Source organism: Streptomyces canus, assembly GCF_001514145.1.
GTDB lineage: Bacteria > Actinomycetota > Actinomycetes > Streptomycetales > Streptomycetaceae > Streptomyces > Streptomyces canus.
This window is the reverse complement of the sequence record NZ_KQ948657.1, coordinates 592,323-706,078: the sequence shown is the minus strand read 5'-3', so window position 1 is coordinate 706,078 and position 113,756 is coordinate 592,323. Positions and strand designations below refer to the sequence as shown.

The 113,756-nt window shown below is 71.5% G+C and carries 98 protein-coding genes, 3 pseudogenes and 1 riboswitch; of the genes and pseudogenes, 66 read left to right on the top strand and 35 right to left on the bottom strand.

All coding sequences use genetic code 11. The features are described from left to right. Nucleotides 1-6: 6 nt before the first annotated feature. The gene (locus AQJ46_RS08030) at nt 7-408 is read left to right on the top strand and encodes an ATP-binding protein (protein ID WP_059204909.1); all 402 of its coding nucleotides are present in this window, start codon (nt 7-9) and stop codon (nt 406-408) included. An 11-nt stretch (nt 409-419) separates the two neighbouring features. Here the strand turns inward: AQJ46_RS08030 and AQJ46_RS08025 are convergent, their stop codons facing one another. Beyond that, nucleotides 420-1,043 (bottom strand): histidine phosphatase family protein, encoded by a 624-nt coding sequence (locus AQJ46_RS08025; protein ID WP_059204908.1) that lies wholly within the window; start codon nt 1,041-1,043, stop codon nt 420-422. A gap of 2 nt (nt 1,044-1,045) precedes the next feature. Further along, nucleotides 1,046-1,195 (bottom strand): annotated as a pseudogene (locus AQJ46_RS57125) (transposase family protein); the annotation flags it as partial. Here AQJ46_RS57125 and AQJ46_RS59450 point away from each other — a divergent pair. The 3 genes and pseudogenes from AQJ46_RS59450 to AQJ46_RS58415 all read left to right on the top strand — a co-directional run. Next, nucleotides 1,190-1,351, top strand: a pseudogene (locus tag AQJ46_RS59450) (IS21-like element helper ATPase IstB); the annotation flags it as partial. The pseudogenes AQJ46_RS57125 and AQJ46_RS59450 sit on opposite strands and share 6 nt — an antisense overlap. A 98-nt stretch (nt 1,352-1,449) precedes the next feature. After that, nucleotides 1,450-1,761, top strand: coding sequence for a putative quinol monooxygenase (locus tag AQJ46_RS08020; protein WP_059204907.1), 312 nt, complete (start codon nt 1,450-1,452; stop codon nt 1,759-1,761). After that, nucleotides 1,758-1,880, top strand: a complete 123-nt coding sequence (locus AQJ46_RS58415) for a hypothetical protein (RefSeq protein ID WP_263972859.1) — start codon at nt 1,758-1,760, stop codon at nt 1,878-1,880. The genes AQJ46_RS08020 and AQJ46_RS58415 overlap by 4 nt, the downstream gene beginning before the upstream one ends. Before the next feature lie 84 nt (nt 1,881-1,964). On the opposite strand, the gene AQJ46_RS08015 is transcribed toward AQJ46_RS58415, so the two are convergent. Then, a complete protein-coding gene (locus AQJ46_RS08015; RefSeq protein WP_059204906.1) occupies nt 1,965-2,951 on the bottom strand; it encodes a sigma-70 family RNA polymerase sigma factor in 987 nt (328 codons plus the stop codon). A gap of 156 nt (nt 2,952-3,107) precedes the next feature. Between AQJ46_RS08015 and AQJ46_RS08010 the strand changes: the two genes are divergently transcribed. Together AQJ46_RS08010 and AQJ46_RS51910 are read left to right on the top strand one after the other, a co-directional pair. After that, nucleotides 3,108-4,607 carry an MFS transporter gene (locus AQJ46_RS08010; protein WP_059204905.1) on the top strand — a complete coding sequence of 500 codons (1,500 nt, stop codon included), beginning with the start codon at nt 3,108-3,110 and terminating at the stop codon, nt 4,605-4,607. 378 nt (nt 4,608-4,985) lie between these two features. Continuing rightward, a complete protein-coding gene (locus AQJ46_RS51910) occupies nt 4,986-5,354 on the top strand; it encodes a bleomycin resistance protein (protein ID WP_079072175.1) in 369 nt (122 codons plus the stop codon). On the opposite strand, the gene AQJ46_RS08005 is transcribed toward AQJ46_RS51910, so the two are convergent. Further along, the gene (locus tag AQJ46_RS08005) at nt 5,337-5,630 is read right to left on the bottom strand and encodes a transposase (protein ID WP_059204904.1); all 294 of its coding nucleotides are present in this window, start codon (nt 5,628-5,630) and stop codon (nt 5,337-5,339) included. The two genes, AQJ46_RS51910 and AQJ46_RS08005, sit on opposite strands and share 18 nt — an antisense overlap. A 212-nt stretch (nt 5,631-5,842) precedes the next feature. Continuing rightward, nucleotides 5,843-6,481 (bottom strand): TetR/AcrR family transcriptional regulator C-terminal domain-containing protein, encoded by a 639-nt coding sequence (locus AQJ46_RS08000; RefSeq protein WP_059204903.1) that lies wholly within the window; start codon nt 6,479-6,481, stop codon nt 5,843-5,845. 102 nt (nt 6,482-6,583) lie between these two features. Between AQJ46_RS08000 and AQJ46_RS07995 the strand changes: the two genes are divergently transcribed. The 5 genes and pseudogenes from AQJ46_RS07995 (at nt 6,584) to AQJ46_RS07985 (ending at nt 8,958) form a co-directional block, all read left to right on the top strand. Beyond that, nucleotides 6,584-6,832, top strand: coding sequence for a hypothetical protein (locus AQJ46_RS07995; RefSeq protein WP_059204902.1), 249 nt, complete (start codon nt 6,584-6,586; stop codon nt 6,830-6,832). A 54-nt stretch (nt 6,833-6,886) separates the two neighbouring features. Continuing rightward, a pseudogene (locus AQJ46_RS58990) lies at nt 6,887-7,063 on the top strand (recombinase family protein); the annotation flags it as partial. Nucleotides 7,064-7,083: 20 nt separating this feature from the next. Beyond that, the gene (locus tag AQJ46_RS58985; protein ID WP_349239174.1) at nt 7,084-7,329 is read left to right on the top strand and encodes a helix-turn-helix domain-containing protein; all 246 of its coding nucleotides are present in this window, start codon (nt 7,084-7,086) and stop codon (nt 7,327-7,329) included. A 342-nt stretch (nt 7,330-7,671) separates the two neighbouring features. After that, the gene (locus tag AQJ46_RS07990) at nt 7,672-8,556 is read left to right on the top strand and encodes a hypothetical protein (RefSeq protein ID WP_059204901.1); all 885 of its coding nucleotides are present in this window, start codon (nt 7,672-7,674) and stop codon (nt 8,554-8,556) included. 30 nt (nt 8,557-8,586) lie between these two features. Beyond that, entirely contained in the window at nt 8,587-8,958 is a 372-nt protein-coding gene (locus AQJ46_RS07985; protein WP_057607882.1) for a holo-ACP synthase, read from the top strand. A gap of 67 nt (nt 8,959-9,025) precedes the next feature. On the opposite strand, the gene AQJ46_RS07980 is transcribed toward AQJ46_RS07985, so the two are convergent. Further along, nucleotides 9,026-9,316, bottom strand: coding sequence for a hypothetical protein (locus AQJ46_RS07980; protein ID WP_059204900.1), 291 nt, complete (start codon nt 9,314-9,316; stop codon nt 9,026-9,028). A gap of 811 nt (nt 9,317-10,127) precedes the next feature. On the opposite strand from AQJ46_RS07980, the gene AQJ46_RS55385 reads away from it, so the two are divergent. The 7 genes from AQJ46_RS55385 to AQJ46_RS56130 all read left to right on the top strand — a co-directional run bounded on the left by AQJ46_RS55385 (nt 10,128) and on the right by AQJ46_RS56130 (nt 16,023). Next, nucleotides 10,128-10,265: a hypothetical protein gene (locus AQJ46_RS55385; protein WP_159064002.1), complete on the top strand. Its 138-nt coding sequence runs from the start codon at nt 10,128-10,130 to the stop codon at nt 10,263-10,265. Between the two features lie 201 nt (nt 10,266-10,466). Then, on the top strand, nt 10,467-11,900 hold the full coding sequence (locus AQJ46_RS07975) for an NAD(P)H-hydrate dehydratase (RefSeq protein WP_079072174.1): 1,434 nt from the start codon (nt 10,467-10,469) through the stop codon (nt 11,898-11,900). 130 nt (nt 11,901-12,030) lie between these two features. Further along, the gene (locus AQJ46_RS07970) at nt 12,031-12,651 is read left to right on the top strand and encodes a M23 family metallopeptidase (RefSeq protein ID WP_059204898.1); all 621 of its coding nucleotides are present in this window, start codon (nt 12,031-12,033) and stop codon (nt 12,649-12,651) included. A gap of 76 nt (nt 12,652-12,727) precedes the next feature. Next, complete coding sequence (gene alr, locus AQJ46_RS07965; RefSeq protein ID WP_059204897.1) at nt 12,728-13,897, top strand: alanine racemase; 1,170 nt, start codon at nt 12,728-12,730, stop codon at nt 13,895-13,897. A 72-nt stretch (nt 13,898-13,969) separates the two neighbouring features. Continuing rightward, on the top strand, nt 13,970-15,220 hold the full coding sequence (locus AQJ46_RS07960; protein ID WP_059204896.1) for an alpha/beta fold hydrolase: 1,251 nt from the start codon (nt 13,970-13,972) through the stop codon (nt 15,218-15,220). Further along, a complete protein-coding gene (gene tsaE, locus AQJ46_RS07955; RefSeq protein ID WP_059204895.1) occupies nt 15,195-15,698 on the top strand; it encodes a tRNA (adenosine(37)-N6)-threonylcarbamoyltransferase complex ATPase subunit type 1 TsaE in 504 nt (167 codons plus the stop codon). The genes AQJ46_RS07960 and tsaE overlap by 26 nt, the downstream gene beginning before the upstream one ends. Nucleotides 15,699-15,852: 154 nt before the next feature. Beyond that, nucleotides 15,853-16,023 (top strand): hypothetical protein, encoded by a 171-nt coding sequence (locus tag AQJ46_RS56130; protein WP_167368200.1) that lies wholly within the window; start codon nt 15,853-15,855, stop codon nt 16,021-16,023. Nucleotides 16,024-16,029: 6 nt separating this feature from the next. Here AQJ46_RS56130 and AQJ46_RS07950 read toward each other — a convergent pair whose 3' ends face one another. Continuing rightward, nucleotides 16,030-16,590 carry a hypothetical protein gene (locus AQJ46_RS07950; RefSeq protein WP_059204894.1) on the bottom strand — a complete coding sequence of 187 codons (561 nt, stop codon included), beginning with the start codon at nt 16,588-16,590 and terminating at the stop codon, nt 16,030-16,032. A 179-nt stretch (nt 16,591-16,769) separates the two neighbouring features. Between AQJ46_RS07950 and tsaB the strand changes: the two genes are divergently transcribed. Genes tsaB through AQJ46_RS07930 form a run of 4 tightly spaced genes read left to right on the top strand, consistent with a single transcriptional unit; the run spans nt 16,770 to nt 19,285 of the window. After that, on the top strand, nt 16,770-17,426 hold the full coding sequence (tsaB, locus tag AQJ46_RS07945) for a tRNA (adenosine(37)-N6)-threonylcarbamoyltransferase complex dimerization subunit type 1 TsaB (protein ID WP_059204893.1): 657 nt from the start codon (nt 16,770-16,772) through the stop codon (nt 17,424-17,426). Beyond that, nucleotides 17,423-17,953: a ribosomal protein S18-alanine N-acetyltransferase gene (rimI, locus tag AQJ46_RS07940; RefSeq protein ID WP_059204892.1), complete on the top strand. Its 531-nt coding sequence runs from the start codon at nt 17,423-17,425 to the stop codon at nt 17,951-17,953. The genes tsaB and rimI overlap by 4 nt, the downstream gene beginning before the upstream one ends. Then, the gene (gene tsaD, locus AQJ46_RS07935) at nt 17,946-19,031 is read left to right on the top strand and encodes a tRNA (adenosine(37)-N6)-threonylcarbamoyltransferase complex transferase subunit TsaD (protein ID WP_059204891.1); all 1,086 of its coding nucleotides are present in this window, start codon (nt 17,946-17,948) and stop codon (nt 19,029-19,031) included. Before rimI ends, tsaD begins: the two co-directional genes overlap by 8 nt. Continuing rightward, complete coding sequence (locus AQJ46_RS07930) at nt 19,028-19,285, top strand: hypothetical protein (protein ID WP_057607871.1); 258 nt, start codon at nt 19,028-19,030, stop codon at nt 19,283-19,285. The genes tsaD and AQJ46_RS07930 overlap by 4 nt, the downstream gene beginning before the upstream one ends. A 156-nt stretch (nt 19,286-19,441) precedes the next feature. Here the strand turns inward: AQJ46_RS07930 and AQJ46_RS07925 are convergent, their stop codons facing one another. Continuing rightward, the gene (locus AQJ46_RS07925) at nt 19,442-21,754 is read right to left on the bottom strand and encodes a beta-xylosidase/alpha-l-arabinosidase (RefSeq protein ID WP_059204890.1); all 2,313 of its coding nucleotides are present in this window, start codon (nt 21,752-21,754) and stop codon (nt 19,442-19,444) included. 128 nt (nt 21,755-21,882) lie between these two features. On the opposite strand from AQJ46_RS07925, the gene AQJ46_RS07920 reads away from it, so the two are divergent. The 5 genes from AQJ46_RS07920 to AQJ46_RS07900 all read left to right on the top strand — a co-directional run bounded on the left by AQJ46_RS07920 (nt 21,883) and on the right by AQJ46_RS07900 (nt 27,316). Continuing rightward, nucleotides 21,883-22,953 (top strand): LacI family DNA-binding transcriptional regulator, encoded by a 1,071-nt coding sequence (locus tag AQJ46_RS07920; RefSeq protein ID WP_059204889.1) that lies wholly within the window; start codon nt 21,883-21,885, stop codon nt 22,951-22,953. Nucleotides 22,954-23,035: 82 nt separating this feature from the next. Continuing rightward, nucleotides 23,036-24,379 (top strand): endo-1,4-beta-xylanase, encoded by a 1,344-nt coding sequence (locus AQJ46_RS07915; RefSeq protein ID WP_059204888.1) that lies wholly within the window; start codon nt 23,036-23,038, stop codon nt 24,377-24,379. A gap of 73 nt (nt 24,380-24,452) precedes the next feature. Continuing rightward, on the top strand, nt 24,453-25,487 hold the full coding sequence (locus AQJ46_RS07910) for an LCP family protein (protein ID WP_059204887.1): 1,035 nt from the start codon (nt 24,453-24,455) through the stop codon (nt 25,485-25,487). Between the two features lie 159 nt (nt 25,488-25,646). After that, a complete protein-coding gene (locus AQJ46_RS07905) occupies nt 25,647-26,003 on the top strand; it encodes a YciI family protein (protein ID WP_057607866.1) in 357 nt (118 codons plus the stop codon). A gap of 104 nt (nt 26,004-26,107) precedes the next feature. Continuing rightward, nucleotides 26,108-27,316 carry an RNA polymerase sigma factor gene (locus AQJ46_RS07900; protein ID WP_225887284.1) on the top strand — a complete coding sequence of 403 codons (1,209 nt, stop codon included), beginning with the start codon at nt 26,108-26,110 and terminating at the stop codon, nt 27,314-27,316. Nucleotides 27,317-27,337: 21 nt separating this feature from the next. Here the strand turns inward: AQJ46_RS07900 and AQJ46_RS07895 are convergent, their stop codons facing one another. Further along, the gene (locus AQJ46_RS07895; RefSeq protein ID WP_059204885.1) at nt 27,338-28,513 is read right to left on the bottom strand and encodes a THUMP-like domain-containing protein; all 1,176 of its coding nucleotides are present in this window, start codon (nt 28,511-28,513) and stop codon (nt 27,338-27,340) included. 90 nt (nt 28,514-28,603) lie between these two features. Here AQJ46_RS07895 and AQJ46_RS07890 point away from each other — a divergent pair, with 90 nt between their 5' ends. The 4 genes from AQJ46_RS07890 (at nt 28,604) to groL (ending at nt 32,580) form a co-directional block, all read left to right on the top strand. Beyond that, nucleotides 28,604-29,545 (top strand): polysaccharide deacetylase family protein, encoded by a 942-nt coding sequence (locus tag AQJ46_RS07890; RefSeq protein ID WP_208616893.1) that lies wholly within the window; start codon nt 28,604-28,606, stop codon nt 29,543-29,545. Beyond that, complete coding sequence (locus AQJ46_RS07885; protein WP_059204884.1) at nt 29,542-30,333, top strand: polysaccharide deacetylase family protein; 792 nt, start codon at nt 29,542-29,544, stop codon at nt 30,331-30,333. The genes AQJ46_RS07890 and AQJ46_RS07885 overlap by 4 nt, the downstream gene beginning before the upstream one ends. A gap of 200 nt (nt 30,334-30,533) precedes the next feature. After that, complete coding sequence (gene groES / locus AQJ46_RS07880) at nt 30,534-30,842, top strand: co-chaperone GroES (RefSeq protein WP_028807844.1); 309 nt, start codon at nt 30,534-30,536, stop codon at nt 30,840-30,842. 112 nt (nt 30,843-30,954) lie between these two features. Further along, nucleotides 30,955-32,580: a chaperonin GroEL gene (gene groL, locus AQJ46_RS07875; protein ID WP_059204883.1), complete on the top strand. Its 1,626-nt coding sequence runs from the start codon at nt 30,955-30,957 to the stop codon at nt 32,578-32,580. A gap of 80 nt (nt 32,581-32,660) precedes the next feature. Here the strand turns inward: groL and AQJ46_RS07870 are convergent, their stop codons facing one another. From AQJ46_RS07870 to AQJ46_RS07860, 3 genes are all read right to left on the bottom strand, one after another. Further along, nucleotides 32,661-33,350 (bottom strand): ester cyclase, encoded by a 690-nt coding sequence (locus AQJ46_RS07870; protein ID WP_059204882.1) that lies wholly within the window; start codon nt 33,348-33,350, stop codon nt 32,661-32,663. Between the two features lie 65 nt (nt 33,351-33,415). Then, nucleotides 33,416-34,189 (bottom strand): SDR family NAD(P)-dependent oxidoreductase, encoded by a 774-nt coding sequence (locus tag AQJ46_RS07865; protein ID WP_059204881.1) that lies wholly within the window; start codon nt 34,187-34,189, stop codon nt 33,416-33,418. A gap of 51 nt (nt 34,190-34,240) precedes the next feature. Next, nucleotides 34,241-34,909, bottom strand: coding sequence for an MOSC domain-containing protein (locus AQJ46_RS07860; protein ID WP_059204880.1), 669 nt, complete (start codon nt 34,907-34,909; stop codon nt 34,241-34,243). A gap of 80 nt (nt 34,910-34,989) precedes the next feature. Between AQJ46_RS07860 and AQJ46_RS07855 the strand changes: the two genes are divergently transcribed. Then, nucleotides 34,990-35,886: a LysR family transcriptional regulator gene (locus tag AQJ46_RS07855; protein WP_059204879.1), complete on the top strand. Its 897-nt coding sequence runs from the start codon at nt 34,990-34,992 to the stop codon at nt 35,884-35,886. Nucleotides 35,887-35,938: 52 nt separating this feature from the next. Here AQJ46_RS07855 and AQJ46_RS07850 read toward each other — a convergent pair whose 3' ends face one another. Beyond that, on the bottom strand, nt 35,939-36,265 hold the full coding sequence (locus tag AQJ46_RS07850) for a WhiB family transcriptional regulator (RefSeq protein WP_007384136.1): 327 nt from the start codon (nt 36,263-36,265) through the stop codon (nt 35,939-35,941). Nucleotides 36,266-36,646: 381 nt separating this feature from the next. Here AQJ46_RS07850 and AQJ46_RS07845 point away from each other — a divergent pair, with 381 nt between their 5' ends. From AQJ46_RS07845 to AQJ46_RS07830, 4 genes are all read left to right on the top strand, one after another. Continuing rightward, nucleotides 36,647-37,258 carry a response regulator transcription factor gene (locus AQJ46_RS07845; RefSeq protein WP_003948568.1) on the top strand — a complete coding sequence of 204 codons (612 nt, stop codon included), beginning with the start codon at nt 36,647-36,649 and terminating at the stop codon, nt 37,256-37,258. Nucleotides 37,259-37,543: 285 nt separating this feature from the next. Beyond that, nucleotides 37,544-38,131, top strand: a complete 588-nt coding sequence (locus AQJ46_RS07840; protein ID WP_007384137.1) for a sigma-70 family RNA polymerase sigma factor — start codon at nt 37,544-37,546, stop codon at nt 38,129-38,131. Between the two features lie 149 nt (nt 38,132-38,280). Continuing rightward, nucleotides 38,281-39,783 carry an IMP dehydrogenase gene (gene guaB, locus AQJ46_RS07835; RefSeq protein WP_059204878.1) on the top strand — a complete coding sequence of 501 codons (1,503 nt, stop codon included), beginning with the start codon at nt 38,281-38,283 and terminating at the stop codon, nt 39,781-39,783. Between the two features lie 106 nt (nt 39,784-39,889). Beyond that, nucleotides 39,890-41,014, top strand: coding sequence for a GuaB3 family IMP dehydrogenase-related protein (locus AQJ46_RS07830; RefSeq protein ID WP_059204877.1), 1,125 nt, complete (start codon nt 39,890-39,892; stop codon nt 41,012-41,014). Between the two features lie 641 nt (nt 41,015-41,655). Here the strand turns inward: AQJ46_RS07830 and AQJ46_RS07825 are convergent. Further along, nucleotides 41,656-42,873, bottom strand: coding sequence for a nucleotide sugar dehydrogenase (locus AQJ46_RS07825; RefSeq protein ID WP_057607855.1), 1,218 nt, complete (start codon nt 42,871-42,873; stop codon nt 41,656-41,658). Between the two features lie 285 nt (nt 42,874-43,158). On the opposite strand from AQJ46_RS07825, the gene AQJ46_RS07820 reads away from it, so the two are divergent. Then, complete coding sequence (locus AQJ46_RS07820; protein ID WP_059204876.1) at nt 43,159-44,865, top strand: glycerol-3-phosphate dehydrogenase/oxidase; 1,707 nt, start codon at nt 43,159-43,161, stop codon at nt 44,863-44,865. A gap of 119 nt (nt 44,866-44,984) precedes the next feature. Here AQJ46_RS07820 and AQJ46_RS07815 read toward each other — a convergent pair whose 3' ends face one another. Beyond that, nucleotides 44,985-46,028 (bottom strand): serine hydrolase domain-containing protein, encoded by a 1,044-nt coding sequence (locus AQJ46_RS07815; RefSeq protein WP_059204875.1) that lies wholly within the window; start codon nt 46,026-46,028, stop codon nt 44,985-44,987. Nucleotides 46,029-46,573: 545 nt separating this feature from the next. On the opposite strand from AQJ46_RS07815, the gene AQJ46_RS07810 reads away from it, so the two are divergent. The 8 genes from AQJ46_RS07810 to AQJ46_RS07775 all read left to right on the top strand — a co-directional run bounded on the left by AQJ46_RS07810 (nt 46,574) and on the right by AQJ46_RS07775 (nt 61,428). Continuing rightward, nucleotides 46,574-48,661 carry a serine/threonine-protein kinase gene (locus tag AQJ46_RS07810; RefSeq protein WP_059204874.1) on the top strand — a complete coding sequence of 696 codons (2,088 nt, stop codon included), beginning with the start codon at nt 46,574-46,576 and terminating at the stop codon, nt 48,659-48,661. A gap of 174 nt (nt 48,662-48,835) precedes the next feature. Next, on the top strand, nt 48,836-51,658 hold the full coding sequence (locus AQJ46_RS07805; RefSeq protein ID WP_225887270.1) for a protein kinase: 2,823 nt from the start codon (nt 48,836-48,838) through the stop codon (nt 51,656-51,658). Between the two features lie 152 nt (nt 51,659-51,810). Then, nucleotides 51,811-53,544 (top strand): serine/threonine-protein kinase, encoded by a 1,734-nt coding sequence (locus AQJ46_RS07800; RefSeq protein WP_059204872.1) that lies wholly within the window; start codon nt 51,811-51,813, stop codon nt 53,542-53,544. A 58-nt stretch (nt 53,545-53,602) separates the two neighbouring features. Then, nucleotides 53,603-55,186, top strand: coding sequence for a serine/threonine-protein kinase (locus AQJ46_RS07795; RefSeq protein ID WP_059204871.1), 1,584 nt, complete (start codon nt 53,603-53,605; stop codon nt 55,184-55,186). Between the two features lie 75 nt (nt 55,187-55,261). Beyond that, a complete protein-coding gene (locus AQJ46_RS07790; protein ID WP_059204870.1) occupies nt 55,262-56,833 on the top strand; it encodes a serine/threonine-protein kinase in 1,572 nt (523 codons plus the stop codon). A gap of 80 nt (nt 56,834-56,913) precedes the next feature. Then, entirely contained in the window at nt 56,914-57,852 is a 939-nt protein-coding gene (locus AQJ46_RS07785; protein WP_059204869.1) for a serine/threonine-protein kinase, read from the top strand. Nucleotides 57,853-57,989: 137 nt separating this feature from the next. Beyond that, nucleotides 57,990-59,603 (top strand): succinic semialdehyde dehydrogenase, encoded by a 1,614-nt coding sequence (locus AQJ46_RS07780; RefSeq protein WP_059204868.1) that lies wholly within the window; start codon nt 57,990-57,992, stop codon nt 59,601-59,603. Nucleotides 59,604-59,649: 46 nt separating this feature from the next. Further along, nucleotides 59,650-61,428, top strand: a complete 1,779-nt coding sequence (locus tag AQJ46_RS07775; RefSeq protein ID WP_059204867.1) for a GMC family oxidoreductase N-terminal domain-containing protein — start codon at nt 59,650-59,652, stop codon at nt 61,426-61,428. Between the two features lie 104 nt (nt 61,429-61,532). On the opposite strand, the gene AQJ46_RS56125 is transcribed toward AQJ46_RS07775, so the two are convergent. Continuing rightward, a complete protein-coding gene (locus tag AQJ46_RS56125; RefSeq protein WP_059204866.1) occupies nt 61,533-62,564 on the bottom strand; it encodes an LPXTG cell wall anchor domain-containing protein in 1,032 nt (343 codons plus the stop codon). 214 nt (nt 62,565-62,778) lie between these two features. Here AQJ46_RS56125 and AQJ46_RS07765 point away from each other — a divergent pair, with 214 nt between their 5' ends. Next, nucleotides 62,779-63,885, top strand: coding sequence for a hypothetical protein (locus tag AQJ46_RS07765; protein WP_225887269.1), 1,107 nt, complete (start codon nt 62,779-62,781; stop codon nt 63,883-63,885). Between the two features lie 576 nt (nt 63,886-64,461). Here AQJ46_RS07765 and AQJ46_RS07760 read toward each other — a convergent pair. Beyond that, nucleotides 64,462-64,716 (bottom strand): chorismate mutase, encoded by a 255-nt coding sequence (locus tag AQJ46_RS07760; protein ID WP_063803777.1) that lies wholly within the window; start codon nt 64,714-64,716, stop codon nt 64,462-64,464. Nucleotides 64,717-65,032: 316 nt separating this feature from the next. Between AQJ46_RS07760 and guaA the strand changes: the two genes are divergently transcribed. After that, nucleotides 65,033-66,607 (top strand): glutamine-hydrolyzing GMP synthase, encoded by a 1,575-nt coding sequence (gene guaA / locus AQJ46_RS07755; protein WP_059204863.1) that lies wholly within the window; start codon nt 65,033-65,035, stop codon nt 66,605-66,607. 3 nt (nt 66,608-66,610) lie between these two features. Here guaA and AQJ46_RS07750 read toward each other — a convergent pair whose 3' ends face one another. Next, complete coding sequence (locus tag AQJ46_RS07750; protein ID WP_057608151.1) at nt 66,611-67,078, bottom strand: pyridoxamine 5'-phosphate oxidase family protein; 468 nt, start codon at nt 67,076-67,078, stop codon at nt 66,611-66,613. Nucleotides 67,079-67,218: 140 nt separating this feature from the next. Here AQJ46_RS07750 and AQJ46_RS07745 point away from each other — a divergent pair, with 140 nt between their 5' ends. Continuing rightward, the gene (locus AQJ46_RS07745; RefSeq protein ID WP_057607840.1) at nt 67,219-68,025 is read left to right on the top strand and encodes a class II aldolase/adducin family protein; all 807 of its coding nucleotides are present in this window, start codon (nt 67,219-67,221) and stop codon (nt 68,023-68,025) included. Here AQJ46_RS07745 and AQJ46_RS07740 read toward each other — a convergent pair. Further along, on the bottom strand, nt 68,022-68,921 hold the full coding sequence (locus AQJ46_RS07740) for a DUF4429 domain-containing protein (RefSeq protein ID WP_059204862.1): 900 nt from the start codon (nt 68,919-68,921) through the stop codon (nt 68,022-68,024). The two genes, AQJ46_RS07745 and AQJ46_RS07740, sit on opposite strands and share 4 nt — an antisense overlap. Nucleotides 68,922-69,140: 219 nt before the next feature. Here AQJ46_RS07740 and AQJ46_RS07735 point away from each other — a divergent pair, with 219 nt between their 5' ends. Then, nucleotides 69,141-70,430, top strand: a complete 1,290-nt coding sequence (locus AQJ46_RS07735; protein ID WP_059204861.1) for a hypothetical protein — start codon at nt 69,141-69,143, stop codon at nt 70,428-70,430. 121 nt (nt 70,431-70,551) lie between these two features. After that, on the top strand, nt 70,552-71,082 hold the full coding sequence (locus AQJ46_RS07730) for a DoxX family protein (protein ID WP_059204860.1): 531 nt from the start codon (nt 70,552-70,554) through the stop codon (nt 71,080-71,082). A gap of 116 nt (nt 71,083-71,198) precedes the next feature. Here AQJ46_RS07730 and AQJ46_RS07725 read toward each other — a convergent pair whose 3' ends face one another. Together AQJ46_RS07725 and AQJ46_RS07720 are read right to left on the bottom strand one after the other, a co-directional pair. Beyond that, nucleotides 71,199-71,456, bottom strand: coding sequence for a hypothetical protein (locus tag AQJ46_RS07725; RefSeq protein WP_059204859.1), 258 nt, complete (start codon nt 71,454-71,456; stop codon nt 71,199-71,201). Further along, nucleotides 71,443-72,888, bottom strand: coding sequence for a PspC domain-containing protein (locus AQJ46_RS07720; protein ID WP_059204858.1), 1,446 nt, complete (start codon nt 72,886-72,888; stop codon nt 71,443-71,445). The genes AQJ46_RS07725 and AQJ46_RS07720 overlap by 14 nt, the downstream gene beginning before the upstream one ends. A 143-nt stretch (nt 72,889-73,031) precedes the next feature. Between AQJ46_RS07720 and AQJ46_RS07715 the strand changes: the two genes are divergently transcribed. Together AQJ46_RS07715 and AQJ46_RS07710 are read left to right on the top strand one after the other, a co-directional pair. Continuing rightward, nucleotides 73,032-74,360: an ATP-binding protein gene (locus tag AQJ46_RS07715; RefSeq protein ID WP_199873625.1), complete on the top strand. Its 1,329-nt coding sequence runs from the start codon at nt 73,032-73,034 to the stop codon at nt 74,358-74,360. After that, nucleotides 74,357-75,082 carry a LuxR C-terminal-related transcriptional regulator gene (locus tag AQJ46_RS07710; RefSeq protein WP_057607834.1) on the top strand — a complete coding sequence of 242 codons (726 nt, stop codon included), beginning with the start codon at nt 74,357-74,359 and terminating at the stop codon, nt 75,080-75,082. The genes AQJ46_RS07715 and AQJ46_RS07710 overlap by 4 nt, the downstream gene beginning before the upstream one ends. A gap of 3 nt (nt 75,083-75,085) precedes the next feature. Here the strand turns inward: AQJ46_RS07710 and AQJ46_RS07705 are convergent, their stop codons facing one another. Beyond that, a complete protein-coding gene (locus AQJ46_RS07705) occupies nt 75,086-76,147 on the bottom strand; it encodes a C40 family peptidase (RefSeq protein ID WP_059205143.1) in 1,062 nt (353 codons plus the stop codon). 458 nt (nt 76,148-76,605) lie between these two features. Between AQJ46_RS07705 and AQJ46_RS07700 the strand changes: the two genes are divergently transcribed. Further along, complete coding sequence (locus tag AQJ46_RS07700) at nt 76,606-76,959, top strand: hypothetical protein (protein WP_059204857.1); 354 nt, start codon at nt 76,606-76,608, stop codon at nt 76,957-76,959. Here the strand turns inward: AQJ46_RS07700 and AQJ46_RS07695 are convergent. Together AQJ46_RS07695 and AQJ46_RS07690 are read right to left on the bottom strand one after the other, a co-directional pair. Then, entirely contained in the window at nt 76,937-77,920 is a 984-nt protein-coding gene (locus tag AQJ46_RS07695) for a tellurite resistance/C4-dicarboxylate transporter family protein (RefSeq protein ID WP_059204856.1), read from the bottom strand. The two genes, AQJ46_RS07700 and AQJ46_RS07695, sit on opposite strands and share 23 nt — an antisense overlap. Nucleotides 77,921-78,023: 103 nt before the next feature. Continuing rightward, a complete protein-coding gene (locus AQJ46_RS07690) occupies nt 78,024-79,157 on the bottom strand; it encodes a C40 family peptidase (protein ID WP_059204855.1) in 1,134 nt (377 codons plus the stop codon). A gap of 8 nt (nt 79,158-79,165) precedes the next feature. After that, nucleotides 79,166-79,334: riboswitch (cyclic di-AMP (ydaO/yuaA leader) on the bottom strand. Nucleotides 79,335-79,589: 255 nt separating this feature from the next. On the opposite strand from AQJ46_RS07690, the gene pcrA reads away from it, so the two are divergent. Beyond that, a complete protein-coding gene (gene pcrA, locus AQJ46_RS07685; RefSeq protein ID WP_059204854.1) occupies nt 79,590-82,070 on the top strand; it encodes a DNA helicase PcrA in 2,481 nt (826 codons plus the stop codon). Between the two features lie 23 nt (nt 82,071-82,093). On the opposite strand, the gene AQJ46_RS07680 is transcribed toward pcrA, so the two are convergent. Then, the gene (locus AQJ46_RS07680; protein ID WP_059204853.1) at nt 82,094-83,647 is read right to left on the bottom strand and encodes a M23 family metallopeptidase; all 1,554 of its coding nucleotides are present in this window, start codon (nt 83,645-83,647) and stop codon (nt 82,094-82,096) included. A 269-nt stretch (nt 83,648-83,916) separates the two neighbouring features. Then, nucleotides 83,917-84,786 (bottom strand): lipase family alpha/beta hydrolase, encoded by an 870-nt coding sequence (locus AQJ46_RS07675; protein ID WP_059204852.1) that lies wholly within the window; start codon nt 84,784-84,786, stop codon nt 83,917-83,919. Nucleotides 84,787-85,340: 554 nt separating this feature from the next. Between AQJ46_RS07675 and AQJ46_RS07670 the strand changes: the two genes are divergently transcribed. Continuing rightward, nucleotides 85,341-85,757 carry a cobalamin B12-binding domain-containing protein gene (locus AQJ46_RS07670; protein ID WP_059204851.1) on the top strand — a complete coding sequence of 139 codons (417 nt, stop codon included), beginning with the start codon at nt 85,341-85,343 and terminating at the stop codon, nt 85,755-85,757. A 618-nt stretch (nt 85,758-86,375) separates the two neighbouring features. On the opposite strand, the gene AQJ46_RS07665 is transcribed toward AQJ46_RS07670, so the two are convergent. Continuing rightward, nucleotides 86,376-87,986 (bottom strand): DUF5691 domain-containing protein, encoded by a 1,611-nt coding sequence (locus AQJ46_RS07665; RefSeq protein ID WP_059204850.1) that lies wholly within the window; start codon nt 87,984-87,986, stop codon nt 86,376-86,378. A 41-nt stretch (nt 87,987-88,027) separates the two neighbouring features. Continuing rightward, nucleotides 88,028-89,383 carry an SWIM zinc finger family protein gene (locus AQJ46_RS07660; RefSeq protein ID WP_059204849.1) on the bottom strand — a complete coding sequence of 452 codons (1,356 nt, stop codon included), beginning with the start codon at nt 89,381-89,383 and terminating at the stop codon, nt 88,028-88,030. Between the two features lie 145 nt (nt 89,384-89,528). Between AQJ46_RS07660 and AQJ46_RS07655 the strand changes: the two genes are divergently transcribed. From AQJ46_RS07655 to sucD, 7 genes are all read left to right on the top strand, one after another. Then, entirely contained in the window at nt 89,529-90,659 is a 1,131-nt protein-coding gene (locus AQJ46_RS07655; RefSeq protein WP_059204848.1) for an ATP-binding protein, read from the top strand. A 747-nt stretch (nt 90,660-91,406) separates the two neighbouring features. Next, on the top strand, nt 91,407-94,046 hold the full coding sequence (locus tag AQJ46_RS07650; protein WP_063803776.1) for a DUF5682 family protein: 2,640 nt from the start codon (nt 91,407-91,409) through the stop codon (nt 94,044-94,046). 304 nt (nt 94,047-94,350) lie between these two features. After that, a complete protein-coding gene (locus AQJ46_RS07645; RefSeq protein WP_225887268.1) occupies nt 94,351-95,607 on the top strand; it encodes a VWA domain-containing protein in 1,257 nt (418 codons plus the stop codon). 180 nt (nt 95,608-95,787) lie between these two features. Beyond that, nucleotides 95,788-96,756, top strand: coding sequence for a hypothetical protein (locus tag AQJ46_RS07640; RefSeq protein WP_063803775.1), 969 nt, complete (start codon nt 95,788-95,790; stop codon nt 96,754-96,756). A 176-nt stretch (nt 96,757-96,932) separates the two neighbouring features. After that, nucleotides 96,933-98,741 (top strand): hypothetical protein, encoded by a 1,809-nt coding sequence (locus AQJ46_RS57105; RefSeq protein ID WP_225887267.1) that lies wholly within the window; start codon nt 96,933-96,935, stop codon nt 98,739-98,741. Between the two features lie 458 nt (nt 98,742-99,199). After that, complete coding sequence (gene sucC, locus AQJ46_RS07630; protein ID WP_059204844.1) at nt 99,200-100,378, top strand: ADP-forming succinate--CoA ligase subunit beta; 1,179 nt, start codon at nt 99,200-99,202, stop codon at nt 100,376-100,378. Between the two features lie 21 nt (nt 100,379-100,399). Continuing rightward, nucleotides 100,400-101,284 (top strand): succinate--CoA ligase subunit alpha, encoded by an 885-nt coding sequence (sucD, locus tag AQJ46_RS07625; RefSeq protein WP_046261564.1) that lies wholly within the window; start codon nt 100,400-100,402, stop codon nt 101,282-101,284. A gap of 110 nt (nt 101,285-101,394) precedes the next feature. Here sucD and AQJ46_RS07620 read toward each other — a convergent pair whose 3' ends face one another. Further along, entirely contained in the window at nt 101,395-102,285 is an 891-nt protein-coding gene (locus AQJ46_RS07620; protein WP_059204843.1) for a sigma factor-like helix-turn-helix DNA-binding protein, read from the bottom strand. Nucleotides 102,286-102,338: 53 nt separating this feature from the next. Between AQJ46_RS07620 and AQJ46_RS07615 the strand changes: the two genes are divergently transcribed. Beyond that, nucleotides 102,339-103,943, top strand: coding sequence for a cell division protein PerM (locus tag AQJ46_RS07615; protein WP_059204842.1), 1,605 nt, complete (start codon nt 102,339-102,341; stop codon nt 103,941-103,943). Between the two features lie 4 nt (nt 103,944-103,947). Here the strand turns inward: AQJ46_RS07615 and AQJ46_RS07610 are convergent, their stop codons facing one another. Then, complete coding sequence (locus tag AQJ46_RS07610; RefSeq protein WP_059204841.1) at nt 103,948-104,739, bottom strand: hypothetical protein; 792 nt, start codon at nt 104,737-104,739, stop codon at nt 103,948-103,950. A 282-nt stretch (nt 104,740-105,021) separates the two neighbouring features. Here AQJ46_RS07610 and purN point away from each other — a divergent pair, with 282 nt between their 5' ends. Both purN and purH read left to right on the top strand, forming a co-directional pair. Beyond that, entirely contained in the window at nt 105,022-105,669 is a 648-nt protein-coding gene (purN, locus tag AQJ46_RS07605; RefSeq protein WP_059204840.1) for a phosphoribosylglycinamide formyltransferase, read from the top strand. Further along, complete coding sequence (gene purH, locus AQJ46_RS07600; protein WP_057607815.1) at nt 105,666-107,240, top strand: bifunctional phosphoribosylaminoimidazolecarboxamide formyltransferase/IMP cyclohydrolase; 1,575 nt, start codon at nt 105,666-105,668, stop codon at nt 107,238-107,240. The genes purN and purH overlap by 4 nt, the downstream gene beginning before the upstream one ends. Nucleotides 107,241-107,266: 26 nt before the next feature. Here the strand turns inward: purH and AQJ46_RS07595 are convergent, their stop codons facing one another. The 5 genes from AQJ46_RS07595 to AQJ46_RS07575 form a co-directional block, all read right to left on the bottom strand. Next, nucleotides 107,267-108,931 carry a serine/threonine-protein kinase gene (locus AQJ46_RS07595; protein ID WP_059204839.1) on the bottom strand — a complete coding sequence of 555 codons (1,665 nt, stop codon included), beginning with the start codon at nt 108,929-108,931 and terminating at the stop codon, nt 107,267-107,269. Nucleotides 108,932-109,113: 182 nt separating this feature from the next. After that, on the bottom strand, nt 109,114-109,386 hold the full coding sequence (locus AQJ46_RS07590; protein ID WP_059204838.1) for a hypothetical protein: 273 nt from the start codon (nt 109,384-109,386) through the stop codon (nt 109,114-109,116). 100 nt (nt 109,387-109,486) lie between these two features. Further along, the gene (locus tag AQJ46_RS07585) at nt 109,487-111,025 is read right to left on the bottom strand and encodes a serine/threonine protein kinase (protein ID WP_059204837.1); all 1,539 of its coding nucleotides are present in this window, start codon (nt 111,023-111,025) and stop codon (nt 109,487-109,489) included. After that, on the bottom strand, nt 111,022-111,762 hold the full coding sequence (locus tag AQJ46_RS07580) for an FHA domain-containing protein (RefSeq protein ID WP_059204836.1): 741 nt from the start codon (nt 111,760-111,762) through the stop codon (nt 111,022-111,024). The genes AQJ46_RS07585 and AQJ46_RS07580 overlap by 4 nt, the downstream gene beginning before the upstream one ends. A 140-nt stretch (nt 111,763-111,902) precedes the next feature. Continuing rightward, a complete protein-coding gene (locus tag AQJ46_RS07575; RefSeq protein ID WP_059204835.1) occupies nt 111,903-112,547 on the bottom strand; it encodes an RDD family protein in 645 nt (214 codons plus the stop codon). A 240-nt stretch (nt 112,548-112,787) separates the two neighbouring features. Between AQJ46_RS07575 and AQJ46_RS07570 the strand changes: the two genes are divergently transcribed. Further along, on the top strand, nt 112,788-113,642 hold the full coding sequence (locus AQJ46_RS07570; protein ID WP_059204834.1) for a bifunctional methylenetetrahydrofolate dehydrogenase/methenyltetrahydrofolate cyclohydrolase: 855 nt from the start codon (nt 112,788-112,790) through the stop codon (nt 113,640-113,642). Nucleotides 113,643-113,756: the final 114 nt, after the last annotated feature.

Sequence of the window (113,756 nt, the reverse complement as noted above, 5' to 3'; positions counted from 1 at the left end):
TGACCTGTGCCCGAAAACGAACCCTGGGAGTACACCCTGTACATCCCGAACGACGTCCGAGCCGTCACCGTCGCCCGCCGCACCCTCCGCCTGATCCTCACGATGCACGGCCTGATCCGCCTGACCGACACCGCGGAGCTGCTCGCGGCCGAGCTGGTCTCGAACGCCGTACGCCATACGCAAGGACCGGCCGCGCTGCGGGTGCGCTGGTCGGCGGGGGTGCTGCGGATCGGGGCGTGGGACGCGGACCCCGAACCTCCGGAGCCGCCAGGTGAGTTGGGGGTGTTCGGGGAGGAAGGGAGGGGGCTGGCGCTGGTGCGGGCCTGCGCGGATCTGTGGGGGTGGCAGCCGTTGGCCAGACACGGCAACCGGGGAAAGTACGTGTGGTGCGAGCTGGCCGCGGCCTGACCGGCGCGGGGTCAGATGTGCGACTCGGGAGGGAAGCCCGTCCAGCGCAGCTCGGCGGGCAGGTGCCGCATGTCGTTGGAGACGAGGACGGAGGCCGCTCGGCCGGGCGCGTAACGGATGACCGTGAGCGCCGCGTTGCCGTGGTTGAGGCCGAGCCAGCGCCACTTCGGGGCGTGCATGGCGTCCCGGACGAGCCAGGCGACGAGGAAGTTGTGGGTGACGACCAGTTCGTGCCGGTCCGCTTCGCCGTCCACCGGTCCGGTGAACTGGTCGAGTGCCTGGAGGGCCAGCGCAGCGCCCTGCTCCCGCTCGTCGTCGGTGGTGTCGGCGAGGAAGCGGAGGTAGAAGTCCGCTGATTCGGGCGGGAGTTCGTTCCTCTGGGGTACGTAGGGCACGTAGTCGCCCGCGACTTCCGAGACGCGCAGGGGGACGCTCTTCAGTTGGTCGCGGATCAGGCGGGCCGTCTGTGCTGCCCGCGGCAGCGGACCGTGATGCACGGCCGTGAAGGGGATGTCCTGGAGCCGTCGGCCGAGCAGTGCGGCCTGCTGTCGGCCGGCCTGGCTCAACCCGCTCTCGTCCGGCAACGCCTCGCCGTGCCGGGCGAGGTAGAGGTAACGGGTGGCTGTGCCGGTCATCGCGGGCTCCTCCGCACTCTCACCTCTGTGCCGTCGATGCGCAGTTCTATGCCCTGGGAGGCCGCGCAGGCAAAGACATCGCGCAGGGTGCGAAGGCGCAGGCCGGGTTGGCCGGGGACAGCGAAGCCGCGGGCCGCGAGCCAGGTGGCGATCACCCGGTCGGCGAAGACCAGCTCGAGGCTGCGATGGCCGGCTCAAAGGTGAAGTACGTCGTGGCGACGAGGCTGGTCAACGAACTGGTCGAGGCGGCCGACAACAGGCAGCTGACGACCATCGCCCACAATGGGACGACTGGTCGACTTGCCATCGGCGGAGGAAGCCGCGTGACAGAATTTTCGGGACAGCGGGACAGGCTCGAGCGCGGATTGATCAAGCGAAAGGGTGAACACGCGTGTCCAGTGGGAAGATGTTCAGCGTCTACGGGCGAATGACCGCACTGCCCGGTCGGCGTGACGAGCTGATCGACTTGCTCCTTGACGGACTCCGCGCCGGCGGCGACGACAGCGGCCTGCTCGCGTACAGCGTCAACGCAGCTTTCGACGACCCGGATACGGTTTGGCTGACACAGCTGTGGATCGACAAGGAAGCACACGACGCGACCACGCGTTCCGAACCGGTCGCGGCGGTGACTCGCCAGGTTCCTCCACTCCTGGCTCAGCAACCCGAAGGCTTCTACGGCCACGCCGTCCATGCCGGCGGCCGAACCGCCAAGTCTTGATCAGCGCCGGGCACAAGCAGTGGCGGTCGCTGCGGCGCTGGATCGGGCGGCGCGAGTACTACGACGAGACCCACCTGGCCATCGCCGGCCTGGTCTCAGACCGCACCGACATGAGGTGATCACCCACCAGCCAAACCGCCAGGCCAGCACGCCCCAACCTCAATCGCGCACTAAGCAGTAGTCAGCTGGTCGGACAGGGGTGGTCATCCTCTGGGCAGGGTGCGGGGGAACCCGAAGCGGGCGAGGATTCCCGGGTCTGCGAAGCGGGTGAGCGCGTGGATCTGGTTGCTCCGCAGCGTGAGCACGATGAGGCCGCTGGCCCGCCAGATCGGCGCGCTGGGGTCGGGGAGGTAGAGGACGAAGGCGGGCTGGCCGTTGGCCCGGGTGGGGAGGAATTTGAGGTCCTGGCCGCCCAGGTGGTCCATGAGGAATCCGGCGATCGGCCGGGGCCCGCGGTGCTCGTCGGGTTCGGGTGGCATGGTGAGCCGGGCGTCGTCGGTCAGGAGGGTCACCAGTTCGTCGAGGTCGAAGCGCTGGAACGCGCTGACGAACCGGTCGACGATGGCGGCCTCGGCCGGGGATTTGGGAACCGGCACGTCGTGCGGGTCCTGGTCCGGGCGTAGGCCGGCTCGGGCCCGGATGAGCGCGCTGTTGACAGCGGCTTGAGTGGTGCCGAGGCTGTCGGCGGCTTCGGCCGCCGGGAAGCCCAGCACGTCCCGGAGCACCAGGACCGCCCGCTGCTGGGGTGGCAGGTGCTGCAGGCCCGCCACGAAGGACAGGGCGATCGATTCCCGTGCGTCGTACCGGGCTTCGGGGCCGGGGGTCAGGTCGTCCAGATCATCGGGGTAGGGCTCGAGCCACCACGGCTCGTCGGACCGTGCCTGTCCGGCCCATCCCGCGCCCCGATCGGGCGGGTCGGCCGACTGTGGGCGGCGGGATTCGCCGCGCAGGTAGTTGAGGCAGCGGTTGGTGGCGATCCGGTACAGCCACGCCCGCAGCGACCGGCCGTCGAACCGGCCGATCGAACGCCATGCGGACAACAGCGCCTCCTGAAGCACGTCCTCAGCGTCCTGGACCGAGCCGAGAATCCGGTAGCAGTGCGCCTGCAACTCGCGGCGGTGGGGATCGACGAGCTCGCGGAAGGCCTCACCGTCGCCGGCCTGGGCAAGGGCGAGGGTCGCCTCGGTCATGGTGGGACCTGTCCTTTCACATGGCCGCCTGGATAACGGCTCCTAAAAGATGCAACACCGGCGGTGGCTTGGATTCATCGCCGTGAGTCGGCGAATCGGCGGGATGGCCGGTGCTTCAAGTGGTGAGGACCTGACCAGTGACGACCGGAGGCGCACATGACCTCAGTGGACCCCAGAAACGACATCCGCGGCCGGGTGACCGCGGCGCCCGGCGACGTGCGCCGGTGGCGGGCGTTCGCGCTGCTTGCCGTGGCGTGCTTCATGACAGCGGTCGATCTGTTGATCGTCAATGTCGCGCTGCCGACGATCGGCGCCGAGCTGCATTTCGCCGAGTCGGACCTGCAGTGGGTGGTGACCGCGTACGCGATCACCTTCGGCGGCTTCCTGCTGCTCGGCGGCCGGGCTGCTGACCTGCTCGGCCGCAGGCGGATGTTCATGGCCGGGCTGGCGGTGTTCACCGCGGCCTCGCTCGCCTGCGCGCTGGCCACCAGCGGTGCGTTCCTGATCATCATGCGCGGGATCCAGGGCCTGGGCGCGGCCGCGGTGCTGCCCGCCGCGCTGTCCATCGTGATGAACATGTTCCCCGAGGGGACCGAGCGCAACAAGGCGCTCGGCATCTGGGGCGCTGTCGGCGCCAGTGGAGCGACCTTCGGCGTGCTGGCCGGCGGCGCCCTCACCCGGTACGGCGGCTGGCCCTACATCTTCTACCTGAACGTCGCCGTCGGCGGGGCCGCGCTGCTGCTGACCCGGCGGGTGGTGCCGGAGAGCAGGCTGACGGCCGCACGCCGTCGCTACGACCTGCTCGGCGCCATCACCGTGACCGGCGCACTGGTGCTCGCGGTCTACGCGATCTCGCAGGCACCGGCCGTCGGGTGGACGGCCGCCCGAACCCTGGCCGAGCTGACGGCGGCGGCGGCCCTGCTGGCCGCGTTCGTGGTCATCGAGGCCAGGGCGGAGGCACCCCTGCTGCCACTGCGGCTGTTCCGGCTGAAGACCCTTGCCGGATCCAACGCGGTCGGCTTCCTGCTCGGGGCCAGCTTCTACGGCTACATCTTCATCGGCACCCTGTATATGCAGCAGGTGCTCGGATACTCCGCGATGACGACGGGCCTGGCCTGGCTGACCGTCGGCCTGACCGGAGTGGTACTCGCCGTCCCGGCCCAGCTCCTGGTCACCCGCACCTCGGCCAAGCTGGTGATGGCGGCCGGGATGACCCTGACCGGGTCCGGGATCCTGTGGGCGACCCAAGCTCCCGTGCACGGGAGCTTTTGGGCGAACCTGGCCGGCCCGTTCTTCCTGACCGGGACCGTCACCTGGGTGTTCATCCCGGTATCGATCGGAGCCCTGGTCGGCGTTACCGAGCGCGACGCGGGGATCGCTTCCGGGCTCATCGACTCCTCCCAGCAACTCGGCGGCGCGATCGGGATAGCCGTCGGGTCGACCGTGACGGCCACGCACTCCCGGAGCCTGCTCGGCCACGGCCACGCTGCAGCGGACGCCCTCACCGGCGGATTCCACCAGGCACTGTGGGTCTGCGGGCTCGTCGGGCTGACCGCCGTCCCCGTCGCGCTTCTCCTCGTCCGCCGTACCGAGATCGCCCCGACCGCCGCGGCCACCATACGACCGCAAGCCCAGGCGCCCGCCCCCGCCGACTGATCGCGGGCGGGCGCCGATTGGCAGCCTGCCTTATGGGCGAGACCGCCGGCGCACCTTCCAGATCGCCGTGGGCCGCTCGAATGACACCGACGGGTCGATGCGGCGGTTGGCCGACGTGGGGCGCCCGCAGCTGGGCCCGTGATCACGACACCAACCACCTGAGAAAGAGAACGACAATGCGCAAACTGATCGAATCGACCCTCGTCTCGCTGGACGGCGTTATCGAAGCGCCCGAACGGTGGGCCAGCGACGGCCCGGGTCCGGCACCTCGACGAGCAGAACACCGCCGAGCGGCGCATCTCAACCCCGCCCGTCCACTCCCGGCCGCAGACCGGACACTCCGCCGTATCTGGGGCACCCGCATGCGAGACTGACCAAATGTCAGAAGTGGCCTTCACGAGCGTCGCACCCGTTGTCCCCGTCCGAGACCTCGACGCCGCTCTGGACCGATACCGTCGTCTGGGCTTCGCGGCGCACGCCTACGAGGGTCCGAATCGTTACGGCTTCGTCGAACGGGGCTCGGTATCGGTTCACCTCAGTGAGTGGGCCGAGCACGATCCTTCTCGCACTGGCGCCGTGATTTACCTCTATGTGAGCGACGCTGACGCGGTCTATGCCGGATGGAAGGCTTCCGGCATCGAGGGTCGCTTCGTAGAACCAGCGGACACACCCTACAAGCTCCGGGAATTCACGTACGTGGATGCCGACGGAACGGCTCACCGCGTGGGATCACCGCTGCCAACCTGAGAGGGCGGGATGTGAGTCTCTGTCCAGGCCGTCGTCACGCCACCGGTAGAAGTAGTACTTGACCGCCGAGGCCGGCGGGAAATCGGTGGGCAGCAGACTCCACTCGCAGCCGGAGCGGTTCTGGTGGAACAGCGCGTCGACGACCCGGCGCATCTCGTAGTGCCCCTGATGGTCGCTGACCGAGGGATGCGCCGCCTTCCACGCGGTGATCACGGGCTCGATCAGCGCCCACTGCGCATCCGTGGTGTCGGTGTAATAGCCGCGGCGCTCGCTCACCGCACCAGCCCAGCACCACCGCCCCTGACACGCGGCCGATTCCGGCCGCTGTTACCGAAACACGCGATGACAAACCAGCGCAAACCCCCTGAGCCTGCATCGGTGGCCACGCCTGACCCCGACTCAAAGACGGGTCGAACCGAGGTCCGCATCCCACCCTCCCAGGCGGCGCATGAGAGACATCGGGTCGCGCCGGCACCGACTGTCGCCGATCACGATACGGTGCCGGCCTTGGCTGCGGCGCCCTCGATCACCACGTCAAGGCATTCGCGGAACAAGTCGTCGACGGTGCGGCCGTCTTGGAAGTACTCGGCGATGCCTGCCACCATCGTCGGATGCCGCTCGGTGAATGCGGCCATGTCGAAGTCCTTCATCGCATCCGCGTCGGCGTCCGGGCGAGGGGCCTGTTCCTCGAGGACGTGGCCGACGGTGAAGCGCTCCACCGTCAGCACAATCACCCGGGCCTGCCGCAGCGGGACGCCTCGGGCCACCAACGTACTCATGGCCAGCTCGGAGATCGCGGCCAGTTTGCGACAGAGTTGGGCCGCCGACAGGATACGAGCACCGTCCGGGTGGGCCAGCAGCGCGCGACGCAGCCGTTCGGCGAGTCCGCCCAGCCAGTCCTGCCAGGGTTCTCCCAGATCCGGCGGCGTCAGGTCGGGGAACTCCTGGTCGAGGATGGCCTCGGCGAGCGCGGTCACCAGCGCCGCCTTGTTGGGCACATGCCAGTAGAGGGTCGGCGACTGCACGCCGAGCCGCGCGGCCAGCTTGCGTGTCGTCACGCCGTCGAGGCCCTCGTCGTCCAGCAGAGCTACGGCCTCGTCGACGATCCGCTGTCGGTCCAATGCCAACTCGGCACACCTCCCGGACTGACTCTATCAGTGCTAGGGTCTCTCTATCGGTGATAGAGAGATGCGCCGCCGCGCGCGTCGTACGCCCAAGGAGGATGAAAGATGGCAGGCGAACACTCGCTGCGGGATCTGCTGCACAGGGCGACCCATCGCGTTCCAGGAGTCCCCGCTCACGTCGGGCACCGCGCCGGGCATCAGGGCAAGGCCCCCCAGTGCCGCGCGCTGCGTCACACCGCCGCACGTGACCGGTCGCGGAACGGCTCATGGAACCACTCGTCCGCCCGTCCGCCCCGCGTGCTGGCGGCATGGCAGCGCCGGATCGCAGACTTCTTCGGCCAGGAGCTGGGATGAAGGCGGCGGTGCATCGCCCCGCAGCGTCCAGCCCGCCCGAAGCTGGATCTCGTCATGCGGCTGCTGCGTGAGGGCGACACGTTGAAGGTGACCCGGCTCTCCCGCTCCGTGCTGCACCTGGTGACCCTCGGCGCGGAGCTGCGCGAGCGCGGCATCGGACTGCACGTCATTGAGCAGGGCATCGACACCGCCACCATGGAGGGGCGGGCCATGTTCGGGATGCTGTCCGTACTGGCAGAGCTCCAGCGTGAATTGATCGTGGCGAACACCAACGACGGGCTCGCCTCCGCCGGGCGCGGGGACGGGTCGGCGGGCGCCGGCCGAAGCTCACCGAGGACCAGGCCGCGCTCGCCCAACGGCTCTACGACGAGCGGGAGAAGACCGTCCAGCAGATGGCCCACCCCTGCGGCGTCCCACGGTCCACCGTGTACGGGCACCTCGACAAGACCAGGACCGTGCCTCGCCAGCCGAAGAAGACCGCGGTCACGAAGCCCTGAAAGCTACCGGCGGGTTCCTTGTTCCCTGGTGTCCGGGCTAGGACTCCGGGGCCGTGCCGGCGGTTCCGGTACGACGGGCGGCGGTTCGGGTGGCAGGTCCGGCACCGTCCCTCAGAACCCCAACAGCGGCCCCACCCCTCCGTCCGCACCGCCCCGACCGTCTCCCACGCCGGAGTGGAGTTCGGGTGCCTGGCAGCCCGGCGACCCTGTGGAGACGACCGCTCCAGTCATAACGCCCGGGCAGGGTTGACCTGCGAGGGGAACGTTTCGGCGCTGCTCGAAAGGGTGAACGTACTCCGCGTTTTCGGATGGACCGGTCGGTGATCGATCTACCTTGCGCACATGGTGGAGCGGCCCGAGATTCTGGGATCCGTGTTCGAGGTGCTGGGTGTCCCCTTGTCCGCGAAGGCGACCGTGGACGCCGTCACCACCGACGTGACGGAGACGCGGCCGCTGGAGCGGCGTGTGGACACCGTGTTGCGCATCGGCCCGTCCGACGGGGAAGACTTTCTGCTTGCCATCGAGTCGCAGTCGGGCAGGGTCGCGGGCAAGGAGGCGAGTTGGGCGTACTACGTCGCCTACCTCCAGGCGAAGTTCCGTCTGCCCGTGTTGCTGCTCGTGGTCTGTCAGGACGGGCCCACGGCCAAGTGGGCGGCCGGCCCCTTCGACTGCGGCACGCGTGGCTGGACGGCGCTGCGGGTGTATCCGCTGGTGGCAGGGCCTGACAACCTGCCGGTGATCACGGATGCCAGGACCGCGGCGAAGAACCTCGCTCTGGCCGTGCTCTCCGCCCTGGCACACGCCCGCAATCCCGACTGCGACGCCATACTGGAGGCGATCAGCAGCGCCCTTCAGGAACTCCGGGAGACCGATCCCGACACCGCCGAGTACTTCTTCGACTTCCTGGAAGTCACCCTGGGCAAAACCCCAGCCGGAGAGAAATGGAATCGGATCATGTCGTTCGTCAGCTACTTTCCCGGCCGGGGAACCGTTCGTGAGACGGCCTACCTGGAAGGCAAGACGGAGGGAAGGGCAGAAGGCGAGGCCAAAGGGATCCTGTCCGTGCTGGAGGTGCGCGGCATCCCCGTGACCGACAGTGTGCGCGAGCGCATCACCAGCTGCACCGATCTCGACCGCATGGACACCTGGCTGGAGCGTTCCCGCACGGTCGAGCGGGCCGAGGACCTGTTCGACGACGAGGGGAATGCCGACAAGTCGATCGCGTGACCGGCGCCGGGCGGATCGTAAAGTGCCCGGATGAGCATCATCGGTGTCGGTATCGACGTGGCGGAGATCGACCGGTTCGCGGCGTCCCTGGAGCGGACGCCCGGCCTGGCCCAACGGCTCTTCCGGGACGACGAGTTGCTGCTGCCCGGCGGGGAGCGGCGGGGTGTCGCCTCGCTGGCGGCGCGGTTCGCCGCCAAGGAGGCCTTGGCGAAGGCGCTCGGCGCCCCCGCGGGCCTGCACTGGACGGACGCCGAGGTCTACGTCGAGGACAGCGGCCAGCCGCGGCTGCGGGTGACCGGGACGGTCGCGGCGCGGGCGGCGGAACTCGGGGTGCGGTCCTGGCACGTGTCGCTCAGTCACGACGCGGGGGTGGCGTCGGCGGTGGTGATCGCCGAGGGGTGACGAACGGGCGCGGGGCGGCGGGCGTCTGCTCAGGTCGCGTTGTCGTGGCGGGCGCGAGCGCCGGTGTTCAGGCGGCCTGGTCCCACTCCGCGTAGACCTCCTCGTCGGTCCGGGGGTCGTCGTCACCGCCGCTCAAGCCGTACTTCTCGCGGGCTCGCAGGACGGCCCAGAGCAGGGCGGAGGCGGTCGTGGTGTACCAGGGCAGCGGCCACAGGGTCGGCCACCAGGAGGCGCGCGGGACGACGGTGAGATCGACGGCGGCCGTGGCCATGCCGGCGCCCAGGCTCCAGCACAGCAGGCGCCCGGCCCAGCGGACGGCCAGGGCAAGGGGCCAGACGGATCTGTCCGGATCGGTCATCGCGGGAAGGTCCTCCACGGGATGGGCGACGCCCGCGGATGCGGCAGCGCTCGCCGAACGCCCTCAGTGTGCGTTTTGTGAAGGGCCGTGCACAGGGGGGTTTTGTGGCGGACGGGATATCTGAGTCATCTTCAGGTTTGGGCATATGACAGAAAGTGCCTGATCGTGCCTGGTAAGCGCTTCCGCCGCGCCTGTGGAACGGTGTCAAATTTGGCTGGAAGTGATCGTCTCGGATCGGTGAATGAAGGTCTGACCTGGGAGGTCGTGCACTTCCGGACATCCAAGCAGTGAGCCCTCTGGCCGGAATTGATCATTCCCCCCTCTTGCGGAGGATGAAGATGAGTATTTGTCACGTTATCCGGGCGCGGAGGGCCGTAAAGGGGTAGGGCCGATTCCGGCTCGTAACCGGAACGGGTTCGGGGGCACCGCAAGCCGATTTGTGTGCTTTCTGTGGCCACTTGTGTGGCACTTGTATCGCTGGGGTCACTGGCGGCCGGTGGCGTCGCAGCCGCGATACCGGCCGGTGCCACGGGCAAGACATGGCTCCCGGAGGGAAAGATCCGCTGCGACGTCCGGTATCGGATTCGAGGGCAATGCGGCGGCGACCTGGATCCTCGGTGGGTTCGTCGTCGTGCCGCCGTACTCCTGGCCCACTGGAGTCACCGGCGAGGAAAGCAGTAGTTGGCCAAAGAGGAGGAATCCCATGCCTTCCGTCCTCGTGGTGGCCTTCGTGGGGCTCGCCGCCTACGGCATCTCTCGGAAGATGCGGGGCTGAGAGATTGGTCCGTGGTCCTTCGGGCAGTCGAACTCCATGACGAGCAGGGGGAATCGGCTGTCCCTGACCGGCGGCGGAAGGCATGTGCCCGAGGGGTACGAGTGGCTGGTGGTCGCCGTGTTCCTGGTGTCCGTCGCGCTGGTGCTCTACGTCGCCACCCGGGGCAGGCGGTGAGGACGGCGGTGCCGGTGAGCGGCACGGTCATGGCGTCGACGGCCGACGGGAAGTACTCACCTGTCGAGAACGCGCAGGACGCACTCGTATTCGTCGTGGTTTTCGCCGTGATCATCGCCGCGCTTTGTGTCGCTTTCCTTAAGAGACGGCAGGTGTCCGACTCTTCGCGTTTCACGGCAGCTCTGCGGCAGACTCGATCACATGCGTACTGCGTACAGCGTGGAGACGGTGAGGGCGGCCGAGCGGGAGTTGATGGCGCGGCTTCCGGACGGGGCGTTGATGCAGCGGGCGGCGGCCGGGCTGGCCGCCGCCTGCGCGGACTTGCTGGGGCGGGTGTACGGCCGTCGGATCGTGCTGCTCGTCGGCAGCGGGGACAACGGCGGCGACGCCCTCTACGCGGGCGCGCGGCTCGCGAGGCGCGGGGCCGGGGTCACCGCCGTGCTGCTCGCGCCTGAGCGAGCCCATATCGGTGGGCTTGCGGCACTGCGGCGCGCGGGAGGCCGGACGGCGGCTCCGGCCGGCGCCGAGGAACTCGTCGAACGGGCCGACCTCCTCCTCGACGGCATCGTCGGGATCGGCGGCAAGGGCGGGCTCCGCCCCGACGCGGCCCGGCTGGCAGAGGTCGCCGAGCGGTCCCGCGCCGCCGTCGTCGCCGTGGATCTGCCCAGTGGCGTCGACGCCGACACCGGTGAGGTGCGCGGGGCGGCCGTACGGGCCGACCTCACCGTCACGTTCGGGACGCACAAGCCGGGCCTGCTGATCGATCCCGCGCGGGAGTACGCCGGGTCGGTGCGGCTCGTCGACATCGGGCTCGCCCTTCCCGAGGAGGCCGAACTCGAAGCCCTCCAGCACGCCGACGTGGCCAGGCTCCTACCCGTGCCGACCGGAGAGAGCGACAAGTACCGGCGAGGAGTCGTCGGGATCGCCGCCGGGTCCGCGCGGTACCCCGGGGCCGCCGTGCTCGCCGTGTACGGGGCGCTCCGGGGCGGCGCAGGGGCCGTGCGGTACGTCGGGCCCGCCGCAGACGCCGTGATCGCCCGCTTCCCCGAGACGCTCGTCTCCGACCGGGGGCCGAAGCATGCCGGGCGCGTGCAGGCGTGGGTCGTCGGGCCGGGGGCCGGGGAGGACGCCTCGGCCGTCGGAGAGGTGCTGGCGTCCGACGTGCCCGTACTCATCGACGCGGACGGACTTCGGCTCGCTGACCGGGACGCCGTACGCGCGCGTACCGCGCCGACCCTCATGACCCCGCACGCCGGAGAGGCCGCCGCGCTCCTCGGGGTGCCGCGCGAGGAGGTCGAGGGGGCCCGGCTGGCCTCGGCGCGGGAACTCGCCGGGCGCTACGACGCGACCGTGCTGCTCAAGGGCTCGACCACGCTCGTCGCCGACGCCGGCGGCGGGGCCGTACGCGTCAACCCCACCGGGACGGCATGGCTGGCCACCGCAGGCAGCGGGGACGTCCTGTCCGGTCTCGCCGGGTCCCTGCTCGCGTCCGGGCTGAGCGCTCCGGACGCCGGCAGCGTGGGCGCGTACCTGCACGGCCTGGCCGGACGGTTCGCGGCGGACGGGGCCCCGGTGGGGGCGCACGACGTGGCCGAGGCCCTACCGGCGGCATGGCGGGACGTGACGGAGGCCTGACCGCGGATCAGCAGGCGTACGGGTGACGGCGAGCCGGTATACCGACGCGTAACCGCGAACTACTACCTGATGGGACCAATACCGGTCGGCCGAGTATGCGGAGCTGAAAGGGCGATGTTTCGCTGGCCGCATGGATGAGCCAAATATACGAGGCACCACCCGGCGCGAGTTGCTGGGAGGCGCGGCAGTCGTTCTGGGGAGTCCCGTTCTCGGTTTCCGCGAGGACACCCCGGAACCGTTAGAGGAAGAGCCCGGCGGTAACTGCGGCAGCGACTACGACGCGGAATACGAGGAGTTGTTCGCGGCCGCCGAGGACGTCGAGGTCGACGACCGCTCCCTCGCCGCCAAGTGGACCCGTCCCATCCGGAAGCGGGCCAGGGTGACGATGCGTTACCGGGTGCGGGGAAGCTGGCTGGCCGGCTACCACACCGGAGTGGATCTTGCCGTGCCGAAGGGAACCCCGGTCTACGCGGTGGGCACCGGCGTCGTCGTCCTGGCCAGCTGGTCGGGGTCGTACGGAAAGGCCGTGACGATCAAGATGAGTGATTCGCGTTACGTCCTCTACGCCCATCTCTCGCGCATCTCGGTCGCGCGCGGTGCCAAGGTCAAGGCCGGCACCCGCATAGGCAGCAGCGGCGCCACCGGGCGCGCCACCGGCCCGCATCTGCACTTCGAGGTCCGCTCCCGCCGCCCGTACGGCTCGGACATCGACCCGGTGAAATACCTGGCCCGGCACGGTCTGAGCCTCTGACACGCGCACGCGTGCGCATCCCGAGGGGGACGCGCTCATGGGTGGTGTCAGTCGCCTCTGAGACACTGGGGGCGCCATGAACGAGACAGCAACTGCCCCGACCGCACCGCTGCGCGCCCGTGCCGAGATCGACCTGGCCGCGCTCCGGGCCAACGTGCGGGCCCTGCGCGCCCGCGCGTCGGGAGCCGCCGTGATGGCCGTGGTCAAGTCCGACGCTTACGGCCACGGCGCGGTGCCCTGCGCCCGCGCCGCGGTCGAGGCGGGCGCGCGCTGGCTCGGGACCGCCACGCCGGAGGAGGCTCTCGCGCTGCGGAAGGCGGGACTGCCGGGGCGGATCATGTGCTGGCTGTGGACGCCCGGCGGGCCCTGGCGGGAGGCGATCGAGGCCGACCTCGACGTGTCCGTCAGCGGGATGTGGGCGCTGCGGGAGCTCGTCGCCGCGGCCCGCGAAGCCGGCCTTCCCGCGCGCGTGCAGCTCAAGGCCGACACCGGACTCGGGCGGGGCGGCTGCCAGCCGGGCGAGGACTGGGCCGAACTGGTCGCCGAGGCGCTGCGCGCACAGTCCGAAGGCCTCCTGCGCGTCACCGGCCTCTGGTCGCACTTCGCCTGCGCCGACGAGCCCGGGCATCCCTCCATCGCCGCCCAGCTCACCCTCTTCCGGGAGATGCTGGCGTACGCCGAAGGGCAGGGCGTGCGCCCCGAGGTGCGGCACATCGCCAACTCGCCCGCCACGCTCACGCTTCCGGAGAGCCACTTCGACCTCGTCCGGACCGGCATCGCGGTCTACGGCATCTCGCCCAGCCCCGAGCTCGGCGGCCCCGCCGACTTCGGACTGCGCCCGGTGATGACGTTGTCGGCGTCGATGGCGTTGATCAAGCAGGTCCCGGGCGGCCACGGCGTCAGTTACGGCCATCGCTACGTCACCCCGGGCGCCACGACCCTCGGCCTGGTGCCCGTCGGATACGCGGACGGGATCCCGCGGCACGCCTCCGGCGCCGGACCGGTGCTGATCGACGGCAAGTGGCGGACGGTCGCCGGGCGGATCGCCATGGACCAGTTCGTCGTGGACCTCGGCGGCGACGAGCCCGCCACCGGTACCCGGGCCGTGCTCTTCGGTCCCGGCGACGGGGGCGAACCCACCGCCGAGGACTGGGCGCAGGCCGCGGGCACCATCGCGTACGAAATCGTGACCCGCATCGGAACGCGCGTTCCCCGCGTCTATGTGAACGAGGAACAAGCGGGGTAACCGCACAGTGCGCGCAAGAACAGCGAGTCCCGCCACACCGGTATCACCCGACCCAGCGAACAGGAGCGGTACGTGAGCGAGAGCAGTGCGGAGGCCGTCGTCGACGCCGCCGCTTCGGTGGCCCTCGCCTCCGCGACGGGGGCGGGCGCCGGATGGCGCCGGGCGACCGGGATCGCCGGCGCCGCGATAGGCGTGATCGCCGCGGGCGCCGCGGCCGGTGTGGCCGTCGAGCGGCTCACCGTCGGGCGCGGGATGCGGCAGAAGGCGCGGCTCGCCCTCGACTCGACCGGGCCGTACGGCTCGCTGCGCGGTACCCCCGGCAAGGCGCAGGCCGACGACGGCACCGAGCTGTACTACGAGGTCGACGACGTCGACCCGGAGGCCGTGCCCGCGCTGTCGCCGCGCCGGCGCCGGCTGTTCGGGCGCAAGGCCCCCGCCCCCGTCACCGTCGTCTTCAGCCACGGCTACTGCCTCAGCCAGGACTCCTGGCACTTCCAGCGCGCGGCGCTCAGGGGCGTCGTACGGACCGTGCACTGGGACCAGCGCAGCCACGGGCGGTCCGGGCGGGGCATGCGGCAGGTGCAGGACGGGGTGCCGGTCGACATCGAGCAGCTCGGGCGCGACCTGAAAGCCGTCATCGACGCGACCGTCCCCGAGGGGCCGATCGTGCTCGTCGGACACTCCATGGGCGGGATGACCGTCATGGCGCTGGCCGACCAGTACCCCGACCTGATCCGCGACCGGGTGGTGGCCGTGGCCCTGGTCGGCACGTCGTCCGGACGGCTCGGGGAGGTCAACTTCGGGCTGCCCGTCGCCGGCGTCAACGTCGTACGACGAGTGCTGCCGGGCGTCCTCAAGGCGCTGGGGCAGCGGGCCGACCTGGTGGAGAAGGGACGGCGGGCCACCGCCGACCTGTTCGCCGGGATCATCAAGCGCTACTCCTTCGCGTCCCGGGACGTCGACCCGGCCGTCGTCCGGTTCGCCGAGCGGATGATCGAGGGCACCCCGATCGACGTGGTCGCCGAGTACTACCCGGCGTTCGACAACCACGACAAGACCGCCGCCCTCGCCCACTTCGCGGACAAGCCGGTGCTCGTGCTGGCCGGAGTGGGGGACATGGTCACGCCCAGCGAGCACAGCGAGGCGATCGCCTCCCTGCTGCCCGAGGCGGAGCTGGTGCTGGTCCCGGACGCCGGGCACCTGGTCATGCTGGAGCACCCGGAAGTGGTCACCGACCGCCTCGCCGACCTGCTCACCCGCGCGGGGGCGGTGCCCTCAGGGGCTACCGTTGGCGGTTATGGAAGCACCGCGCAACCCGGTTGAGACCGAGCTGACCGTCACCTCCCCCGAGCAGATGCGCGAGCTGGGCCTGAAGCTCGCCAAGCTGCTGCGCGCCGGGGACCTGGTGATGCTCAGCGGAGAGCTCGGCGCGGGCAAGACGACGCTGACCCGGGGGCTCGGCGAGGGGCTCGGGGTACGGGGGGCCGTGACCTCGCCGACCTTCGTGATCGCCCGGGTGCATCCGTCCCTGGGGGGCGGGCCGCCGCTTGTCCACGTCGACGCGTACCGCCTGGGCGGTGGGCTCGACGAGATGGAGGACCTCGATCTCGACGTGTCGCTGCCGGAGTCGGTGATCGTCGTGGAGTGGGGCGAGGGCAAGGTCGAGGAACTGACCGACGACCGGCTCCAGGTGCAGATCCACCGCGCGGTCGGTGACACGACCGACGAGGTGCGGCACGTGACGCTGACGCCGGTCGGGGAGCGGTGGACCGCGGCCGACCTCAGTGTGCTCACGGCCTGAGAGCCCGCCGCACCCTCCCGCGGACGTTTTCTGTGAACGTTCCGACAAACCGTCGGCAAGATGTTGCGTTCGCCGTCTTGTGCGTGGTCACATGGTACCCAGCTCGTAGTTAGGTCTACCTAACTACGCCGCCCCCGAACTTCAGGAGGCGTCCATGTCGGCCACCGAGAACCGGCCCCGCCCGCAGCCGTACGCACTCGCCGGCGGCGTGTCCATGCGCGATCTGCTGGCGTCCTGTGCGGCGGCCGAAGCCGTCTCGACACCGCCGCGGCTGCCCGATCCGGAGACCGTGCGGGCGGCCGCGGAGCGTCCGAAAGCGGCCTGAGCGGGCTCAGGGGATCACCGCGACGGTCGCGCCGATCGTCGCGAAGGTCCACATCACGTCGCCGTCCGCACGGGACTCCCGGATGCCGCCGGTGCGCACGGTGGTCGTGGTGGAGTCGGCAGGCGCCGCGTCCCGCACGGCCGCGCTGAAGCCGATTGCCACGCCGTCGACGTCGGTGAAGCGGACCACGTGTTCGATGGGGGTGCCGTCGGAGCCGGTCACGGCGTTGGAGCGGGAGGTGACCGCGTAGACGCCGGGAGCGGGGGCGATGTTTCCCGGGGTGACCTCGAAGGTGCGGATCACCTTGTCGCCGAGGCCGACCAGCCAGACGCGGTGGCCCCTCAGGGAGTACACGACGCGGGCGCCAGTGCCGGAGCCCGGCGGCAGGAGCGCGGCGTTCCTCCCGCCCCCCGGGGACTGTGGGGTGGTGACTGCGGGGGTGCCGTTCGTGCGGGCCTTGGTGAGGTGGGCGGGGGTCGTGGCGTAGGCCTGGTAGCCGAGGAAGCCGACCGTTGCGAGGGCCGCTGCGGTGAGGGCGGTTACGTAGCCTGCGCTGCTGGGTGCCACCGGTTACCTCTTGAGTATTTAGTCCTAATTTGTGGTGACGGTAGCAGGTTGCCGGGCCGGTGCGGCGCCGCTGCGGCCGGTCGCGCCCGCGCGCCAGAGCGGCACCTCGATACCGCCCCGCGCCCGTCCCTGTGCGGACTGCGGCCGCCTCGGGCTTCCCGGAGCCGTAGGCTGTTTGCGTGCTCTTGCTCGCTCTGGATACCGCCACCCCCGCCGTGACCGTCGCCCTGCATGACGGGCGTGACGTCGTCGCCTCGTTCAGCCAGGTGGACGCGCGTCGGCACGGGGAGCTGTTGTTGCCGGCCGTCGACCGGGTGCTCGCGGACGCGGGGGTGAAGCTGGACGCGGTCACCGGGATCGTCGTGGGAACCGGGCCCGGGCCCTACACCGGGCTGCGCGTCGGACTCATGACCGCCGACACCTTCGGGCTCGCCCTCGGGATCCCCGTGCACGGGATGTGCACCCTCGACGGGCTCGCGTACGCGGCCGACCCCGGCGAGGGGCCCTTCGTCGTGGCGACCGACGCGCGGCGCAAGGAGGTCTACTGGGCGCGGTACGAGAACTCCCGTACCCGAACCGGTGAACCCGCCGTCGACCGGCCCGCCGACATCGCCGAGCAGGTCAAGGGCCTGCCCGCCGTCGGCGCCGGGGCGCTGCTCTACCCCGACACCTTCCCCGACGCCCGCGAGCCCGAGTACGTCTCCGCCGCGGCCCTCGCCTCCCTGGCGGCCGAGCGGATCGGGGCCGGGGTGGAACTGCCCGCGCCGCGGCCGCTGTATCTGCGCCGGCCCGACGCCCAGGTTCCCAAGAACTACAAGGTGGTCACCCCCAAGTGACCACACCTGTGACTCCTGTGCTGCGCGAGATGCGGTGGTGGGACATCGATTCCGTCCTGGAGCTGGAGAAGGACCTCTTCCCGGAGGACGCCTGGTCCCGGGGCATGTTCTGGTCCGAACTCGCGCATTCCCGCGGTCCCGAGGCCACCCGGCGGTACGTGGTGGCCGAGGAGGGCGAACGGCTCGTCGGATACGCCGGACTCGCCTCCGCCGGCGAGCTGGCCGACGTCCAGACGATCGCCGTCGCCCGCGACCACTGGGGCACCGGACTCGGCTCGGTGCTGCTGACCGAGCTGCTGCGGGCCGCGACCGCCTTCGAGTGCGCCGAAGTGATGCTGGAGTGCCGGATCGACAACATCCGCGCCCAGAAGCTCTACGAGCGCTTCGGCTTCGAGGCCATCGGGTTCCGCCGCGGCTACTACCAGCCGGGCAATGTGGACGCCCTGGTCATGCGACTGACCACAGCATCCGACGGCGGCTCCGCCGCGGTGTCGACATCCGAACGAGGAACCGAGATCAATGGCTGACGAACCGCTTGTCCTGGGCATCGAGACCTCCTGTGACGAGACCGGCGTCGGCATCGTCCGGGGGACCACCCTGCTGGCCGACGCCATCGCGTCCAGCGTCGACGAGCACGCCCGGTTCGGCGGCGTGGTGCCGGAGGTGGCCAGCAGGGCGCACCTCGAGGCGATGGTGCCGACCATCGAGCGCGCCCTGAAGGACGCCGGGGTGAGCGCGCGTGACCTCGACGGGATCGCCGTCACCGCCGGTCCCGGTCTCGCCGGCGCGCTGCTCGTCGGGGTCTCCGCGGCGAAGGCGTACGCCTACGCCCTCGGCAAGCCCCTCTACGGCGTCAACCACCTCGCCTCCCACATCTGCGTGGACCAGCTGGAGCACGGCGCGCTGCCCGAGCCGACGATGGCGCTGCTCGTCTCCGGCGGGCACTCCTCGCTGCTGCTGTCGAGCGACATCACGTCCGACGTCCGGCCGATGGGCGCGACCATCGACGACGCGGCCGGCGAGGCCTTCGACAAGATCGCCCGGGTGCTGAACCTCGGCTTCCCCGGCGGTCCGGTCATCGACCGGTACGCGCGCGAGGGCGACCCGTCGGCGATCGCGTTCCCGCGCGGTCTGACCGGGCCGCGTGACCCGGCGTACGACTTCTCCTTCTCCGGCCTCAAGACGGCGGTCGCCCGCTGGATCGAGGCGAAGCGGGCCGCGGGGGAGGAGGTGCCGGTGCGGGACGTGGCGGCCTCCTTCCAGGAGGCGGTCGTGGACGTGCTGACCCGCAAGGCCGTGCGGGCCTGCAAGGACGAGGGGGTCGACCACCTGATGATCGGCGGCGGTGTGGCCGCCAACTCGCGGCTGCGGGCCCTGGCCCAGGAGCGCTGCGAGGCCGCCGGGATCCGACTGCGGGTGCCGCGCCCCAAGCTGTGCACGGACAACGGCGCCATGGTCGCCGCGCTCGGCGCCGAGATGGTCGCCCGTAACCGCGCCGCCTCCAGCTGGGACCTCTCCGCCGACTCCTCCCTCCCGGTGACCGACCCGCACGTGCCGGGCCACGACCATGTGCACGAGGTCAGCAAGGAGAACCTCTACTCGTGACGGTCACGCTGATGTGGGAGGCCCGGGCGGCCGAGGGGCGGGGCGAGGAACTGCTCGCCTGGGCCCGCCGACAGGAGCTTCCCCTACGGCCGTTGCGGCGCGAGACCTTCCGGGCGCCACAGGACCGCGTCCTGGTCGTCACGTGGTGGGACGCGGCCCACGACGCCCAGCTCCCCGAACTCCCCGAGCCTGACGGCGGGTTGGTCGCCCGGCCGGTGCATCGGTGGCGGTTCGAGTCGCTGGGCGTGGACTGAGCTCAGTCCATGTGGCAACGCAACTGACGGTCCGGGCCCGACTGCGGTGACTCGGTCCATGACCGCCCAGCTCCCCGAACTCCCCGAGCCCGACGGCGGGTTGGTCGCCCGGCCGGTGCATCGGTGGCGGTTCGAGTCGCTGGGCGTGGACTGAGCTCAGTCCGTCTGCGACACCTCCGTCTCGCAGCGCAGTCGGCGGTCCGGGCCCAACTCCCGCTCGGGGCCCGTGAGATGCAGTAGTGCCGTGTGCCGGACCTCCGCGCTCGACGCGGCCAGTCGCAGCTCCAGGTCGCCCGGTTCGACGACGCGGCGGCCCCTGCGGTCGGTGAACGCCGACAGTTCGGCGTGGAAGCGGAACGTCACGCGACGGGACTCGCCCGGCTCCAGCTCCAGCCGCCGATAGCCGATCAGGCGGACGTCCGGGCGGGTCACCGAGGCGACCGGGTCGTGCAGATACAGCTGGACGACCTCGGCGCCCGCCCGTTCCCCCGCGTTGCGCACGGTCAGCGACACGTCGTAAGTGCCGTCCGTGCCGATCTCCTCCCGTGCCCCGCCGCCCGTGAAGTCCTCCCACGTGAACTCCGTGTAGGAGCGCCCGTGTCCGAAGGCGTACAGCGGGGTCGGGTCCAGGTTGCTGACCCCGCCCGCGAGGCCCAGCGGCGGCTGCAGGTAGGTCCACGGCTGGCCGCCGGGCACCTGCGGGACGCTCACCGGGAGGCGGCCCGAGGGGTTGACCCGGCCCGACAGCACTCCGGCGACGGCCGGGCCGCCCTCCTCGCCGGGGAAGAACGCCTGGACGACCGCGCCGAGCCGGCCCTGCCAGCGGCCGAGCGCGTAGGGGCGGCCGGTCAGCAGGACCAGCACGACCGGGACACCGGTCGCGACCAGTGAGTCCAGCAACTCCCCCTGGACGCCCGGCAGGCGCAGGTCCGTCACATCGCAGCCCTCACCCGACGTGCCCCGGCCGAAGAGGCCCGCCCGGTCGCCGAGCACCGCCACGCAGACGTCCGCCTCCGCCGTCCGGGCCACCGCCTCCTCGAAGCCCGCGGTGTCCGGCCCGTCGACCCCGCAGCCCTCGGTGAACGTCACCTTGGCGTCCGGGAGTTCGGCGCGCAGGGCCTCCAGGACCGTGGGGATCTCGATGCCCATCGGGACGTCGGGATGGTGGGTGAGGACGTGGGAGGGGAAGGAGTAGCAGCCCAGCATGGCGAGGGCGTCGGCGGCGCGGGGGCCGACGACCGCGATCCGGGTGTCGGGGGCCAGCGGGAGCAGGCCGTCCGGGTTGTCCAGGAGCACCACCGACTCCTCGGCGAGGCGGCGGGCCAGGGCACGGTTCGCCGTCGAGTCCAGGTCGATCCGCTCGGTGGGTGCCGGGTCCCAGTCCTCGTCCAGGAGGCCCAGCTCGCACTTCTGGAGCAGGACCCGGCGGGCCGCCCGGTCGATCAGCGACTCGGGGATCTCACCGGCGCGGACGGCCTCGATCAGGGGGGTGCCGTAGCACTTGAGGGTGGGCAGTTCGACGTCGAGGCCCGCCGCGAGGGCCGCGTGGGCCGCACCCGCCTCGGTGCCGGCGATCCGGTGCTGGGTCTGGAGGAAGCCGACGCCGAAGTAGTCGGCGACCACCGTGCCGGTGAACCCCCATTCCTCACGCAGGAGTCCGGTCAGCAGACCGGGGTCGGCGGAGGCCGGGACGCCGTCCGTGTCGGTGTACGCGGCCATCACCGAGCGGGCCCCGCCCTCGCGCAGGGCGAACTCGAAGGGCGGCAGGGTGATGTCGGCGAACTCCCGCACACCCGCGCGCACGGGCGCGAGGTTGCGGGCGCCGGCCGAGGAGGCGTACCCGGCGAAGTGCTTGAGCGTGGCGACGATCCCCGCCGACTCCAGACCCCGCACATACGCGGCGCCGATCGTGCCCACCAGATACGGGTCCTCGCCGATCGTCTCCTCGACCCGTCCCCAGCGCGGGTCGCGGACGACGTCCAGAACGGGGGCCAGACCCTGGTGGACACCGACCGCACGCAGGTCGCGGCCGATGGCACCGGCCATCTCCTCGACCAGTTCGGCGTCCCAGCTCGCGCCCCAGGCGAGCGGGACCGGATAGGCGGTGGCCCGCCAGGTGGTGAAGCCGGCCAGACACTCCTCGTGGGCCAGTGCCGGGATGCCGAAACGGCCCGCTGCGGCGATACGGCGCTGGGCGCGGGCCAGTGCCTGCGCGCCCAGCGCCGGGTCCACGGGGGCGGTGCCGAAGGGGCGGGTGAGCTGGCCCAGGCCCCGGGTGATCAGCTCGTCCCAGTCGTAGTCGGCGGTCATCTCGCGCTGGAGGGGGGCGACTCCGTCCCCGTCCGTGCTGGCGCCCACCCACACGCCGTAGAGCTGGGCGGTCTTCTCCTGAAGGGTCATCCGGGAGAGGAGGTCGTCGACGCGGGCGGAGGCGGTCAGGGCGGGGTCACGCCAGGGCGCGGTGGTCATGTAACTCCTGTCGGGCTCGACTGTCGGGCCGACTTCACGAATGTTTCGATATGTAATCCGAATGTTTTGGGAACCTAGGGCCGCGAGGAGGGTTCGTCAAGAGGTCGTGCAGGGATACGATCGCCGCCATGACACCCCCGGAGCCCGCAGAAACCCGGACGACTTCCCCGACATCCTCGACGGCCGGCCGCTCGCCGCAGACCGCCACGCTCGCCGAGATCGCCCGGGAGGCCGGCGTTTCGGCGCCGACAGTTTCGAAGGTCCTCAACGGCCGGGCCGACGTCGCTCCCGCGACCCGCGCCCGCGTCGAAGGCCTGCTGCGCGCGCACGGCTACCGGCGCCGGCGCGCCGAGGCGAGCCGTTCGCCCCTGATCGACCTGGTCTTCCACGAGCTGGAGAGCGCGTGGGCGATGGAGGTCATCCGGGGCGTGGAGAACGTGGCCCGGGACGCCGGGCTCAGCGTCGTGCTCAGCGAGAGCGCGGGGCGGCTCACCCCCGGGCGCACCTGGGCCGACCAGGTCGCCGCCCGCCGCCCCTACGGGGTGATCCTCGTGCTGTCCGGGCTCGACGAGTCCCAGCGCGCGCTGCTGAGCAGCAGGTCGATCCCGTTCGTGGTGATGGACCCGGCCGGCGATCCGGGCGCCGACGTGCCCTCCATCGGCGCGACCAACTGGCAGGGCGGGCTCGCCGCGACCCGGCACCTCGTCGAGCTCGGGCACCGCAGGATCGGGGCGATCACCGGCCCCTCCCGCATGATGTGCAGCCGCGCCCGCATCGACGGCTACCGGGCCGCCCTGGAGACCGCGGGGCTGCCCGTCGACCCCGGGCTGATCATGGCCGGCGACTTCCACCACGAGACCGGCTACCGCCAGGGCCTGGCGCTCCTGCGCCGCCCCGACCGGCCCACCGCGGTCTTCGCCGGCAACGACCTCCAGGCGCTCGGTCTGTACGAGGCGGCCCGCGAGCTGGGGCTGCGCATCCCGGAGGACCTGAGCGTGGTCGGGTTCGACGACCTTCCGGTGGCGCCCTGGGTGGGGCCGCCGCTGACGACCGTACGGCAGCCGCTGACCGAGATGGCCGAGGCCGCGGCGAAGCTGGTGCTGGACCTGGGGCGGGACGGCGGGACCCCGGCGGCGACCCGGGTGGAGCTGGCGACGAGCCTGGTGGTGCGCAGCAGTACCGCTGAGACCGAGGGGTGAGCCATTGACGGGTGGGGTGCGTGCGCCCACACTCCTCCGAAGCCAATCGGTTGCACGACCGAAACTTTCGGAGGCACCCGCAATGAGATCTCTGAGAACCGGCTTATCCCTTGTGTCCCTCCTGAGCGGCCTCGCGCTGCTCGTCCCGGCCCCCACGGCGAGCGCCGCCGACGCACCCCTGCGCGACCTCGCCGCCGCCAAGGGCAAGGTCATGGGCACGGCCGTCACCGGCTCCAAACTCACCGGCACCTACGGCGACCTCGCCGGGGCGCAGTTCAACTCGCTGACTCCCGGCAACGCCATGAAATGGGGCTCGGTCGAGCCGACCCGGGGCAGCTACAACTGGGCCGAGGCCGACCAGATCCTGAACTTCGCCGAGGCCCACGGCCAGCAGGTGCGCGGCCACACCCTGGTCTGGCACAGCCAGAACCCGAGCTGGCTGACGAACGGCACCTGGACCGCGGCCCAGCTCGGTCAGCTGATGAACGACCACATCGCGTTGGAGGTCGGCCGCTACAAGGGCCGGCTGGCCGCCTGGGACGTCGTCAACGAGCCCTTCAACGAGGACGGCACCTACCGCCAGACCCTCTGGTACAACGGCCTCGGCACCGGATACATCGCCCAGGCCCTCACCGCCGCCCGCGCCGCCGACCCGGCCGCCAGGCTGTACATCAACGACTACAACGTCGAGGGCGTCAACGCGAAGTCCACGGCCCTCTACAACCTGGTCAAGTCGCTCAAGGAGCAGGGCGTCCCGATCGACGGGGTCGGGCTCCAGGCCCATCTGATCGTCGGCCAGGTCCCCGCCACCCTCCAGCAGAACATCCAGCGCTTCGCCGACCTCGGAGTCGACGTGGCGATCACCGAGCTGGACATCCGGATGACGCTGCCCTCCGACAGCACGAAGCTCGCGCAGCAGGCCGCCGACTACAAGGCCGTCATGAACGCGTGCGTGGCGGTCGCGCGCTGCGCCGGCGTCACCGTCTGGGGTTTCACCGACTCCGACTCCTGGATCCCGAGCACCTTCCCGGGGCAGGGCGCGGCGACGCCGTACGACGAGAACTACGCGCCGAAACCGGCGTACTACGCGATCGCGGAGGCGCTCGGCGGCACGACCACGCCTCCGCCGACCGGCGCGTGCACCGCGGCCTACAGCGTGACCAGTCAGTGGGACACCGGCTTCACGGGACAGGTGAAGATCTCCTGCTCGGGTGCCGCCCTGTCGTCGTGGAAGGCCGACTGGACCTACGGCGCCGGACAGCGGATCACCCAGGCCTGGAACGCGACCTGCACCCAGTCGGGGGCCGCGGTCAGTTGCGCGAACGCCGCCTACAACGGGACCGTGCCGGACGGCGGTTCGGTGACCTTCGGATTCAACGCCTCGTGGAGCGGCAGCAATCCGGTACCGGCCGTGACGCTGGAATGAGAAGTCTGAGATTTTCCGAAGAAAGCCGCCCAGGAGGCCTTCCTCGTAATAATTCGGACGTACGTTCCTCCCTGTGACGGGAGACGACGAGGACAGACGAGTGGGTCGGCGGCCGAGATTACTGAAGGCCGTCGGCCTCACGCTCGCGGGGACGCTGGTCCTGGGATGCGCCGCGGCGGGCTGGGCGTACTGGCACCTCAACAGCAACATCAAGAGCGTCGACATCAACAGCGCGCTCGGCGACGACCGCCCCGCGAAGCCGACACCGACCCCTTCGGCATCGCAGGAGGCGCCGCTGCCCACGGAGGCGGTGAACATCCTGGTCCTGGGCTCCGACTCGCGCAGCGGCAAGGAGAACCAGGCGCTCGGTGGCGGCAGCAGCACCGGCGCCCGGTCCGACACCGCGATGGTCGTGCACATCGACGCGGGCCGCACCACGGCGACGGTCGTCAGCATCCCGCGCGACACCCTCGTCACCCGCCCGTCGTGCCCCCTGGAGAGCGGGGGCTCCACGTCGGCGGCGTACGGCGCGATGTTCAACAGCGCCTACTCGGTGGGCGGTCCGGTGTGCGCGGTCAAGACGGTCGAGTCGATCACGAACGTCCGCATGGACCACTACATCGAGATCGACTTCTCGGGCTTCGCCAAGCTGGTCGACGCGCTCGGCGGGGTCACGGTGACCACGGACGAGGACATCGACGACGACGACAGCCATCTCACCCTGAAGGCGGGCACCCACCACCTGAACGGCAAGCAGGCCCTCGCGTTCGCCCGCACCCGGCACGGCATAGGCGACGGCAGCGACCTGGGCCGCATAGGACTCCAGCAGAAGCTGGTGAAGGCCCTGCTGGAGCAGATCTCCTCGACGAACCTGCTGACCAGGCCCACCAAGCTGTATTCCGTCGCCGACGCGATCACCGGCAGTCTCACCACCGACACCGGCCTCGACTCCCTGACCGAGCTGATGAGCCTCGGCGAGAGCCTGAAGGGCCTGTCGAGCGACGAAGTGAAGACGGTGACCATGCCGGTCGTGACCGCGCCCTCGAACCCCAACCGGGTGGTGGCGAAGGAACCGGCGGCGCGTGAGCTGTGGGAGTCGCTGCGCTGAACGTGAGCCGGGTTCGGCGGGTCGCTGTCGTAGCAGGTCAGGGCGCCGGGAAAAAATCTCCGAAGAAATCCGCGGAGTCTGTCGATCCCGGCCTCTCCCGATCGACGCACTGGTGAGAGGCCGGGAAGGACCGGCCCCCGTAGCGACCGAGGAGTCACCATGCCGCGTTACCTGTCGATGGTCCAGATCGACGAGAAGACCGCCCCCGCCGAGGGCCCCAGCGACGCGCTGATGCAGCGGATGGGCGAGCTGATCGAGGAGATGACGAAGGCCGGGGTGCTGCTGGACACCGCCGGGCTCACGCCGACCGCGCAGGGGGCCCGGGTGCGGTGGGAGAAGGGGGAGCTGTCGGTGACCGACGGGCCCTTCACCGAGGCGAAGGAGGTCGTCGGGGGGTACGCCATCGTCCAGGCCAAGGACATGGCCGAGGCGATCGAGTGGACCAAGCGCTTCCTGAAGGTGCACGAGGAGCACTGGACGGTCACCTGCGAGGTGCGGGAGATCGCGGAGGGCTGAGCCCGCTTCCTTGGCTGCGGGGCCGTACGGGTGTCGAATGGGGGGCTGTGACCACACAGCCCCCCGAAGCCGACGCCCGCGCCTCCGTCGAGACCGTCTTCCGCATGGAGTCGCCGCGCATCATCGCCGGTGTCACCCGTGTCGTCCGGGACGTCGGCATCGCCGAGGAGCTCGCCCAGGACGCCCTGGTCGCGGCGCTGGAGCAGTGGCCGCGCGACGGCGTCCCGGACAACCCGGGCGCCTGGCTCATGGCCATCGCGCGCAGACGGGCCGTGGACCTGGTCCGCCGCCGGGAGAACTACGCCCGCAAGCTGGCCGAGATCGGACGGGACCTGTCGGAGACCGCCCCGCCGGAGGAGCCGTCCGACCCCGAGGACATCGACGACGACCTGCTCAGGCTCGTCTTCACCACCTGCCACCCGGTGCTGTCCGCCGAGGCCCGCACCGCGCTCACCCTGCGGCTGCTCGGCGGCCTGACCACCCCCGAGATCGCCCGCGCCTTCCTCGTCCCGGAGGCGACGGTCGCCCAGCGCATCGTGCGTGCCAAGCGGACCCTCGCCACGAAGAACATCGCCTTCGAGGTTCCCTACGGCCCCGATCGCGAGGCCCGCCTCGGTTCCGTCCTGGACGTCATCTACCTGATCTTCAACGAGGGATACGCGGCCACGGCGGGCGACGACTGGCTGCGCCCCTCCCTGTGCGAGGACGCCCTGCGGCTGGCCCGCCTGCTGTCCGCCCTCATGCCCAAGGAACCCGAAGTGCACGGCCTCGCGGCCCTGTTGGAGTTCCAGGCTTCGCGCACGGCAGCCCGCACCTCTCCGCGGGGCGAGCCGGTCCTGCTGAAGGACCAGAACCGCAGCCGCTGGAACCGCATGCTCATCGCCCGCGGAATCAAGGCCCTGGGCCGCGCGGACGCCACGGCCGCGGGCGCCCCCGGCCCCTACGTCCTCCAGGCCGCCATCGCCGCCTGCCACGCGCACGCGTACTCCTACGACGAGACCGACTGGCCGGCCATCGCCACCCTCTACGCCCTGCTCGCCGCCCGCGCCCCCTCCCCGGTCGTCGAACTCAACCGCGCGGTCGCCGTCTCGATGGCCGAGGGGCCGGGCCCGGCCCTGGAGATCGTCGACGCGCTCACCGACGAACCCGCCCTGGCCGACTACCACTTGCTGCCGAGCGTGCGCGGCGATCTCCTGGCCCGCCTCGGACGTACGACGCAGGCGCGGGCAGAGTTCGAGCGGGCGGCCGCGCTGACCCGCAACGAACGGGAGCGGGAACTGCTGCTGGACAGGGCGCGCGAGTGCGGTCAGTGATCCGTTGTCACCTGGAGCCGCTCACGTAAGCCCCGCCGGCCGTCCCAGCAGCATGGTCGGCGCCCCCGCGACCCGGGTCAGGAACACGGTCAGGGAGTGCGGCCCCTGCGGCTTCGGAAGCGCCTTGCGCCGCAGCTCCTCCGGCTCGACGGCCGACCCCCGCTTCTTCACGGTCAGGATCCCGACCTCCCGCTCCCGTAGCAGCGCCTTCAACTTCTTCACGTTGAAGGGGAGTTGGTCGGTGATCTCGTACGCCGTGGCGTACGGGGTCGCGCGCAGTGCGTCCGCGGTGACGTAGGCGATGGTGGGGTCGATCAGCCCGCCGTCGAGCTCCTCGGCCGCCTCGGCCACCAGATGGGCCCGGATGACGGCGCCGTCGGGCTCGTACAAGTACCGCCCCACGGAACGGACTTCGGGGTCGGGCAGCCCCCGGCCGAGCAGGCTCCGCGGTCCCGGCAGCAGCGTGGCCCGAACGGCCCCCGGCGCGGTGCCGAACCACAGCACCGCCTCCTTCACGTCCCCGCCGTCGGAGATCCACTCCGCCTCGGCCTCCGCCGGAACCGCCTCGTGCGGGATGCCGGGCGCGACCTTCAGCGCGGCGTGCGGGGCCTTGAGAGCCGCCCGGACCGCCCACGACAGAGGAGGCGAGTAGGCCTCCGGATCGAAGATGCGGCCACGCCCGCCCCGCCTCGCCGGATCCACGAACACGGCGTCGTACGCGGCCGTGTCCACCTCCGTGACGTCCGCCTCCCGTACGTCGATCAGGCCGGCGAGTCCCAGCGCGTCCGCGTTCGCCCGGGCGGCCGCCGCCGTCAGCGGATCCCGGTCCACCGCGAGGACCCGGATGCCGGCCCGGGCCAGCGCGATCGCGTCCCCGCCGATCCCGCAGCACAGGTCGGCGACGGAGGTGACGCCCAGTGCCCGCAGGCGCTCCGCGCGGTAGGCCGCCACGCTCGCCCGGGTCGACTGCTCGACCCCGTTCGGCGTGAAGAACATCCGCTCCGCGTCCTCGGCCCCGAACTTGGCCGCCGCCCGCTGCCGCAACCGGGCCTGGCCGAGCGTCGCGGAGACGAGTCCGGCCGGATGCCCGCGGCGCAGCCGGGTGGCGACGGCGAGTTCGTCGGCGGGGGCGGTGCCGCGCACTTCGTCGAGGAGGGCACGGCCCTCGGGGGTGAGGAGGGGGGCGAGGTCGTTCACCGGGTCATTGTGGGCCAGTCGGTGGACGGTCCGCTTCCGGCGGCGGTGTCGGCCCGGGTGCGACGCCGTGACCTGCAAGGATCCGGCCCCATGGGAACAGTAGGACAAAAGTACAAAAATGGTGCGTTGGTGGTGTCGGTGTCGATCCGTGGCGGCCTCGTCCTCCTGGCAGTGGCCGCCCTGGTCTCCGGCTGCGCCGGCCCGGCCGGCACCGGCGTACGGCCGCAGCAGCCCCTCAACGCACCCCCGCCCCCCGCCGCCGACCTCCAGGCCGACAAGACCCGTATCCGGGCCGCCCGGCTCCGCGCCGAGCAGGCTCGGATCGCCGCCGCCAGGCGCTGGGGCCTGAAGAAGGTCCCCCTGACGGCCCCGCCGGCGCCCGCGGTCAAGCCCCGCATCACCACCCGCCACGGCTTCGAGGTCGACGGCCACGAGCAGAAGGGGCTGCCGCCGGTCTTCACCACGGTCCCCACCGAACAGAAGATCGTCTTCCTCACCATCGACGACGGCGCCGAGAAGGACCCCGCGTTCCTGCGGATGATGAGCGACCTGAAGATCCCGTACACCGCCTTCCTCAGCGACTACCTGGTCAAGGACGACTACGGCTACTTCGCGAGGATGCGGGACACCGGGGTCGTACTGAACAACCACACGCTCCACCACCCCTACCTGCCCGCGCTGTCCTACGCCCGCCAGCAGCGCGAGATCTGCGGGATGCAGGACGTCATCGACAAGCGGTTCGGCACGCGGCCCACGCTCTTCCGCCCGCCCTACGGCAACTACAACGCGGACACCCTGCGCGCGGCCAGGTCCTGCGGCATCAAGTACGCGCCCCTCTGGAACGAAGAGGTCTTCGTCGACCACTGGGAGTACCGCGAGTGGGACCAGGACATCCACCCCGGCGACATCGTGCTCAGCCACTTCCGGGGCCGCAAGGACTGGAAGGGCACGATGCCCGACATGGTCCGCCGCTTCCTGAACAGGATCACGGCCGAGGGGTACGCGGTGGCCCGCCTCGAGGACTACCTGTGAGAGCGCGCGCACTGGTCGCCGGGGGGCTGGCGGCCGTACTGCTCACCGGCTGTGCCCAGTCCGTCGACCCCATCGAACGGCTGGGCAAGAAGGCGGCGCAGCGGGTGGGGTCGTACGCGCCGGCGGGGGCGGACGGACGGCCGTACCGCCACTGGGGTCTCGCGGCCCCGCTGCCGGCGCCCCCGCGGGTGCCGGCGCGCGCGGCGGCGGGCCCGGGCCGGGTGCCGCCGGTGGTGAAGCGGGTGCCGACGTCCGACAAGGTCGTCTTCCTCACCTACGACGACGGCGCGGAGAAGGACCCGCGGTTCGTCGACCTGGTCCGTGAACTGCGGCTGCCCGTCAGCATGTTCCTCACGGACAGTGTCGTCGGCCCCGGGTACGGCCACTTCGCGCGCCTCCAGTCGGTCGGCGCGAGCATCCAGAACCACACCCTCGACCACCCCGCCCTGCGCGGTCTGCCCTACCCCGGCCAGCGCGCCGAGATCTGCGGCCAGCAGGAGAAGGTGCGGTCCCGCTTCGGGATCCGGCCGCGGCTGTTCCGGCCGCCCTACGGCACGTACGACCGCACGACCCTGCGCGCGGCGGCCGACTGCGGACTCTCGGCGGTGGTGCTGTGGAGCGTGTCGGCGGAGGGTGGCGCGCCGCGGCGGCCGCTGCGGGCGGGAGACATCGTCTCGGTGGCATCGGGGGAGGCGACGGGAACGACGCTGACGGAACGGACGACCAGGGTGCTGCGGGAGATCGAGCGGCGCGGACTGACGGTGGGGCGGCTGGAGGACTATCTGTAGGCGCTCCGGCGGCGCCACGGGAGACGCGATTGGCACTCCGCTTGACCGAGTGCTAATCGCGGTCATAGTCTCGGGTCTGGCACTCCCCCCTGGAGAGTGCCAACACAGCGACGGGCAGGTCCGGCACCCGCGACGACGGATCCACCTGGTCGCCACCTCAGACAGTCAACCCCGTGATCTCCGAAGGGGGAGGTCGGATCGTGACGACCACCAGCTCCAAGGTTGCCATCAAGCCGCTCGAGGACCGCATTGTGGTCCAGCCGCTCGACGCCGAGCAGACCACCGCCTCTGGCCTGGTCATCCCGGACACCGCCAAGGAGAAGCCCCAGGAGGGCGTCGTCCTGGCCGTGGGCCCGGGCCGCTTCGAGAACGGCGAGCGCCTGCCGCTCGACGTCCAGACCGGCGACATCGTGCTGTACAGCAAGTACGGCGGCACCGAGGTGAAGTACAACGGCGAGGAGTACCTCGTCCTCTCGGCTCGCGACGTGCTCGCGATCATCGAGAAGTAATTCACCGAAGCATTTCTTTGAGCTGCGCCCCTGGCCCCCGCGACCACTAACAAGCCGGGCGCCCGGGGCGCAGTCTCTTTTCACCTAGATTTCCGAGAGGGCTCACGCTCCCATGGCGAAGATCCTGAAGTTCGACGAGGACGCCCGTCGCGCCCTCGAGCGCGGCGTCAACAAGCTTGCCGACACGGTCAAGGTGACGATCGGCCCCAAGGGCCGCAACGTCGTCATCGACAAGAAGTTCGGCGCTCCCACCATCACCAACGACGGTGTCACGATCGCCCGTGAGGTCGAGATCGAGGACCCGTACGAGAACCTCGGCGCCCAGCTGGTGAAGGAGGTGGCGACCAAGACCAACGACATCGCGGGTGACGGCACCACCACCGCCACCGTGCTGGCCCAGGCGCTGGTCCGCGAGGGCCTGAAGAACGTCGCCGCGGGTGCCTCCCCGGCCGCCCTGAAGAAGGGCATCGACGCCGCGGTCAAGGCCGTGTCCGAGGAGCTCCTCGCGACCGCCCGCCCGATCGACGAGAAGTCCGACATCGCCGCCGTCGCCGGTCTGTCCGCCCAGGACAGCCAGGTCGGCGAGCTCATCGCCGAGGCGATGGACAAGGTCGGCAAGGACGGTGTCATCACCGTCGAGGAGTCCAACACCTTCGGTCTGGAGCTGGACTTCACCGAGGGCATGGCCTTCGACAAGGGCTACCTGTCGCCCTACATGGTCTCCGACCAGGAGCGTATGGAGGCCGTCCTCGACGACCCGTACATCCTGATCAACCAGGGCAAGATCTCCTCGATCCAGGACCTGCTGCCGCTGCTCGAGAAGGTCATCCAGTCGGGTGCCTCCAAGCCGCTGCTGATCATCGCCGAGGACGTCGACGGCGAGGCCCTGTCGACCCTGGTCGTCAACAAGATCCGCGGCACCTTCAACGCGGTCGCGGTCAAGGCCCCCGGCTTCGGTGACCGCCGCAAGGCGATGCTCCAGGACCTGGCGGTGCTCACCGGCGCCACGGTCATCTCCGAGGAGGTCGGCCTCAAGCTCGACCAGGTCGGCCTGGACGTGCTCGGCACCGCCCGTCGCGTCACCGTCACCAAGGACGACACCACGGTCGTCGACGGTGCCGGCGACTCCTCCGAGGTCACGGGCCGCGTCGCCCAGATCAAGGCCGAGATCGAGAACACCGACTCCGACTGGGACCGCGAGAAGCTCCAGGAGCGCCTCGCGAAGCTGGCCGGCGGCGTGTGCGTGATCAAGGTCGGCGCCGCCACCGAGGTGGAGCTGAAGGAGAAGAAGCACCGTCTGGAGGACGCCATCTCCGCGACCCGCGCCGCGGTCGAGGAGGGCATCGTCTCCGGTGGTGGCTCCGCTCTGGTCCACGCCGCCAAGGTGCTCGAGGGCGGCCTCGGCAAGACCGGCGACGAGGCCACCGGTGTCGCCGTCGTCCGCAAGGCCGTCGTCGAGCCGCTGCGCTGGATCGCCGAGAACGCCGGCCTCGAGGGCTACGTCATCACCGCCAAGGTCGCCGAGCTCGACAAGGGCCAGGGCTTCAACGCCGCGACCGGCGAGTACGGCGACCTGGTCAAGGCCGGCGTCATCGACCCGGTCAAGGTCACCCGCTCCGCCCTGGAGAACGCCGCCTCCATCGCCTCCCTCCTCCTGACGACCGAGACCCTGGTCGTCGAGAAGAAGGAAGAGGAGGAGCCGGCCGCCGGTGGTCACGGCCACGGCCACTCCCACTGAGCCCAGCGCTCGCAAGGAGGCCCCCGTTCCCTCTGAGGGAACGGGGGCTTTCCCCTTCGCGGGTCACAGGGACCGGGCCGTCATTCGCCGAGCACCCCCAGCTGTTCCATCAGCCCCGCACGGTCGTACTGCCACCAGCCCTCGCAGATCCGTCCGTCCCGGAACCGGTGCCAGGTGGTCCCGGTCATGGTCACGTTCTGCCCGCTCGCCGGGATCCCCACGAACTCGCCGGTGTGCTTGCCGGCCCAGGTCCAGCGGGTGCACACCCGGTCGTCCTGGGCGATCTGGTCGTCCACGCGGAAGGTGAAGGCGAAGGCCCGCCGCCAGCCTTCGTACTCCTCGCGCGCGCCCGCGAGCCCCAGATCCTCCGGATTGGACGGATCGTGGTCCAGGTAGTCGTCGGTGAACCGCTCGAACAGCTCTGCCGTCCCGGTCCGCCCGGCGTGCTCGAAGAACTCCCGCGCGACACCCGGGTTGAGCTGCTCGTCCCGCACCACGTCCAGATCCGTGAAGGTCGGCGTCTCGTCACACAGCGCGACCATCCCCTGGAAGATCCGCTCCGTCTCCGGCAGCCCCGAGTTCCGCATGGCCTCCTCGTACGACGGAAACTCCACGATCTCGACGAAGTGCGACGCGTCGGACCGGTCCTTGCCGACCACCGCATGCGTCGCGGTCCGCTTCCCCTTGGTCTGTTCGACCCATGTGTCCATCAGCCGGTCCATCTCGTCGAATCGGCTGGTCCTGCAGTCGATGAGCTGGACGAACGTCATACGCGATCACCTCCGGCCCCCCTGGGTCCGGTTGGGACATCACCCATTGTCCGCCTTTTCGGGCCCTACTGCGGCCCGTACTTCCGCCCCGTCCGCGACGTGATCCCGCCCAACAACCCCCGCGGCGCCACCTTCACCAACCCCATGAGCGCCTTGTAACGCGGGTCCGGGATCGACAGCGTCTTGCCGCGGGACAGGTCGGTGAGGGCCGCGGCGACCAGTTTGTCCGCGTCGAGCCACATCCAGCCGGGGATGTTGTCCGTGCCCATCCCGGCCCGCTGGTGGAACTCGGTCCGCACGAAGCCCGGGCACAGGGCCATCAGCCGGACCCCGCTCCCCGCCAGATCCCTCGCCGCGCCCTGCGTGAACTGCACGACCCACGCCTTCGAGGCGCCGTACGTACCCCGAGGCACGAACGCGGCCACCGACGCGACGTTCACGACGCCCCCGCGCCCCCGCTCCCGCATCGCCTCCGTCGCCGCCGACGTCAGTCGCAGCACCGCCTCGCAGTGCACCTTGAGCATCTTCAGCTCGTCGGCCATGGAGACGTCGAGATAGCGGCCCTTGTTGCCGAAGCCGGCGTTGTTGACGAGGAGGTCGACGGGGGCCTTACGGTCGGAGAGGCGGCCGGCGACCGCCTCGATGCCGGGGTCCGTGGCGAGGTCGGCGGTGAGGACCTCGGCCTCGATGCCGTGGCGGTCGTGGAGTTCGGTCGCCTGTTCCCGGAGCCGCTTGGTGTCGCGGGCCACCAGCACCAGGTTGTGTCCGTCAGCCGCCAGCCGTCGTGCGAACGCGGCACCGATGCCCGCGGTCGATCCCGTAATCAATGCCGTTGTCATGGCGCAAGGTTAATGACCGGGACCGACACCGTCCGCTTGCGGAGGACGTCGTCAGGCGCCGTGCTTCTCCACATACTCCAGCGCCCACTTCCGCACCTCCGGATGGAGTGCCTCGCCCGCCGCCAGCAGCCGTGGCTGGAGCGGCCGTTCGGTGGTCATCGCCCGGAACGCCAGGGCGACCGTCACGTCGTGGTCCGGCCGGTGCACGATCTCGACCGGGTCCCCGGTCCGGATCTCGCCCGGCTGGATCACCCGCAGATACGCCCCGGGCGCGCCCCGCTGCGTGAACCGCTTCACCCACCGCTTCTCGTCCATGTGGCCCTGGAAGGTGCCGCACGGGATGCGGGCGCTCGTGACCTCGAGCACCACCTCGGGCCCGAGGCGCCAGCGCTCGCCGATCAGGGCGCCGGAGACGTCGATGCCCCGCGTCGTGAGGTTCTCGCCGAAGGCGCCGTTGGCCAACGAGCGGCCCAGCTCGCCCTCCCACTCGTCCAGGTCCTCGCGCGCCATCGCGTACACGGCCTGGTCGTCTCCGCCGTGGTGCTGCTTCTTGCACACCGCGTCCCCGGCGAGCGCGCTCCCGCCGATGCCCTTGGGACCGGGCGCGGCCACCCGCACGGGTCCGTCGACCGGCCGCTTGTCGATACCGGTGACGCCCTCCGGGTTGTCCGTGTACGCGACGGCCTTGGCGCGGCCCAGATTCACCGACAGAAGCTCCATGGCGGCACGGTAGGGGACCGGAACCCAAAGATGCCACGCATTATTCGTCGCCGTGTCAAAGCAGGGCTTATCCTCGACGGGTGATCGAGGCCCGACATCTCCGTGTTCTGCGTGCCGTCGCCGCGACCGGCTCCTTCTCGGCAGCGGGGCGTGAACTGGGCTGCACCCAGCCCGCCGTCAGCCAGCAGATGAAGGCCCTGGAGACGTCCGTGGGCACGCCGTTGCTCATCCGCAGCGGACGCGAGATGCGGCTGACGCAGGCGGGCCAGGCGCTGGTGCGGCACGCCGCCGGGATCCTGGCGGGGCTGACGGCGGCGGAGGAGGAGGTCGCCGCCATCGCCGGCCTGCGGGCCGGGCGCGTCCGGCTGGTCTCCTTCCCCAGCGGCAGCTCCACCCTCGTCCCCACCGCCCTCGCCGCCTTGCGCGCCGCCCACCCCGGCACCCGCGTCTTTCTGGAGGAGGCCGAACCCCCGCAGTCCGTCGGCCTGCTGCGGGAGGGCGACTGCGACATCGCGCTCGCCTTCCGGTACGAAGGGGCCGGGGGCGGGGACGAGTGGGACGACCTCGTCGTACGGCCCCTGCTGACCGACCGGCTCGTCGCCCTCGTACCGGAGCGGCACCGGCTCGCGCGGGCGGAGTCCGTGTCCATCGGGGAGCTCGCCGGAGAGTCGTGGATCGCCGGATGCCCGCGCTGCCGCGGACAGCTGGTCGAGGTGTGCGAGGACGCCGGCTTCACGCCCCGCATCGACTTCGCGACCGACGACTACCCGGCGGTCGTCGGCCTGGTGGGCGCGGGCCTCGGCGTCGCCGTCCTGCCCCAGCTCGCGGTCGAGTCCGTACGGCCACGAGGCGCGCGCACGGTGACGCTGGAACCGGCGGTCCGGCGGGAGATCGTCGCGCTCACGCTGCCCGACCTGGCCCAGGTGCCGGCGGTGGCGGCGACGCTGGAGCAACTGGCGCGCGCGGCCGACCGGTAGGCCGAAAAGAATGAAGGGCACGCGTGCGTGCCCTTCAAGAAGAAACGTTCCTTCAGTTGTTCGATGCGCCGCTTCCCACGGACGACGCGGACACTAGCCGATGCCGCGCCCGCCCCATGAGCTCCTCGCGCTCGTCCTCGGTCAGCCCGCCCCATACGCCGTACGGTTCTCTCACCGCGAGCGCGTGCGCCGCGCACTGCGCGCGTACCGGGCACCTCATGCAGACCTCCTTGGCCGAGTTCTCGCGAGCGCTCCGGGCCGCACCGCGCTCGCCCTCCGGATGGAAGAAGAGCGAGCTGTCCACCCCGCGACAGGCGGCCAGAAGCTGCCAGTCCCACAGGTCCGCGTTCGGTCCGGGAAGGCGGGAGAAATCTGCCATTGCGTGACCCCTTGTAGCCGTTCTGGGCGGATACGGTGTCCACGACCGTACATCTACGATCTAAGGAGATGAAAATATGACTCATTGCGAATCTAGCCTCAGACACCAGGAAATGGGAAGAAAAGGGTCTGAATGGGGCATGGGTTGTGATGAAACGTTGTGGGTCCGCCGTGCATGTCTGCACCGTGTCCGCGCCCTCACGTAGAGTGCCGAAGACAGTGCACAGCCCCGTAACTCTTTCGGGTGACCGTCGTTGAGAGTGCGGAGGCGGTTGAAAACACAAGCGCTCGGACAGGCGTCCGAGTCGGTCGACCGCACAGGTGACGATTTCGTACCAGCCTGGAGGCTCAAGGTGACGTGCATCAGCTGCGGAGGACGGCCATGACATCCGTCCTCGTCTGCGACGACTCCCCGCTTGCCCGAGAGGCGCTCCGCCGCGCGGTCGCGACCGTGCCCGGCGTCGAGCGCGTGACGACCGCGGCCAACGGCGAGGAAGTCCTCCGCCGCTGGGGCGCGGACCGTTCGGACCTGATTCTGATGGACGTACGCATGCCCGGTCTGGGCGGCGTCGAGACGGTGCGGCGGCTGCTGTCCGCGGACCCCGGTGCCCGCATCATCATGCTCACGGTCGCGGAGGACCTCGACGGGGTCGCTCTCGCGGTGGCCGCGGGTGCCCGGGGCTACCTCCACAAGGACGCCTCACGCGCGGAGTTGCGCGCCACGGTGACGCAGGCGCTCGCCGACCCGACCTGGCGGCTCGCCCCCCGTCGGCTGCGGTCGGCGGAGATGGGCGCGGCGCCCACGCTCACCGCGCGTGAGATTCAGGTGCTCGAAGGCATGAGTCACGGTCGCTCCAACGCGGAGATCGGGCGTGAGCTGTTCCTGTCCGAGGACACCGTGAAGACGCATGCCCGGCGGCTGTTCAAGAAGCTCGGTGCTTCGGACCGGGCGCATGCTGTGGCGCTCGGATTCCGGTGGGGCCTGGTTCGCTAGGAACTCGGTCGGGTCGGTCTTCGTATTGGTGCGGGCCCGTTGTGGCTGGTCGCGCAGTTCCCCGCGCCCCTGACGGGGCGCGGTCGAGCGGCCCTTTCAATGCCCCGCTGCTTGTTTCGTGGCGGATGCCGCATCCTTGGAGATGTGGAGTCTCTCGGGGACGAGTCGGTCGAGCGGAAGGGGAGGGCGCAGGGTATGAGTTCCGGCGCACCTGCTCATAACGCTTCGGTGCACAACAACCAGCGCGATGCCACGGATCCAACGACGCCAGGGCACCATGGACCGATGCGCGACGACGAGGCGGCTCATCCCCATGGGGCGATCGGTGCGCTCGTCCACAGTGCCGTGGAGGGGGACGAGCAGGCCACGCACGACCTGCTCGCCCATGTCCACCCGCTGGCCCTGCGCTACTGCCGCACCCGGCTGTCCCGTCTCCCGGGTGACGCCCGGCACTTCGTGGAGGACCTCGCGCAGGAGGTCTGCGTAGCCGTCCTCCTCGCCCTGCCGCGCTATCGCGACACCGGGCGCCCCTTCGAGGCGTTCGTCTTCGCCATCGCCGCCCACAAGGTCGCCGACCTGCAGCGCGCTGCCATGCGCCACCCCGGCTCGACGGCGGTTCCGTCCGACGAGATGCCGGAGCGGCCCGACGACTCGCTCGGCCCCGAGGAGCGGGCGCTGCTCAGCAGCGACGCCGAATGGGCCAAGAAACTGCTGGCCAACCTCCCCGAGAACCAGCGCGAACTGCTGCTGCTGCGGATCGCCGTGGGGTTGACGGCGGAGGAGACGGGTCAGATGTTGGGAATGTCACCCGGTGCGGTCCGTGTGGCCCAGCACCGGGCGCTGAGCAGGTTGCGAGCGCTGGCCGAGCAGTAGGGCGCGCTCCTGAACGGGCGGCGCGCCGCTTCCGTACGAACATACGAAGCCCGGAGCGGGGCCCAACCGTGGAATCCGTGGAATTTGCCACGCTTGCTTCCCGTTAGCATGGACATCCGCACCGATCAAGGCCATTTGGGGAAGGTGTCATGACTGCAAACGTCGACGGAGTGCCCGACAAATTCGCGACGCTCGGGCTGACCTACGACGACGTGCTGCTGCTGCCGGGAGCGTCCGCGGTGCTCCCGAACGCGGTCGACACCTCGTCCCGCATCTCCCGCAACGTCCGGGTCAACATCCCGCTGCTCTCGGCGGCCATGGACAAGGTGACCGAGTCCCGCATGGCCATCGCGATGGCCCGCCTCGGTGGCGTCGGGGTGCTGCACCGCAACCTCTCCGTCGAGGACCAGGTCAACCAGGTCGACCTGGTGAAGCGGTCCGAGTCCGGCATGGTCACCGACCCGATCACCGTGCACCCGGAGGCCACCCTCGCCGAGGCCGACGCCCTGTGCGCCAAGTTCCGCATCAGCGGTGTCCCGGTCACCGACCCGGCCGGCAAGCTCCTCGGCATCGTCACCAACCGTGACATGGCCTTCGAGTCCGACCGCAGCCGCCAGGTGCGCGAGGTCATGACGCCGATGCCGCTGGTCACCGGCCAGGTCGGCATCTCCGGCACCGACGCCATGGACCTGCTGCGCAAGCACAAGATCGAGAAGCTGCCGCTCGTCGACGACTCCGGTGTCCTCAAGGGCCTGATCACCGTCAAGGACTTCGTCAAGGCGGAGAAGTACCCGAGCGCCGCCAAGGACTCCGAAGGCCGCCTCCTCGTCGGTGCCGCCGTCGGCGCCAGCCCCGAGGCCCTGGAGCGCGCCCAGGCGCTCGCCGAGGCCGGTGTGGACTTCCTGGTCGTGGACACCTCGCACGGCCACAACAGCAACGCCCTCAGCTGGATGGCGAAGATCAAGTCGAGCGTCGGCGTCGACGTGATCGGCGGCAACGTCGCCACGCGTGACGGCGCCCAGGCGCTGATCGACGCCGGTGTCGACGGCATCAAGGTCGGTGTCGGACCGGGCTCCATCTGCACCACGCGCGTGGTCGCCGGCATCGGCGTCCCGCAGGTCACCGCCATCTACGAGGCCTCCCTCGCCGCCCGTCCCGCGGGGATCCCGCTCATCGGCGACGGCGGCCTGCAGTACTCCGGCGACATCGGCAAGGCGCTCGCCGCCGGCGCCGACACCGTGATGCTGGGCTCGCTGCTCGCGGGTTGCGAGGAGTCGCCCGGCGAACTGCAGTTCATCAACGGCAAGCAGTTCAAGTCGTACCGCGGCATGGGCTCGCTCGGTGCCATGCAGTCCCGGGGCCAGGGCAAGTCGTACTCGAAGGACCGCTACTTCCAGGCCGAGGTCGCCGCCGACGACAAGCTCGTGCCCGAGGGCATCGAGGGCCAGGTGCCCTACCGCGGCCCGCTGTCCAGCGTCCTGCACCAGCTCGTCGGCGGGCTGCGTCAGACCATGGGCTACGTGGGCGCGGCCACCATCGACGAGATGGAGTCCAAGGGCCGCTTCGTGCGGATCACCTCGGCGGGCCTCAAGGAGAGCCACCCGCACGACATCCAGATGACGGTCGAGGCGCCGAACTACAGCCGCAAGTAGTCGCCACGCGCGCGTGAGGGCGGCCCCGGAGCATCCGGGGCCGCCCTTGCCGTACCCGTCGGCGATACTGGAAGACGCTGAACGCATCAGGGAAAGGCCACACATCGTGACTGAGATCGAGATCGGGCGCGGCAAGCGCGGCCGCCGGGCGTACGCCTTCGATGACATCGCCGTCGTCCCCAGCCGTCGTACGCGCGACCCGAAGGAGGTCTCGATCGCCTGGCAGATCGACGCCTACCGCTTCGAGCTGCCCTTCCTGGCCGCCCCCATGGACTCGGTCGTCTCCCCGGCCACCGCGATCCGTATAGGAGAACTCGGCGGGCTCGGCGTCCTGAACCTCGAAGGCCTGTGGACCCGGTACGAGGACCCGCAGCCGCTGCTCGACGAGATCGCCGGGCTGGATGTGGACGCCGCGACCCGGCGCCTGCAGGAGATCTACTCCGCCCCCATCAAGGAGGAGCTGATCGGCGCGCGCATCAAGGAGGTGCGCGACTCGGGTGTGGTCACCGCGGCCGCGCTCTCCCCGCAGCGCACGGCGCAGTTCTCCAAGGCAGTGGTGGACGCGGGCGTGGACATCTTCGTCATCCGCGGCACGACGGTCTCGGCGGAACACGTCTCCGGTTCGCACGAGCCGCTGAACCTGAAGCAGTTCATCTACGAGCTCGACGTCCCGGTGATCGTCGGCGGTTGCGCCACGTACACCGCCGCCCTGCACCTGATGCGCACCGGCGCGGCGGGCGTCCTGGTCGGCTTCGGCGGCGGCGCGGCGCACACCACGCGCAATGTGCTGGGCATCCAGGTTCCGATGGCGACGGCCGTGGCCGACGTGGCCGCCGCCCGCCGGGACTACATGGACGAGTCCGGCGGCCGGTACGTGCACGTCATCGCGGACGGTGGCGTGGGCTGGTCCGGCGACCTGCCCAAGGCGATCGCCTGTGGCGCGGACGCCGTGATGATGGGCTCCCCGCTGGCCCGTGCCACGGACGCGCCCGGCCGCGGCCACCACTGGGGCATGGAGGCCGTCAACGAGGAGCTGCCGCGCGGCAAGAAGGTCGACCTCGGCACGGTCGGCACCATCGAGGAGGTCCTGGCGGGTCCGTCGCACATCCCGGACGGCTCGATGAACTTCTTCGGTGCGCTGCGGCGGGCGATGGCCACGACCGGGTACAGCGAGCTGAAGGAGTTCCAGCGCGTCGAGGTGACGGTCGCGGACTCGCAGCACAAGCGGTAGGTCGTACAGCGGAAGGGGTCGGTCGCCTGGGGCGACCGGCCCCTTTCGTGTGCCCGGGGACCTGCGCGGGGCGCGTGGGGTGGTGCGGGGGCGCGCGGTTGCGTTCGGGGCGGAAACGGGCTGGTCAGCAGGGGCGAAGGGGATAACGTCCGTGTCGGCGCCCCAGGTTGCTGAAGCGCCCCCTTCCAAGGATTTGGTTCCGGACCCCGCTCCTCGGGGCCCGGCCCGATTTCCAACGGACCGCCTACCGGGTCAATGGGCGGCGTCGTGGAAGGGGGCGCCGATGGGTCGCCACCGCAAGCCCACTCGCTGGGATCGGATCCGTCTGTGGACGGTGAAGTGCCGGAGGAGGTGGGTCTTGCGAATTTTCGGATGGTGAGCGGCCGCCCCCAGGCAACTTAGGGGCGGACACTCCGTGAACCATCCAGGAGCCTGCCGCAGTGACCGCTGCGGTGGGCTCCACCTGGTGGGCGTGATGGTGAGCGGCCGTCCCTGCAGAAACCAGGGGCAGACACTCCGTGATCCATCCACGAGCCTGCCGCAGTACCCTCTGCGACCGACCCCACCTGTCTCCGTAAGGTACCCGCGCCGCGTCCCGCATGCCACCGGCTCCGGAGCCGGGTCCATCCGCGCGCCCCCCTTCACAACCGATGCGCCGCCCCCGTAGGCGTGGCACCCCGTGTGTCCAGCAGCAGCTGGGCCTTCACCGACAGGCCTTGCAGGTCGTACGTCCGGTGCTGCTGGAGCAGGATTGTCAGATCCGCGTCGGCCGCCGCCTCGTAGAGGGAGTCCGCACGGGGGACCGGGCGGTCCAGAACGCTCCAGGACGGGATGTGGGGGTCGTGGTAGCTGACGGCGGCGCCGAGTTCCATCAGGCGTACGGCGACCTCCTGGGCGGGGGTGCCCTGCTGGTCGGCGAGGTCGGGCTTGTAGGTGACGCCGAGCAGGAGGACGCGGGCACCCCGCGCGGACTTGCCGTGCTCGTTGAGGAGAGCGGCGCCGCGCTGCACGACGTAACGGGGCATCTGGTCGTTGACCTGCCGGGCGAGCTCGACCATGCGCAGGGTGCGGCCGCCGCCGAGGCTGCCGCCGGTCAGGTCGCGGGGCACCGCGTGACCGCCGACGCCCGGGCCGGGGCGGAAGGCCTGGAAGCCGAACGGCTTGGTCTCCGCGCAGCGGATGACGTCCCAGAGGTCGACGCCGAGGTCGTGGCAGAGGACGGCCATCTCGTTGACGAGGGCGATGTTGACGTGCCGGAAATTGGTCTCCAGGAGCTGGACCGTCTCCGCCTCTCGCGGGCCACGCGCGCGTACCACCTTGTCGGTGAGGCGCGAGTAGAAGGCGGCGGCCGACTCCGTGCACGCGGGCGTGAGGCCGCCGATCACCTTGGGGGTGTTGGCGGGCGTGAAGTCGCGGTTGCCGGGGTCGACGCGGCTGGGGGAGTAGGCGAGGTGGAAGTCGCGGCCCGCGCGCAGACCCGAGCCCTTCTCGAGGAGTGGGCGCAGGAACTCCTCGGTGGTGCCCGGGGGCACGGGGGACTCCAGGATGACGGTGGTGTGCGGGCGCAGGTGTGTGCTCAGCGTGCGGGCGGCCCCCTCGACCTGGCTCAGGTCCAGGCCGCCGTCCGGGGCCGGAGGGGTCGGTGCGCAGATGACCGCCGTACGGACGCGGCCGAGCTCGGCCGGCCCCGCGGCCGTCCGGAAGCCCCCCGAGAGCATCCGGCGCAGTTCTGCGGGGCTGAGGGAGCCGGCCTCGGGGCCGGTGCGGTAGCCGAGGGTGGAGATGCCGGCGGCGACAGCGGCCTGGGCCAGGGGCAGTCCGTAGGGGCCGAGTCCGATCACGGCGAGATCTGCGGGCATGGCGTGGGCCGTCCTTCCCAGTAACCGAAGCGGGACAGGTGCGCAAGCCCTGTGGACTGGACGAGCGAGCGCAATGTCAGACTAGGAGTAAATATGACCGAAATACGGCATTGGTTCCGTGTGTCTTCCTGCAGGGTTGTGAGCCCGAGTGGCCTTCGGGGTACGCGGTGGTGAAAGTTATCCACAGGCTGAGGGCTACTGGTGGCCGAAGTCGGGCAAGCCGGTCAGACTTTGGACACGGGCCGGTACGTGTGAGCCCAGCGCGATCGACAGCGGGAGGCAGTGGTGAGGACAGCGACACTGGGGCCGGCACAGCGTGCCGAGTCACTCGCATCAATGGCCGAGCGCGAACTGGACATCCTGGTGGTGGGAGCCGGCGTGGTCGGTGCGGGTACCGCGCTGGACGCGGTGACCCGGGGCCTGTCCGTGGGGCTGGTCGAGGCGCGTGACTGGGCCTCGGGCACCTCCAGCCGCTCCAGCAAGCTGATCCACGGCGGTCTGCGCTATCTGGAGATGCTCGACTTCGCCCTCGTGCGCGAGGCGTTGAAGGAGCGCGGACTGCTCCTCGAGCGGCTCGCCCCGCATCTCGTGAAGCCCGTGCCGTTCCTGTACCCCTTGCAGCACAAGGGCTGGGAGCGCCTGTACGCCGGCGCGGGCGTCGCGCTCTACGACGCCATGTCGATGGCCCGCGGGCACGGCCGGGGTCTGCCCACGCACCGGCACCTGAGCCAACGTCACGCTTTGCGCGTCGCGCCCGCCTTGAGGAAGGACGCGCTGGTCGGGGCACTTCAGTACTACGACGCCCAGATGGACGACGCCCGCTTCGTGGCCACCCTCGTGCGCACGGCGACCGCCTACGGCGCCAAGACCGCCAACCGCGCCCGGGTGACCGGGTTCCTGCGCGAGGGCGAGCGCGTGGTCGGGGCCCGGGTGCAGGACGTCGAGGCGGGCGGGGAGTACGAGATCCGCGCCAAGCAGGTCGTCAACGCGACCGGGGTGTGGACCGACGACACCCAGGCGATGGTCGGCGAGCGGGGACAGTTCCACGTCCGCGCCTCCAAGGGCATCCACCTCGTCGTGCCGAAGGACCGCATCCACTCCTCGACCGGGCTGATCCTGCGCACCGAGAAGTCCGTGCTGTTCGTCATCCCCTGGGGCCGGCACTGGATCATCGGCACCACCGACACCGACTGGGACCTCGACAAGGCCCACCCGGCCGCCTCCAGCGCGGACATCGACTACCTGCTGGAGCACGTGAACTCGGTACTCGCGGTGCCACTGACCCGGGACGACGTCCAGGGCGTGTACGCGGGCCTCAGGCCCCTGCTCGCCGGAGAGTCGGACGCCACCAGCAAGCTCTCGCGCGAACACACCGTGGCGCATCCGGTGCCGGGACTCGTCGTGGTCGCGGGCGGCAAGTACACGACCTACCGGGTGATGGCCAAGGACGCCGTCGACGAGGCGGTGCACGGACTCGACACCCGGGTCGCCGAATGCGTCACGGAGGACGTGCCGCTGCTGGGCGCCGAGGGCTACCAGGCGCTGTGGAACGCGCGAGCGCGGATCGCGGCGCGCACCGGGCTCCATGTCGTCCGCGTGGAGCATCTGCTGAATCGGTACGGCGCCCTTGCCGAGGAGGTCCTCGACCTCATCGCCGCGGACGCCACGCTGGGCGAGCCGCTTCAGGCCGCCGACGACTATCTGCGCGCCGAGATCGTCTACGCCGCCTCGCACGAGGGCGCGCGGCACCTGGACGACGTGATGACGCGGCGCACCCGTATCTCCATCGAGACCTTCGACCGGGGTGTGCGCTCCGCCCGCGAGGCCGCCGAGCTGATGGCGCCGGTGCTCGGCTGGGACAAGGACCAGATCGAGCGCGAGGTCGAGCACTACGAGAAGCGGGTGGAGGCGGAGCGGGAGTCCCAGCGGCAGCCGGACGACCTGACCGCGGACGCGGCGCGGTTGGGGGCGCCGGACATCGCCCCGCTCTGAAGCCCCCGGTGAGTTCGGCTGCGGCTCGGCCGATTGTCACTGGACCAGGCATCACCCTCGACCGACCATCACTCGAACGAGTGTCGTGAGTCGGGATCTTCGTTCGGAACCCGGTCGTTCTACGAGGTGCGGGGGCAGAACTCGGCGGCGAGCACGGCCGGTTCGAGGTCGGGGTCTGCGATTGACGTCGTGTTCACGCGGAAGGTGAGGACGCGACGGCCGCCGACCGTGGCTGCGGTGCGCACGTAGCTGCCGGTGATGCGGCCGTTGTGCCCCCACACCGTCGTGCCGCACGGCAGTTTCACCGGGAACAGCCCCATGCCGTACAGGCCGTGTGCGGTGCGAGTGTCCGTCATCTCGTGCAGCCAGTACGGGGACAGCAGTCGCCCGCCGAGCAGTGCCGCGTAGAAGCGGTCCAGATCGGCGAGGGTGCTCACCAGCTCGCCCGCGGCCCCGGCCACCCGCGGGTCGAGCGCGGTGATGTCGGACCCGTCGGCGGTGTAGGCACGGCCGTGCGGAGAGGGCAGAGAGGTGCGCGAACCAGGAAAGGAGGTGCCGGTCAGGCGCAGCGGGGCGATGATCCGCCGTTCGGCCTCCACCGCGTAGGAGTCACCGGTGACCTGACGGATCACCATGCCGAGCAGGACGTAGTTGGTGTTCGAGTAGAAGTAGCGGCCGGGGTCGGCCGGAGGGTGGGTGAGGGCGGTACGGACGGCTTGAGCAGGAGTGAGGGGGATCAGGCCCCGGGTGTCCGCAGTGAAGTCGTTCAGGCCGCTGGTGTGGGTGAGCAGGGCGCGCAGGGTCAGCGCGCGGCCGTCGTTGCCCGCTCCGCGCACCAGACCGGGCAGGTACTGATCCACGGTGTCGGACAGCTTCAGCCGGTGTTCCTCGGCCAGTTGGAGGACGACCGTCGCGATGAAGGTCTTGGTGATGCTGCCGGCGCGGAAGTGGTCGGCGCGGGCGATTCCCGGGCCCGCCTCGGCGTAACGGGTTCCGCTCTGCTCCCGGGCCAGGAACGCCGCGGCGGGAGCGCGGCCCGATGCGACCAGCAGCGGGAGCATCGCGTCCGTGGGCGGGGCCGACGGTGCCGAGGAGGCTGCCGGGGCCAGGGCGAGCAGCGCCAGGGACACAGGAACGACCAGTAGTGTCCGGAGCGACGGCATGGCGGGTCCTTCCTTGTCGGAGCCATCATGCAGGGTCGCGGAACAAGGGCTTCACCCGGTCCACGCGAGTGTGGCCGCCGGGCTGTCGGGGAGCACCGGAGGCCGGGTGGCAGCTGGGCGCCGACGGGTGCGACCGGCCTGGGGGCCGGTGCGGCGGAGGAAGGCCCTGAGTCCTGTCGTCGCGTTCCCGCGGGTCGCGTGACGCCTGGCACACGGGCTCGCCGCGTGTGCCGAACCGCCGACGTGGCTCCGCCGCGGGAGCGCTCCGGTGCCTTGCGAACGCACGCTCGAACCTGGCTCGCGCGGGCGGGGCTGCTGTCGCCGCCGTGGGGGCCCGCCCTCCGGGTGGACGACGGCAATGTGGCGACAGGGCCGGGGCGGGCGGGAGCTGTGGGCCGAGGGGTGCCGCGGGCCGGCGGGACGTCTGTGTCGACATCGCCGGGCCATGCCGCGGGCGAGGCGGAGCCAGGGGCACCCTGGGCGTCGAGCACTTGTCGGGTGAGGGACAATGGAGGCTCTGTCAGGGCGGGTTCATGAGGGGACGCATGTCGGACGCGGAGCGGGCGGGAGCATCCCGGCAGGACGAGAACGGCCGTCTCCTCGCCGGGCGGTACCGGCTGGGAGGAGTTCTCGGCCGCGGAGGCATGGGCACGGTGTGGCGTGCCGAGGACGAGACCCTGGGCAGGACGGTGGCCGTCAAGGAACTGCGGTTCCCGTCCAGCATCGACGAGGACGAGAAGCGCCGGCTGATCACGCGCACGCTGCGTGAGGCCAAGGCGATCGCGCGGATCCGCAACACCAGCGCGGTGACCGTGTACGACGTGGTCGACGAGGACGACCGGCCCTGGATCGTGATGGAGCTCGTCGAGGGCAAGTCGCTCGCCGAGGTCATCCGGGAGGACGGCCTGCTGGAGCCGAAGCGCGCGGCGGAGGTGGGCCTCGCGGTACTCGACGTGCTCAGGTCCGCGCACCGCGAGGGCATCCTGCACCGGGACGTGAAGCCGTCCAACGTGCTGATCTCCGAGGACGGCCGGGTCGTGCTCACCGACTTCGGCATCGCCCAGGTCGAGGGCGACCCGTCCATCACCTCCACCGGCATGCTCGTCGGCGCCCCGTCCTACATCTCCCCGGAGCGGGCCCGTGGGCACAAGCCGGGACCCGCGGCCGACCTGTGGTCGCTCGGAGGGCTGCTGTACGCGGCGGTCGAGGGCGCCCCGCCCTACGACAAGGGGTCCGCGATCGCGACGCTCACGGCGGTGATGACCGAGCCGCTGGAGGAGCCGAAGAACGCGGGACCGCTCAAGGACGTCATCTACGGCCTGCTCACCAAGGACCCCGCCCAGCGGATCGACGACGGCCGTGCCCGGGCCATGCTCACCGCGGTGATCCACGCGCCCGAGCCGAAGCCGGCGGAGCCGGAGCCCGCGGCGGACGCGACCCGGGTGGTGCCGTTGCCGGCGCAGCCGCAGGAGCGTGCGGGCGGGGAGGGGCTGCGCGGGGCGCTGCGTTCCGTGCGCAAGGCCGCCGGTGCCGCGGCGACGTCCGCGGCCGCGACTCGGACCAAATCCGGGAGCGGTAGCGCGGGTTCGGGTGGCGGAACGGTACCGGCCAAGGCTTCCGAGGCGGCTCCGGCGGCTCCGGCCGCCTCGGCCTCTCCCGCTGCCTCGACCTCGCCGGCCACCTCTACTCCTTCTGTGTCCCAGGGCAAGGGTGCGGCGAGTACCGCCTCCGGGTCGGCTTCGACGTCGGCTTCGAGCGGGGCGGCCGGCGTCCGGGACGGGAAGACGCAGGCCAACGCGGTCTCGGACGGGCGGAGTTCGGGATGGCCCGTGATGACGCCACCGCCGGACCTGGCGCCGAGGCCGGTGCCCAGGGCGCCGCTCACCGATGTGGTGCCGCGGCGGACACTGGTGATCATCGCGGTGGTCGTGGCGCTCGCGGTCCTCGGTACCGTGCTGGCCCTCACGCTCGGCGGGGACGACAGCGACGGGGCGAAGGGCGGCGGCTCCAAGGTGACGGCGGGCGCGGGCGCCGGCGCCGACACCAAGGAGGACAAGAGCGGGGGCACCCGGAGTGACGGGGCCACCACCGAGTCCGCCTCGCCGGAGGCCGGTGCGGGGGCCGGGAACACGCCCAGTACCGAGGAGAGCGGCCAGAGTTCGGAAGGGTCCTCCGGTTCGGGGGGCTCCGCCGACGACGGTGCGGTGGCCTCGACGTACCAGGGGGGCCAGGGGTACTCGATCGGGCTGCCGAAGGGGTGGAAGTTCCAGACCAGCAGTTCCGCGGGCGACCGGTTCACCGGGCCCGACGGTCAGAAACTGCTCGTCGCCTGGACCACCACGCCCAAGGGCGACCCGGTGGCGGACTGGGAGAACCAGGAGCAGAGCATGCGCCGCGCGCAGTACACCAAGATCCGGATAGAGAAGGTGGGCTACCGGGGCTGGAACGCGGCCGACTGGGAGTTCACCTATGTGGACAGCGGGACGAAGTACCGGACGATCGACCGTGGATTCGTCGTGAACGGCCATCTCGGATATGCGTTGATGTACACCGCGAAAGCCGCGAACTGGGGCACTGAGCTGCGCAAGGACTCATGGCACACGCTCGCTCGTACCTTCGAACCGAAGTCGTGACGCGCTCTGCGGTAAACGGTCATGTGTTTGGGCCCTGAGATCTGGAATCCCCTCTTTGCAGGTTGCCTCCGGCACGTATCGTGAGTGTTTGCGAACCGTCCGCATCCAGGTATGGGTACGGAACGGGCCACAAGGCGAACGGAATTGACCAACCGGGCGGCCGGGGGAGGCAACGTGGACGACTATGCGGGTCGGGTGCTCGCCGACCGCTACCGCCTGCCGCTGCCTCCGTCCGACGAGTACGAACTCACCGAGACCCGCGCCTTCGACACCTACAGCGGGCAGGAAGTCCTGGTCAGGCAGGTGCCGTTGCCCGAGGTCGTCGAGGCGGAGGTGCTCGACGCGGAGGGGCTGCCCGACGGGTTCACGGCCCGGGATCCCCGGGGTGCGCGGCGGACTTCGGGGCGGGGCGGTGCTCGCCGGCCCACGGAGCCTGCCGTGCGGCGGGCCGTCGAGGCGGCGCAGGCCGCCGCCCGGATCCCCGACCATCCTCGGCTCGACCAGGTCTTCGACGTGTTCGCCGAGGGCGGTTCGCTGTGGATCGTCAGCGAGTTGGTGCCCGCGCGGCCGCTCGCGGCACTGCTCGCCGAGAAGCCGCTGACGCCGTACCGGGCGGCCGAGGTCGCCTCGGACGTGCTCATGGCGCTGCGGGTGCTGCACGCGCACGGCTGGGTGCACCGCAACATCACCGCCCGTACGGTGCTCGTCTGCGACGACGGCCGGGTCATGCTGACCGGCCTCGCGGTCGGCGCGGCCGAGGAGGCACTGTGCGGGTACGACCCGGTGCCGGTCGAGGCGGGTGACTGGGGAGCCGGAGGCGGGGAGCCCGGGGCCGGGGCGGATGACGGTCCGGGCGGTGGACGTGCGGGTGCGGGAGCGCGTGAGTCTGCCGCGGGCCCGGGTGGTGCGCTCGGTGGCGTCGACGGGCGTGGGGGGCCTGGCGGATACGGGGTTCCCGGGCAGTCGACCGGTCCGGCCGGTGGGTTCGGCGCGGCGGGCAGGAGTGGTGGTGCCGGAGCGCCCGGCGGGGCTGGTGGCGCTCGTACGGCTCTCGGGAACGGCGGCGGTGCGGCCTTCGGGCTGGACGCCCGAAGTGCCGGGCCGGGCCCGGGTGGTGCGGTCACCTTCGGTGGCGGTGATCCCGAGGCCGCCCGGCGGGCCGCGATCGAGGCGCGGGAGGCCCGTGGGCTGCCCACTGCCGGGGTGGAGGCGGCGAACGGGACCGGGGCTTCGGCCGAACTCGTCCGCAGGGAGCCCGACGGCGGTACGGACATCCGCGCGGCGCGGGCCGGCGCGATCGCCGCGTATCGCGCGGGGGCACGGGCCGCGGCCCGGGTCCAGGAGGCGCAGAGCGGCAGGGCCGCCCTGCCCGGAGCCCGCCCGGCACCGGAGGCCGACCCCGAAGTACGAACGCACCGCGCCGACCCCGCCGTACAGGCCGACGGGGTGGCGCAGCCGCCGTATCCGTCCGGCAATGGCGTGCCGCAGCCGCCGTATCCCTCGGCCAACGGCGTTGCACAGCCCCCGCACCCGACGGTGAACGGCATCGAGCAGGCGCCCGGGGTCGGGGCTCCGGGACAGATAGTCGACCCCTATGGAGCGCGCCCGGCTCCCTGGCACGGTGCCGTGCCACGCGGCGGGGGTGCGGCGCCCGTGGGTGACGTTCCCGCTCTTGACGCCGTGCCCGCCGTTGATCAGGCGTCCGCGCCCACCCGCTGGGAGGACCTCCCCCCTGCCGATGCCCCCGCCCGCCGTGGCCCCGCCACCGCGCTCGCCGCCGAGCGGGCGCGGCAGGCCCGGATGGCCGTGGTGGGCCCCGTCACCGAGCGGTGGGCGCCGGAGCAGGCCGGGCCGGTGCATGAGAACTGGCAGCTCGCCGCGCCCATCGGGCCCGCGACCGACCTGTGGGCTCTCGGGGCCTTGCTGTTCCGGGCCGTCCAGGGGCATGCGCCGTATCCCGAGGAGTCGACGGCCGAGCTGGTGCAGTTGGTGTGCGCCGAGCCGCCCGCCTTCGCGGAGGAGTGCGGGCCGCTCAGGCCGGTCGTGGAGTCGCTGCTGCGGCAGGACCCGACCGAGCGGCTGGACTTCGAGGAACTGCGCGGCTGGCTGAGGTCGCTGGTGCGGTCCGCGCCCGAGCCGGAGGCCGGCGCCCATGTCGTCGCCGCGCCCCCGGTGGACACGAGCCGGCTGCCGATCGTGCGGCGCCGCGGCGAGTTGGTGCGCAGGCGGCGCGCCGGGCTGCCCGCGACGCACGGACGGCACAAGCGGGCCCGGGAGGAGGCCGCCCCCTCGCCGCGCCGCCTGGGCCGCAATCTGCTGCTGCTCATCCTGCTGGTGATGGCCGCGGCGATCGTGTACGCCATGTACTTCATGCCGAAGGCGGACCCCGACGACGAGGGCGCCGCACAGGAGACCGGTTCCACCAGTCAGGCCGGTCCCGCGCAGTCCCCATCGACCAGCAGTGAACCGCGGCCCGAGCAGACGACCCCCGAGCCGTCGCGGTCCAGCGGGGCCGCCGAGACCCAGACCGCCGGGCCCGAGGTCGCCGACGGCTTCACCCTGCGCACGGACCCCGAGGGCTTCAAGGTCGCGGTGGCGGGCGGCTGGGACCGCACCCCGAGGAACGGCCGCGGTCAGGTGGTCTACTCGCAGGGCAACTTCGAGCTGATCGTCGTGCCCGGGCGGGACACCGCGGCCGCGAACGGCAGCGATCCCATGGCGTACCAGCGGGAGAAGGAGCCCGAGCTCCAGCCGTACCGCGACTCGAGCTGGGCCACCGCCACCGGGCTGAAGTCGATCCAGGTGGGCACGCGGAGCATGGCCGAGGGGCAGTTCACCTGGACCGGCGACGACGGGCGCGAGCTGTACGTGCGCAATGTCGCGATCCTGATCGGCGGGAAGTACCACATCGTGCAGGTACGCGGGCCCGAGGCGGAGCGGGACGAGGTGACCCGGCTGTACGAGCAGGCGTCGGCCACCTACCAGGTGACCGGCTGACGGACGCCGTACGGGCGGCGCGGGTTCACTAGTACTTCGCGGAAGCGACAACCGTCACAGTGAGGTCTCCTTGACGCCCCCCTGGTTCCCCTCGGCGCGGGCCGGTCCTTAGTCTGACTGCGTCAAGAACATTGCGGGGAAACGTGAATCAGATGCAGGGCCTGCTCCTCGCGGGGCGTTACCGGCTCGCCGACCCGATAGGCAAGGGCGGCATGGGCCGGGTCTGGCGTGCCCATGACGAGGTGCTGCACCGGGCCGTGGCGATCAAGGAGTTGACCGCCGCGCTCTACGTTTCCGAGAGCGACCAGGCAGTGCTGCTCGCCCGGACCCGCGCCGAGGCGCGCGCTGCCGCCCGGATCAACCACTCGGCCGTCGTCACCGTGCACGACGTGCTCGACCACGACGGCCGGCCCTGGATCGTGATGGAGCTGGTCGAGGGCCGTTCGCTGGCGGACGCCGTCAAGGAGGACGGCCGGATCGAGGCGCGCGAGGCGGCCCGGATCGGGCTGTGGGTGCTGCGGGCCCTGCGTGCCGCGCACTCCGCCGGGGTGCTGCACCGGGACATCAAGCCCGGCAACGTCCTTCTCGCGCAGGACGGCCGCGTCCTGCTCACCGACTTCGGCATCGCCCAGATCGAGGGCGACACCACCATCACCCGCACCGGAGAGGTCGTCGGCTCGGTCGACTACCTCGCCCCCGAGCGGGTGCGCGGCGCCGACCCCGGCCCGTCCGCCGACCTGTGGGCGCTGGGCGCCACGCTGTACACGGCGGTCGAGGGACGCTCGCCGTTCCGCCGTACGACCCCGCTGACCACCATGCAGGCCGTCGTCGACGAGGAACCCGCCGAGCCGCGCCACGCCGGCCCCCTCGGGCCCGTCATCGCCGCCCTGCTGCACAAGGATCCCGCCGTGCGGCCCGAAGCGGCCGAGGCCGAGCAGATGCTCGCCGAGGCGGCGGAGGGCCGGCGGCCGAGCGCGGCGCAGGCGTATGTGCCGACGCAACATGTGCGTTCCAGCCATGAGCCGGGGGCGCGCAGCGGGTCCCACGGTGGGCTCGGCACACCGACGACGGGCACACCGGTCAGCGGTACGTCGTATGCCTCGGCCACGGGACCGTCGTATTCCTCGGGCTCGGGCCGTTCGTACCACGCCGGCACCGGTGCGCCGTATCCCCAGGCGACCGGGCCCACGACCATCGGTCCGCCGCCCCACACCGGCACCGGCCCCATGACGCCCGCCGCCCCGCCCAGGCGCCGCCGCCTGCGGAACTTCGTACTCGTGGTGGCGCTCGCGGCGATCGTGAGCGCCGGAACCGCGATCGGCCTGCAGAAGTGGGACGAGGGGCGGAAGTCGGGCGGTACGTCGAGTGCGCCGCCCAGTCCCACACCGAGCTCGCAGACCGGGGGAGGTGCCACGGACGGCTGGGAGCGGCACGACGATCCCGTGGGCTTCAGTGTGTCTCTGCCCCGGGGCTGGGAGAGGTCGGTCTTCGGGACCCCCGCCGACGGGCTGACCCAGATCGACTACTCGCCGGACGAGGGCAAGCACTTCATCCGGATCGCCGTCGACACCTCGCCGGACTTCGACGACCCCCTCCTCCACCAGCGTGACCTGGAAAAGCAGATCGACGGGCTAAAGGATTACCACCGCGTCGGCATGGTCAGGAACACCTACCGGGACCGGCCGGGCGCCCGGTGGGAGTACACCTGGACGGCGCTGCCCAAGGACATCGCCTTCCCCGGGCCGCGCCGGGCCGTGGAGGAGACGTACATGTCCCGGGATGGCGTCGAGTACGCGATCTACATGTCGTCGCCCGCGAAGAGCTGGCCGACCACCAGCAAGCAGTTCACGAGGGTGCTCCAGAGCTGGAACGAGCCGAACAGCTGACGGAGTTGGCCGGTCACCGTCCCGGAGGGCATCCGTCCGCTGCGGCATGATGGGGCGCATGGGGACCGAGGGGGACACCTTCCGTGTGATCGCGGGCCGTTATCGCCTGGAGGCGAGGATCGGGCGCGGCGGCATGGGCGTGGTGTGGCGGGCGACCGACCAACTGCTCGGCCGGCAGGTGGCCGTCAAGGAGATCCCCCTCGACGAGGCACTCTCCGCCGAGGACGCCCGGCTCCAGCGCGACCGGACCCTGCGCGAGGCCGGCGCGGTGGCCCGGCTGTCCCACCCGCACGTCATCGTCGTCCACGACGTGGTCGAGCAGGACGAACGGCCGTACATCGTCATGGAGTTGATCGACGGCGGCTCCCTCGCCGACCGGATCTCCGCGCACGGCCCGGTCGACGCCGCCGAGGCCGCCCGGATCGGTGCCGACCTTCTGAGCGCGTTGCGCGCGGCGCACACGGCCGGGGTCCTGCACCGGGACATCAAGCCCGCCAACGTGCTCGTCGAGTCCGGCACCGGCCGGGTCGTGCTCACCGACTTCGGCATCGCCCAGGTCGCGGGCGCCACCACCCTCACCGAGACCGGCTCCTTCGTCGGCTCGCCCGAGTACACCGCACCCGAGCGGATGTCCGGGGTCAGAACCGGCCCGGAGGCCGACCTGTGGTCCCTCGGCGCGTTGCTGTGCACGGCCCTGAGCGGTGAATCGCCGTTCAGGCGTGACTCGTTGGGCGGCATCCTGCACGCCGTCGTCATCGACGAGATCCGGCCGCCCGCGCAGGCCGCGCCGCTCCTTCCCGTCGTACGGGGACTGCTGGAGCGCGACCCCGAGCGGCGGCTGGACGCGGTGGAGGCGGAGCGGATGCTGCGGGCCTTCGGGGAGACGGGCCGCACGCCGCCGCGCCGCGCACCCGAGCGTACGTACACGCCGACCCGGCGGGATCTTCCGCTACGGCGGTCACCGGCGCCGGAGCGGGCCCGCAGCGGTGGGCTCATGGCGCCGGTGCGCCGGCGGCGGGGCGTGCTCGCGGCGGTGCTGCTGGTCGCCGTGACGGCGGGAGCGGGGGTGTCGGCGGCCGTGCTGCTGATGGACCGGGGCGGGGGTGACGGCCGTACGGCCGCCGGTAGTCCGGTGCCCGGGACACCCACGAACAGCCCGACCGGAACGGCGAAACCCGCGCCCACCGTGACCCTTCCCTCCGCCCCCTCCGGTTACCGCGTCGCCGAGGACCCCGCCGGGTTCGCGCTCGCCGTGCCCGACGGGTTCACCCGTGAGCCGCAGGGGGAGCGGGTCTTCTACCTGTCGTCCGGGGAGACCTTCCGGCTCGGCGTCAAGGTGACCGACCCCCAACCCGGTGGCCCCATGGGCGTGATGCGGCGCGCGGCCGCCAAGGGCCCGGAGACCAACCCCGGTTACCGTGACGGCCGGGTCACCTCGGTCACGCACCGTGGACGGTCCGCCGCGTTCTGGGAGTTCACCTGGGACGGCTTCAGCGCGGCCGAGGGCGCCCGGCACACCTACGACGTGTGCTGGGAGGAGAACGGCCGGCTGTACGACGTGTGGGTGTCGGCACCGATGGGGAAGGCGCGGGAGGCCAAGGAGTACTTCGACGTGGCGGTCGACACGTTCACCGTGCCATAGCGATACGTCACGGGTGTGTGACCGGAACGCGTCACCTCTGGATGCGTGCGGGTCTGGCGCGATATGGATGAACCCATGAGCAGCAGCGGGGGAGTCGGCCACGAGTCCGACGAGACGACGAGTTATGTACTGCAACCTCCCAGAGCCCCTGAGCCGGAGCCGGGCGTCGGCCGGCTCATCGCGGGCCGATACCGGCTGCTCGCCAAGCTCGGGCACGGTGGCATGGGCACGGTGTGGCGGGCCAAGGACGAGACGGTGGACCGCGAGGTGGCCGTCAAGGAACCCCGCGTCCCGGATCACCTTCCCGAACGTGAACAAGGAAACGCCTTCGAGCGGATGCGTCGTGAGGCACGCGCCGCAGCCCGGCTGGACCATCCCTCCGTCGTGAACGTGCATGACGTGGCGGTCGTGGACGGCCGGCCGTGGATCGTGATGGAGCTGGTGCAGGGCCGTTCGCTGGGCGACGCGCTGCAAGAGGGCACCCTCGGGGCGCGGGAAGCGGCGAGAATCGGCCTCGAGGTGCTCGGCGCGCTGGAGGCCGCGCACGCGGCGGGCATTCTGCACAGGGATGTGAAACCGGACAACGTCCTGCTCGGCCGCTACGACCGGGTCGTCCTCACCGACTTCGGCATCGCCCAGATCGAGGGTGAGACCAACCTGACCGACACCGGCGGCTTCGTCGGCTCGCCCGAGTTCATCGCCCCCGAGCGAGTGCTGGGTCAGCGTCCTGGCCCCGCCTCCGACCTCTGGTCCCTCGGCGTGGTCCTGTACGCGGCGACGGAAGGCGTCTCGCCGTTCCGCCGCAGCAACACCCCCGCGACCCTTCAGTCGGTCCTCAACGCCACGCCCGCGCCGCCCGCCGCCGCGCACGGCCCGCTCGCGGACGCCATCAACGGCCTGCTCCAGAAGGACCCGGCACGCCGCCCGAACGCCGCGCAGGTCAGGGCGCTCCTGGAGGCCACCGCCCACCCGCCCGTCCCCGAACCGACGCAGATCGTGCGGACCGTGGAGGTCCCGGCGGGCGGAAGCCTCCGGCTGGGCCGCAGGGCGTGGTTCGGGCTCGGCGGGGCGGTCGTCGCGGCCGCGGTGGCGGCGTATCTGGTGATCGCGGACCCGTTCGCGGGGCCGCTGCCGGACGGCTGGACCAAGAAGCACACCAAGGACGTCGCCGCGACGCTGGCGGTGCCCGCGGACTACCAGCCCACCACGCCCGACCGGAAGACGGACAAGACCCACTGGATCACGTACGCCGACTACAGCGGCAGCATCTGGATCGGACTGAGGCTGGACCGCAAGGCCGAGGACACCGCCCACAACATCGCGGGGTCCGCGGCCGCCGAGATGTACGACGACGACAGCCGGTACAAGGAGAGCGGCGAGTACGACCTCAGCATGCCGGACACCGCGAAGACCCGGCCGGAGGACGAGACGTACCAGGGCCGGAAGGCCGCCAAGAACACCGTCAAGTACACGACGACGGACACGCAGAACCCCCGCCCCCGCGAACTCCAGATCTTCTACTACCGGACCTCCACCGGCGACATGTACAAACTCACCGTCAGCTATCCCGGCAAGGGGGACTTCACCGGGCGGGGGCGGGAGGTGGCGCGGGCGGCGATCGCCAATCTGGGGGTGGACCGGCTCTGACGCCGCCGAGTTCGAGGTCCGGGACGGCCTCTGACCCCGTCACTTCGACAACGGCGCGATGCGCACGGTACTCATGTGCCATGAGCGAAGACGGCGAGCACTCGTCCGACGGACGTCTGATCGGTGGGCGTTACCGACTCGTCGAGCGGGTCGGCTCCGGGCCGAACGGCACGGTGTGGCGGGCTCGGGACGAGCAGGACGAGCGGTATGTCGCCGTCAAGGAACCTCTTCTGACCGGGGATCCGGAGGACGAGGAGAGGCAGCGGGCCGCGCACCGGCTGCCGCACGAGGCCCGGGCCGCCGCGCGGGTCGACCATCCGGCGGCCGTCGCCATTCATGACGTACTCCTCGACGACGAACTGCCCTGGATCGTCATGGAGTTGGTGGAGGGCGAGTCGCTGGAGGCCGCCCTCGCCGGGAGGGGGCCACTGGCGGACGCCGACGCCGCGCGGATCGGGCTCGCCGTCCTCGGCGCGCTGCACGCCGCCCACCGTGTCGGCATCGTCCACCGCGACTTGAAGCCGTCCAACGTCCTCCTCGAAGCCGGCGGCGAACGGGTCGTCGTAACCGACTTCGGCATCGGCGCCTCCGGGCGGGGCACCGCCGAGGAGGCCGCCGCCGGTTTCGTCGCCCCGGAGTGCGCCTCAGGGCGGGGCGCGGGGCCCGCCTCCGACCTGTGGTCGCTGGGTGCGCTGCTGCGCTCGGCCGTGGCAGGCGGCGAGGTCGAGGAGGGCGGGCCCCTCGGTCGGCTGCTGGAGCGGCTCCTTGCCGCCGAACCGGAGGCGCGTCCGGCGGCGGCGGAGGCCGCCGAGGTGCTGGCCGAGGTCGCCGGGACGAGCCTGCCGACGTGGGCCGCGGAAGAGCTCGCCTCACCTCCGGCCGCGCAAGCCCCGGCACCCGCCCCTGTGCTGACCCCCGCCGACGCCCCCGACCCGACCCCCGCGACCCATGAACCCCGCCGTATCACCGCACTCTCCGCCCTCGGCCTCCTGCTGCAGAAAAAACCCGAACGCGGCTGATCACCCCCACCTCATCCCCTCTCAACCCCCTGATCAGCACATTCATCGCCAGCTATCACTGGCACGGTGTGTGTACGTCGTGAACGCCCGTTACCGACGGGTACCCAAAGCCCCCGCTCCCGAATACCCTGCGGCTCATGACGGACGCGCAGGCCCCGGCCAAGACCGGCACGAACCCCCTCGCCCCCGCCCCGGAGGGCGCCCGTACCGCGGCCGACGTGGTCACCCCGGAGCTGGTCGCCCAGCTCACCAAGGGCGTGACCGGGTCCGGCCGTACCGCCAACCACACGCCGTTCACCGGCGAGAAGCTGGCCGACCTGCCAGAGTCGACGCCCGAGGACGTGGAGAAGGCCTTCGAGGCGGCCCGCAGGGCGCAGGCGGTGTGGGAGCAGACCCCCGTACGGCAGCGCGCGGCCGTCCTGCTCCGCTTCCACGACCTGATCCTGGAGCGCCAGGCCGAGGTCCTCGACCTCATCCAGCTGGAGACCGGCAAGGCCCGGCTGCACGCCCACGAGGAGGTGCAGGCGGTCGCCGTGGCGGCGCGGCACTACGGCCGTAAAGCGCCCGCCTATCTCAAGCCGAAGCGGCACACCGGCGCCGTGCCCACCCTCACCAAGGTCACCGAGCTGCGCCACCCGCGCGGGGTCGTCGGCCAGATCGCCCCCTGGAACTACCCGCTGGAGCTGTCCGTCGGCGACGCGCTCCCCGCCTTCGTCGCGGGCAACGCCGTCGTCATGAAGCCGGACACCGAGACCTGCCTGACCGCCCTGTGGGCCCGCGACCTGCTCGTCGAGGCCGGCCTGCCCGCCGAGGTCTTCCAGGTCGTCCTCGGCGAGGGGCCCGTCGTCGGTCCCGAGGTCGTCCGGCACGCCGACTACGTCTCCTTCACCGGCTCCACCCGCACCGGGCGTGAGGTCGCCCAGGGCGCCGCCGCCCGCCTCGTCGGCGTCTCCCTCGAACTCGGCGGCAAGAACGCCATGCTGGTCCTGGAGGACGCCGACATCGAGAAGGCCGCCGCCGGTGCCGTCCGCGCCTGCTTCTCCTCCGCCGGCCAACTCTGCATCTCCATCGAGCGGTTGTACGTCCACGAGTCGATCGCGGACGCCTTCCTGGAGCGCTTCGCCGCCCGGACGAAGGCCATGCGGCTCGGCAAGTCCCTCGCGTACGGCGCCGACATGGGCTCGCTGGTGGGGGAGCGGCAGCTGGAGACCGTCACCCGGCACGTCGAGGAGGCCGTCGAGAAGGGCGCCAGGGTCGTCACCGGCGGTGTCGCCCGCCCGGACATCGGCCCGTACTTCTTCGAGCCGACCATCCTCGACGGCGTCACCGAGCCGATGGCGGTGTGCGCGGAGGAGACCTTCGGCCCGGTCGTGTCGATCTACCGTTTCAAGACCGAGGATGAGGCGGTCGAGCTCGCCAACTCCACGCCGTACGGCCTGAATTCGTCGGTGTGGACGAAGGACGGCAGGCGCGGCCGCGAGATCGCCTCCCGGGTGCGGGCCGGCACGGTCAACGTCAACGAGGGATACGCCTCCGCCTACGGCAGCGTCCAGTCCCCGATGGGCGGCATGAAGGACTCCGGCCTCGGCCGCCGCCACGGCTCCGAGGGCATCCTCAAGTACACCGAGGCCCAGACGATCGCCCAGCAGCGACTGCTCCCGATGGCGCCCTCGATGGGCATGGACGACGAGAAGTACGCGGCGTTCATGAGCCGCAGCCTGAGGCTGATGAAGGCCTTCCGCTTGAAGTAGCCGAACAGGAACACCCTCTCAACCCTGTTCTCAACGAGGAGAGCACGTGCCACAGGACACCTACGACTACGACGTCATCGTCGTCGGCTCCGGCTTCGGCGGCAGTGTCACCGCCCTTCGCCTCACCGAGAAGGGCTACCGCGTAGGTGTCCTGGAAGCCGGCCGCCGTTTCACCCGCGAGACCCTCCCCAGGAACTCCTGGGACCTGAAGAACTACCTCTGGGCGCCGAAACTCGGCATGTTCGGCATCCAGCGCATCCACCTCCTGGGCAACGTCATGGTCCTCGCGGGGGCGGGCGTCGGTGGCGGCTCCCTCAACTACGCCAACACCCTCTACGTCCCCCCGAAGCCCTTCTTCGAGGACCCCCAGTGGCGTGACATCACGGACTGGCAGGAGGAGTTGACGCCGTACTACGACCAGGCCCGCCGCATGCTCGGCGTACGGCTCAACCCGACGACGACCCCCTCCGACGTCCACCTCAAGGCGGCCGCCGAGCGGATGGGCGTCGGCGACACCTTCCACATGGCCCCGGTCGGCGTGTTCTTCGGGGACGGCGAGGACGCGGACGGCGCCGCCAAGGCCAACCCCGGTGAGCAGGTGAACGACCCCTACTTCGGCGGCGCGGGTCCCGCCCGCAAGGCCTGCACCGAGTGCGGCGAGTGCATGACCGGCTGCCGGCACGGCGCCAAGAACACCCTGAACGAGAACTACCTCTACCTCGCCGAGAAGGCGGGCGCGGTCGTGCACCCCCTCACCTCCGTCGTGTCGGTCACCGACGACTCCCGGGGCGGCTACGCGGTCGCGACCCTCCCCACCGACGCGCGCCGCAAGGCGAAGGGCCGCACCTTCACGGCCCGCCAGGTCGTCATCGCCGCCGGCACCTACGGCACCCAGACCCTCCTGCACCGCATGAAGGCCGGCCGCCAACTGCCGTACATCTCGGACCGGTTGGGCGAGCTCACCCGCACCAACTCCGAGGCCCTGGTCGGCGCCCAGACCGACAACCGCCGCTACCGAAGGGCGACCGGCGTGCCGAAGGTCGACTTCACCCAGGGCGTCGCCATCACCTCGTCCATCCACCCGGACGAGAACACCCACATCGAGCCGGTCCGCTACGGCAAGGGCTCCAACTCGATGGGCGGCCTGTCGATCCTCCAGGTGCCGTACGCCGAGGGCTCGTCGAGGGTCATGGCCTGGCTGGCGAACGCCGCGAAGCACCCGCTTCTCGTCCTGCGCTCCCTCTCCAACCGCCGCTGGTCGGAGAAGACCATCATCGGCCTGGTCATGCAGTCACTGGACAACTCCCTGACGACGTACCTGAAACCGGACGGCGTCGGCAAGGGCCTGCTCACCGCCCGCCAGGGCCACGGCGCCCCGAACCCCAAGCAGATCAGGGCCGCTTCCGAGGCCGCTTCCGCGATCGCCGCCGACATCAACGGCTTCGCCGGCTCCAACGTCGGCGAGCTGATGGGCGCCCCGCTCACCGCCCACTTCCTCGGCGGCTGTCCCATCGGCTCCTCCCGCGACACCGGCGTCATCGACCCGTACCACCGGCTCTACGGCCACCCGGGGATCTCGGTCGTGGACGGCGCCGCGGTCTCCGCCAACCTCGGCGTGAACCCCTCCCTCACCATCACCGCGCAGGCCGAGCGCGCGATGTCGTACTGGCCCAACAAGGGCGAGCAGGACCCGCGTCCGGCGCAGGGCGAGGCGTACGCGCGTCTGAACCCCGTCGAGCCCAAGTCACCGGCGGTCCCGGCGGAGGCCTTCGGCGCGCTGAAGCTGCCGTTCCTGGGGATGCCGGCGGTGCCGAAGAAGTCGTAGAGCGCGAAAACGCCAAAGAGAAGGACCTGCACCCCCCTCCGAGCACAGGTCCTTCTCTTCTTTTTGCGGTCAAGCTGTGTGTACGGCTTTCACGGCCCTACGACTCAGGCGTGGGCGCCGGTCGCACCCTTGCGCCGCTTCACCGCGAAGACCACACCGGTACCGGCGACGACGGCGAAGCCGCCGACGAGGCCGAGGACCGGCAGGGCCGAGCTGGAACCGGTCTCGGCGAGCTGGCCGTCCACGTCGACGTCGTTGACGTCGGAGATGGCGCTCTTGCCGCCGGTCTGCGGCTTGGCGTCGTTCGGCTTGCCGGGGTTGGAGCCGGCCGGCAGGACCTCGAAGTAGTAGATGCCGTAGTTCTCGTCGCTGGAGACCCAGCAGCCCTTCTCGTCGGAGTACTCGGCGAGACCGATGGCGATGCCGATCGCGCTCGGGACCTTGCGGTCGACCTTTACCCGCAGCTGGTAGCTGAGGGAGTCGCCGCCGTCGAGGGAGAAGGCGTTGAACGAGCCGCCCTCGCCGAACTGCGTGGACACGTCGACCCAGGAGCTGCCCTGCTTCACCTGCACGGTGACCAGGTCGCTGTAGTCCTCCTCGAAGTCCCAGTCGACCGCCCCGACACCGACGAAGGGCTGGATGTCCTTGATCGTGTCGTCACCGGAGTTCTTCACGTTGAACTTGAAGTTCGTCCAGCCGCTGCCCGCCACGATGCTCTCGGGCAGACCGGTCAGCGAGCTGTGCAGCGCGTCGCTGTCGTTGATGACCGGGGCGCCGTCCTCGTCGACCTCGCACTCGTCGATGGGCTCGTCGCTCGCGCTGGGCGAGGGGCTGGTGCTGGCGCTGGCCGAGCCGGACGGGCTCGTGGAAGGGCTGGTGCTCGCGGTGGCCGAGCCGGAGGCAGTCGTGGAGGGTGCGCCCGTGGCAGGCGTGCTCGCCGGGTCCGCCGGGGTCGTCGCCGGGTCCGCCGGAGTGCTCTCGGGGGCCGTCGTGGTGGCGTCGGCGGGCGTGCTCTCCGTCGCGGTCGGAGCGGGGGACTCGGACTCGTCCGCGAACGCGGTCGGCGCGGCGAACAGGGCCAGCGGCGCTATCGCGGCGGTCGCGGCCGCGGCGGCCAGTGCACGGCGAAGCTTCATGAAGACCTCGGAAGTCAGGTGTGCCGCGTTTCCCGCAGCACGCGTCAGGGAGAGGCCTCCGCGTGTGGGGCGCGGGTGGGGCCCGTGGTTCGTGAGGTTTGATCCACGACACCTGTGAATGGTTGTGCGGGCATTCACAGAAAACTTATGTGGGCTGAGTCACACATGAGTTCTTCTTGTGAACGGGCTTTCCCAGGCCCTAGAACTGACCCACGTGTCAGAAGACCCCAAGATTCCCGACGACGTCTGGGAACGGTTCGCCCGTGACTCGGAGCGGGACATCCGAGACTCCGCCCCCAAGGAACCGTCCGCGCGGGCCCGTGAGGTGACGGAGCGTCTGCGGCGCCAGGAAGCGCGCGGCGAACTGCCGGTGGGCTGGCGTACCGGACCGGCCCGGCAGCAGAAGAAGAGCCGGCGCGGCCTGTGGGGCGTCCTCGGTGTCGCCGTCGCGGTCGTGGTGGCCGTCGTGGCGGTGAAGCCCTCGCTGGTGCCGGGAGACCCCTTCGGCACAGGGACCTCCTCCGAGGCCGCGTCCTCCGCGCTACCCGAGGAGACGGCGGCGCCGACCGCCGCGCCGTCCGCCGAGGCGTCCGCGATCCCCACCCTCGACGACCCGTTCGCCGGCTCGCCCGCCAAGCGCTGGGCCGACGGCGCCGCCGGGATCGCCGTACCGGAGGCGAAGGCCGTCGGCGGCCGGTCCAAGGCGACGACCGAGCAGGCCCTGGAGCTGACCAGGAAGCTCCTGGTCGAGTCCAACCTCGACCCGGGTACCCTGCGCGGCGAACGCCCGACGGCGGCGCTCGACGTCCTGGACCCGGTGCAGAAGGGCGTCCGTGGGCTCCTGGAGACCGCCCTGAGCAAGCCGGACAAGAAGCACGACCCGCTGTGGATGTTCAGCCGCTTCGATCCCAAGGAGGTCCGGCTGGTCGGCGACGTCGTGAAGACGCGCGGCCGGATGACGTTCAAGGCCGGTGATCACGCTTCGGTCGCCGTGCACGCCGACTACACCTTCGTCTATCCGGTCGTCCAGACCAACGGTTCCACGGAGGTCACCCGCACGATCATCCGCCGGGTCCTCGACGTCGAGATCTCCGACCCGGCCAAGTACCAGGTGACCCCGGGCAAGCTCACGGTCGTGAACTGGGACCAGGACATCAACAACTCCGCCTGCGATGTCCACGACGGCTATCTGCACCCGGACTTCGCGTCGTCCGAGCCGACCGGGCCGACCCCCTCCGGCCCGACGACGGACCCGTACGACCGCAGCCGGCCCCTCGGCCCGAACCGTGACGAAGCCTGCGGAACGGTGTCCCGAGTCTGAGTCCACCCAGGCGAAGGGCCCCACGGGACGGATCCGTGGGGCCCTTCTTTCGTCAGCACCGACGTCAGGGCTGCGCCGGTGCCTGGGAGCGGCGCCGGGGGGTTGCGCCGCTTGCTCTTCGTGCTGGTGTGCACCGCGTCCTTGCCACCTGCCGTGCCCCCGGTCGGCGCCCCGGCGCACCAGGGGCGCGCTAATGGTCTGGACCTTTGGCAGTGTGTCGACGCAATGCGAATGCAGTTGTCTGCGGAGGGACTTGGGGGCTTTTCTAGGCATCGTGCTGGATGGACGCGGCCTCCGCAACCGTTTGACCCAGCCTTGTGCCGGTACTTGTCCCGCCGGTCGGCCCCGGGCGTCCCCGGAGCCGGCCGTTCTCATGGTGACCGGGCTGCTGTCCCCTGCCGTCCGGTCACTTCCTGGAGCGAGGTCCCACGACGCACGGCAAGATCCGTACGTCTCATCGCTCCAGCGAGCCACGCGTGGTTCTGGCGGGCCCGCCCCTGGCTGGCACGGACACCACCTCCAACGAAGCGTCTCGGGGCGCGGTCACGCGCCGTACGGGTGAGACCGGGGCCGAACTCAGATGCGACCCCTGCACAGTTCGAGCAGCGTCATGGCGAGGGAGGTGCCCGGCTTTCCGAGCGCCTCGCGGTAGCGGCCGAGGATCTCCATCTCGCGGGCGAGGTGGACCCGTCGGCCGCCGGAGGCGATACGGGTCTGCTGGACGACGGACGAGACGGCCATCCGTTCCTGGATCAGACCGATGATCCGGTCGTCGAGCGCGTCGATGCGCTCACGGGCGTCCGCGATGGTCGCTTCCAGTGTGGTGGTCACGTAGGGCTCCTGGGTGGGGTGGGTGCCCCGGAGCGGCAAGGTCCGGAAAACACCAGGCGCCCCGGACCTTGTCGGCCCGGGGCGCCTGGGAAGTCGCTTGTCAGTTGCTCAAGCAGCACGACCATGGCAGCCGGTGGGCCGGGTGCCATAGGTAAACAGGAAGGTCGTCTGCGCGAGCATGGGAGCAGTATGCCGGGCCCTTCGGGAGTGTCCAAGCCGGTTCGCATCCTGAGACGGAGCTCGGCCCCGGTCCGGCCCCGCGGCTCCCGGTAGACTCGGCCCCACACACACCTCGCTCACCGCCGGAAGGCAACCCGTGTCATCAGCGAACCCCGCCGCCCCCGACACCGTCCTGGTCGTCGACTTCGGTGCGCAGTACGCCCAGCTCATCGCCCGTCGTGTCCGCGAGGCCCGGGTCTACAGCGAGATCGTGCCGAGCACCATGCCGGTCGCGGAGATGCTCGCCAAGAACCCGGCGGCGATCATCCTCTCCGGCGGCCCCTCGTCGGTGTACGCGGAGGGCGCCCCGCGCCTGGACCGCGAGCTGTTCGAGGCCGGCGTCCCGGTCTTCGGCATGTGCTACGGCTTCCAGCTGATGGCCACCACCCTCGGCGGCACCGTCGACAACACCGGCGCGCGTGAGTACGGCCGTACGCCTCTGCACGTCTCGAAGTCCGGCTCGACCCTCTTCGAGGGCACCCCGGACGAGCAGTCGGTGTGGATGTCGCACGGCGACGCCTGCTCCGCGGCCCCCGAGGGCTTCACCGTGACCGCGTCCACGGACGTCGTCCCGGTCGCCGCCTTCGAGAACGACGAGAAGAAGCTCTACGGCGTCCAGTACCACCCCGAGGTCATGCACTCCACGCACGGCCAGCAGGTGCTCGAACACTTCCTGTACCGGGGCGCCGGTCTGAAGCCGGACTGGACCACCGGCAATGTCATCGAGGAGCAGGTCGCCGCGATCCGCGAGCAGGTCGGCGACAGGCGCGCGATCTGCGGTCTGTCCGGCGGGGTGGACTCCGCGGTGGCCGCGGCCCTGGTCGCGCGCGCCATCGGCGACCAGCTGACCTGTGTGTACGTCGACCACGGTCTGATGCGCAAGGGCGAGACCGAGCAGGTCGAGAAGGACTTCGTGGCCGCGACCGGCGTGAAGCTGGTCGTCGTCGACGCGGAGGAGCGCTTCCTGACCGCGCTCAAGGGGGTCTCCGACCCCGAGGAGAAGCGGAAGATCATCGGCCGGGAGTTCATCCGGGTCTTCGAGCAGGCGCAGGCCGACATCATCGCGGACGAGGGCCCGGCGGTGGAGTTCCTCGTCCAGGGCACGCTGTACCCGGACGTGGTCGAGTCCGGTGGCGGCACCGGCACCGCCAACATCAAGTCCCACCACAACGTGGGCGGCCTCCCCGAGGACCTCGAGTTCCAGCTCGTCGAGCCGCTGCGCAAGCTGTTCAAGGACGAGGTGCGAATGGTCGGCCAGGAGCTCGGGCTCCCGGACGAGATCGTCCAGCGGCAGCCGTTCCCGGGTCCCGGCCTCGGCATCCGGATCGTCGGCGAGGTCACCAAGGAGCGCCTGGACCTCCTGCGCGACGCCGACGCCATCGCCCGCGAGGAGCTGACCGCGGCCGGCCTCGACCGCGACATCTGGCAGTGCCCGGTGGTCCTGCTCGCCGACGTCCGCTCGGTCGGCGTCCAGGGCGACGGCCGGACCTACGGCCACCCGATCGTCCTTCGCCCCGTGTCGAGCGAGGACGCCATGACCGCCGACTGGTCGAGGCTGCCGTACGACGTCCTCGCGAAGATCTCGACGCGGATCACCAACGAGGTGGCCGACGTCAACCGTGTGGTGCTCGACGTGACGTCGAAGCCACCGGGGACGATCGAGTGGGAGTAAGCCCTAGGTGCGCTTGATCGTGCGCAAGGGCTGACCGGGCTTCCAGACCTGGAGGACCAGGTACTTCTCGTCCTCGACGTAGGTCCGCACGACCTCCGTCAACTCGGTGCGGAAGAGGTGGAACGGCTCCGGCGGTTTCACCTCTTCGCCGTATGCGGCCTTCGTCCCGGGATCGGTGACCTCTCTCGCGTGACCACTGATCCGGACGTCCCCGCCGCCCATGCTCTGGCCCTCGCCGGGGTTCGCCTGGAGACAGAAGCGGGGGTCGCGGTGCAGGTCCCGCGCCTTCAGCGAGTCCGGCATCATGCCGAGCCAGAGCTCGCCGTGCAGGAAGCGGACCTCAAGCCCTGTGGTGCGGGGGGAGCCGTCCTTGCGGAGAGTGGCGAGGACATGATGGGTGAACGCACCGAAGCGGTTTTCGACGGTCTTGGCCAGATCGGGTTCCGCGGAGATGAAAGCAGCCCAGTTCATACCGGTCAGTGTTCCGTCGATACCCGACATCTGCTGTCAGGTATTCACCGTGTGCGCCATCTTTACAAACCACCCCTGTTCTCTTGCGCTGACCGACGGTAACTTCCGCCCCGTAAAGCAACCCAGTGCTGGAGGAGCACATGCACGAGACGCCCCTCGGGCCCACTCCGCCGATGCCGCTGCCCACCGAGAAGCTGCAGTTCGCGATGCCGCCGATGCACGACTCCGTCGAGGAGGAACGCCGGCACCGCAAAGAGCGGCTCGCCGGCGCGCTGCGGATCTTCGGCCGGCTCGGCTTCGAGGACGGCGTCTCCGGGCACATCACCGCACGCGACCCGGAGTTCACCGACTGCTTCTGGGTCAACCCCTTCGGCATGCCGTTCAAGCACGTCACCGTGAGCGACCTCGTCCTCGCCAACTCCGACGGACAGGTCCTCGACGGCCGCTACCACGTCAACCAGGCGGCCTTCACCGTGCACTCCCAGGTGCACGCCGCCCGCCCCGACGTCGTCGCCGTCGCCCACTGCCACTCCGTGCACGGGCGGGCGCTGTCCACGCTCGGCGAGCTCCTGGACCCTCTCACCCAGGAGAGCTGCGCCTTCTACGAGGACCACGCGCTGTACGAGGCCTACACAGGGGTCGCCGTCGACGCCGACGAGGGCCGCCGGATCGCCGCCGCGCTCGGGTCCCGGAAGGCGCTGGTGCTGCGCAACCACGGGCTGCTGACCGTCGGGGACTCGGTGGACGCGGCGGCCTGGTGGTTCCTGTCGATGGAACGGTCCAGCCAGGTGCAGCTGCTCGCCCGGGCGGCGGGACGGGCGGTGCTCATCGACCACCGGGCGGCGGTGGCGACCCGGGAGCAACTGGGCGGAGATCTGGTGGCGTGGATCAACTACCAGCCGGTGTGGCAGGACATCAGTCGCAGCGAGCCGGACCTGCTGAGCTAGAAGCCTCGCAGTACGGCGGCCTTCGTCATCGCGAACTCCTCGTCCGTGAGCACCCCGTCCCGGTGCAGCTCACCCAACTCCCGCAGTCTGCGCAGGAGTACGTCGTGATGGTCGGCCGGCGGGGGAACGGCGGCCGCGGCGAGCCGCGGGCGGTGGGCGCCTTCGTCGTCGTACGCGAGGTCGCCGCGGGTGGACGGGTGCGGCAGCCGGGCCGTGACCGCCGTCGCGACGAGGGCGGTGAGCAGATCGCGGCGGGTGCTGCCCCACAGGTCGAGGGCGTACGGGTCCTTCTCCGGCGGCAGTTTCGAGAAGGACGTCTCGCGGGTCACGAACCGCATGAAACCGTCCTCGTAACCGGAGTTGGGCAGCCACTCGACCTGGACGAGGTCCCCCACGTCGATGATCCGCGGGCCGGTCGCGCGCTTGACGCGGTCGGAGGTGTCGGCCCAGTCGATGCGCACCCGGGTGCCGTCGAAGGAGACCGTGCCGTCGGAGGACCGCACCGAGACCGGGACCGGTGGGCCGGGCAGCAGATACGACTTCGTCGGCTCCTTGGGGATCTGGTCGAGGAGGAGGGCGCGGCGGATCTCCTCGGCCACGTACTCGGCGACCCCGGCGCGGTCGACGTCCACGATCAGCCGATAGGGGTCCGCCGGGTCCGGCAGGCGTCCGCCGGTCGCGTGCAGAAGCGGATCCGCGCCCTCGCGCAGCCGCATCCGCAACCGGCCGCGCTTGCGTTCCGGCTCGAACGCCACGCCCGAAATGGCCTCCAGGGGCACGGCGACCTCGCCGTACGTCTGCCGGAACAGCGGCACGGAGCGGTGGAGTCCCGGCGTGATTCTGACCGTTGTGCCGTCGAAGGCCCAGGTCCCGTCACGCTGGATGATCTCGGCCATACGGAAATTCTCGCAGCCGGGTCAACACGGCGGGCCCCGCTTCACCCGCGCTGACCAGACCTGCCGGACGGGGATGGTGTGCCGTAGGGCACAATTTCGCTGTCGCCGGGGAGCTGTCCGGGGTTCTTCGTGAGGGTTTGTGGATCTGCGGTCGGTCCGGCCGCGAGGTCATGTGGGGTTCAGAGGGTCACGAGGGTCGTGGGAAGGCAGGCGTCGGGCGTGGCGGTGCAGGAAGCGAGACAGGGCGCGGACGGGGGCGAGCCCTATGGTGCGCACGAGGGTGGCTGCACCTGCGGGGACTGTCCGCACGGGGCACGGGCCGGGCATCGGCGCGCGGTGGCCGAATTCCTCCTGATGCGGGACGGGTTCGCGGCCGGGCAGGGACTGCCCGCGGCCGTGGCGCACTCCGCGTCGGCCTCCCGGCAGTGGGTCTCGGAGGAACTGACCCAGTCCGCGGAGGCCGTGGCCGAGCGGGGCCGGGCAGAGGGGGCCGCCTGGCTCGCGCGGTTGTGGCGGCGTACCGCGTATGCGGTGTGGGCCGCCGTCGTGGTGCTGCTCCTCGGCCAGGCGCTGACCGCCATCGGGGCGGGCTGGACCGCGGCGCGTACGGCCGGGCTGGTCGCGGCGCTCGTGGTGGCGGGCTCGCTGACCGCGGCGTCCTGGTTCCACCGGGCCCGGGGCGGGGTGCTCGCGCCGGTCATCGGCGAGGACAACCGGCTGTCCACCTCGCGTGCCGTCGCGGTGGCGTGGGTGCTGTTCGTCGCCTATGCGGTGCTGGTGCTGGTGGGGCGACTGGCCGCGGCCTCCGACGGTCGTGAGCGGGATGCGCTGCTCTCCGGGCTCGAACTGGCCCGCGGCGCGGGTGTCGTGACCGTGCTGGCCGTGGTCTGCGGGATCGCCGTGCTGGTGCGGCGGGTGGTCGGACTGCGGGTGCTCGGGCAGCGGCTGCAGAAGGTAAGGGCGGACCGGCCCCGCGCCGCCGACCTGCTGACGGACGACTCCGGGCGGGGGACCTTCGCCGACATCCAGTACGTCGTGATCGGCGCGGTCGCTCTGCTGTTCGCGGGTGTAAGGCTGGCCCGGCGGCCGGACCAGTTGCCGGATCTGCCGTGGGGGCTGGCGGTGGTGGTGCTGGTGTCCGCGGCCACCTATGTGGCGGGGAAGTACGCGGAGGGCGGGCGGCCGGTGATCCTGTCCGTGGTGCGGTCGCGCGAGGCCGGGGATCTGGACGGGCCGATCCGTACCGGCGACGACATCGAGATCCGGGGTGCCGGGTTCGTGCCGCCGGGGGCCCAGCGAGCCGATCGGCTGTCCCGGATGGTGGTACGGATCGGGCCGGTGAACGTGCACGTGCCGTTGGTGCCGGTGGCCGGGGGCTTCAGCAACCCCACGGACGAGGTGCTGACTGTGCCGGTGCCGGCGGATGTGGAGCCGGGGCGGGTGGAGGTGCAGGTGGTGACGGCCGCGGGGGCGGAGACGAATCGGTACGCGATCGATGTGACGGACTGAGCGGCCGGGGTTCGCGTCGTCCGGGGCGCACAAACTCGACATCGCATTGAGCACAGCGGCCTCTTCGTGCGTATCGTCTGGTGAGGGGTCTCGGCATGCTGGTGAGAGGCGGCTCGGAGCGATGACTCACAGTTTTCGTACGGACACGCACGCCCCCTACTACGGCGAAGAACGGTCCTGGCGGGACAGCATCAGCCAGTACGCCCTGGTGCCACTGCGCATTTTCCTCGGTGTCACCTTCATCTACGCGGGCCTGGACAAGCTGACCGACAGTGCCTTCATGAAGAGCTCCGGCTCGGGCTCCGTCGGCGACTTGATGCGCAGCGTCCGGGACTCCTCGGCCATTCCCGCACTGGTCGACCTGTCCCTGAAGAACCCCGTCGGCTTCGGCTATGCCATCGCCTTCGGTGAGCTCGCCGTCGGTATCGGCACCCTGCTCGGGATCCTCGCCCGCCTGGCCGCTCTGGGCGGTGCGCTGATCTCGCTCAGTCTGTGGCTGACCGTGAGCTGGGCCTCCGACCCCTACTACTACGGCAACGACCTCGCCTACCTGATGGCCTGGCTGCCTCTCGTCCTCGCGGGCGCCTCCGTGTTCTCCGTGGACGCCGCCTTGCGGGCCCGACGACGGCATCGGGCGGGAGGTTACCGGTAGCTCCGGCCGGCGGAGCTACCGGTGGGGGAGCGGCGGTGGCCTGGCGCGGGTTGTCTCCGCACCGGGAAGGCGTTTTGATCAGCCGTCCCGGTCTTGATCAGCCGCCTCCCTCGTGATCAGCGGGGTACGGGCGGCTGGGGCGTCTGGTCGACTTCCGGTGGCGTGCTCGTACGGCGGCTGTCGCGTCGGTTGCGGACGGCCCGGGCCAGCAGGCCCACCACGCCTGCCAGGCACAGGCCGCCCACGACCATGGGGATCACCGCGAACCACGGGGTGTCCCAGGCGTCGCCCGCGTCACCGGCGTAGGCGATGCCCGCGAGGGTCAGGAAGAACCCGGCGACCAGCTTTCCCGGTCGGAAATCATGACGCAGCACGGCGCACCTCCGCCTGGCCGATGCCGACCCGTAGATCGAGATCGAGAGTGGCGCTGTTCTTGGCGCCCGAGACCGGTTTCAGGGTGACCTCCTTGCGCTTGCCCGGTGCCACGTCCACGTCCTCCTGGTCGTCGCCCGGCAACTGGATGTCGCCCACGCCCACGTCGATGACCGCCTGCACGGTCACGTCGGCCGGCACGATCACCACCAGCCGGCCCACTCCGACGTCGGCCTGGGTCGTCACCGTCCGGCCCTTCGTGAAATCAAGGTGGGACAGGTCCAGGGTGCCCACGCCGGTGCCGAGTTCGTACTCCGGACGGATGTTCTGCACGGCTGCCGGTGTCCAGTTCGTGCGGACCCAGTGGGTGGTGATGTCCTTCGGGAGAGCGGCTGCGGTGGCGAGCAGGCCCGCCGTGACGATCGCCAGGAAGATCGAGCCCGCTCCTGTGCGGCCCAGGAACGAGCTGATCGCTATGCCCAGGCCCAGGACGATCAGCGCGCAGGACAGACCGGTCTGCAGGCTGGTGCCCAGGGCGTGGTGCTCCCAGGTCGCTCCGGTGCCGAGGCCGCCCGCCAACAGGGCGAGCAGGAAGACCCAGCCGCCGATCCAGCGCGGGCCGCGCGGCTTCGGCCCACCCGTGTGGGCCGCGCGGATGTCCTCGCGTCGGCTCCAGGGGGCGCCCATGCCGATGTTGACGGCCGCCGCGATGTCGCGGTCGCGGGAGTCCCTCGGCCCCCACAGATAGCCCGTGCCGCCGACGTGCGTGCCGTCCTTGACGATGGGGTCCCGCCACCAGGACGGGTAGCCGGCGGGCACCGGAGGGGCCTGGGCCTCCGGCGGGGCGTCGGCGACGGCCTGCGCGGAGAGCGGGTCGGGGTCGGGGGTGCCGCGGTGGCGCGACCAGTACCCGGCGCCCGCGAGGAGCAGGGAGAGGACCACGGCGAAGGTCAGCACACTGGTGTTGCTCAGCATGGTGAGGAACACCCCGCAGCCGACCAGGGCGAACAGCACGCCGGTCAGGGCCTGGCCGTCCACCCGGCCGGTGAGCAGCTTGCGCACCTCGTTCTCCTCCTCGTCGTCGTAGGGGACGAGGAGCCAGGCGAAGCCGTAGAAGATGAGGCCGATGCCGCCGGTCGCCGACAGCACGGTGAGCGTGATCCGGAAGATCACCGGATCCATGTCGCACTGCCGTCCGAGCCCGGCGCACACCCCGGCGAGCAACTTGTGCCGTCGGTCCCGCCGGAAGCGGAGGGGGGCGGAGGGCGCGTCCTCGGCAGGGGCGTCCGTCGTTGTCCGGCCCCCGAGCGTCTCGGTGTGCGCGCCGGCCGGTGTGCCTCCTTCTCTTTCCTTCCGCATGCCCGCGCCGGGGCCGGTGCCCGGGGCCGGGCCTCCGCCGGATCCGGCGCCCTCGGCGTGCTGGTGATCTGTCATGTGTCCATGGTGACGGTCGTGGGGGCGTGGCGGGAGTCGGAACGACCCTGGCCGGACCCTGATATCGGCCCTGAGACGGGAGGAGGGAAGCGTTCGGGCGGCACGCCGATCGAAGATCAGGGGAGTCTCGGGGGCCAACCCTGATGCCCCCGCACCCCGGCCGTGTGACCATCGATGGCATGCCGGAAGCCGCCACAGCGCCACTCGTCGAACCGCGGCCGCCGCGCAAGCTCTACCGCAGCAGTGACGGACGCTGGCTGGGTGGCGTGGCGCGGGGGCTCGCCGGGCATCTCGGGCTGCCCGTGATCTGGGTGCGGCTCGTCTTCGTGGGCCTGTTCATGGCGGACGGGCTCGGTGCGTTGCTGTATGCCGCGTTCTGGTTCTTCGTGCCGCTCGGCGTGGGCGGGGTCGGCGGCCAGCGGCCCCCGTCCCTGGTGTCCACCGAGACCTCGCCGGACGGCCGCCGCAGACTCGTCGCCCGCCGCCCCGACAAGGGCCAGATCGTGGCCCTGCTCCTCATGGTCGTCGTGGCCATGGTCTTCGTCGGCAACGTCAACGTGGGCAATGGTGCCAAGGCCTACCTCTGGCCGCTCGTCCTCGTCGGCGCGGGGGTCGCCCTTGTCTGGCGCCAGGCGGACAACGCCCGCCGGGCCCGCTGGATGGAGGTGGGCCGCCGCCGGCGCACCCTGACACTGCTGCGTGCCGCGGGCGGTGTCCTCCTCGTCACCGCCGGTGTCTCCGGGGTCTTCGTCCTGCAGGGCTCCGCCGCCCACCTCGGCTCCGTCCTGCAGGCGGCCCTCGCGGTCCTCGTCGGGATAACGCTCCTCGCGGGGCCGTATCTCGTCCGCATGACCCAGGACCTCTCCGAGGAGCGCCTGATGCGCATCCGCGCCCAGGAGCGTGCGGAGGTCGCGGCCCATGTGCACGACTCGGTGCTGCACACCCTGACCCTGATCCAGCGCAACGCGGAGAACGCGAACGAGGTGCGCCGCCTCGCCCGCGCCCAGGAGCGCGACCTGCGCACCTGGCTGTACAAACCCGAGGGCACCGGCAAGGACGAGGCCGACGAACCCACCGACCTCGCCGACGCTGTGCGGCGCAACGCCGCCGAGGTCGAGGACAAGCACGGCGTCCCCATAGAGGTCGTAGTCGTCGGCGACTGCCCGCTCGACGAGAGAACCGGCGCGCAGATGCAGGCCGCGCGCGAGGCGATGGTCAACGCCGCCAAGTACGGTGGCGAGGGCGGCGCCGTACAGGTCTACGCCGAAGTCGAGGGCCGGACGGTCTTCGTGTCCGTCCGGGACCGGGGCCCCGGCTTCGACCTCGACTCGATACCCGCCGACCGGATGGGTGTCAGAGAATCGATCATCGGCCGCATGGAGCGCCACGGCGGCACGGCCCGGCTGCGTGCGGTGCCGGGCGGCGGCACGGAGGTCGAGCTGGAGATGGAGAGGGCGGAGAAGACGTCATGAGTGACCCCACCGAGGCGAACACGGACCCCGTAGAGCCGACGCCGGCCGGCGGCGCGGGGGAGCGGCACGTGCGCGTGGTCCTCGTCGACGACCACCGCATGTTCCGTACGGGCGTCCAGGCCGAGATCGGCCGGACCGAGGAGACCGGCGTCGAGGTGGTCGGTGAGGCCGCGGACGTCGACCAGGCCGTCACCGTCATCACCGCGACCCGCCCCGAGGTCGTCCTCCTGGACGTCCACCTCCCGGGCGGCGGCGGGGTCGAAGTGCTGCGCCGCTGCGCCCCGTTGATGGCCGACGCCGAACAGCCCGTCCGCTTCCTCGCCCTGTCCGTCTCGGACGCGGCAGAGGACGTGATCGGAGTGATCCGTGGCGGTGCGCGCGGCTATGTGACGAAGACGATCACCGGCACGGACCTCGTCGACTCCGTCTTCCGCGTCCAGGAGGGCGACGCCGTCTTCTCGCCCCGTCTGGCCGGGTTCGTCCTGGACGCCTTCGCCTCCACCGACGCCCCGCCGGTCGACGAGGACATGGACCGCCTCACCCAGCGCGAGCGGGAGGTGCTGAGGCTCATCGCGCGCGGTTACGCCTACAAGGAGATCGCCAAGCAGCTGTTCATCTCGGTGAAGACGGTCGAGTCCCATGTCTCGGCGGTGCTGCGGAAGCTGCAGCTGTCGAACCGGCACGAGTTGACGCGGTGGGCGACGGCACGGCGGCTGGTCTGACGGTCACACCACGCGCGTCGCCCCCGCGAACGGCATCTGGTCGATCGGGGCCTCCCGTACCGGCGCCGACGGGTTCGGGGCGTGGATCATCCGGCCGTCGCCGATGTAGAGACCGACGTGAGTGATGCCCGAGTAGAAGAACACCAGGTCGCCCGGGAGGAGTTCGGAGCGGGAGACGCGTTGGCCGACTCCGATCTGGGCGTAGGTCGTGCGGGGCAGGGAGATGCCCGCGGAGCGGTACGCGGCCTGGACGAGGCCCGAGCAGTCGAAGGCGTCCGGGCCGGTGGCGCCCCACACATAGGGGCTGCCCAGCTTGGAGTAGGCGTAGGAAACGGCCGCCGCGGCACGGGAGTTGGGGGCTCCCTCGGTGACCGCGCCGGGGGCTGTCAGTTCCTCGCGCGCGCCCGTCGCATCCCGGGAGGCGCGGCCCCCGCCTGCTGGCGACCCCGCCCGTTCCTCGGCCGGCAGCTGTGACATCAGCCGGCGGGCCGCGCCCAGTTTGCCGGTGATCGTCTTCTTGTGGCGCTTCAGCTCCGCCTGACGCGACTTCAGCGAGGCCAGCTCGATGTGCGCGGCCCCGCGCAACTGCTCGATCTCCCGAAGCTGCCGGCGTACGTTCGCCACCGAGGTGGCCTGGCGGGTACCGGCCCGTTCCACGAACTCGGCGCTGTCCAGGTACCGGTCGGGGTCGTCGGTGAACGCGAGCTGCATCGCGGGGTCGAGACCGGCGCCGCGGTACTGCGCCGCGGCGATCGTCCCCAGCGCGTCCCGCGCCTCGTTGAGCTGCTCCGTCCTGCGGGCCGCCTCGTCCCGCAGGGTGCCCAGCCGGGTCTCGGCCGCCTCCGCCTTCTCCTTCGCGCCGTTGTACTTCTCGGTGGCGGCCTCGGCCTCCTGGTACAGCTGATCGACCTTCGCCTTGACCTGCGTCGGTGTGAGCTGCGGCTCGGCGTGTCCGGTCCCGTCGAAGCCCGTCGCCGTCGCCGCCCCGGCGAGGGCGATCGTCGCTGCCGTACGGACCGTGTGGCCGCCGACCGAGCTCCTACGGGACTTGCGATGCGCTGCCACGTGGACTTGCACGTCCTTTCCTCGACCGCCCGGCCGTCCCGGGCTTCACGGACGTACGGACGCCAGGGGGAGCGGCCGTACGACCGCCCGGGGCGGTGTGCGCGTCCGGCGACGGCCTGCACAGGGGGAGCCGGCCGCCGCCGGACCTTCTCGGCGGTGGTGGCCGACTGCCGCCCCTGGCCCGGGCGGCGGTGGGGAGCCGGTCACCTGGTGGAGGACGCTAAACCTGACCGTGACGGGGAGGTAACGCGTTGTGCGGAACTGCCGCCAGGCGACCGCCGGTTGACCGAAGGTGACCGTGATCGCGGGCCGGCTCCGGCGACTTCGCGCGGTGCGCTGACCGAAGTCGCGATTCCGGGACCCGTGACGGGTCCCGAATGCTATGGGCCGCATATATGCAAGATCTCTCGAGGGGCCGGTGCGGGTGCCCCTGGCGGCCCGGCATAAGCTCCGGCCTCATGGACGTACTCATCCATCTCTTCGTCGGCCTGCACATCATCGGCATCGCCGCGCTGCTCGGCGGCTTCCTCACGCAGATGAAGGCGATGGGCCGGGGCACCGCCCGGTTCGTCCCCGCGATGCTGCACGGTGCCGCGACCATGCTGGTCACCGGGGTGATCCTGGTCGGCCTCAACCAGGCCGACGACCAGCACGTCAACAACATCAAGATCGGCGTGAAGCTCGCCCTGCTGATCGTGATCCTCGGCCTCGTCTATGTGAAGCGGGACGACGAGACCGTGGACAAGCGCCTGTTCGGCCTGGTCGGCGCGCTGACCACGGTCAACATCTTCATCGCGGTGCTGTGGACCTGACGGCGGCACGGGCGGCGTCCACCGCCCCCGCGGCGACGGCCGACCAGGCCGCCACCGAGATCCACACCAGCACCTCACCCGGAGTCTCGAGCCACCGGACGTCCAAGGTGGCGGAGACGGACAGGGTCGCCACCGCGGTCATGCCCATGGGGAACACGGTGGCCCAGCGGCGCACGTCGTAGCGCGGGCGCGGGCCTGCGAACTCGGCCACCAGCAGGACGGCGTACCAGGCCAGGTCGAGCACCAGCAGGACGACCGTCACCGCCCGCAGGACGCCGCGGTCGTCGTCGTTCCACAGGTACAGGCGCGCACTGTCGGCGCCGATCAGCTTCGAGCCGGCGAGTGCCGAGATGGCGAGCGCGCCGCCCGCGATCCACTGGTCGCCCGGTCCGTCCAGCACCTGGCGCAGGTCGAAGCGGAAGAGCGCGAGGCCGTAGAGGACCAGGCCGAGCCAGAACAGTACGAGCGCCGTGTGCGCGAGCCATGCCGCCGACTCGGCCGCGGCCAGCGTGGCGCCGAGGACCGCGAGGCCCTGGGTGGCCACACACCCGAGGAACACCCCGCCGGGCATCCGCCGCTTCCCGTGGCCCACGACGCGCACGACCAGCACCGGCCACAGCACCGCGGACAGCGCCAGCAGCGCCTCGGCGAGGGTCTGACGCCCGAGCGCGGAGAAACGGGTGCCGAGGACGGTGGTCGCCGCCACGGCCGTCAGAGCGCCCGCTGTCCCGGCGTCCGCGAACCACCGCGCGCGCTCCCGCAGCAGTCGTACGGCGACATCGGCGGCCAGCCCCAGCCAGGCCGCACCACCGATCGCCAGGGCGATCCGGGACAGCGTCTCGTGGCCGGCCAGATCCAGCCCGACAGACATGATGCCGGTCGCCATCACGGCGGCCCCGGCCGCGGGCGGGCGCTGCGTCCACCAGACGCGCAGGGGGGAGTGCGGGGAGGTACCGGACATGTGCCGATGCTAGGAAGCTCCGCCTGCCGAGCGGACGGGACGCGCACGCGTGCGTGCCGAAAGAGCGGAAATACGCCCGCGCGCTTGTCGTGACCGGCGTGCCTCAGGCCGGGCGCACCACGCTGTGGATCGCCGACTCGCCGTCGTAGTAGATCGACTCCTCGCGGACGTACGCGCCCGGCTTGGGGGCGTGGATCATCATGCCGTTGCCGATGTAGAGGCCGACGTGGCTGATGTCGTCGTAGAAGAAGACCAGGTCACCGGGCTGGGCGTCGGCGAGGGAGACCGTGGTGCCGGCGTTGACCTGGTCGTAGGTGACGCGGGGGAGGTCGACGCCGGCGGCCTTCCAGGCGGCCTGGGTGAGGCCTGAGCAGTCGTAGGAGTCGGGGCCGGTGGCACCCCAGACGTACGGCTTGCCGATCTGCGCGCGGGCGAAGGCGAGGGCCTTGGCGGCCTTGGTGGCGTACGAGGAGTCGGTCGGCGTCGACGTGCTCTCCTGCGGGGCGGTGGCCTCCTGTGCGGCCTTCTCCGCCGCCGCCTGCTGCTGCGCCAGCTCGGCGGCCTTGCGGGCCGCCTCCTCCTGCTTCTGCTTCTCGATCGCCGCGAGGCGCGCCTTCTCCTGGGTCGTCAGCTCCGACAGCAGCTCGCGCGCGTCGGTGAGCTTCTTCTGGACGGTCGCCTTGGCCGTCTTCAGGTCGCTCTGCGTCTCGGTGAGCGTCTGAAGGCTCTGGGAGGCCTCCTGACGCTTCTTCATCGTCGCGGACTGCTCGGAGACGTAGTCGTCGACCGCGCCCTTCTGGCGGTTCGTCAGACGCCCCATCAACTGCGTCTGGTCGAAGTAGTCCTGCGGAGTGTCGGCGAGCAGGAAGGTCGCCGTGCCGGAGGCCCCGGCGCCGGTGCGGTACTGGGCGGCGGCGAAGGAACCGAGCTCCTCCCGCGCCTCGTTGAGCTTCTCGGTGCGCTGGGCGACGTCGTCGAGGAGCGTGTCGACCTGCTTGCGCTGCGTGGCCGTCTTCTCCTTGGCCGCGTTGTAGTTGTCGGTCGCCGACTCGGCCTGGCGGTAGAGGTCGTCGACCTTCTTCTCCACCTCTTCGAGACTCGGCCTGTCATCGGCCGGCGCGGCGTTCGCCGACTGGGACAGCAGGGCCACGGAGGTGAGGGCGGCCGTCGCGAGGGCCGGGGTCCGTATGCCTGCTACGCGCGTACCGACGGGACGCGACTTGCGGTGCGACGCCAAGGGAGGCGACTCCTTCCGTGCTCCGCCTGCCGAGTTAGCTGTCGGGTTCGGGCGGGATGCTTCGGAAGGTTTGCCCTACGGCGCTCCCTGCGCGGGAGTCGGCCGATTCACCCCAGGTATCGGTGGGTCCCCGGCTCCGGGCGCGCGGCGGCGCTGCGGACTCGGCGGAGGCCGTGCGGCCCGGCGACGTTCGCCGGTGGGGGTCGTACGGCCTGCTGGGAACGGTAACCAACGGGTGTGGCCCCTGTGAAGGTTGATGTTCGATATGCCCGATACATTTTCGTGACCTTGGTCTCGGGCGTCGCTCCGCGTGGTCCACCCGGTGTGATCTGTGACGACTTACAGGTCTGGAAGATCATCGGGTTCTGATCCGGGTGGATGTTCCCGGGGCGGCGGCGGTGTGTCAGTGGGGCACCCTAGACTCGGAGAGCGATGAGCAGCCTCTTTGACGACAGCTTCCTGGCGGACCTCCAGGCCCCTAGGGCCCATGGGGAAGAACCGCCGCCGCCCGAGGACGAGCACGTACCGGAACCCGTTCCGGACGATCTGTTCGGTGGGAAGTTCGACCTGCCCCCGGACCGGGACGCGTACTACCGCGACGGCGCCCCCCGCCCGGTGGTGGACCCCGCCGCGCTCCTCGACGGGCTGAACGAGAACCAGCGCGCGGCCGTGGTGCACTCCGGCTCCCCGCTGCTCATCGTGGCAGGCGCCGGCTCCGGCAAGACCCGGGTGCTCACCCACCGCATCGCCCATCTCCTCGGCGAGCGCCACGTCCACCCGGGTCAGATCCTCGCGATCACCTTCACCAACAAGGCCGCGGGCGAGATGAAGGAGCGCGTCGAGCAGCTCGTCGGCCCGCGCGCGAACGCGATGTGGGTGATGACCTTCCACAGCGCGTGCGTGCGGATCCTGCGGAGGGAGTCGAAGAGGCTCGGGTTCACCTCCTCCTTCTCGATCTACGACGCCGCCGACTCCAAGCGGCTCATGGCCCTGGTCTGCCGCGACCTGGACCTCGACCCCAAGCGGTTCCCGCCGAAGTCCTTCAGCGCCAAGATCAGCAACCTGAAGAACGAGCTGATCGACGAGGAGGACTTCGCCGCCCAGGCCGGCGACGGCTTCGAGAAGACGCTCGCCCAGGCCTACGCCATGTACCAGTCGCGGCTGCGCGAGGCGAACGCCCTCGACTTCGACGACCTGATCATGACCACGGTCAACCTGCTCCGGGCGTTCCCCGATGTCGCCGAGCACTACCGCCGCCGCTTCCGGCACGTCCTCGTCGACGAGTACCAGGACACCAACCACGCGCAGTACGCGCTCGTGCGCGAGCTGGTCGGTACCGGCGAGCACCCCGTCGACGTACCGCCGGCCGAGGACGACCTGCCGCCCGCCGAGCTCTGCGTCGTGGGCGACGCCGACCAGTCGATCTACGCCTTCCGCGGCGCGACCATCCGCAACATCCTCCAGTTCGAGGAGGACTACCCGGACGCGACGACGATCCTCCTGGAGCAGAACTACCGCTCCACCCAGACGATCCTCACCGCCGCCAACGCCGTCATCGAGCGCAACGAGTCCCGCCGCCCCAAGAACCTGTGGACCAACGCGGGCGCGGGCGCGCGCATCACCGGCTATGTCGCCGACACCGAGCACGACGAGGCGCAGTTCGTCGCCGACGAGATAGACCGTCTCACCGACGCGGGCGACGCGAAGGCCGGCGACGTGGCCGTCTTCTACCGTACGAACGCCCAGTCCCGTGTCTTCGAAGAGGTCTTCATCCGCGTCGGCCTGCCCTACAAGGTCGTCGGCGGCGTCCGCTTCTACGAGCGCAAGGAGGTCCGGGACGTCCTGGCCTACCTGCGCGTCCTCGCCAACCCGGAGGACTCCGTACCGCTGCGCCGGATCCTCAACGTCCCCAAGCGCGGCATCGGCGACCGTGCCGAGGCGATGATCGACGCCCTGTCCCAGCGCGAGAAGATCAGCTTCCCGCAGGCCCTCAAGCGCGTCGACGAGGCGTACGGCATGGCCGCGCGCTCCACCAACGCCGTGAAGCGGTTCAACGTGCTGATGGAGGAGCTCCGGACCATCGTCGAGTCCGGTGCGGGCCCGGCGACCGTCCTGGAGGCGGTCCTCGAACGCACCGGCTATCTCGCCGAGTTGCAGGCCTCCACCGACCCCCAGGACGAGACCCGCATCGAGAACCTCCAGGAACTCGCCGCGGTGGCCCTGGAGTTCGAGCAGGAGTCGGGCGAGGGCGAGGCCTCCGGCTCCCTCTCCGACTTCCTGGAGCGGGTCGCCCTGGTCGCCGACTCCGACCAGATCCCCGACGAGGACGAGGACGGCTCCGGCGTCATCACCCTGATGACCCTGCACACCGCCAAGGGCCTGGAGTTCCCGGTCGTCTTCCTCACCGGCATGGAGGACGGCGTCTTCCCGCACATGCGCGCCCTCGGCCAGGCCAAGGAGCTGGAGGAGGAGCGGCGGCTGGCCTACGTCGGCATCACGCGTGCGCGTGAGCGGCTGTATCTGACCCGGTCCGCCCTGCGCAGCGCGTGGGGGCAGCCGTCGTACAACCCGCCCTCCCGCTTCCTGGAGGAGATCCCGGCGCAGCACGTGGACTGGAAGCGCACGGGTGCGGCCGCCGCTCCCGCGGGACCGGTCTCGGGGGTCGCCGCCTCGCTGTCGTCCTCCCGTTCCCGCTCCTCGGCGTCGGGCGCGTCCGGCTTCGCGACGCGCAGGACCTCGGAGAAGCCGGTGGTGGCGCTGGCCGTCGGCGACCGTGTCACCCACGACCAGTTCGGGCTCGGCACGGTGGTCGGGGTGAAGGGCACGGGGGCGAACGCCGAGGCGACGATCGACTTCGGGGAAGCGAAGCCGAAGCGGCTGCTGCTGCGGTACGCGCCGGTCGAGAAGCTGTAACCGAGGGGGCTGGGCCCGAGGTTCTACGTCGGGTCCAGCCCGTGGCTGCGCAGCCACGGCAGCGGGTCTATGGCCGAACCGCCCGCCGGGTGCACCTCGAAGTGCAGGTGGGGACCGGTCGAGTTGCCGGAGTTGCCGGAGTACGCGATCGGGTCACCGGCCTTGACCGTCGTACCGGACGCGACGCGGTAGCTGGAGAGGTGGCAGTACCACGTCTCGGTGCCGTCCTTCGCCGTCACGACCATCATGTTGCCGTACGCGCTGTTCCACTGCGTCCGGACGGTGCCGTCGGTCGCGGCCATCACCGTCGTGCCGTACGACACCGGGAAGTCGATGCCGGTGTGGACGGACATCCAGTTGATGCCGGCCTGGCCGAAGTAGGCGCTGAGTCCGCGCTGTGCGACCGGAAGCGCGAACTTCGGACGCAGCCGCTCCTTGCGGGCCGCCTCCTCCGCCGCCTTCCTCTTCTCGGCCACCTGCTGGGCCTTGAGGTCGATGCGTTCCTGCGTGCGGCTGGCCCGGTCGGCGAAGTCGTCGGCACCGGCCGAGAGGCTCTCGAGCTGGGTGTCCAGCTTGTTGTTCGCGACGGCCGGCTTGACGGCGGTCGGGTCCGCCAGGGTCGTCGAGGTCTCCTGGCCGTCGCCGGTCAGCGTGCCGACCGAGGCGGCGGCGATCCCGGCGACGCCCATGACACACGCCGAGGGGACGGCGATGGTCAGCAGCGCGGAGCGCTTGGCGGGGATACGGCGGCGGGAGCGGTTGGCGTTGCGCGCGGCCACGCGGGAGCCCTGGGCGGGGATCGGCGCCGGGCCGGCCTCTTCCTGGTCGTCGAGGAGCGGGGCGTCGGCGTCGTGGACGGCGGGCATCTCGCCGGTGGCCGTGGTGGCCGTCGACTCGCCGTCGTGCGGGGCGTGTTCGGCGTAGCCGTCGCTGTGCGGATCCGCCTCGCCGTACGCGTGATTCTCGCCGTACGCGTGGGCCTCGTCGTAGGTGTGGGTGTCGCCGTACGCGGCCTGCTCGAACGTGGCCGTCGCCTGCGGGTCGGCCGCCGTGCCCTCGGAGTTCCACTGCGTGGCGTCGTACGCCCCGGTGTCGAAGGCCTGCGTGCCCCATTCCCAGTGCTGGGTCTGGTCGGCCGGGGCCGCGGACTGGTCCGGCTGGGTCCAGGCGCTCGCGTCCCACTGTCCGCTGTGGTCGGTGCTGCCCGACTGCGGAGGGATTACGGAGAGCAGCTGGTGGTCCGCGCCGCCCCACTGCGTGGCGTCATACGCGCCGGTGTCGTAGGCGGCGTGGTGCTGGGCCGCGTACATGTCGTAGTTCAGGGTCTGGTGACCGCCCGTGGTCCACGTCGAGGCGTCGTACGAACCGGTGCCGTCGCCCGTCATGCTGCCGAAGAGCGGGTCGGCCTCGAAGCTGCCGGTGGCGTGCGCGTCGGCGGTGCCAGTGGTGCCTGTGGCGTCGAAACCAGTGGCGTCATAGCCGCCGTACGTGGTGAAGTCGCCGTACTGGGCTTCCTGGGTGCCGTACGACGCGTAGTGCGACGAGGCGGCGTCGGAAGCCGGGGTCGGGGTGGTCATGGTCCCCGACGGGTGACGGTCGTTCACCAACTTCTCTTTCGCCTCGACAACAGGGGCTGCCAGAGCAGTGCGGCGACTGTACCCGGCGGTATGCGGGCGCGACAATCTTCAACTGGTTTCGCTCGCGCAGGAAACGGGCATTCGACCGTGATTCGGGGGACTGCGGGCGTGACCTTGGCTTTGTGTTCGAAGGTTGTTCGATCCCGGTTGGCGGTCCGGCGGCCGTCGATGAGCTGTTGGCGGCCTGGGCCCGGTGGTCGATACGACCGTTACGCCACGGTCAGTCCCCCGGCCCGGCCGGCTGTCTCCTCTCCGGCCCGCGCGGTGTCGAGCACCTGCCGTATTCCGGTCGCGACGGCGGGGTGCACGGGCAGGGCGAGATGTCCGATCCCGCTCACCCGGACGTTCTGCGCCATCAGGTCCGCATGGTCGATACAGGCGGTCTCCAGCGGGTCCATCAGGTGGTCGAGGTCGCTCCAGAAACTGACGAAGTGCGTACGGCAGCCGGGGGCCGGACGCGTGAGCTCCTCGAGCAGCTCCGAGCCGGGGCGCATCTGGCGCACGATCGGGTGCGCGTTCGCCAGCGGTACCACCCGGGTGCCGGAATGCGGGGTGCCGAGCGTCACCAGGGTGCGGACCCGGGTGTCGCCGCCGAGGCGCTGCACGTAGTACCGCGCGATCAGGCCGCCGAGGCTGTGTCCGACGATGTCGACCCGCTCGCTGCCCGTGCGCTCGCAGATTCCCTCTATGTGCCGGCCGAGCAGCTCCGCCGCGGTACGGATGTCGCAGGTCAGCGGGGAGTAGTTGAGTGACTCGATCTGCTGCCTGCCGTGCTGGGCGAGGCTGCGGCGCAGGAGCACGAAGACCGAGCGGTTGTCGATGAAGCCGTGCAGCAGCACGACCGGGGGCTTCGCCTCCGTCGGCAGCTGTGCCGCGCCGTCCTCGGGCGAGGGGAGCGGGGGGAGGGGGGAGCGGCGCTCCTGGGTGATGCCGGAGGGGTAGAGGAGGAGATGGCCCGCGAGAATCGCGAGCTCGAGCGCGGTCGCCTTCAGAAGGGCCAGGGAGAGTCCCGCCAGCCTGCCGGGAAGCAGACGCTGGCAGAGCGGGAGAAACGGCAGCGCCGCCTTGGTGACCTTCATGGCCGACCTCCTGTCGGCACACGGGAGGACAGCTCCGTCCCCCGTGTGCGCTCATGGGAAGTCGCGGCGAAGGGTGTCGTCGACGCGGCGCGAGTGGGGCGCGGGGGGTGGGTGCGGCGGGCGGCGCGGGGTTCCTGGGTGGCTGCGGTCGCGGATGCTCGCGAAGCCGACGGAACGGATGGAACGGTTGGAACCGGTGGTGCTGGTGATGTCGACGATGTGAGTGGTGCTGGTGCTGCGCCGGTGACGTGACGAGCGGCCCTGTCGGTGTGGCGACGAGGCTCCCCGCTGTCGTGCCTTACCTGTCCTACGTGCCCTTCGTGCCGTCGCCGGCGCGCCGCACCACCGTGGCGCGCGGCCTGCGGCGCGGCGGTGCGGCGACCTCGTTGCGGCTCCCGAACGTGTCCCACGTGTGATTTTCCCCCTCGGCGTCCGCCGCGAAACTGCACGGTGCGTGATGGTGGCGATAACGTTCGTTCACATTCCCGGCCTGTGCGGTACTAGTCGGTAGGAATGGGCAGGGGAATCAACGCAGTCGCTTCATGGAGGCAGTGATGGGTGTGACAGCCGGCCCGATCCGCGTGGTGGTGGCCAAGCCGGGGCTCGACGGTCACGACCGCGGAGCCAAGGTGATCGCGAGGGCGCTGCGCGACGCGGGCATGGAGGTCATCTACACCGGCCTCCACCAGACCCCCGAGCAGATCGTCGACACCGCGATCCAGGAGGACGCCGACGCGATCGGCCTCTCCATCCTCTCCGGGGCCCACAACACGTTGTTCGCCGCGGTGATCGATTTGCTCAAGGAGCGGGAGGCCGAGGACATCCTGGTGTTCGGCGGCGGGATCATCCCGGAGGCGGACATCCCTCCGCTCAAGGCGAAGGGCGTCGCCGAGATCTTCACGCCGGGTGCGACGACTCGGTCGATCGTGGACTGGGTCCGGGAGAACGTCCGGCAGCCTGCGGGAGCGTAGCCGCTGCGCCCGGCCTCAGCGGGGCGAGCGGGTCGCGGTGCGTTGTCGGGTGCGGGTGCGTGGTGGCTGTTCGCGCAGTTCCTCGCGCCCCTGGGCAGTCCTGCCGCCTGCTTCGCGCCTGCCAGGCCGCCGTGGAGCAGGTCCGTCAGCTGCTGCTCCAGCTTTGTCGCACCCGCGGTGATTCGCACGGCTCGGCGCTCGGCCCTGCGCCGCGCCGTCTCCGGGTCGCTGGACCCGGCGGCGGAACCGGCCGCGTCCGTCGCCAGCCGCGCGCTCCGGGCCCGCCAGGCCGCCGTGCAGCAGGTCCGTCAGCTGCTGCTTCAGCTTTGTCGCACCCGCGGTGATCCGCACGGCTCGGCGCTCGGCCCTGCGCCGCGCCGTCTCCGGGTCACCGGACCCGGCGGCGGAACCGGCCGCGTCCGTCGCCAGCCGCGCGCTCCGGGCCTGCCAGGCCGCCGTGGAGCAGGTCCGTCAGCTGCTGCTCCAGCTTTGTCGCACCCGCGGTGATTCGCACGGCTCGGCGCTCGGCCCTGCGCCGCGCCGTCTCCGGGTCACCGGACCCGGGCCGCGTCCGTCGCCCGCCGGTGGGGGCGGGTGACAATCCGTCCCGCGCACGAGCTACGTCAGTCCCAGCTCCTCCGCCATCACCGCCCGCAGCCGCAAGGTCGTCACCAGCCGTTGGAACGCCTCCGCCCAGTAGCCCCCTGCGCCGGGACTCGCGTCCTCTCCCTCGTCCGGCACCGCCATGAGTCCCTCCAGCCGACCCGCCTCGGCCGGATCGAGACAACGCTCCGCCAGCCCCATCACCCCGCTGAAACTCCACGGATAACTCCCCGCGTCCCGTGCGATGTTGAGCGCGTCGACCACCGCCCGCCCGAGCGGCGCGGCCCACGGCACCCCACACACCCCGAGCAGCTGAAACGCCTCGGACAATCCGTGGGTCGCGATGAACGCCGCGACCCACTCGGCCCGTTCGGCGGAGCCCAACGTGCTCAGCAGCCTGGCCCGCTCCGCCAGTGACACCGCCCCCGGGCCCCCGGCCTCCGGCGCCGCGGGTGTCCCGAGCAGCGCCCGCGCCCACAAGGCGTCCCTCTGCCGTACGGCAGCCCGGCACCACGCCGCATGCAGTTCGTTCCGCCAGTCGTCCGCCACCGGCAGCGCCACGATCTCCTCGGGTGTCCGCCCACCGAGCCGCCCCGGCCACACACCCAGCGGCGCCGCCTCCACCAACTGCCCGAACCACCACGAACGTTCCCCCCGCCCCGAGGGTGCCTTCGCCACGACGCCGTCGCGCTCCATGCCCGAGTCGCACTCGTGCGGCGCCTCGACGGCGATCGTCGGCCTGTCCTGGGTGTGGTCGACGGCCACACACGCCCCGGCCCTGACCGCCATCCGCGCCGCCAGCGCCGAACCCGGCAGCGCCGACAGCAACTCCGCGGCCGTGGCCCGTACGTTGCGGCTCCGGTCGGCCAGCGCCTGCTCCAGGAACGGCTCGTCGTCCGCCCCCAGACCGGTCCGCAACGAGTCGAGGAACATCAACCGGTCCTCGGCCCGCTCGGTCGCCCAGGTCGTCGCGAGCAACTCGCGCGCGGCGGCGGGCTCCCGGGCACGTATCGCCGAGAGGAGGGCCACCCGCTCGGCGAACAGCCCCTCCTCCCAGAGCCGTCGGACGCCCGCGGTGTCCTGCGGCGACGGCAGGGCTGTTCCGCCGCCCGGTGTCGCTCGCAGGGCGAACCGCCAGTCCGGGTTCAGCCGGGCGAGCCAGGTGGCACGCGAACCCGCGAACGCCAGCGCCGCCGGCCGCAGATCCGTACGTCCCCGGGCCGCGTCCAGCAGGGCGGGCAGCAGTTGCGGGGGCGCCGCGTAACGGCGGGCGTTCGCCGTCGCGAGCCACTGCGGCAGCAGCTCCATCAAATCCGGTGCCGTACCCCTGCGGCCGCCGCCGCCCGTACCCGGGCGGTCGGCGAGCAGCATCGCGAGTCTGCGGGCCGCCGCAGCGGGCAGCGGAGGGCGCGTGTCCTCGGGCGCCGGCTGCGGGCGCTGTGCCGCGCGCGGGGGCCGCAGCCCGGCCCGCCGCCGTACGGTCTCCACGGCTGCCGCGTCCAGCAACGCCGCCGGTGCCTCGGGACCGGGCGCGACGCCGGGCGGCGTCCGGCGTGCCGTGCCGAGCAGCGCCGAGGTGACGAGCTCCTCCCAGGCGTCCGGCGCGGGAGCGGAGATCTTGTCCATGGGGTTCCTTTCCGTCCGGTCGGGTGCTCGGTCCGTTCCGTTCAGCACAGCAGCACCGCCTCGCCCGCCCCCTCCGGCCAGGCCGTCAGCGGGGTGAAGCCGCGGTGACCGCACTCGCCGAAGACCTTGACCGGGGCGCCGCCCGAGAGCGCGACCAGACGCCACAGGCCCGGTCGGGAACGGGCGGAGGCGGTGAGCGGCAGGGCCGAGTCGCCCTCGGCGTCCACCAGTTGCCAGGAGTCACCGTCCGGGGCCGGTATCACGCGGTCCAGAGTCACGGGAACGGAGTCCAGCCACGGGTCGTCCCGCAGTGCCTCGCCGTAGCGGGCGGCCGCCTGTTCGGTCGTCACTCCCGGCGGGCGGGTCGACGTGGGCGCGGGCGGTGCGAACTGCTCGCCGAGCGCCGCCCGCATCTGACCGGTACCGGGATAGGCGGACACCTCCGCCTCCAGCTCAAGGCCCACCGGCAGCGCCAGTTCGGGGGCGTGGCCGGCGGCGCCGTAAGAGAGGAGCAGCGCCGTGCGGCCCGAGTCCGTGCCGAGCAGCCAGATCCGGCGGGTCGTCAGACGGGCGTCCGCCGTGTCGTACTGGGCGAGGACCAGCCAGCGGTCCCGTATCGCGGGGCCGTCCGCCGAGGCGGGCAGGCCGATCCGGGAACGGACCGTCGAGGCGAGGCCGTCCGGCAGCCGTTCGCGGCGCAGCCAGCCCTGGTCGAGGAGGTGGATGAGGGCGCACTCCTCCAGCAGCCGCACCGGCCAGCCCGGACCGGACGAGGGAATCGCGCCCAACTCCCGCACCCGGGCGGCGAGTCCCGGTGCCTGCGCGTCGACCATGCGGGCCGCCGTCTCCTCCCACATGCCGTATCCCGCCTGCTCAGCGCCCGCCAGGCCACCGCGCAGCAGGTCCGTCAGCCGCTGCTCCAGCTCCGTCGCACCCGCGGTGATTCGCACGGCCCGGCGCTCCGCCCTGCGCCGCGCCGCCTCCGGATCACCCGACCCGGCGGCGGAACCGGCCGTGTCCGCCGTCCGCTTCTCCTGCGCGCGCTGCCTTCTCCCCGCTATCCACTGCTCCGCCCAGTCGGGCGTCGGCCCGGGCGGCACCGCTCCCTCCCCGCCCGCCCAGAGCAGCAGCAGCCCGAGCGCGTGCTTGCACGGGAACTTGCGGCTCGGGCAACTGCACTTGTACGCGGGCCCCGCGGCGTCCGCGATGTCGATGACCGTCTGATACGGCTTGCTGCCGCTGCCCTTGCACAGCCCCCACACCGTCCCCTCGTCGGAACTCCCCGCCTCGGACCATGGCCCGGCCGCGCCGAGTTTGCTTCCCGCTTTGCGTGACGCGGTGTCAGGCGCCAGTGCCAGCACCTGATCCGCCGTCCAGCGCACCCCCTGCTGAGTCATGACATCGAAGGTAGATCCCCCCACTGACAATCGGCCGTGAGCCGACCCTGCTGAGCGCGTTTCCGCAGGTCGGATCGCATTGTCAGTGGCGTGGTGCACGGTTGGTGACAGATCCGAACCGGCCGAGCTGGAGGGGGCCCCAGCCATGACTGTGTCTGTTGAACCGACGTCCGTGGAACCGAAGCAGGGGGAGCCGGACGAGGCGTTGCGGCCGCATGCCGAGGACGCCTTCGCCGGTGAACTCGCCGCGCTGGCCGCGCAGGACGACCGCCCACGCCCGGCCCGCTGGAAGCTGTCGCCGTGGGCGGTGGCGACGTACCTGCTCGGCGGCATCCTGCCGGACGGCACGGTGATCACTCCGAAGTACGTGGGGCCGCGCCGGCTCGTCGAGGTCGCCGTCACCACCCTCGCCACCGACCGCGCCCTGCTCCTGCTGGGCGTGCCCGGCACCGCGAAGACCTGGGTCTCCGAGCACCTGGCCGCGGCGGTCAGCGGCGACTCGACCCTGCTCGTGCAGGGCACGGCGGGCACCCCGGAGGAGGCGATCCGCTACGGCTGGAACTACGCCCAGTTGCTCGCCAACGGCCCGAGTCGCGATGCCCTCGTGCCCAGCCCCGTGATGCGGGCCATGGCGGAGGGGATGACGGCCCGGGTCGAGGAGCTGACCCGTATCCCGGCCGACGTGCAGGACTCGCTGATCACCATCCTGTCCGAGAAGACGCTGCCGATACCGGAACTGGGCCAGGAGGTGCAGGCGGTCCGCGGCTTCAACCTCATCGCCACCGCCAACGACCGCGACCGTGGGGTCAACGACCTCTCCAGCGCCCTGCGCCGCCGTTTCAACACGGTCGTGCTGCCGCTACCGGAGAGCGTCGAGGCCGAGGTCGACATCGTCTCGCGCCGCGTCGACCAGATCGGCCGCTCTCTCGACCTGCCGGCCGCGCCCGACGGCGTCGCGGAGATCCGCCGCGTCGTGACGGTCTTCCGCGAGCTGCGCGACGGGATGACGTCCGACGGCCGTACGAAGCTCAAGTCGCCCAGCGGCACGCTGTCGACGGCCGAGGCCATCTCCGTCGTCACCAACGGTCTCGCCCTCGCCGCCCACTTCGGCGACGGCGTCCTTCGGGCCGGAGACGTCGCCGCGGGCATCCTCGGCGCCGTCGTCCGCGATCCGGCGGCCGACCGGGTCATCTGGCAGGAGTACCTGGAGGCGGTCGTCCGCGAGCGGGACGGCTGGAAGGACTTCTACCGGGCTTGCCGGGAGGTGAGCGCGTGAACGAGGACCTGGGGCGGGGCCGCACGCGCGGGAATCCAGGCGGATGCCGTGGGGGCATGTGCGCGGGTGGCGACTTGTCGTTCGTGGGCGTACGGGGTGCCGGAGACGGTGGCGGGGCCTCGGTCCGGACTGCCATGGATGGTGGCGGGGCTTCGGTGCGGACTCCGGGAGGGTGCTGTGGGGGCGTGCCGGCGGGTGGTGACTTGTCGTTCGTGGGCGTACGCGGGTGTCGGGGACGGGGTCGGGGGCTTCGGTTCGGGACGGCTGGGGATGCTGGCGGGCTTCGGTGCGGACTCCGGGGGATGGTCGTGAGGGCTTCGATTCGGACTGCCGGAGTCGCGGAGGCAGGGGGGACGGGTGTGACAGGGCTTGACCGGGACGGCGGCGCGGGCGGGATCGGGACGGTCGTCGAGGACGACTCCAAGTGGCCTCGGAGGGGAGGGGGGCGGTGTGACGGGCGTGGGTGAGGTGGGGAGCGGGGGGACTGCCGGCCCCACGGGGTTCGGTAGCGGAGCGGCCGGCGGCCCCGGCAGTTCCGGGAGCGGGGAGGCGAATGGCTCCGGGAGGTTCCGGAGTGCGGGGACGGCTGGTGGCGGGAGGTTCCGGAGTGCCGGGACGGCTGGTGGCGGCGGGTCGGTAAGTGCGGGTGTGGCTCGGGGCGGTGTGTCGGGGAGCGAAGGGTGGAGGGGCTCTCGCGCGTCAGCCGGAGAGGGAAGGGACGGGGGCGGTGTGTCCGGGAGCGGGGGTGTGACCGGCGTCGGTGTACGCGGCCGGGAGGCCGGTGCCGGGCCGTTGCTGCTCGGGGTGCGGCATCACGGGCCGGGGTCGGCGCGGTCCGTGCGGGCGGCGTTGGACGCGGCCCGGCCCCGGGTCGTGCTGATCGAGGGGCCACCCGAGGCCGACGCGTTGATCCCGCTGGCCGCCGAGGAGGACATGCGGCCGCCGGTCGCTCTCCTCGCCCATGCCGTGGACGAGCCCGGCCGTTCGGCGTTCTGGCCGCTCGCCGAGTTCTCCCCGGAGTGGGTGGCGATCCGCTGGGCGCTGGACCACGAGGTCCCGGCCCGTTTCATCGACCTGCCGGCGACGCACACGTTGGCATGCGGGAGGGACGACGGGGACGAAGGCCCAGCGGGCCGACCGGACGACCCCGCCGGCGAGATCCCGGAGACGAGTCCGTCCGAGGCACCCTCGGACGCTCACGGCACCGGCCCGTCCGGCGAGGACGCTGTGGAGGACGAGCCCGCCGTTCGCGTCGCCGTCCGTGTCGACCCGCTCGGTGTGCTCGCCGAGGCCGCCGGATACGACGATCCCGAGCGGTGGTGGGAGGACGTCGTGGAGCACCGGGGGACGGGGCAGGGCGACGTGTTCGAGCCGTTCACCGTGCTGGAAGAGGCGATGGGGGTGCTGCGGGAGACGTACGGAACCGGCGGACATGACCGCGATCTCGTGCGCGAGGCGTACATGCGGCTCCAGGTGCGGGCGGCGCAGCGGGAGTTCGGGGAGGACGTGGCCGTGGTGTGCGGGGCCTGGCACGTGCCCGCGCTGCGGCGGAAGAGCACGGTCGCCGCCGACAAGGCGCAGTTGAAGGGGCTGCCCAAGGTCAAGGCGGACATGACGTGGGTGCCATGGACGTACCGCAGGCTCTCGCGGCACAGCGGCTACGGCGCGGGGATCGACTCACCCGGCTGGTACGGGCACCTGTTCGGCGCACCGGACCGGCCCGTCGAGCGGTGGCTGACCAAGGTGGCGGGGCTGCTGCGGGACGAGGACCGGCTCGTGTCCTCGGCACACGTCATCGAGGCCGTACGGCTGGCCGAGACGCTGGCGGCGATGCGCGGCCGTCCCCTGCCCGGCCTGAGCGAGACGACCGACGCGGTGCGGGCGGTGATGTGCGAGGGCTCGGACGTGCCGTTGGCGCTGGTGCACGACAGGCTGGTGGTGGGGGACGTCCTGGGGGAGGTGCCGCAGGCGGCCCCCGCGGTGCCGTTGCAGCGCGACCTCGACCGGATCCAGCGGCGCCTTCGGCTCAAACCGGAGGCGCTGGAGCGGGAGTTGGAGCTCGATCTGCGCAAGGAGAACGACGCCGGGCGCAGCAGGCTCCTGCACCGGTTGCGGCTGCTGGGCGTGGCGTGGGGTGAGCCGACGGCCTCGCGGGGGAGCACGGGCACGTTCCGGGAGACATGGCGGCTGCGGTGGGAGCCGGAGCTGTCGGTGCGGGTCGCCGAGGCGGGGGTGTGGGGCACGACCGTCCTCGCCGCCGCGACGGCCAAGGCGGAGGCGGACGCCGTCTCCGCCCCGGGGCTCGCCGACGTCACCGCTCTCGCCGAGCGGTGTCTGCTGGCCGAACTTCCGGACGCCCTGCCCACGGTGATGCAGATTCTCGCCGACCGTGCCGCGCTGGACGCGGACGTCGGTCATCTCGCCCAGGCGCTGCCGGCCCTCGTCCGTTCCCTGCGCTACGGCGATGTGCGCGGCACCGGCACCGGCGCGCTGACGGAGGTCGCCGCAGGTCTCGCCGAGCGGGTCTTCGTCGGCCTGCCCCCGGCCTGTGCCGCGCTGGACGCGGAGGCCGCGGAGGAGATGCGGCGCCATGTGGACGCGGTCCATGGGGCGGTGGGGCTGCTGAGCGAGGTGGCGGACCCGGAACAGGACCCGCCGGGGGCTTCAGGGCAGCGGGACGGCGTCCCGAGTGGCGGTTCAGCGACCGTCCCGGGGAAGGACGGCCAAGGCACCGCAACGGCCGTACCGGAACAGGACCCGGCTGCCACCGCCCTGTCCGGACCGGACGACGGGGGAGACGCCCTGGCTCCGGCTCGCCGCGGCCTCCGTGGCCGTTGGCAGGCCGTGCTCAAGGTGTTGTCCCTGCGGGACACCGTGCCCGGTGTCCTTCGGGGGAGGGCTGTGCGGCTGCTGCTGGACGACGGGGAGTTGGCGCAGGACGAGGCGGCGCGGCTGATGGGTCTCGTGCTGTCGCCGGGGACGGCGCCGGGGGACGCGGCCGCGTGGATCGAGGGTTTCGTCGGTGGTGGGTCCGGCGGCGGGATGCTTCTCGTGCACGACGAGCGGTTGCTCGGGCTGGTCGACGCCTGGCTGACCGGGGTTCCGGCGGAGGCGTTCACCGATGTGCTGCCGCTGCTGCGGCGCACGTTCTCGGCGTACGAGCCGGGAGTACGCCGGACGCTGGGCGAACTGGTCCGGCGGGGGCCGGGACGGCGGGGGAGTGCGGCCGGGGCGGGGGCCGGGATACCGGGTTTCGGGGCCGACCTCGACGGCGACCGGGCGGACGCCGTGCTGCCGGTGCTGCGGCTCCTCCTCGGCCTGGACGGCGACCGCGACGACGATGCGACGAACGCCGACGACAACGACCTTGCGGGGGTGGCGGGATGACGACCGAGGTATCGCGGATTCCGGGAGACGGGGGCGGCAGGACAGCCACCGCTGTCGGGGGCGGGCGCGGAGATGCGCCCGGGCACAGGGCCGGGTCCCGGGTGCAACACGGCCCGGTGACGAGTGTGGCCGTGGTCCCGCTCTGGGACCGGTTCCGGACGGGAGCACGGGGATGACGACCGAGCCGAACGACCTGACGACGCCGGAGACGACGGATCCGGACAGAAGCCCGCGGATGAATCCATCGCGGCATCCGACCAGGGGCCCGGCGTCGGCCCCGACCGCAAAGCCACCGACACATCCCGTGCGGGAGGCGGCCGACGACCAGGCGACGGATGCTGCGGAAGATGCGTCCCCGGCCCCGGTTTCGGCGCTGGTTCCGGTCAATGCTGCCCTCACCGCCTCCTCCACAGCCCCCGCAGACGAGCGGCTGCGGCGTTGGCGGCTGGTGCTGGGCGGGGACGCGGCCGACGGGACCGGGTGCACGCTCGGTGGGCAGGATGCCGCGATGGACGGGGCGTTGACCGCGCTCTACGGCAGGGGGGACGGGAAGGGGCAGGCGGGGAAGGACCGCTCGGCGGGGCTCGGGGCCTCGGCGCCGTCCGTGGCGCGGTGGCTCGGGGACATCCGGACGTACTTCCCCTCCTCCGTCGTCCAGGTCATGCAGCGGGACGCCATCGACCGGCTGGGGTTGTCCACCCTGCTCCTCGAGCCGGAGATGCTGGAGGCGGTGGAGGCCGACGTGCATCTGGTCGGCACTCTGCTGTCGCTCAACAAGGCGATGCCGGAGACGACGAAGGAGACGGCACGGGCCGTCGTGCGCAAGGTCGTCGAGGACCTGGAGAAGCGGCTCGCCACTCGCACCCGGGCCACGCTCACCGGTGCCCTCGACCGCAGCGCCCGGATCAGCCGGCCGCGCCACCACGACATCGACTGGAACCGCACGATCTCGGCCAACCTCAAGCACTACCTCCCCGAGTACCGGACGATCGTGCCGGAGCGGCTCATCGGATACGGCCGGGCCTCCCGGTCGGTGAAGAAGGAGGTCGTCCTCTGCATCGACCAGTCGGGGTCCATGGCGGCGTCCGTCGTCTACGCGTCCGTGTTCGGGGCGGTGCTGGCCTCCATGCGGTCGATCGACACACGGCTCGTCGTCTTCGACACCGCGGTCGTCGACCTCACCGACCAGCTCGACGACCCGGTGGACGTGCTGTTCGGAACCCAGCTCGGCGGCGGCACGGACATCAACCGGGCCCTGGCGTACTGCCAGTCGCAGATCACCCGGCCCGCGGAGACCGTGATGGTGCTGATCAGCGACCTCTACGAGGGCGGCATACGCCACGAGATGCTCAAGCGGGTCGCGGCGATGAAGGCGTCCGGGGTGCAGTTCGTGACGTTGCTCGCGCTGTCGGACGAAGGGGCGCCCGCCTACGACCGGGAGCACGCGGCCGCGCTTGCCGCGCTCGGCGCACCGGCCTTCGCCTGCACCCCCGACCTGTTCCCGGAGGTGATGGCGGCGGCCATCGAGAAGCGGCCGATACCGATGCCCGACCCGGTGTGAACCCGGGCCGCCCGTTGGTGATTTGTCGACCGGGTGACCTGCGGCTTCGCCCACCAAAACGGACATGACTACGCATCGGTAACAGGGGACTTGCGCGACCTCGGGCACCCCGTGCAAGGATCGGCTCCTCCGCAGTCTTCACCCTTCCCCGCCGTTTCGCACGGAAGGACCCGTCCCCTCTTGACCTGGTCAGCAGCCTTTCCCGGTGCCGCGGTGCGCGTGCTGCGCGCGGCGGTCGGGCGGCGTGCGCTGCAAGTGGGGCTGCTGGTGGGTGGGTTGTTCGTGCTCGGTTTCCTCTGCGGGGAGCAGGCACATGCGGCCGACGGGATCGGGGCGTTGCCGGGGAAGGCGGTCGGTCAGCTGGTGAAACCGCCCGCCGAGCCGATGACCAAGGACACCGTCACACCCACGTCCACGGACACGGCAAAGGGCAGCTCTCCCCAGCCGGTTGCCCCCAAGCCCGGCGGCTCGCTCACCGATGCCCTCACCCACCAGGCCGAGGACGACAAGGTTCTCCGTCCGGTGACCGAGGATGTCGTCGGGGTGGTGACCGACGGTGTCGTGCGACCCGTCGGTGATCTGGTCGAGACGGTGACCACGGGGTTGACCGAGACGGTCGGGACGCCGGCGGGGTCCACCCCGCCGGGGTGGCCGGCGCTGCCGTCGTTCCCGGAGTCCCCGTCGTGGCCGACCCTGCCCACAGTGCCGGGTCTCCCGACGGTGCCGGGCCTGCCCGGGATCCCGGGCAGCACTCTGCCCGCGCCGGTCACCTCGGCGCCGCAGCCTCAGCCCGGTGATCACGCGGCGGCGAAGCCGACCGACGACAAGGCCTTTGCGGGCGGCGACGCCGTCTACGGGCCGCGGTTCGCCGGTCACGGCACCGTGACCGAGGCCGCCGCGCACCCCTCCGCCCACCGCACCACCACCTCCACCGCCCACGCGCCCGCGCACCAGGCGCCGTCCGACCACCAGGGCGGAGCCCTGGGCGGCAAGTCGGCAGTGGACAACGGCTCGTCGCGACACGGCGACGCGCATGCCGTCACCCTCGAGAACCGGGCGCCGCTGCGGCTCGTGCCCGGTGCCGCCGCGAGCGTTGACGCGGCCGGGACCCGGGACAGGCACCGGGACATCCCCGTCTTCCCCGGCTAGGGCAGGCCCTCCCCCGCCGCTGACCTGCCGCGCGGGGGCGGAACAGGTCTGCCCCAGCCGTTCGGACACCCCCCAGATCTCCTCAGATCTCCGGACGGATCCCCCTGGAGCCTCGTGGCTCCGGATGTCCCCATGCCTCCCCAGGCACCCCCAAGATCCAGGGATCTGACGCACTCATGAACAAGAACATCCGCCGTTCCATCGTCATAGCCGCCGGTGTCACCGGCGCGTGGGCACTCGGTTCCGCCGTGGCCAGCGCGGACGAGCTCCCGGCCGCCTCCCTCTCCGCGACGGACCCGGCGACGGACACCGCGTCCAACACCGTGTCCGACACGAACACCACCGTCGCCGACACCCTCGACGGCACGGTCGACGGCGTCGTCTCCGACGTCACCACCACCGTCGCCGACATCACCGGCACCGCGCAGAAGGCGACCGCCGACACCACCGAGCAGGCTCGTCGTCACGCAGACACCAAGGTCACGGTCCCGCAGGTGTCCCAGGTCGCCGAGGCCAAGGCGTCCAAGGTGAAGGGCGCCGCGGCCATCCAGGGCGCGAAGGCGGCCCGGGCCGCGCAGGCCGAGGCGAAGGCCAACGCCGCGCAGGCCGCCGCCGTCAAGGCGTCCGACGTCGCCGCGCCCACCGCGCCGAACACACCCACCGCTCCCCAGCACGACGTCGACTACCTCTTCGGCCCCCTCTCGGCCTTCGCCCCCGAGGTGGAGCAGGCCCTGGCCGGCGCCCAGACGAAGCTGCAGGGCGTCCAGTCGGCGGCCCGTTCTCAGGCGCAGGGCATCGACGGCGTCGTACGGACGAACAAGCAGCGCACCGTCGCGGGCGCGACCGGCACTGCGCACACCACGCTCGCCGGAGCACAGGGCCGGATCGCCGGCGTCTCCGCCACGGCCGGGGCCGAGACCGCCGCCGTGACGGCCACCGCCGAGGCCACGGTCTCCTCCGTCCCGAGCCACATCACGGGCACGGTGAACGGCGTCCGTCGGCAGGCTCTCGGCACCGTCGCGGGCCTCCCCGGGACCGTCACCCCCGTCGTCGACCGGACGGCCGCCGCGGTCGTGCCGCCCGTCGTGACCGCCGCCGTGGACGGTGTCGTGCCGGTCGCCGCGCAGGCGGTGGACGGCGTCGTGCCGATTGCCGAAGGCGTGGTACCCGCCGTCGGGCGGACCGTGGGCGGGGTGCCTCCGATCGCCACCGGCGCGGTGGGCGGGGTCGCGCAGACCGCCGGGCACGCCGTGGGTGCCGCGACCGCGCTGGCGTACGGAGTCGTCGGGGACGTGTCCCCGTTCGCGGGCGGCGCGGTCGCCGGAGTCGCGGGGATCCAGCACGGCGTGGCCGTGTACGCCACCGGCACGGTCGCCGGCGTGCTCCCGGTCGTCGACGGAGTCGTCGCCGACGTGCCGCCCTACGCCACCGGCCTCGTCGGGCAGGTCGCCCACGACACCACCGACGCCGTCCTGCCGCCGGTCGCGAACACCGCCGTGCACGGCGTGGTGCCGGTCGCCGGGCAGGCCGTCGCGGACGCGACCGCGCTGGCGTACGGCGTCCTGGAGGACGTCCCCCCGTTCGCGACCGGAGTCGTCGGTGACGTCGCGCCGCTCGCGTACGGCGTCGCCGGGCACACCACCGACCTGGCGTACGGCGTCACGGGTGAGGTCCCGGCCTTCGCGCACGGTGTCGCCGGGGCCGTCCAGCCCGTCGTCGACACCGTGACCCGGACGGTCGAGCCGGTCGCCGACAGTGCCACGACGCTGGCGTACGGCATCACGGGCGACGTCACGCCCTTCGCGTACGGCGTCGTCGGCGAGGCCGCTCCCGTCGTCGGGCAGGTCGGCCCCTTCGCCGGGGACCTGACCGGGACCGTCCAGGACACCGCCGGACCGCTCGCGGGGCACGCCGTCACGGGTGTCCAGGGTGTGGCCGAGTCCCTCACGCCGGGTTACGCGCAGGACATCCCATACCGCGCCTGACCGTCACCCGCCGAATGGCTCCGTGAGGTGACGGGCCCCGGACGGCCGAAAGCCGTCGGTCTGTCCTGCCGGAACCTCACGGGCGGGGCGAAGCGGTCCCCATTGGGGTGGGGATCGACCGCCCGGGCCCCTTGCAGAAGGGGCCGCACACGGGGCCTCACCGGGTCGACCCCAACCCGGTGAGGCCCTTCCCCGTGCCTGGTGGAAGCGCCCCGGCGCCCTCACACACGGCACGCCGTGCCAGTGAGCGCGGCATCATGTGACAGGTATCACCGCTCAGGTGTGACCCTCGATTTAGGGGCCTCCCGCAAGCAGCGATAACCTGCGAGACGGACATGCCGCGCGCTCGGACACCGTGTGCGCCTCCCTTGTGACAGACACGGTCGGACGTCACGTTGCCCTCGCGGCACGCCCACGCAGACAACGAACCGCGAGATCACTGATAGGGACGGAAGCGCGTGGACCTGTTCGAGTACCAGGCGAGGGACCTCTTCGCCAAGCACGATGTACCGGTGCTGGCCGGTGAAGTCATCGACACGCCTGAGGCGGCCCGCGCAGCCACCGAGCGCCTCGGTGGCAAGTCCGTCGTCAAGGCCCAGGTGAAGGTCGGCGGCCGTGGCAAGGCCGGCGGCGTCAAGCTCGCCGCCTCCGCCGACGAGGCGGTAGAGCACGCGACCAACATCCTCGGCATGGACATCAAGGGCCACACGGTCCACAAGGTGATGATCGCCGAGACGGCTCCGGAGATCGTGGAGGAGTACTACGTCTCCTTCCTCCTCGACCGTGCCAACCGCACCTTCCTCTCCATCGCGTCCGTCGAGGGCGGCATGGAGATCGAGGAGGTGGCGGAGACCCGCCCCGAGGCCGTCGCCAAGACGCCGATCGACGCCAACGTGGGCGTGACCCCCGAGGTCGCCCGCCAGATCGTCCAGGCCGCGAACTTCCCGGCCGAGGTCGCCGACAAGGTCGAGAACGTCCTGGTCACCCTGTGGAAGACCTTCATCGAGGAGGACGCCCTCCTCGTCGAGGTCAACCCTCTGGCCAAGGTCGCCTCCGGTGACGTCATCGCCCTGGACGGCAAGGTCTCCCTCGACGAGAACGCCGAGTTCCGTCAGCCGGGACACGAGGCCCTCCAGGACAAGGACGCGGCCAACCCGCTCGAGGCCGCCGCCAAGGAGAAGAACCTCAACTACGTCAAGCTCGACGGCGAGGTCGGCATCATCGGCAACGGCGCGGGTCTCGTCATGAGCACCCTGGACGTCGTCGCGTACGCCGGTGAGGCGCACGGTGGCGTCAAGCCCGCCAACTTCCTCGACATCGGCGGCGGCGCGTCCGCGGCCGTGATGGCGAACGGCCTGGAGATCATCCTGGGCGACCCCGACGTCAAGTCGGTCTTCGTCAACGTCTTCGGCGGCATCACCGCGTGCGACGAGGTCGCCAACGGCATCGTGCAGGCGCTGCAGCTGCTCGCGGACAAGGGTGAGGAAGTCACCAAGCCCCTCGTCGTCCGCCTCGACGGCAACAACGCCGAGCTGGGTCGCAAGATCCTCTCCGACGCCAACCACCCGCTGGTCCAGCGCGTGGACACCATGGACGGCGCGGCCGACAAGGCCGCCGAGCTCGCGGCTGCGAAGTAAGGAAGAGGGACAGATACAGCCATGGCTATCTTCCTCAACAAGGACAGCAAGGTCATCGTCCAGGGCATGACCGGTGCCACGGGCATGAAGCACACCAAGCTCATGCTGGCCGACGGCACCAACATCGTCGGTGGCGTGAACCCCCGTAAGGCGGGCACGTCCGTCGACATCGACGGCAACGAGATCCCGGTCTTCGGCACGGTCGCCGAGGCGATCGAGAAGACGGGCGCCAACGTGTCCGTCCTCTTCGTGCCGCCGGCCTTCGCCAAGGCCGCCGTCGTCGAGGCGATCGACGCGGAGATCCCCCTCGCGGTCGTCATCACCGAGGGCATCGCGGTCCACGACTCGGCCGCGTTCTACGCGTACGCCGTGTCCCAGGGCAACAAGACCCGGATCATCGGCCCGAACTGCCCCGGTCTCATCACGCCGGGCCAGTCGAACGCCGGCATCATCCCGGGCGACATCACCAAGCCGGGCCGCATCGGCCTGGTCTCGAAGTCCGGCACGCTGACGTACCAGATGATGTACGAGCTGCGGGACATCGGCTTCTCCTCCGCCGTCGGCATCGGTGGCGACCCGATCATCGGTACGACGCACATCGACGCGCTCGCCGCGTTCGAGGCCGACCCCGACACCGACCTGATCGTCATGATCGGTGAGATCGGTGGCGACGCCGAGGAGCGTGCGGCCGCGTTCATCGCGGAGAACGTGAAGAAGCCGGTCGTCGGCTACGTCGCGGGCTTCACCGCGCCCGAGGGCAAGACCATGGGCCACGCCGGCGCCATCGTCTCCGGCTCCTCCGGCACGGCCGCCGCGAAGAAGGAGGCCCTCGAGGCCGCCGGCGTCAAGGTCGGCAAGACGCCGACCGAGACGGCGAAGCTGGCGCGGGAGATCCTGGCCGGCTGAACAGGTATTCAGCTGCACGTCTGATGGGCTCGCTCCGTGGGTTGGAGCGGGCCCATCGGCGCGTCACGGGGGTGCCGGTCCGGTTGTCGGGCGCGACCGGCCCCCCGCAGTCAACGATCGACCGGTACCAGCCTCTCCGGACCGCTCGCCGTCTCCTCCCGCAGCTTCTTCCGCAGTTTCGTCTCCGCCTGCGACAGTGCCCCCGGCGCCACCGGCGCCGGCACCCCCTGCACCTCCGACCCCGGCGCGATCGGCGGCTCGTAATGCGTCGGAGCCGTCCGGATCGTGAGCGCCGTCGTGCCGATCAGCGCCACCGTGAACGCGATCGCGGCCCTGGTCCACAAGCGTGCCAGGCGCTCACTCCCGATCCTCACCGCGGGCGGCTGCGCGGCACGCAACCGCTCCCTGGAGGCCAGCGAGACCAGGCGGTCGTGCAGGTCGGACGGGTCGGCCAGGTCGGGAAGCCGTGCCGCGATCGCCGCGCGCGCGTTCATCAGCCGGTTCGCCGTCGCCGGGGTGCTCGCCTCCGTCTCCGCCGCCGTCTCCGGGAGATCGAGGCCCACACCGTCGTACAGCAGGAGGGTGCGCCGCTGTGACGGCGGGAGTTCCATGAGGACGGCCATCAGCGCGCGGTCGGACGGGTCGGCGACGGGTTCCTCGGGGCTGCGGTGGCGGGGGCGGAAACGGTGCCAGGGAGAGAGGGCGTACTCGTACGTCATGATCCGTACCCAGCCCGCCGGGTCCCGGTCCACCGCCACCTCGGGCCAGCGCTGCCAGGCGAGTTGGAAGGCCCGCTCGACCGACTCGCGGGCCAGCTCACGGCGGCCGGTGAGCAGGTACGCCTGCCGGACGAGCGCGGGGGCGCAGAACGCGTACAGCGCGTCGAAGGCCTGAGCGGGTGTCAGGGGGGTGGCAGGGAGCTCCTCGTGCTCCTGCTGAGGAACCGTCACAAGGCGCCCCTTCGTACGAAAAAGTACATAGATGTATATTGAGCGACACATCGGAGGTTCGCCTGTTACGACGGGAAAGCGCGTGTCGTTGGGAGCATGGCGGCGTGATCCAGACGACCGCTCGCCGAACCTCGTTCTCGCCCCTGCTCGCCCGCTTGCGCGACCGAACGCCCGGCTTGGCCGCCGGCCTCCTGGGCGGTGCGGTGGCCGCCGGGCTGGGGCTCGGTTCGTCCGCCGTGCTCGTGATCATGCTGTGGATCAGCTCGCCGTATCCCGACAGCGGCCCGGGCGGCGCGCTGCACGTGGCCACGGCGCTGTGGCTGCTCGCGCACGGGGTCGAGCTGGTCCGGACGGACACGCTCTCCGGGGTTCCGGCGCCCGTGGGCGTCACCCCGTTGCTGTTGCCGGCGCTGCCGTTGTGGCTGGTGCACCGGGCGGCGCGGGACGCGGCCTCGGAGGACGAGGAGTCGCCGGCGGCTTCCGGGCGGACCGCATGGGCGGGGGTCGTGCTCGGGTACCTTCCGGTCGCCGCGGCCGCCGCACTCTACGCGTCCGGCGGGGCGCTGAGGCCTTCCTGGGTGTGGACGTGCGTGTGCCTGCCGGTCCTCGTCATGGGCGCGGCCGGCGTGGGGGTCTGGACGGCGTACGGCCGTCCCTCCGACGCCGTGGACGGAGAGCTGGTGCTGCTGCCCCCGGCGATGCGGCGGCTTGTCCTCGGGGCGGACGCCCGGGCCCGGCTCGCTGTGGCGGCGCGCGCCGCGGGGGCCGGGATCTCCGTGGTCATCGGGGGTGGGGCAGCGCTGCTGGGGGTGTCGCTGGTGGCGCACGGCGCGGCGACGCGGGCCTCCTTTCTGCACCTCACGGAGGGCTGGTCGGGACGGTTCGCCGTCCTGCTGCTGTGTCTGACACTGGTGCCGAACGCCGTCGTGTGGGCGGCGGGGTACGCCGTCGGACCCGGGTTCGTCCTCGGTGCGGGGCATGTGGTGGGGCCACTGTCCTCGGACCCTGCGCCGACGCTGCCCTCGTTCCCGCTGCTGGCCGCGGTGCCGGAGGCGGGGCCCGGGGGGCCGGCGCACTGGGCGGCGGGGGCCGTCCCGTTGGTGGCCGGGGCGGTGGTGGGGTGGTTCGTGGGGCGGGCCTCGGCCGCGGGGTGGTCGCGGGGGCGGACGGCGGGCGCGGTGTGCTGGGCGGCGGTGCTGTGCGCCGGGGCGGTCGCCGCGCTGGCCGTGCCGGCCGGCGGGCCGCTGGGGGTGGGAACGCTGGCCCGGCTCGGGCCGGTGTGGTGGCAGGTGGGCGGAGCAGTGGTGGGCTGGATCGTGGGGGTGGGACTTCCGGTTGCGTTGGCGGTACGGGCCTGGCGGGGCCGCTCGCGAGGCGGGCCGCGGCAGTGGGTGCCGGTGCCCAGGCTCTCGCCGCGCAAGGCGACAGGCGGGGCTGAGACCGCCCCTGGGGCCGTCCCCGGGACCGCTCCTGCGGCCGTCCCCGTGGAGGCGAGCGGCCCGCAGGACGACACCTGCAACCAGCAGGACACCTACGAGCCGTACGACGTCCTGCCCGCCGCGCCCCAGGCGGGGCCGGTGCCTTCGGCGACGCCCTGGTACGACGACCCGGCGCACGAGACCCGCTGGGCGGCCTTGAAGGAGGCGTCCACGCCGCCGGAGGAAGCACCGCCGGAGGAATCCCCGGAGAAGCCCCCGCCCACCGACTGACGCGTCAGCTGCTCTCGCCCAGCAGCCCCCGGAGGTTCTTCGGAAGCAGGTCCGTGCACGACTGCTTCGCCTGGTTGGTGAGCGCGTCGTTCGTGCAGGTGTAGTAGTCGTCGTAGACGAGCCGCGCGGTGAAAACCCCCGCCACCAGGGTGATGGCCAGAGAGGCGGTGACCAGGCCGCTCACCGCCGCGGTGGTCTGGGGGCGGGCGGACTGGGGCGGAACGGGGGTGTCGGGATCCGGGGTGCGGGGCTTGGCGCGCAACGCGCTGATGCCCCAGTACAGGGCCAGGGCACCCAGGAGCAGGGCCAGATACAGCCAGCCGAAGAGGGCGAAGAAGAAGGCCCACATGCCGGAGAGCAGGGCGTAGCGGGCGCGGCGCTGAGCGGGGTCCATGGGGTCCCAGCGCGGGCCCGGACCCGCGTTGCCCTGGCCCTGCGGGCCGCCGCCGGGGCCGGCGCCCGGGCGATTACCGAAGCCGCCGTCGGAGCGGCCCGGCTGGCGGTCGCTCCACTGACTGCCCCACGGGGTGCGCCCTCGGGTGCCGTCGTCGTCCTGGCCGTCGTCCGAGCCCTCGGGGCGGCGCGGCTGCCACGGGCGGTCCGGGGTGCCCTCCGGCGGTGGGGCGAAGGGGTTGTCGTCCTCGGCCGCACCGCCCCGCCCCTTGCCGTTCTTCTTGTCGGAGGAAGGGGCGTCCGGCGGCGAGGCGGGCTGCTCCCGCAGCAGCATGCCGCTGCGCTCCCCTCCCTGCACCGACTGCGGGGGGAGCGTGAGGAGTCGCAGGCTGCGGTCCGACATCAAGTGAGCGTCTTCCCCTTGAAGGATGTAGCACGGCGTGGATGGAACGGTTCGGTGGGCCCGTCGGCGCGAGCCTCACCCGGTGAACGCACCGCGCACCACCCGCGTTCCCGGACCGGTCCCTCCCAGACGCTACCTTCCGGCCACGCCCCCGTCCCGTGGGGGCCTTCCGGTGTGCCGGTATCGTTGCTGACGTTCGGCCGCTTCGTAGACTTCCCCGTATCCCGGGGCTCGAAGCATTCGTACGACCGTACAAACGCTCCCCCGAGAAAGGGCCCCGCCGTGGCCGCCAAGCCCGTGGCCGAGCAGGCCAGGCCGGTCAAGCGACTGGTCGTGCTGGTCTCCGGATCCGGTACGAACCTACAGGCGCTCCTTGACGCCATCGAGACGACCGGCGCGGCGGCCTACGGTGCCGAGATCGTGGCCGTCGGGGCGGACCGCGACAATATCGAGGGGCTCGCGCGGGCCGAGCGGGCCGGGATTGCCACCTTCGTCCGCAAGGTCAAGGACTTCGAGACCCGCGAGGAGTGGGACACCGCCCTCGCCGAGGCCGTCTCCGCGTACGAACCGGACCTCGTGGTGTCCGCCGGGTTCATGAAGATCGTGGGGAAGGAGTTCCTCGCGCGCTTCGGCGGGCGGTTCGTGAACACCCACCCCGCGCTGCTGCCCAGTTTTCCGGGGGCCCACGGAGTGCGCGACGCGCTCGCGTACGGAGCCAGGGTCACCGGCTGCACCGTCCACTTCGTCGACGACGGCGTCGACACCGGACCGATCATCGCCCAGGGCGTGGTGGAGATCCGGGACGAGGACGACGAGAGCGCTCTGCACGAGCGCATCAAGGAAGTCGAGCGAAGGCTGCTCGTCGAGGTCGTGGGGCGGCTCGCCCGCAACGGCTATCGCATTGAGGGACGAAAGGTAGTTATCCAGTGACCGCCGAGAGCATCGAGAACGGCAAGCGGGCCATCCGTCGCGCGCTCGTCAGCGTCTACGACAAGACCGGGCTCGAAGAGCTTGCCCGCGGGCTGCACGAAGCCGGCGTCGAACTCGTCTCCACCGGGTCCACCGCGGGCCGTATCGCCGCCGCCGGCGTCCCCGTCACCAAGGTCGAGGAGCTCACCGGCTTCCCCGAGTGCCTGGACGGCCGCGTCAAGACCCTGCACCCGCGCGTGCACGCCGGCATCCTCGCCGACCTGCGGCTCGAGGACCACCGGCAGCAGCTGGCCGAGCTGGGCATCGAGCCCTTCGACCTGGTGGTCAGCAACCTCTACCCGTTCCGCGAGACCGTCGCCTCCGGTGCCACCCCCGACGAGTGCGTCGAGCAGATCGACATCGGCGGCCCGTCGATGGTCCGCGCGGCCGCCAAGAACCACCCGTCCGTCGCGATCGTCACGAGCCCCGCGCGGTACGGCGACGTCCTCGCCGCGGTCAAGGACGGCGGCTTCGACCTCACCACCCGCAAGCGGCTCGCCGCCGAGGCCTTCCGGCACACCGCCGAGTACGACATCGCGGTCGCCAGCTGGTTCGCCAGCTCCTACGCCCCCGTGGACGAGTCGCTCTTCCCCGACTTCCTCGGCGCCACCCTGGAGCGCCGCAACACCCTGCGCTACGGCGAGAACCCGCACCAGCCCGCCGCGCTCTACGTCGACGGCACGGGCGTCGGCCTCGCCGAGGCCGAGCAGCTGCACGGCAAGGAGATGTCGTACAACAACTACACGGACACGGACGCCGCGCGCCGCGCCGCGTACGACCACACCGAGCCGGCCGTCGCGATCATCAAGCACGCCAACCCCTGCGGTATCGCGGTCGGTTCGGACGTCGCCGAGGCGCACCGCAAGGCACACGCGTGTGACCCGCTGTCGGCCTTCGGCGGCGTCATCGCCGTCAACCGGCCGGTGAGCCGGGAGATGGCGGAGCAGGTCGCCGAGATCTTCACCGAGGTCATCGTCGCGCCCGACTACGAGGACGGCGCCCTCGAAGCCCTCGCCAAGAAGAAGAACATCCGGGTCCTGAAGGCCCCGGCCGCGCCCGCGCACCCCGCCGAGGTCAAGCCCATCGACGGCGGCGCGCTCCTCCAGGTCACCGACCGCCTCCAGGCCGAGGGCGACGACCCGGCGAACTGGACGCTGGCGACCGGCGACGCCCTGAGCGCGGACGAGCTCGGCGAGCTCGCCTTCGCCTGGCGGGCCTGCCGGGCCGTCAAGTCCAATGCCATCCTCCTCGCCAAGGACGGCGCGTCGGTCGGCGTCGGCATGGGGCAGGTCAACCGGGTCGACTCCGCGAAACTGGCCGTGGAGCGGGCCGGCGCCGAGCGCGCGCAGGGCTCGTACGCGGCCTCGGACGCCTTCTTCCCGTTCCCGGACGGCCTGGAGGTCCTCCTGGAAGCCGGTGTGAAGGCGGTCGTCCAGCCGGGCGGCTCGGTCCGTGACGAACTCGTCGTCGAGGCCGCGCAGAAGGCCGGCATCACGATGTACTTCACGGGGACGCGGCACTTCTTCCACTGACACTGACAACCGGCCCGAGGGCGGCGCTACGTCGAACTGCGCAGCGCCGCCCACGTGTTGGGCCCCACCTGGCCGTCCACTTCCAGCCCCTTGGCGCTCTGGAACTGCTTGACCGCCGACTGGGTGTCCTTGCCGAACTCACCGTCCACGCCCGAACCGCCCACGCTGTAGCCGCGCTTGGTGAGCATGCACTGCACCTGCACGACCCGCTGGCCCTTGTCGCCGTAGTCGGTGAGTTCGGTGCCGGAGTAGTAGGTGCAGCCGGAGATCCAGGCGGGGGTGGCCGGGGGCGCCGCGGTCTTGGTCACCGTGGCGGTGGGGGTGGGGGCGGTGCTGGTTCCACCGCCCGTGCCGCCGCCGTTTCGGGTGGCCGTCGCGGACGGAGTGCTGTCCGGCGCGCTGCTGCTCTCCTCGGGGGCGGCCGTCTGCGGCTCGCTCTTGTCCTTCTTCTTCTCGCCGGCGTCCTTGCCGGAGGGCGAGGCGGAGGCCCCGGTCGCGGAAGAGGCCGGTGCGGCGGAGGCGCTGACACTGCCGGAGCGCGTCGGGGCGGCGGCGGCCGGGGAGTCGAGGCCCGGACGGGTGAGCAGGAAGGCACCGACGGCCACGGCTCCGACGGCGATCCCCGCGACGGCGGCCAGGAGGGGCCTCCGCCGCCTACCGGAACCGGTGGCCGGTGCGGGGACCGGTGAGAGCACCGGCTCCGTGGGCGTGCGGAAGTGGGGGGACTGGCGGACGGGCACGCCCTCCAGCACCGCACATCCCTGCTGCCGGTCCAGGAGCCGGGCGGCCAGTGTGTCGTGCCAGTGGGACGCGCGGCCGTGCCCGGCGGCCGTGGCCGCGTCGATCAGCTGCCGCGGGGCGGGACGCCCGGCGGGGTCCTTGGCGAGACAGGCGGACAGCAGCGCGGCCAACGCGGGGTCCGCCTGGGCGAGTTCGGCCATGACCTCGGTGTCGGGTGCCTCGAAGGCGACCCGGTGCATGACGTCCACGCCGGTCCCGTCGCCGAAGGGGGCGTGACCGGTGGCGGCGTAGACGATGGTGCAGCCGAGGGAGAAGACGTCGGAGGCGGCGTCGCAGCGGCCCTCGCGCAGGTACTCGGGCGCCATGTACGCGGCCGTGCCGACCCGGTTGCCGGTCGTGGTGATCGCGCTGCTGTCGGCCGCGCGGGAGATGCCGAAGTCGATGACGTGCGTGCCCCGGGGGGACAGGATCACGTTGGACGGCTTGAGATCCCGGTGCACGACCCCGGCGGCGGCCAGCGCCGACAGGGCCTCCCCGAGTTCCGCGACCAGCCGCCACACCCCGGCCGGCTCCAGCAGCCCGCACTCGCGGACGGCCTCGGCGAGGTTGAGTCCGGGCAGGTACTCGGTGGCCATCCACAGCAGCGCGTCGTCGAATCCGGTGCCCAGCAGATGCGGTGCGCGCGGTGTGCGTACCCGGCCGTGCACGGCGGCCTCCCGCTCGAAGCGCCGCCGGAAGTCCTGGCCTTCGGCGTACTCGGGCCGGATCACCTTCACGGCGGCGAGTCCCGGGGCGTCGTCGGCACGCCGGGCCAGATAGACCCGGCCCATGCCGCCGCTGCCGAGCAGCCCGAGCGGGACGTAGGGTCCGATACGTCCGGGATCGGCGGGCAGCAGCGGGGCCGCGCCCGCCTGCCGCAGCGCGTCACCGGCCGCCGGTATGTCTGTCACGGTCCCCCCGACCTGCCTTTTCTTTCCTCAACGTGCTCTCACGTCACGCCAGTTGACTGAGGAGAGGCTAGCGCCCCGCTGCCGGGGAGTGCCGGGATACGGGGGAACGACGCCCGCGCATACGTGAGCGCGGTCTCCGGCCCTCCCCCGAAGGGGCCGGAGACCGCGCGGTCCGCGCCGGGTCAGGTGACCCGGGTGCCGTCGGGCTGGACGCCGGTGACGCGCGTGCCGTCGTGGTGGTAGCCGCCGGTCACCCGCGTGCCGTCCGGGGTGGAGAGATCCCGGTCGGCCGGCGCGGCCCAGTCGCGGTTGCCGTCCGTGACGACGGTCACGCGGGTGCCGTCCGGTGCGGTGCCCTCGCGCGAGTCCGGTACGGCCGCGGACGCGACCGCCGCGGAGCCGGCGACCAGTGCGCCGGCCGCGAGCAGCAGTGCGGCGGGCTTGATGATGTTCACGTCGATACCCCCAGGTGAACTTCGGTGGTGGTGCCGCCGAAGCGGCCTGCGCCCACCCTGCCGGTCCTCCCCTCGCGCGGGTACCTGAGAAGTCTCAGGGTCACATCGCGCCGGGCGGCGTGTACTCCTTGAGGTACTGCGCGATCCGCGCCGCGTAATCGCGGTACTTCGCGGGCACCCCGCCCGCGTCGTTCACCTTGTCGTACGACGTCCGGTAGGCGGCGGCGATCAGCACCCGGCGGTCGCCCGGCAGACCCGCGTCCAGGCGGGGCGCGATCCAGCACAGGTAACGGGCCATCGCCGGGATGGACTCGGCGGGCGGGAAGGGGGGTTGGGGCATGGTGTCGGCGGGTGTGCCGTCGGCGTTCATCCAGTACCGCAGCACCCTCGGCGTCCAACGGGCGATGCCGTACTCGTCGTTGGCCGGATCGGAGAGATCCGGGTCGAAGTTGCTCTCCGCCTTCAGCATGGCGGCGATCAGAGCCGGAGTGACGTCCTCCTGCGCGCAGTCGTGCGCCGACTCGACGATCAGTACCCGGTAGGGGGCCGGGACGCCTTTGTCGGTACGGAGTTCGGCGGCGCCGTAGGTCGCGGGTGAGACGGTCGCCGGTGCGGACGCGTCGCCGGCGGGGCCGTTGTCGTCGGAGGTCCAGTCGCTGATGCCGTAACCGAGCGCGGCCAGTGCGCCGGCGGCGAGCACGGCCGCCGTGATCGTCGTACGACGGAGGCGGCGCGCGAGGGACGGGCGGGGGGAGCGGGCGGTTCCGGCCGCCGTCTCCACGCGGCGCAACAGCGGCTCGACGGTGACGCGCTCGGCGTGCGTGCGGGTGAGGCAGTCGCGGATGATCTCCCGCCAGTCGTCGGGGAGTTCGGGCGACAGCCGCAGGTCGTCGGTGCCGCGGGCGTAGGCGGCGGCCGCGTCCCGGCGGGCCGTCGGGGTGCCGCCGGGCAGCGGGAAGGTGTCGGTGAGGACCAGGTGTGCGAGGACGCCGAAGGCCCAGACGTCGGCGGAGGGGCGGATCCGGCGGCCGCGTTCGCCGATCTCCGCCCACAGGAGTTCCGGCGGGGTGTAGTCGGGTGTGGAGAAGGCGGGGGTGTAGGCGTGGGTGCCCTCCAGTTCCGCGGCCATGTTGAAGTCGGCGAGCCGGGCCGAACCGTCCTCCATCAGCAGGACGTTGGCGGGCTTCAGATCGCCATGCACCCAGTTCGCGCGGTGCAGCTGGGCCAGTCCCTCGCAGATCTGGGCGAGCAGGGCGGGGCCGGACGGCGGACGGGGCTGTGTGGCCAGCAGGGCCGACAGGGAGGTCTGCGCCTTCTCCAGTACGAGGACGGTGGCGCCGTCCAGCTCCGGGCGCTCGGGATCGTCGACGACGAGGGTGTCGTACATCCGGATCAGACGGGGGCGTCTGAGCCTGCGGTACAACTGCACCTCGCGCTCCACGAGTTCCCGCAGATGGGTGAGCCGGCGGGGCGTCCCGGTGCCGGTCGGCAGGAACTTCAGGGCGGCCGTCGCGGGCTGCCCGTCCCGCCGCCGGCCCTCGTACACGCTCCCGAAGGCGCCCGTGGCGATCGGTTCGCGCACCTCCCAGCCGCCCACCCGGTAGCCCCGGGGGACCGGCACGGCGTACGGCTCGGTCACCGGGCCGCCCCGCCGGAACCCGTCAGCACCACCAGGTCCTCCTCGCGGACCAGGTCGAAGCGGAGCGCCAGGGAGACCAGAGACTCCTTCTTGCCGTTCAGCCGCGGGCCCGGGTCGGCCTCCTCCGGGCCGGGCTTCAGGCGCAGCTTCACCGCCAGGTAGTCGATGTTCCACTGCACCGAAGTGCGGGAGGCGGCCGCCCAGTGGGGGCGCAGCCGCTCGACCACCTGGTCCACGGTGGGCAGCGGAGCGTGCGGTTCGCCGCGCAAGCGGGGCTCGCACAGGGCGGCCAGGACCGCGAAGTACCGCTTGGTCCGGTCGACGGAGAAGGCGGGCGCGGTGGTCGTCCCCTCCATGTCGCCGTCGGCGCGCAGATAGTCGTGGCGCGGCGCCCACACGTCGATGGCGATCAGGTCGCCCGCGGCCGGCAGCACGATCCGCGAGAACTCGAAGGGGACCGGCGCCTCCAGGCGCCCCGGCCCGACCTTGATGTGTTCGCCCGCGCCCTCCGGGTTCTCCACGACGTACGTCTGGCGTCCGGACAGGTTGCTCAGCGCCCAGAACGCGCCCTGCGCGGTGATCTCGCCGGCTCTTCGGGACACCCCCTCATGGGGGATCCGCACCGCGCAGGCGGCGCCGCGTCCGAAGGTCAGCCGCTCGCCCGGGGCGAGTCGCAGCTGCTGTGGCGTAGTCCGGTCCTCCGTGGTCGGCGGAGGTACCACGATGATGCTGTACACGGTCCGTCTCCCCGTCCCCGCGTGTCTACGAGCCAGGGTGGGTGACGCCCCGGGGCCGTGTCACGACGTGACACGGCCCCGGGGGAAGTATGGCGAGAAGGCGACGTGGCGATCCGCCGCCGATTGTGGTGAAGCGGTGCTCAGTTCGTCCGGATGACGATGGACGAGCAGACCTTGTCGGCGAAGGTCTGACGCTTGGCGTCCCAGGCCGGCCACAGCCAGCCGAGGTAGCACGCGAGGCTGTCCAGGAAGTGCGCGAGACGGCGGACGAAGGCCATGCCGACGCCGAGGGGCTGTCCGTCGCTCTCCCGCACCAGGCGGATGCCGAGCGCCTTCTTGCCGAGCGTCTGGCCGGTACGGCCCTCCATGATCAGCAGCCAGATCGCGATGCCGATGATGCCGAGGTAGCCGATGATCACCAGGGCCGCCGTCTTGTTGGCCGCTCCGACGCCCACGATGATGTACGGGACCACGAACACGAGCATGTCGACCAGGGTGCCGAGGAAGCGCTGGCCCCAGTTCGCGTACGGGGGCTGCGCGCCGTAGCCCGGCTGCTGCGGGTAGCCGTAGGCGGAGGCCGGGACCTGCGGCGCCTGCGGGTAGCCGTAGCCAGGCTGCTGGGGGTATCCCTGCTGTGGCGGTACGCCCTGGGGAGCCTGCTGCGGGTATCCGTAACCGGGCTGCTGCTGCGGCGGCTGCTGGGGGTAGCCGTAACCGGGCTGCTGCTGGGGGTTCTGGGGGTTCTGCGGCTGCTCGTAAGGGTTGTTGGGCGAGCCGAAACTCATGATGATCCTCCGTGGGCCAAGCTGGGGACAATGCGGACTGCGCGGAGGAACGTCACGGTCTGAGCGGTTTGCCCCCCGAACATCAACCGCGATACTGCGCCAGACATCGTTCTAGGCAGGTGTGTTGTTGTCCACCCTCATTCGGTATGTGTTGTGCAAGTGCAACCTCGCCGATCTTGAGCGGGCCAATGGTGGAACCCGGATTGGAACCGGGGCCGGGTCATCCGCGAGGATGGGGACATGACCGCCCAGATTCTCGATGGCAAGGCCACCGCAGCCGCGATCAAGTCCGATCTGACCGCCCGCGTGGCGGCGCTGAAGGAGAAGGGCGTCACGCCCGGCCTCGGCACGATCCTCGTCGGGAGCGACCCCGGCAGCCAGAAGTACGTCGCCGGCAAGCACCGGGACTGTGCGGAGGTCGGCATCGCCTCCATCCAGCGTGAACTGCCCGAGACGGCCACGCAGGAGGAGATCGAGGCGGTCGTCCGCGAGCTGAACGACGACCCGGAGTGCACCGGTTACATCGTCCAGCTGCCGCTGCCCAAGGGCATCGACGAGAACCGCATCCTCGAACTCATGGACCCGGGCAAGGACGCGGACGGACTGCACCCGATGAACCTCGGGCGGCTGGTCCTCAACGAGCCGGCGCCCCTGCCGTGCACGCCGAACGGTGTGCTGACGCTGTTGCGCCGGTACGGCGTCGAGATCAAGGGCGCGGAGGTGGTGGTCGTCGGCCGTGGCGTGACGATCGGCCGCTCGATGCCGCTGCTGCTCACCCGGCGCAGTGAGAACGCGACGGTGACCCAGTGCCACACCGGCACCCGTGACCTGTCCTCGCACCTCAAGCGCGCGGACATCATCGTCGCCGCCGCCGGTTCCGCGCACCTGATCCGTCCCGAGGACGTGAAGCCGGGCGCCGCCGTTCTCGACGTCGGCGTCTCCCGCAACGCCGAGGGCAAGATCGTCGGCGACGTCCACCCCGGCGTCGCCGAGGTCGCCGGCTTCCTCTCCCCGAACCCCGGCGGCGTCGGCCCGATGACCCGCGCCCAGCTGCTCGTCAACGTGGTCGAGGCGGCGGAGCGCAGTGTCGGCTGAGGCGCGGGGCCCCGAGAAGCGGGGCTCCCGGGAGGCGGGCGCACCGTCGGCCGAGGCGGGCGGGTCGCGGACGGCGGGTGTGGATGCGGCCGAGACGCAGGGTCACCGGGAGGC

What these genes read in the sequence shown, in the direction of transcription:
- sucD (WP_046261564.1), top strand. Translation starts at nt 100,400, where the DNA reads ATGGCTATCTTCCTCAACAAGGACAGCAAGGTCATCGTCCAGGGCATG.
- AQJ46_RS07815 (WP_059204875.1), bottom strand. Translation starts at nt 46,028, where the DNA reads ATGCCGTCGCTCCGGACACTACTGGTCGTTCCTGTGTCCCTGGCGCTG.
- groL (WP_059204883.1), top strand. Translation starts at nt 30,955, where the DNA reads ATGGCGAAGATCCTGAAGTTCGACGAGGACGCCCGTCGCGCCCTCGAG.
- AQJ46_RS07985 (WP_057607882.1), top strand. Translation starts at nt 8,587, where the DNA reads ATGAGCATCATCGGTGTCGGTATCGACGTGGCGGAGATCGACCGGTTC.
- AQJ46_RS07980 (WP_059204900.1), bottom strand. Translation starts at nt 9,316, where the DNA reads ATGACCGATCCGGACAGATCCGTCTGGCCCCTTGCCCTGGCCGTCCGC.
- AQJ46_RS07700 (WP_059204857.1), top strand. Translation starts at nt 76,606, where the DNA reads ATGGACGTACTCATCCATCTCTTCGTCGGCCTGCACATCATCGGCATC.
- AQJ46_RS56125 (WP_059204866.1), bottom strand. Translation starts at nt 62,564, where the DNA reads ATGAAGCTTCGCCGTGCACTGGCCGCCGCGGCCGCGACCGCCGCGATA.
- AQJ46_RS07670 (WP_059204851.1), top strand. Translation starts at nt 85,341, where the DNA reads ATGGGTGTGACAGCCGGCCCGATCCGCGTGGTGGTGGCCAAGCCGGGG.
- AQJ46_RS08020 (WP_059204907.1), top strand. Translation starts at nt 1,450, where the DNA reads ATGTTCAGCGTCTACGGGCGAATGACCGCACTGCCCGGTCGGCGTGAC.
- AQJ46_RS07810 (WP_059204874.1), top strand. Translation starts at nt 46,574, where the DNA reads ATGTCGGACGCGGAGCGGGCGGGAGCATCCCGGCAGGACGAGAACGGC.
- AQJ46_RS07975 (WP_079072174.1), top strand. Translation starts at nt 10,467, where the DNA reads ATGCGTACTGCGTACAGCGTGGAGACGGTGAGGGCGGCCGAGCGGGAG.
- AQJ46_RS57105 (WP_225887267.1), top strand. Translation starts at nt 96,933, where the DNA reads ATGAACAAGAACATCCGCCGTTCCATCGTCATAGCCGCCGGTGTCACC.
- AQJ46_RS07665 (WP_059204850.1), bottom strand. Translation starts at nt 87,986, where the DNA reads ATGGACAAGATCTCCGCTCCCGCGCCGGACGCCTGGGAGGAGCTCGTC.
- AQJ46_RS07715 (WP_199873625.1), top strand. Translation starts at nt 73,032, where the DNA reads ATGCCCCCGCACCCCGGCCGTGTGACCATCGATGGCATGCCGGAAGCC.
- AQJ46_RS08010 (WP_059204905.1), top strand. Translation starts at nt 3,108, where the DNA reads ATGACCTCAGTGGACCCCAGAAACGACATCCGCGGCCGGGTGACCGCG.
- AQJ46_RS55385 (WP_159064002.1), top strand. Translation starts at nt 10,128, where the DNA reads ATGACGAGCAGGGGGAATCGGCTGTCCCTGACCGGCGGCGGAAGGCAT.
- AQJ46_RS07825 (WP_057607855.1), bottom strand. Translation starts at nt 42,873, where the DNA reads ATGCCCGCAGATCTCGCCGTGATCGGACTCGGCCCCTACGGACTGCCC.
- AQJ46_RS07990 (WP_059204901.1), top strand. Translation starts at nt 7,672, where the DNA reads ATGGTGGAGCGGCCCGAGATTCTGGGATCCGTGTTCGAGGTGCTGGGT.
- tsaE (WP_059204895.1), top strand. Translation starts at nt 15,195, where the DNA reads ATGGAAGCACCGCGCAACCCGGTTGAGACCGAGCTGACCGTCACCTCC.
- AQJ46_RS07905 (WP_057607866.1), top strand. Translation starts at nt 25,647, where the DNA reads ATGCCGCGTTACCTGTCGATGGTCCAGATCGACGAGAAGACCGCCCCC.
- AQJ46_RS07610 (WP_059204841.1), bottom strand. Translation starts at nt 104,739, where the DNA reads ATGTCGGACCGCAGCCTGCGACTCCTCACGCTCCCCCCGCAGTCGGTG.
- tsaD (WP_059204891.1), top strand. Translation starts at nt 17,946, where the DNA reads ATGGCTGACGAACCGCTTGTCCTGGGCATCGAGACCTCCTGTGACGAG.
- AQJ46_RS07925 (WP_059204890.1), bottom strand. Translation starts at nt 21,754, where the DNA reads ATGACCACCGCGCCCTGGCGTGACCCCGCCCTGACCGCCTCCGCCCGC.
- AQJ46_RS07780 (WP_059204868.1), top strand. Translation starts at nt 57,990, where the DNA reads ATGACGGACGCGCAGGCCCCGGCCAAGACCGGCACGAACCCCCTCGCC.
- AQJ46_RS07920 (WP_059204889.1), top strand. Translation starts at nt 21,883, where the DNA reads ATGACACCCCCGGAGCCCGCAGAAACCCGGACGACTTCCCCGACATCC.
- guaB (WP_059204878.1), top strand. Translation starts at nt 38,281, where the DNA reads ATGACTGCAAACGTCGACGGAGTGCCCGACAAATTCGCGACGCTCGGG.
- AQJ46_RS07570 (WP_059204834.1), top strand. Translation starts at nt 112,788, where the DNA reads ATGACCGCCCAGATTCTCGATGGCAAGGCCACCGCAGCCGCGATCAAG.
- AQJ46_RS07795 (WP_059204871.1), top strand. Translation starts at nt 53,603, where the DNA reads ATGGGGACCGAGGGGGACACCTTCCGTGTGATCGCGGGCCGTTATCGC.
- AQJ46_RS07840 (WP_007384137.1), top strand. Translation starts at nt 37,544, where the DNA reads ATGCGCGACGACGAGGCGGCTCATCCCCATGGGGCGATCGGTGCGCTC.
- AQJ46_RS56130 (WP_167368200.1), top strand. Translation starts at nt 15,853, where the DNA reads ATGTCGGCCACCGAGAACCGGCCCCGCCCGCAGCCGTACGCACTCGCC.
- AQJ46_RS07740 (WP_059204862.1), bottom strand. Translation starts at nt 68,921, where the DNA reads ATGGCCGAGATCATCCAGCGTGACGGGACCTGGGCCTTCGACGGCACA.
- AQJ46_RS07750 (WP_057608151.1), bottom strand. Translation starts at nt 67,078, where the DNA reads ATGAACTGGGCTGCTTTCATCTCCGCGGAACCCGATCTGGCCAAGACC.
- AQJ46_RS07695 (WP_059204856.1), bottom strand. Translation starts at nt 77,920, where the DNA reads ATGTCCGGTACCTCCCCGCACTCCCCCCTGCGCGTCTGGTGGACGCAG.
- pcrA (WP_059204854.1), top strand. Translation starts at nt 79,590, where the DNA reads ATGAGCAGCCTCTTTGACGACAGCTTCCTGGCGGACCTCCAGGCCCCT.
- AQJ46_RS07845 (WP_003948568.1), top strand. Translation starts at nt 36,647, where the DNA reads ATGACATCCGTCCTCGTCTGCGACGACTCCCCGCTTGCCCGAGAGGCG.
- AQJ46_RS08015 (WP_059204906.1), bottom strand. Translation starts at nt 2,951, where the DNA reads ATGACCGAGGCGACCCTCGCCCTTGCCCAGGCCGGCGACGGTGAGGCC.
- AQJ46_RS07865 (WP_059204881.1), bottom strand. Translation starts at nt 34,189, where the DNA reads ATGACAACGGCATTGATTACGGGATCGACCGCGGGCATCGGTGCCGCG.
- AQJ46_RS07970 (WP_059204898.1), top strand. Translation starts at nt 12,031, where the DNA reads ATGGATGAGCCAAATATACGAGGCACCACCCGGCGCGAGTTGCTGGGA.
- AQJ46_RS07660 (WP_059204849.1), bottom strand. Translation starts at nt 89,383, where the DNA reads ATGACTCAGCAGGGGGTGCGCTGGACGGCGGATCAGGTGCTGGCACTG.
- AQJ46_RS07800 (WP_059204872.1), top strand. Translation starts at nt 51,811, where the DNA reads ATGCAGGGCCTGCTCCTCGCGGGGCGTTACCGGCTCGCCGACCCGATA.
- AQJ46_RS07860 (WP_059204880.1), bottom strand. Translation starts at nt 34,909, where the DNA reads ATGGAGCTTCTGTCGGTGAATCTGGGCCGCGCCAAGGCCGTCGCGTAC.
- alr (WP_059204897.1), top strand. Translation starts at nt 12,728, where the DNA reads ATGAACGAGACAGCAACTGCCCCGACCGCACCGCTGCGCGCCCGTGCC.
- AQJ46_RS07720 (WP_059204858.1), bottom strand. Translation starts at nt 72,888, where the DNA reads ATGACAGATCACCAGCACGCCGAGGGCGCCGGATCCGGCGGAGGCCCG.
- AQJ46_RS07620 (WP_059204843.1), bottom strand. Translation starts at nt 102,285, where the DNA reads ATGTGTCGCTCAATATACATCTATGTACTTTTTCGTACGAAGGGGCGC.
- AQJ46_RS07890 (WP_208616893.1), top strand. Translation starts at nt 28,604, where the DNA reads ATGGGAACAGTAGGACAAAAGTACAAAAATGGTGCGTTGGTGGTGTCG.
- AQJ46_RS07850 (WP_007384136.1), bottom strand. Translation starts at nt 36,265, where the DNA reads ATGGCAGATTTCTCCCGCCTTCCCGGACCGAACGCGGACCTGTGGGAC.
- AQJ46_RS07870 (WP_059204882.1), bottom strand. Translation starts at nt 33,350, where the DNA reads ATGACGTTCGTCCAGCTCATCGACTGCAGGACCAGCCGATTCGACGAG.
- AQJ46_RS07995 (WP_059204902.1), top strand. Translation starts at nt 6,584, where the DNA reads ATGGCAGGCGAACACTCGCTGCGGGATCTGCTGCACAGGGCGACCCAT.
- AQJ46_RS07915 (WP_059204888.1), top strand. Translation starts at nt 23,036, where the DNA reads ATGAGATCTCTGAGAACCGGCTTATCCCTTGTGTCCCTCCTGAGCGGC.
- AQJ46_RS07675 (WP_059204852.1), bottom strand. Translation starts at nt 84,786, where the DNA reads ATGAAGGTCACCAAGGCGGCGCTGCCGTTTCTCCCGCTCTGCCAGCGT.
- AQJ46_RS07745 (WP_057607840.1), top strand. Translation starts at nt 67,219, where the DNA reads ATGCACGAGACGCCCCTCGGGCCCACTCCGCCGATGCCGCTGCCCACC.
- AQJ46_RS08025 (WP_059204908.1), bottom strand. Translation starts at nt 1,043, where the DNA reads ATGACCGGCACAGCCACCCGTTACCTCTACCTCGCCCGGCACGGCGAG.
- AQJ46_RS07730 (WP_059204860.1), top strand. Translation starts at nt 70,552, where the DNA reads ATGACTCACAGTTTTCGTACGGACACGCACGCCCCCTACTACGGCGAA.
- AQJ46_RS07680 (WP_059204853.1), bottom strand. Translation starts at nt 83,647, where the DNA reads ATGACCACCCCGACCCCGGCTTCCGACGCCGCCTCGTCGCACTACGCG.
- AQJ46_RS07900 (WP_225887284.1), top strand. Translation starts at nt 26,108, where the DNA reads ATGGAGTCGCCGCGCATCATCGCCGGTGTCACCCGTGTCGTCCGGGAC.
- AQJ46_RS07785 (WP_059204869.1), top strand. Translation starts at nt 56,914, where the DNA reads ATGAGCGAAGACGGCGAGCACTCGTCCGACGGACGTCTGATCGGTGGG.
- AQJ46_RS07790 (WP_059204870.1), top strand. Translation starts at nt 55,262, where the DNA reads ATGAGCAGCAGCGGGGGAGTCGGCCACGAGTCCGACGAGACGACGAGT.
- AQJ46_RS07575 (WP_059204835.1), bottom strand. Translation starts at nt 112,547, where the DNA reads ATGAGTTTCGGCTCGCCCAACAACCCTTACGAGCAGCCGCAGAACCCC.
- AQJ46_RS51910 (WP_079072175.1), top strand. Translation starts at nt 4,986, where the DNA reads ATGTCAGAAGTGGCCTTCACGAGCGTCGCACCCGTTGTCCCCGTCCGA.
- AQJ46_RS07655 (WP_059204848.1), top strand. Translation starts at nt 89,529, where the DNA reads ATGACTGTGTCTGTTGAACCGACGTCCGTGGAACCGAAGCAGGGGGAG.
- AQJ46_RS07710 (WP_057607834.1), top strand. Translation starts at nt 74,357, where the DNA reads ATGAGTGACCCCACCGAGGCGAACACGGACCCCGTAGAGCCGACGCCG.